This is a genomic window from Paenibacillus sp. GCM10027630, assembly GCF_042676305.1.
Lineage (GTDB): Bacteria > Bacillota > Bacilli > Paenibacillales > NBRC-103111 > Paenibacillus_S.
In genome coordinates, this window is the sequence record NZ_JBHTGY010000008.1 from 1 (window position 1) to 113,187 (window position 113,187).

General features: G+C 45.5%; 75 protein-coding genes and 2 pseudogenes. 18 read left to right on the forward strand and 59 right to left on the reverse strand.

The genetic code is table 11. The features are described from left to right. Positions 1–205 precede the first annotated feature (205 nt). Positions 206–5,737, reverse strand: coding sequence for a cadherin-like beta sandwich domain-containing protein (locus ACFQ0C_RS04085; protein ID WP_379364234.1), 5,532 nt, complete (start codon positions 5,735–5,737; stop codon positions 206–208). Positions 5,738–5,906: 169 nt separating this feature from the next. After that, positions 5,907–7,109 (reverse strand): HupE/UreJ family protein, encoded by a 1,203-nt coding sequence (locus tag ACFQ0C_RS04090; RefSeq protein ID WP_379364236.1) that lies wholly within the window; start codon positions 7,107–7,109, stop codon positions 5,907–5,909. A gap of 421 nt (positions 7,110–7,530) precedes the next feature. On the opposite strand from ACFQ0C_RS04090, the gene ACFQ0C_RS04095 reads away from it, so the two are divergent. Further along, entirely contained in the window at positions 7,531–7,914 is a 384-nt protein-coding gene (locus ACFQ0C_RS04095; RefSeq protein WP_379364362.1) for a collagen-like protein, read from the forward strand. A gap of 213 nt (positions 7,915–8,127) precedes the next feature. Here ACFQ0C_RS04095 and ACFQ0C_RS04100 read toward each other — a convergent pair whose 3' ends face one another. Continuing rightward, positions 8,128–8,457 (reverse strand): hypothetical protein, encoded by a 330-nt coding sequence (locus ACFQ0C_RS04100; protein ID WP_258214261.1) that lies wholly within the window; start codon positions 8,455–8,457, stop codon positions 8,128–8,130. A 213-nt stretch (positions 8,458–8,670) separates the two neighbouring features. Here ACFQ0C_RS04100 and ACFQ0C_RS04105 point away from each other — a divergent pair, with 213 nt between their 5' ends. Then, positions 8,671–9,744 (forward strand): acyltransferase family protein, encoded by a 1,074-nt coding sequence (locus tag ACFQ0C_RS04105; protein ID WP_379364238.1) that lies wholly within the window; start codon positions 8,671–8,673, stop codon positions 9,742–9,744. Positions 9,745–9,895: 151 nt separating this feature from the next. On the opposite strand, the gene ACFQ0C_RS04110 is transcribed toward ACFQ0C_RS04105, so the two are convergent. After that, on the reverse strand, positions 9,896–11,212 hold the full coding sequence (locus tag ACFQ0C_RS04110; RefSeq protein WP_258214259.1) for a deoxyguanosinetriphosphate triphosphohydrolase family protein: 1,317 nt from the start codon (positions 11,210–11,212) through the stop codon (positions 9,896–9,898). A gap of 900 nt (positions 11,213–12,112) precedes the next feature. On the opposite strand from ACFQ0C_RS04110, the gene hisA reads away from it, so the two are divergent. Next, positions 12,113–12,874, forward strand: a complete 762-nt coding sequence (gene hisA, locus ACFQ0C_RS04115) for a phosphoribosylformimino-5-aminoimidazole carboxamide ribotide isomerase (protein ID WP_379364241.1) — start codon at positions 12,113–12,115, stop codon at positions 12,872–12,874. Between the two features lie 491 nt (positions 12,875–13,365). On the opposite strand, the gene ACFQ0C_RS04120 is transcribed toward hisA, so the two are convergent. The 5 genes from ACFQ0C_RS04120 to ACFQ0C_RS04140 all read right to left on the reverse strand — a co-directional run bounded on the left by ACFQ0C_RS04120 (position 13,366) and on the right by ACFQ0C_RS04140 (position 20,483). Then, positions 13,366–14,967 carry a response regulator transcription factor gene (locus ACFQ0C_RS04120; protein WP_379364243.1) on the reverse strand — a complete coding sequence of 534 codons (1,602 nt, stop codon included), beginning with the start codon at positions 14,965–14,967 and terminating at the stop codon, positions 13,366–13,368. 19 nt (positions 14,968–14,986) lie between these two features. Next, positions 14,987–16,711 (reverse strand): cache domain-containing sensor histidine kinase, encoded by a 1,725-nt coding sequence (locus ACFQ0C_RS04125; RefSeq protein WP_379364245.1) that lies wholly within the window; start codon positions 16,709–16,711, stop codon positions 14,987–14,989. A gap of 137 nt (positions 16,712–16,848) precedes the next feature. Further along, positions 16,849–18,495 (reverse strand): type 2 periplasmic-binding domain-containing protein, encoded by a 1,647-nt coding sequence (locus tag ACFQ0C_RS04130; protein ID WP_379364247.1) that lies wholly within the window; start codon positions 18,493–18,495, stop codon positions 16,849–16,851. Positions 18,496–18,602: 107 nt separating this feature from the next. Further along, entirely contained in the window at positions 18,603–19,475 is an 873-nt protein-coding gene (locus tag ACFQ0C_RS04135; protein WP_379364249.1) for a carbohydrate ABC transporter permease, read from the reverse strand. 51 nt (positions 19,476–19,526) lie between these two features. Further along, positions 19,527–20,483: an ABC transporter permease gene (locus ACFQ0C_RS04140; RefSeq protein ID WP_379364364.1), complete on the reverse strand. Its 957-nt coding sequence runs from the start codon at positions 20,481–20,483 to the stop codon at positions 19,527–19,529. 222 nt (positions 20,484–20,705) lie between these two features. Between ACFQ0C_RS04140 and ACFQ0C_RS04145 the strand changes: the two genes are divergently transcribed. Both ACFQ0C_RS04145 and ACFQ0C_RS04150 read left to right on the forward strand, forming a co-directional pair. Next, a complete protein-coding gene (locus tag ACFQ0C_RS04145; RefSeq protein WP_379364251.1) occupies positions 20,706–21,302 on the forward strand; it encodes a sigma-70 family RNA polymerase sigma factor in 597 nt (198 codons plus the stop codon). Next, the gene (locus ACFQ0C_RS04150) at positions 21,280–22,290 is read left to right on the forward strand and encodes a hypothetical protein (protein ID WP_379364253.1); all 1,011 of its coding nucleotides are present in this window, start codon (positions 21,280–21,282) and stop codon (positions 22,288–22,290) included. The genes ACFQ0C_RS04145 and ACFQ0C_RS04150 overlap by 23 nt, the downstream gene beginning before the upstream one ends. A gap of 662 nt (positions 22,291–22,952) precedes the next feature. Here the strand turns inward: ACFQ0C_RS04150 and ACFQ0C_RS04155 are convergent. From ACFQ0C_RS04155 to ACFQ0C_RS04190, 8 genes are all read right to left on the reverse strand, one after another. After that, a complete protein-coding gene (locus ACFQ0C_RS04155; RefSeq protein ID WP_379364255.1) occupies positions 22,953–30,341 on the reverse strand; it encodes an S-layer homology domain-containing protein in 7,389 nt (2,462 codons plus the stop codon). 312 nt (positions 30,342–30,653) lie between these two features. Continuing rightward, positions 30,654–31,289: a GyrI-like domain-containing protein gene (locus ACFQ0C_RS04160; RefSeq protein WP_379364257.1), complete on the reverse strand. Its 636-nt coding sequence runs from the start codon at positions 31,287–31,289 to the stop codon at positions 30,654–30,656. 126 nt (positions 31,290–31,415) lie between these two features. Next, complete coding sequence (locus tag ACFQ0C_RS04165; RefSeq protein ID WP_379364259.1) at positions 31,416–34,424, reverse strand: glycoside hydrolase family 2 TIM barrel-domain containing protein; 3,009 nt, start codon at positions 34,422–34,424, stop codon at positions 31,416–31,418. A 1,585-nt stretch (positions 34,425–36,009) separates the two neighbouring features. Continuing rightward, a complete protein-coding gene (locus tag ACFQ0C_RS04170) occupies positions 36,010–36,285 on the reverse strand; it encodes a YkgJ family cysteine cluster protein (protein ID WP_379364261.1) in 276 nt (91 codons plus the stop codon). A 366-nt stretch (positions 36,286–36,651) separates the two neighbouring features. Next, the gene (locus ACFQ0C_RS04175) at positions 36,652–36,786 is read right to left on the reverse strand and encodes a DUF4023 domain-containing protein (RefSeq protein ID WP_258214239.1); all 135 of its coding nucleotides are present in this window, start codon (positions 36,784–36,786) and stop codon (positions 36,652–36,654) included. Between the two features lie 560 nt (positions 36,787–37,346). After that, a complete protein-coding gene (locus ACFQ0C_RS04180) occupies positions 37,347–37,517 on the reverse strand; it encodes a hypothetical protein (protein WP_379364263.1) in 171 nt (56 codons plus the stop codon). Between the two features lie 102 nt (positions 37,518–37,619). Further along, the gene (locus ACFQ0C_RS04185) at positions 37,620–38,801 is read right to left on the reverse strand and encodes a mandelate racemase/muconate lactonizing enzyme family protein (RefSeq protein ID WP_379364265.1); all 1,182 of its coding nucleotides are present in this window, start codon (positions 38,799–38,801) and stop codon (positions 37,620–37,622) included. Between the two features lie 95 nt (positions 38,802–38,896). Continuing rightward, the gene (locus tag ACFQ0C_RS04190) at positions 38,897–39,715 is read right to left on the reverse strand and encodes an SDR family NAD(P)-dependent oxidoreductase (RefSeq protein ID WP_379364267.1); all 819 of its coding nucleotides are present in this window, start codon (positions 39,713–39,715) and stop codon (positions 38,897–38,899) included. 305 nt (positions 39,716–40,020) lie between these two features. Between ACFQ0C_RS04190 and ACFQ0C_RS04195 the strand changes: the two genes are divergently transcribed. The 3 genes from ACFQ0C_RS04195 to ACFQ0C_RS04205 all read left to right on the forward strand — a co-directional run bounded on the left by ACFQ0C_RS04195 (position 40,021) and on the right by ACFQ0C_RS04205 (position 41,238). Further along, positions 40,021–40,302, forward strand: a complete 282-nt coding sequence (locus ACFQ0C_RS04195; RefSeq protein ID WP_379364269.1) for a hypothetical protein — start codon at positions 40,021–40,023, stop codon at positions 40,300–40,302. A 128-nt stretch (positions 40,303–40,430) separates the two neighbouring features. Further along, entirely contained in the window at positions 40,431–40,952 is a 522-nt protein-coding gene (locus ACFQ0C_RS04200) for a carbohydrate ABC transporter permease (RefSeq protein WP_379364271.1), read from the forward strand. A gap of 1 nt (position 40,953) precedes the next feature. After that, positions 40,954–41,238: an ABC transporter permease family protein gene (locus ACFQ0C_RS04205; RefSeq protein WP_379364273.1), complete on the forward strand. Its 285-nt coding sequence runs from the start codon at positions 40,954–40,956 to the stop codon at positions 41,236–41,238. A gap of 467 nt (positions 41,239–41,705) precedes the next feature. Here ACFQ0C_RS04205 and ACFQ0C_RS04210 read toward each other — a convergent pair whose 3' ends face one another. The 14 genes and pseudogenes from ACFQ0C_RS04210 to ACFQ0C_RS04275 all read right to left on the reverse strand — a co-directional run bounded on the left by ACFQ0C_RS04210 (position 41,706) and on the right by ACFQ0C_RS04275 (position 70,238). Further along, entirely contained in the window at positions 41,706–43,142 is a 1,437-nt protein-coding gene (locus tag ACFQ0C_RS04210) for an S-layer homology domain-containing protein (protein ID WP_379364366.1), read from the reverse strand. Beyond that, positions 43,063–47,250 carry a TIM-barrel domain-containing protein gene (locus ACFQ0C_RS04215; protein WP_379364275.1) on the reverse strand — a complete coding sequence of 1,396 codons (4,188 nt, stop codon included), beginning with the start codon at positions 47,248–47,250 and terminating at the stop codon, positions 43,063–43,065. The genes ACFQ0C_RS04210 and ACFQ0C_RS04215 overlap by 80 nt, the downstream gene beginning before the upstream one ends. Positions 47,251–47,909: 659 nt before the next feature. Then, positions 47,910–48,044, reverse strand: a pseudogene (locus ACFQ0C_RS04220) (transposase); the annotation flags it as partial. A 70-nt stretch (positions 48,045–48,114) separates the two neighbouring features. After that, positions 48,115–48,335: pseudogene (gene tnpA, locus ACFQ0C_RS04225) on the reverse strand (IS200/IS605 family transposase); the annotation flags it as partial. A gap of 145 nt (positions 48,336–48,480) precedes the next feature. Then, the gene (locus tag ACFQ0C_RS04230; protein ID WP_379364277.1) at positions 48,481–50,748 is read right to left on the reverse strand and encodes a chitobiase/beta-hexosaminidase C-terminal domain-containing protein; all 2,268 of its coding nucleotides are present in this window, start codon (positions 50,746–50,748) and stop codon (positions 48,481–48,483) included. A 284-nt stretch (positions 50,749–51,032) separates the two neighbouring features. Further along, the gene (locus ACFQ0C_RS04235) at positions 51,033–54,572 is read right to left on the reverse strand and encodes a CBM96 family carbohydrate-binding protein (protein ID WP_379364279.1); all 3,540 of its coding nucleotides are present in this window, start codon (positions 54,570–54,572) and stop codon (positions 51,033–51,035) included. 25 nt (positions 54,573–54,597) lie between these two features. Beyond that, positions 54,598–56,199, reverse strand: a complete 1,602-nt coding sequence (locus ACFQ0C_RS04240; protein ID WP_379364281.1) for an S-layer homology domain-containing protein — start codon at positions 56,197–56,199, stop codon at positions 54,598–54,600. 112 nt (positions 56,200–56,311) lie between these two features. Next, positions 56,312–61,618, reverse strand: a complete 5,307-nt coding sequence (locus tag ACFQ0C_RS04245) for a glycosyl hydrolase 115 family protein (protein WP_379364283.1) — start codon at positions 61,616–61,618, stop codon at positions 56,312–56,314. A 566-nt stretch (positions 61,619–62,184) separates the two neighbouring features. Next, positions 62,185–63,792, reverse strand: a complete 1,608-nt coding sequence (locus tag ACFQ0C_RS04250) for a response regulator (protein WP_379364285.1) — start codon at positions 63,790–63,792, stop codon at positions 62,185–62,187. Positions 63,793–63,808: 16 nt separating this feature from the next. Then, positions 63,809–65,605, reverse strand: coding sequence for a cache domain-containing sensor histidine kinase (locus ACFQ0C_RS04255; RefSeq protein ID WP_379364287.1), 1,797 nt, complete (start codon positions 65,603–65,605; stop codon positions 63,809–63,811). Between the two features lie 78 nt (positions 65,606–65,683). Then, positions 65,684–67,042 carry an ABC transporter substrate-binding protein gene (locus tag ACFQ0C_RS04260; RefSeq protein ID WP_379364289.1) on the reverse strand — a complete coding sequence of 453 codons (1,359 nt, stop codon included), beginning with the start codon at positions 67,040–67,042 and terminating at the stop codon, positions 65,684–65,686. Between the two features lie 69 nt (positions 67,043–67,111). Beyond that, positions 67,112–67,942, reverse strand: a complete 831-nt coding sequence (locus ACFQ0C_RS04265; protein WP_379364291.1) for a carbohydrate ABC transporter permease — start codon at positions 67,940–67,942, stop codon at positions 67,112–67,114. Between the two features lies 1 nt (position 67,943). Further along, a complete protein-coding gene (locus tag ACFQ0C_RS04270; RefSeq protein WP_379364293.1) occupies positions 67,944–68,882 on the reverse strand; it encodes a carbohydrate ABC transporter permease in 939 nt (312 codons plus the stop codon). A 546-nt stretch (positions 68,883–69,428) separates the two neighbouring features. Further along, positions 69,429–70,238, reverse strand: coding sequence for an IclR family transcriptional regulator (locus ACFQ0C_RS04275; RefSeq protein ID WP_379364295.1), 810 nt, complete (start codon positions 70,236–70,238; stop codon positions 69,429–69,431). A 182-nt stretch (positions 70,239–70,420) separates the two neighbouring features. Here ACFQ0C_RS04275 and ACFQ0C_RS04280 point away from each other — a divergent pair, with 182 nt between their 5' ends. From ACFQ0C_RS04280 to ACFQ0C_RS04300, 5 genes are all read left to right on the forward strand, one after another. Further along, positions 70,421–71,575, forward strand: coding sequence for a mandelate racemase/muconate lactonizing enzyme family protein (locus ACFQ0C_RS04280; protein ID WP_379364297.1), 1,155 nt, complete (start codon positions 70,421–70,423; stop codon positions 71,573–71,575). A 25-nt stretch (positions 71,576–71,600) separates the two neighbouring features. Beyond that, positions 71,601–72,533: a dihydrodipicolinate synthase family protein gene (locus ACFQ0C_RS04285; protein ID WP_379364299.1), complete on the forward strand. Its 933-nt coding sequence runs from the start codon at positions 71,601–71,603 to the stop codon at positions 72,531–72,533. A gap of 174 nt (positions 72,534–72,707) precedes the next feature. Next, positions 72,708–73,424, forward strand: a complete 717-nt coding sequence (locus tag ACFQ0C_RS04290; protein WP_379364301.1) for a FadR/GntR family transcriptional regulator — start codon at positions 72,708–72,710, stop codon at positions 73,422–73,424. A gap of 194 nt (positions 73,425–73,618) precedes the next feature. Further along, positions 73,619–74,878 (forward strand): MFS transporter, encoded by a 1,260-nt coding sequence (locus ACFQ0C_RS04295; RefSeq protein WP_379364303.1) that lies wholly within the window; start codon positions 73,619–73,621, stop codon positions 74,876–74,878. 30 nt (positions 74,879–74,908) lie between these two features. Further along, positions 74,909–75,688 carry an ABC transporter ATP-binding protein gene (locus tag ACFQ0C_RS04300; protein ID WP_379364305.1) on the forward strand — a complete coding sequence of 260 codons (780 nt, stop codon included), beginning with the start codon at positions 74,909–74,911 and terminating at the stop codon, positions 75,686–75,688. 229 nt (positions 75,689–75,917) lie between these two features. On the opposite strand, the gene ACFQ0C_RS04305 is transcribed toward ACFQ0C_RS04300, so the two are convergent. Beyond that, positions 75,918–76,745, reverse strand: a complete 828-nt coding sequence (locus tag ACFQ0C_RS04305; RefSeq protein WP_379364307.1) for a TIM barrel protein — start codon at positions 76,743–76,745, stop codon at positions 75,918–75,920. 287 nt (positions 76,746–77,032) lie between these two features. Between ACFQ0C_RS04305 and ACFQ0C_RS04310 the strand changes: the two genes are divergently transcribed. After that, positions 77,033–77,593: a GNAT family N-acetyltransferase gene (locus tag ACFQ0C_RS04310; RefSeq protein WP_379364309.1), complete on the forward strand. Its 561-nt coding sequence runs from the start codon at positions 77,033–77,035 to the stop codon at positions 77,591–77,593. A gap of 322 nt (positions 77,594–77,915) precedes the next feature. On the opposite strand, the gene xylA is transcribed toward ACFQ0C_RS04310, so the two are convergent. Next, positions 77,916–79,232, reverse strand: a complete 1,317-nt coding sequence (gene xylA / locus ACFQ0C_RS04315) for a xylose isomerase (RefSeq protein WP_379364311.1) — start codon at positions 79,230–79,232, stop codon at positions 77,916–77,918. 239 nt (positions 79,233–79,471) lie between these two features. On the opposite strand from xylA, the gene ACFQ0C_RS04320 reads away from it, so the two are divergent. Further along, the gene (locus ACFQ0C_RS04320) at positions 79,472–80,644 is read left to right on the forward strand and encodes an ROK family protein (protein ID WP_379364313.1); all 1,173 of its coding nucleotides are present in this window, start codon (positions 79,472–79,474) and stop codon (positions 80,642–80,644) included. 566 nt (positions 80,645–81,210) lie between these two features. On the opposite strand, the gene ACFQ0C_RS04325 is transcribed toward ACFQ0C_RS04320, so the two are convergent. The 6 genes from ACFQ0C_RS04325 to ACFQ0C_RS04350 all read right to left on the reverse strand — a co-directional run bounded on the left by ACFQ0C_RS04325 (position 81,211) and on the right by ACFQ0C_RS04350 (position 90,968). Continuing rightward, a complete protein-coding gene (locus ACFQ0C_RS04325; protein WP_379364315.1) occupies positions 81,211–81,684 on the reverse strand; it encodes a disulfide oxidoreductase in 474 nt (157 codons plus the stop codon). 5 nt (positions 81,685–81,689) lie between these two features. Beyond that, positions 81,690–82,397, reverse strand: coding sequence for a DsbA family protein (locus ACFQ0C_RS04330; protein ID WP_258214225.1), 708 nt, complete (start codon positions 82,395–82,397; stop codon positions 81,690–81,692). Positions 82,398–82,442: 45 nt separating this feature from the next. Next, positions 82,443–83,210, reverse strand: coding sequence for a M56 family metallopeptidase (locus ACFQ0C_RS04335; RefSeq protein WP_379364318.1), 768 nt, complete (start codon positions 83,208–83,210; stop codon positions 82,443–82,445). Between the two features lie 84 nt (positions 83,211–83,294). Further along, positions 83,295–83,708: a BlaI/MecI/CopY family transcriptional regulator gene (locus ACFQ0C_RS04340; protein WP_258214223.1), complete on the reverse strand. Its 414-nt coding sequence runs from the start codon at positions 83,706–83,708 to the stop codon at positions 83,295–83,297. Positions 83,709–83,855: 147 nt separating this feature from the next. Beyond that, positions 83,856–86,249: a cadherin-like beta sandwich domain-containing protein gene (locus tag ACFQ0C_RS04345; RefSeq protein ID WP_379364320.1), complete on the reverse strand. Its 2,394-nt coding sequence runs from the start codon at positions 86,247–86,249 to the stop codon at positions 83,856–83,858. An 840-nt stretch (positions 86,250–87,089) separates the two neighbouring features. Beyond that, positions 87,090–90,968, reverse strand: a complete 3,879-nt coding sequence (locus ACFQ0C_RS04350) for a cadherin-like beta sandwich domain-containing protein (RefSeq protein ID WP_379364322.1) — start codon at positions 90,966–90,968, stop codon at positions 87,090–87,092. Between the two features lie 337 nt (positions 90,969–91,305). Here ACFQ0C_RS04350 and ACFQ0C_RS04355 point away from each other — a divergent pair, with 337 nt between their 5' ends. Next, complete coding sequence (locus ACFQ0C_RS04355) at positions 91,306–91,503, forward strand: hypothetical protein (RefSeq protein ID WP_258214214.1); 198 nt, start codon at positions 91,306–91,308, stop codon at positions 91,501–91,503. Between the two features lie 329 nt (positions 91,504–91,832). On the opposite strand, the gene ACFQ0C_RS04360 is transcribed toward ACFQ0C_RS04355, so the two are convergent. The 5 genes from ACFQ0C_RS04360 to ACFQ0C_RS04380 form a co-directional block, all read right to left on the reverse strand. After that, on the reverse strand, positions 91,833–92,276 hold the full coding sequence (locus tag ACFQ0C_RS04360) for a GreA/GreB family elongation factor (protein ID WP_379364324.1): 444 nt from the start codon (positions 92,274–92,276) through the stop codon (positions 91,833–91,835). Positions 92,277–92,441: 165 nt separating this feature from the next. Further along, positions 92,442–95,129: a pyruvate, phosphate dikinase gene (gene ppdK, locus ACFQ0C_RS04365; protein WP_379364326.1), complete on the reverse strand. Its 2,688-nt coding sequence runs from the start codon at positions 95,127–95,129 to the stop codon at positions 92,442–92,444. After that, complete coding sequence (locus ACFQ0C_RS04370) at positions 95,122–95,310, reverse strand: GapA-binding peptide SR1P (RefSeq protein WP_379364328.1); 189 nt, start codon at positions 95,308–95,310, stop codon at positions 95,122–95,124. The genes ppdK and ACFQ0C_RS04370 overlap by 8 nt, the downstream gene beginning before the upstream one ends. Beyond that, positions 95,307–96,335: a type I glyceraldehyde-3-phosphate dehydrogenase gene (gap, locus tag ACFQ0C_RS04375; RefSeq protein WP_379364330.1), complete on the reverse strand. Its 1,029-nt coding sequence runs from the start codon at positions 96,333–96,335 to the stop codon at positions 95,307–95,309. Before gap ends, ACFQ0C_RS04370 begins: the two co-directional genes overlap by 4 nt. 118 nt (positions 96,336–96,453) lie before the next feature. Further along, complete coding sequence (locus ACFQ0C_RS04380; protein WP_379364370.1) at positions 96,454–96,735, reverse strand: hypothetical protein; 282 nt, start codon at positions 96,733–96,735, stop codon at positions 96,454–96,456. On the opposite strand from ACFQ0C_RS04380, the gene ACFQ0C_RS04385 reads away from it, so the two are divergent. Next, entirely contained in the window at positions 96,622–96,885 is a 264-nt protein-coding gene (locus ACFQ0C_RS04385; RefSeq protein WP_379364368.1) for a CHY zinc finger protein, read from the forward strand. The genes ACFQ0C_RS04380 and ACFQ0C_RS04385 overlap by 114 nt on opposite strands. 99 nt (positions 96,886–96,984) lie before the next feature. Here ACFQ0C_RS04385 and ACFQ0C_RS04390 read toward each other — a convergent pair whose 3' ends face one another. From ACFQ0C_RS04390 to ACFQ0C_RS04455, 14 genes are all read right to left on the reverse strand, one after another. Next, on the reverse strand, positions 96,985–98,556 hold the full coding sequence (locus ACFQ0C_RS04390) for a helix-turn-helix domain-containing protein (protein ID WP_379364332.1): 1,572 nt from the start codon (positions 98,554–98,556) through the stop codon (positions 96,985–96,987). A gap of 230 nt (positions 98,557–98,786) precedes the next feature. Next, complete coding sequence (locus ACFQ0C_RS04395) at positions 98,787–99,365, reverse strand: nitroreductase family protein (protein WP_379364334.1); 579 nt, start codon at positions 99,363–99,365, stop codon at positions 98,787–98,789. Between the two features lie 56 nt (positions 99,366–99,421). After that, the gene (locus ACFQ0C_RS04400) at positions 99,422–100,465 is read right to left on the reverse strand and encodes a FecCD family ABC transporter permease (RefSeq protein WP_379364336.1); all 1,044 of its coding nucleotides are present in this window, start codon (positions 100,463–100,465) and stop codon (positions 99,422–99,424) included. Beyond that, the gene (locus ACFQ0C_RS04405; protein ID WP_379364338.1) at positions 100,462–101,463 is read right to left on the reverse strand and encodes a FecCD family ABC transporter permease; all 1,002 of its coding nucleotides are present in this window, start codon (positions 101,461–101,463) and stop codon (positions 100,462–100,464) included. The genes ACFQ0C_RS04400 and ACFQ0C_RS04405 overlap by 4 nt, the downstream gene beginning before the upstream one ends. Positions 101,464–101,493: 30 nt before the next feature. Then, positions 101,494–102,495, reverse strand: a complete 1,002-nt coding sequence (locus tag ACFQ0C_RS04410; RefSeq protein WP_379364340.1) for an ABC transporter substrate-binding protein — start codon at positions 102,493–102,495, stop codon at positions 101,494–101,496. A 296-nt stretch (positions 102,496–102,791) separates the two neighbouring features. After that, complete coding sequence (locus ACFQ0C_RS04415) at positions 102,792–103,637, reverse strand: ABC transporter permease (RefSeq protein ID WP_379364342.1); 846 nt, start codon at positions 103,635–103,637, stop codon at positions 102,792–102,794. A 3-nt stretch (positions 103,638–103,640) separates the two neighbouring features. Beyond that, positions 103,641–104,417, reverse strand: a complete 777-nt coding sequence (locus ACFQ0C_RS04420) for an ABC transporter ATP-binding protein (RefSeq protein WP_379364344.1) — start codon at positions 104,415–104,417, stop codon at positions 103,641–103,643. A gap of 4 nt (positions 104,418–104,421) precedes the next feature. Further along, positions 104,422–105,480, reverse strand: coding sequence for an ABC transporter substrate-binding protein (locus ACFQ0C_RS04425; RefSeq protein WP_379364347.1), 1,059 nt, complete (start codon positions 105,478–105,480; stop codon positions 104,422–104,424). 134 nt (positions 105,481–105,614) lie between these two features. Next, positions 105,615–106,109 (reverse strand): DinB family protein, encoded by a 495-nt coding sequence (locus tag ACFQ0C_RS04430; protein WP_379364349.1) that lies wholly within the window; start codon positions 106,107–106,109, stop codon positions 105,615–105,617. 164 nt (positions 106,110–106,273) lie between these two features. Continuing rightward, positions 106,274–107,419, reverse strand: coding sequence for a M20 family metallopeptidase (locus ACFQ0C_RS04435; protein WP_379364351.1), 1,146 nt, complete (start codon positions 107,417–107,419; stop codon positions 106,274–106,276). An 18-nt stretch (positions 107,420–107,437) separates the two neighbouring features. Further along, the gene (locus ACFQ0C_RS04440) at positions 107,438–108,241 is read right to left on the reverse strand and encodes an ABC transporter permease (protein ID WP_258214199.1); all 804 of its coding nucleotides are present in this window, start codon (positions 108,239–108,241) and stop codon (positions 107,438–107,440) included. After that, positions 108,238–109,095 (reverse strand): ABC transporter permease, encoded by an 858-nt coding sequence (locus tag ACFQ0C_RS04445; protein ID WP_258214198.1) that lies wholly within the window; start codon positions 109,093–109,095, stop codon positions 108,238–108,240. The genes ACFQ0C_RS04440 and ACFQ0C_RS04445 overlap by 4 nt, the downstream gene beginning before the upstream one ends. Further along, positions 109,092–110,195 carry an ABC transporter ATP-binding protein gene (locus ACFQ0C_RS04450; RefSeq protein WP_379364354.1) on the reverse strand — a complete coding sequence of 368 codons (1,104 nt, stop codon included), beginning with the start codon at positions 110,193–110,195 and terminating at the stop codon, positions 109,092–109,094. The genes ACFQ0C_RS04445 and ACFQ0C_RS04450 overlap by 4 nt, the downstream gene beginning before the upstream one ends. A 10-nt stretch (positions 110,196–110,205) precedes the next feature. After that, entirely contained in the window at positions 110,206–111,318 is a 1,113-nt protein-coding gene (locus ACFQ0C_RS04455; RefSeq protein ID WP_379364356.1) for an ABC transporter substrate-binding protein, read from the reverse strand. Between the two features lie 237 nt (positions 111,319–111,555). Between ACFQ0C_RS04455 and ACFQ0C_RS04460 the strand changes: the two genes are divergently transcribed. Next, on the forward strand, positions 111,556–112,311 hold the full coding sequence (locus tag ACFQ0C_RS04460) for an IclR family transcriptional regulator (RefSeq protein WP_379364358.1): 756 nt from the start codon (positions 111,556–111,558) through the stop codon (positions 112,309–112,311). A 306-nt stretch (positions 112,312–112,617) separates the two neighbouring features. Here the strand turns inward: ACFQ0C_RS04460 and ACFQ0C_RS04465 are convergent, their stop codons facing one another. Next, positions 112,618–112,827, reverse strand: coding sequence for a hypothetical protein (locus ACFQ0C_RS04465; RefSeq protein ID WP_379364360.1), 210 nt, complete (start codon positions 112,825–112,827; stop codon positions 112,618–112,620). Between the last annotated feature and the right edge of the window lie 360 nt (positions 112,828–113,187).

Here is a 113,187-nt window from a genome sequence, read left to right on the forward strand (position 1 = left end):
CTACCAGTGGGGATTAAAAAAGATGACCCCTGATGAATACAGAAGTCATCTTCTTTCAGCCTAGTAGCTTTTTATTACGTGTCCATAAATTGGGTCACAGTTCAATTTTGGGAATGCGGGTCTTTTTTCGCTTTCTGGTCAGTCCTTTGGGCTCGTTTTTTACTTACCTATGTATCCACAGGTTCTTTTTGTAATAATAATTCAATTAATTAACAAAATTCGCTTTCTGCAACAGTCTCATGATCACTGCTGCTGCTTGTGCCCGGGTTAACGCCGACTGCGGCTGGAACTGTCCGTTTGGCATACCAGTGAGGAGTCCAGCGTTGACAGCTGTGGCAACTTCCTGTGCCGCCCATCCGGAAACTTGCTTTTGATCGCTGAATACTCCAAGCGTGCCGTTCATATCCGCTTTGGACAACGGTTTCCCTGCTAATGACAGTGCTTTATTCAATACGATCGCCATCTGCTCACGAGTAATCTCATCCTGAGGATGAAAGGTACCATCGCCGTGCCCAGAAATGATGCCCAGATCCACCGCTTTCTGAACGTAACCAGCATACCATTCTGATGGCTTCACGTCTTTAAATTGTGCAGAACCTGATACTGCCTGATAACCCAGAGAACGTACAATCAATGTAACGAATTCAGCGCGTGTAATCGGCCTTTCTGGCGAATAGTGCTCTTCATCCGTTCCGGACACGATCAATTTCGATGCAAGTACATTTATTTCTTTCATTGCCCAGTGTCCTTGGGTATCCTGAAAATTGCGGTTTACGGACACCACAGCATATTTACTGTTGCTCGGGCTATAGAAAGTAACTTCGCGCCCGTTAAATATCGCAGGTACGAACGTCAGACTGCCGTCCTCTTCGATCCTGACTACCGTTGTTTGTTTGCTGTCTGCCGGTGTATCCATTGTGATATTACGCGTTGAATACAACCCGTTAAATTGTGTAATCGTCACGCTGCGTCCGTTCGCTTCTGCCGTTACCGTAAAATCAATCACATTGCCTATGATCGATCCGCCGACAGCGTTGATCCGTTGCCCGATAATTTGCCGTTGCTCTTCTGATAGTACCTCCATACGTATGACCAACTTCCAGTCGCTACCTAATTGCTGCTCAAGAGCAGTCGTGTCAATCGCGCCTTTCGGCAGCGTGAACGAGGCGATTTTCGAAGTAACGACAATATCGTTCCCTTTAATCTGTTGAGCGCTGATTTCACCTTTAGCCGTATTTCCCGATACCACTGCTTCCAATTTTACAGCGCCTTCGCCAGTAGTCGGTTGACCCGAGACTGTGCTTGTGCCTGTGCTTGTTCCAGTATCTGCTTGTGGGCTGCCAGAATTACCTCTCGACTTTATTGCTGCGGCACGATTCACTGTTATCGTATAAATCTTCTTCGTTGTTACATCCTGAGCCGTCACCGTTACTGTCACCGTGTTGTCTCCAATGATCAGGTTGCTTCCGCCGATTACTGCAACCGAAGCATTCGGGTCGTATGTTGCGTAAGTGACCGATACGACAGTCTTGCTGTTTGGCACATTTACTGTGTAATTCAAATTGTTTGCGCTAAAGCCGCTCACAGCCGTATTGTCTACTTTCAGATCGCTTAAATCCGCATTCGAAGACAATGCAGCTGCCACTCGATTTACTGTAATCGTGTAGACCTTCGTTGTATTGTCCTGAGCCGTTACCGTAACCTTCACCGTGTTATCTCCCACGATCAGGCTGCTTCCGCCGGTCACTGCAACCGAAGCATTCGGGTCGTATGTCGCGTAAGTGACCGATACGACAGTCTTGCTGTTCGGCACATTTACTGTGTAATTCAAATTGTTTGCGCTAAAGCCGCTCACAGCAGTATTATCTACTTTCAATTCCTTCAAATCCGCATTCGAAGACAATTGTTGGTTCTTTACTTTCAGCCGCGGATAATCTTTACCTTCGTCGATTTCCCATACGTTGACAAAATCCCAATCGACGAACGTAGCCTTCTGCTTCATGTTCGCCGTCGTTATTGGCGTTCCATAAACGCTACCCGGCTGATTGGAGGTTTGTGTATCCCAGTATGAAGAGGTCACTTTATAATTGGGATTAGGACCTCCCAAGACGGCACCGATCAAGCCTCCGAAATTAGTTATTCCGGTAACTTTACCGACGGAATAGCTATTCGTAATCTTCCCGAACGTACCTCCCGAATTGTCCAGATTACCCGTAAGTCCCCCGACATTCTGGTTTCCGGTTACTTCAACATTGGCATAACTATTTGAAACTGGCGAGCGTTGAGAAGCTCCCGAAAAACCTCCGACATAATTGTTGCCGGTGACTTTACCAGTGACGTAGCTTTTATCGGTTGTTCCGTTTCCTCCTGTATAACCGACGAATCCGCCGGTGTTATTCTTTCCTGTGACATTAACGTCTATCATTTGGATATTTTTGAAAGTCGCCGATGTTGCATAACCGAACAGGCCAACATAATCCAAATCAGGGCGGTTAATTGTCATTCCAATAATCTTATAACCGTTGCCGTCGAACGAACCTTTAAACGATTCAGGCGACGAAATGCCGATCGGCAGCCATCCCTTTCCGTCAGGCGCACTGAACCCGGTTAAATCAATATCCGCACCAAGTTTATACATGGCATCAATGTTATTTCTCATAAAATTCAGATGCGTCGGCGTCTTAACTATATACGGGATCTCTTCCGTTCCTTCTCCGTCCATCTTCTCTTCAGCGGTCGGAACATACTTCCCTCTCGTAACGATCAACAGGTAGATTTTTTTCGTACCGTCCTCAGCTGTAACTGTCACCTTAATGGTGTTATCTGCGATCTGCAGGTCGCTTACGGTGCTGCCTGTCAGCTTCGAACCGCCTATTACGCTTACAGCTGCCACAGCCTTAGAATCCGCTGCCGTAGAGGCCTCGACCGTCAACTGCGACGTTTGGTACGGCACATTCATCGAATAATACCACTGGCTTGCTTTAAACCCATTAATAGTAGTTCCATTTACTTTGAAGTCGTTTAAATCTTTAAACGACGATTTGACAGTCGCATCACGATTTACTGTGATGGTATAAGTCTTTAACGAGTTATCTTTCGCCGTAACCTTCACCGTTACGGTGTTGGCTCCGGTATTCAGGCTGCTTCCGCCGCTTACTTCGACCTTGGAATTCGGATCAGCCTTCAACGTAGCCGTCACTGATGCTACTTTCACGTCGTTTAACACATTTACAGTGTATTGTTCTGTGCTGGGTGAGAAACCGGCTACGGTTGTTCCGTTCACTTTCAAGTCGGCCAATTCCGCGTTTGACGGTGCCAACTGTCTCACGTTCCTCAGCTGCGGATAGTCGGCATCCTCTTGAATATCCCACACGTTGTTAAAATCCCAACCGACATATGTTGCCTTCTTTTTCATATCATTAGTTGTCTTGCCTTCTCCGCCTTTCGGACTTGATGACCGTGTGGTCTTCTCCGTGTCCCAGTAAGACGACTGGACCGTCGTCGCGGTAGAACTGCTGCTTGCCGCACCGAGAAAACCTCCCCCAGTCGACAAAACTCCTGCAGCATAACTATAGGTAATTCTGCCGTTAGCTGCTGAACTGGAAGTTCTCCCCGCCAGCCCCCCGGTACTGTTGTCGAAGCCACCGGTTACATCTACTTTGGAATAACTGTTCGTAATGGTTGAATGCTGGAGATCTCCAACTAACCCTCCGGTCTCTGCAGAGCCACTTGTTGTCGAGGTGCCTTTGACCATGCCTGTGGCATAACTTCTGTCAATTGCACCGCCGGGATTAGCGTTCATTAATCCTGCTAACGCACCAACGAACCGTAGTCCTGTAATATTTACATTTTCCAGCCACACATTTTTGAAAACAGCCTTTTCGGCGTACCCGAACAAACCTACATAATTTGTGTCGCCTCGATCAATCAACAAATTATGAATCTTGTAGCCACTTCCGTCTAATGAACCGGTGAATTTAGTCGAACTGCCGGAACCGATCGGCATCCAGCCTTTTCCATCGCCTGGATTGAATCCGGCTAAATCGATGTCAGCTCCTAGCCTGTAATATGCACTTAATTTATTCCTAATTTTATCAAGATGCTGCGGTGTCATGACGATATACGGGTCTGCAGCAGTTCCACTTCCAGACATCTCTACTCCAGGAGCAACCGCATCTTCCCGAATGACCGTTATCGTATAAACTTTTGCCATTCCATTCTTCGGAGTTACCGTTACCGTTACCGTATTGTTTCCTACGATGAGCTTATCTCCTCCAACAACCTGGATCACAGCATCAGCACTCGCTTGAAGCTCAGCCGTCACCTTCACTGATTCCATGAAATTGCGTACATTCATCGTGTATGTTGTTTTGTCGGTATTGAACCCACTTACTGTCGTTCCATCCACTTTCAAGTCACTTAAATCGGGAGGTGCATTTGTATTCCCCGCAACGGTTCTTGGCTGGATTGTAAATACATCCAATACGTCACCGATTTTGCAATTCACATCATCTCGACCTCTTCCTTCAAGCGGACCACAGACGAACTCTCCTTTAATTTGATTCTCTTCAAACTTCAATTTCACTGCCCCGTAATTAAAATACCGAGCGGCCGACCAATTCGGTTGCTCGCACATCTTCCATTTACAACCGCTAGGTTCATAAATATGTAAACCCGCTCCGCCTCCGCCGGCAATAATCGTAACAATGTCGTCGGTCACTTTCGGATTCGAACGCTCGTAATGATGGTCGTGTCCGTTCAAGTTCAAAACATACTTGGGAAACTTGGCTCCCATTTCCCTAAGCGTATTCTGCAGATTCGTATCGCTATCATAGTAACCGCTCGACCAAGTCGGCCTGTGAACGAATGTGACGATAAAAGTAATATTCGAATCAGACTGGGCTTGCTCGAAAATCGGTTGGGCATGTTCAGCCCAATTGCTCCATGTAGATGATGAAAAAGGCTCTGGCATCCCGATAAATCGGGTATTACCGTAATCGAAGAAATACCAATCATTTCCGCAGCAGCCGAGTGAAGGGGCTGTAGGCACTGTACGCGCATTTGGCAAGCCAAAGCGCCCTTTATAATTTCGTAAGTCATCCTTCTGCGGTGTCTCCCACTCGTGGTTGCCCCAGATAGGCATAAACGGTACTTCAGTGCTCCATGGCATGACATCATTGAAGTAATGAGTGACAGCTTCTTGTCCATGAGCGTTCGCGTAAGTGAAATCCCCGAGCCCAATATACAGATCGGGATTCAGATCCTTAATTAATTTGTTCATACCGGAAGCAGAGTCATAATTAAAGGATGAACCGATATCTCCCGTAGTTACGATAGTAAACCCGGAGCTCCCGGCAGCCGGTGCGGTATGAAAAGTATGATCCTCACCGCTACCGATTGAATAATGATAGGTCTTACCGGGCTGAAGACCGGTTAGTTTGGCCTCCCGCCACGGTCCTGAATCCGAGATAGGAGTGATGTCGGGTTTACCGGCTGCAACCGTGCGACCGTAAGCCACTGTCTCCCCATAACGAATAGTGTCGGATCCCTTGTGCCAGCTAAATGTGACCGAGTCTGGACCCGTTAACGTATAGTGAATTTGGTCCGCTTGCTCAACTTGCTCTGCAGCATATGCTACAGCAGGGGAATCGATTAGCGATGCAAATCCAAGTGAGTTCACCAACAAGATGGCGCTCAGTGCGATACCCGCAAAAAACCTTACAACGCGTTTCTTCATAATAGCTTTCAACACCTCCAGAGTTCTTGACCAAACCCTATTGTATCCATGATATGTAAAGTACAATGTCCTATTTTTTTAAGAATCTATTAATTTCATTCCCATACAACTAAAAAAAGGATCGTTTCCGATCCTTCGACATTTACAATAGGTCACTTACTTCGGACGATTAGTCGAGAAAAACCCGCTGGATGAACCAGCCCACGCCTAACAAAAGCGCTGCTGCAGAACCCGCTATCATTGCGCGACCCGAATACTTCCATCGTTTCAATACATAAATGAACGGCAAAACTGCTAGAACGATGATCATCTGCACCGTTTCGATTCCAAGATTGAAGCTTATTAAATCGACTGCAAGTTCTTTACGGGGAATATCCATTTCCTTCAAAATATCAGCAAAACCCATACCATGAATCAATCCGAAAGCAAAAGTCAGAACCCATCGGTAGCTTAAATTTTTACGAATCATATTCTCAATGGCTACATAACAAATACTGATCGCAATTGCAGGTTCGACGATCCATGCAGGTACTTGGATGATATCCAATACGGTTAATGTCAGTGTTAAGCTGTGAGCGATTGTAAACGCTGTTATCAATGCGGCATATTGCCTGAAAGTTTGTCTGGCGATAAGCAGGGTAAGAAGGAACAGCAAATGATCGTAGCCGAATAAAATGTGATGCATTCCCAGTTCAAAAAACGAGTACCACCCCGAGGTTGATTTGGCATGCTCTGCAGCGGAATTCTGGGGCTTCTTTTCGTCAGATTGCGATCCGTCAGTGTTTGGCTGCCGCTCTATGCGCTGATCTAACCCTTGATAGTCTTGAGCAGTTAGTATCATGACCCAGGTCCGATCTTTACCCGATATAGCCGCTGAGCTTGTATGCGATCCATAGTTTATGGCCATGAGATTCACATAATTTGTAACGGGATCATTAAAATATAGATTGTCAGTCAAGGAGATCGGCTGATAAGCGGATATAGGAGGAAAAGTAGCTTTTAATTCGACTTTGGCCACTTTGTCCGTACGTACGAAAACAAAGCTTTTCACTTGTGTCCATGGCATCGTTACATCGTTTATTTTTAAAGTTATATTTTCTTTAATTACCGATTCAAGACGATCTCTAAGCGCATCGAATTGTTTCTGATCCAGCCTGCCGTTTTTATACATATCTCCATTGGTCAACTCTATTGCAGACAATTCATCGACAGCGAAGGTCAATTCCGTATGCGATTTTGTTAATGTCAATGTCGTAAAGCTAGAGCTGTAAGTGTGAGCATGAACTGGTTGAATGAACGGAAAGCACAGCATTATTAGCACGACTGTAAGGAAAAATACAGCTTTATACGCGGAAAAGTAAAGTTTGTACATTATTTTCCCCCTGGATGAAATAGGTCTACCTTCACTTTACGTATCATATGAAATAATACTATAGTAGTCCATTCTTTTTAAAAAACTTATCAAAATCTCAACATATATATAGATACTGACTTCCTCGTATGTTTTGACGTAGTCTCTTATTATCAAACCTCCCTGAAACGAGTTGCTCTGATAAGGGCGTTGCCTTAACTTGCACAGCTATGATTTCCACTCTCCCTCCTGCGATGCTCATGTTGCCTGCGTGAGTAAAATATTTATGCGCAACAGGGGCATCCGCCCATATGGGATGGGCATCTGTAACATATATTGTAGGCAAAAGCTTGTAGGCAACTTACAGAAGGAGATGTTAATATTGACTCAAAAACAAAAGCAAAAACAGTCCACTGAAAAAAATAACAATCAAAGAGGACTTATGCCCGGCATACCCGGATTTCCAGGCGGGCAGCCCGGTGGCCCTCCGGGTCCTGGACCTGGAGGATTTCCGCCTATGCCAGGTGGCGGCGGGCCCGGTGGACCTGGAGGAGGCCAAGGACCTGGAGCGCCGCAATCGCCTCCACCGTCCTTCATCCCTCAGCAATCGGCTTCCCTTTTTGCAGTGGATCCCGGCAGTATTAGCAGATGTCTCTTCCGTAACGTCTATATTTGGCAGGATAACGGAGATCAATATTGGATGTATTTGACTCATGTAGGAAGGAATTCTATCTCCGGTTACCGCTGGTATGGTTTCGGCCCTACGGGCTTCTGGCTCTATTTTGGATTGGATCTTAGACGCATCAATCAATTTACTTGTTTTTAAATAAATAAATAAATAAAAAATGAGCCTATCCCTCACTGAAATACCTAGTGAGTGAGATAGGCTCTTTTTTATAGGCAATAGACCTGCGGGGGTGTGCCGTTGCGTTTAACCCTAGCTGACACTACGCCATAAGAACTGCGGAAAGGTCGTCTTCCAACAGCTGGGACATAGTCTCAAAGCTCTAGCCCAAACCCAAGCATCTGCTACACAAGATTATTGGATTTGCAGCAGCAGTCGGGCGATAAGCTGTGTATTTTCCAATTTATTTTTCATGTAATCATATTCTACTTTTGTTTGATCCACGGCCATTTTCGCTTTAAGAAGCGCTCTTCTCAGCTCATGAGAGTGCTGCCAAATCTCAGCGTCCCGCATTTGTTCATTTTTCCCCGTAATCAAGCCTTGACTGAATAATTCACATTCCTTCGCATGCAGTGCCAATTTGGTATCCTCCAACCGGCTTAAAGCACCATAGTAATCATATTCCACTTCCTTAAGCTGCTCCGGCAATGCCTGTAGAAGCTCCGATACTTCCGTTTTATTCATTCTTCAGCCCTCCCTCTTAATGGAGTTACACCCACTTTCTAATCTATGCAGCCCTAGCTTGCAGCATGGCGATTTTTTGCAGCTTACATAATTCCCCAAATTTTCAGCATACTTTCAGCTTCCTTTCAGCTTGCTGTCATATAGTTGTCATGAACCTGTGAGATGATAATAACTAAAAGACCCGAGAGATTAGAGAGAAGTGGAGAGAATCCTATGGAACAACGTTTTGCCATCCCTTATATTCAAGCAGCGAGAGGAATTGCGGTCGTGCTGGTTATGCTGTTCCATACGTCCCAATTGGCGACTAAGTATTACCCCATTAACTTTCTGGGCGTAAACAGTATGGATCGATCTGGCGGCTACGCATACTTTTTTGTGCTGACCGGATTTTTGATGGTAACGATATACCGCCGGCACTTCGGCCATATCCAAATGTGGAGAACCTTCATCACCAAACGTCTGATTCGCATTTATCCGATTTATTGGCTCGTCAACGCTGCTGTAATACCCATTTATTTCCTGGTCCCTTCCTTCGGCAACGGTTACGAAACAAAGCCCAAAGAAATCGTGACCTCGCTGCTGCTGCTGCCTTATAGCGAAGTACCCATTCTTGGAGTCGCCTGGTCATTGGTTTATATTATGTTCTTCTACCTTGTATTTTCCCTGCTGTTCGTATTGAACAAGAAGACGATGTTATCGCTATTTGCTTTATGGCTGCTTATTGTCGGCTTACATAGTATGGAATGGATTAAGCTTACGGATAGCGTGCTTATCCGCTTTTTATTTGATGCCATGCATTTGGAATTTGTACTCGGTATGCTTATCGCCTATGCGGTACCCCACCTGAAAAGAGGAAGCGGCTGGTGGCTTGCTGCAGGCATGATCGTCTTCCCGGCGGTATGGGTGGTCCGGTATATAAACCCGGCATTCGTTTATTCCAATTTGCTGTACACGGTTGGCTCATCGCTTGTGCTGCTAGGTGTCGGATCACTCCGTATCGCTGCTCCGATTTGGCTAAAGCCTCTACAGTTCCTTGGCGATGCATCCTACTCTATCCTTCTTACCAGTCTCGGATTTTTATCAATTTCGCTCAAGCTCTCAAGAGCCATTCATCTTAGCGATTGGTTCGGTCCTACCGTGGTAACCGCTCTTTGTTTTGCGACCGCTCTTACGATGTGCTGCGTGTTCTATCACTACATAGAGAAGCCGCTCATAACGCGCATCAAATCTATTACCACGGCCAAAGGCACAGGTCCATTCATACAACCGCAGACCAAAGCAAGGTGAAGAAGTTAGACTGGCTTTGATTCGCTGCACATAACAAAAAGACGCGTCAACCAATGCCGTTACAGGCTTCGGAACGCGTCTTTTTTTGTTCCCCGATTGGGGAGAACTTCGAATCAATTGCACCAATAAATATTAGGCATCGCCCTACAGTTCAATCCATCTCATAAATCGATCCGGATTTGCTGGCGAACAGCTCCGCATACACCTTTTCCGCGTAAGCATCCGTCATTCCCGATATATAATCGGCGACCATTCGTTCCCAGCTCCATCTGCTCTTATGCTGCTTATAGCTTTCAATCCAGTCCGGAGGCAAAATGAGCTTGCCTGTTTCATATACCTTGAAGCTGTCCCACAGCCGGTGGATCATGATCTCACTGCGCTTTTGCAGCCTTTGTACCCGAAAATCCTTGATCAATGTAACCCAGGCCAGCTTCTTCAAAATTTCCATCGTGCGCAGCAGCTGTAAATCCTGCTCGCCGTCCTCTACGAAGGTGACCTTCTTCCAGCCCTTTTTCGGATCATCAATGATGCCTACCCGGTTGGCGAACCGGCTTACCCACCGCGCCTTCATTTCCCTCCGTGTCCGTGAGGCTTCACGATTGCATTCCGCGTAGATGGTCTCCCACTGTTCCAAATAATCGGCCAGCACCTGCCGGACCATCGCCTCCATGTCGACCTGCTCCCAGCCTACATCCACGTTGCCCTGGTCATCTACGATCTCTTGAATTAAATTCTCCACAAGCCAATTTTCATCGAAAAAGCTGTGATTCATTTGAATTTTTCCAGCGCGAATCCCATCTTCAATATCATGGGTCGAGTAAGCAATGTCATCGCATAAGTCCATCAGCTGCGCTTCCAGCGTTGGGCAGCCTATGGGCATCTGCCAGGCTTCCCGAAGGTAATTTATCCCTTCCCACTCCATCGCGTAAGCCCCTTTGAGCCTTCCTTCTTCCTCCAAGGAATACGGATATTTATTGATGCCGAGCAGCGATGCGGCGCTTAAATCCAGCCCGCTCCCGCTTCCCGCGCGCTTCTCAAGGAACATTAGAATGCGAAAGTTTTGAGCATTCCCTTCATAGGCAAGACCATGCTCATCCGACAGCAGCTTGTTCAGCACTTCCTCTCCCTTATGCCCGAACGGAGGATGCCCCAGATCATGCGCCAAGGATGCTACTTCCACAACAGCCGGGTCTAACATCAGCCCCGGATGCTCCCTGCGCGCCAAGAAGGGATATGTCTTTTCCATCCGCCGCGCAACCTCACGGGCAATCTGTGAAACTTCCAACGAATGAGTCAGCCGCGTTCGATAGTAGTCGCCGGAGCCGGCGCCAAACACCTGTGATTTCCCCTGCAAGCGGCGGAAAGCGGGTGATTGGATAAGCCGAGCATAGTCTTTTTCGTATTCGTCGCGTTCCTCGCTAGAATTTGTATTGGTCGTGTCGAATAGCCTCATTTTTCGTAAATCCATAATAAATCCCCATCTCTTTCGCTCCACCGAGGTTTTTTTATCTACTTTAAATATTGTATGAAAAAACAGCGTCCTTAAGGAACGCCGTTTGAGTTCGACCGCCGTCCTGCCGCGTCTATACATCTTCTTCTTATCTGCTTCATATTCCGCATATTATCGAGTTTTATTGTATCATTGCATCATAACGGTTTGCAAAGCCTTCCCATCATTTTCAAAGCATTCATCTCTGAAAATCTGAAATTCCCTACAATATATGCTATTCTAGAAGAAAAGCTTCTGATTGATAGCCTTTTGACGAAGATTAGACGGAACTTGGGTACGCTTTTTACTAATATCGGTGGGATGGCGGAACTACAGTGCGTTATTTGGCTAAAATCAGCTGATATCGGCGGGTGGCGGAACTACAGTGCGTTATTTAGCTAAAATCGGCTGATATCGGTGGGTGGCGGAACTACAGTGCGTTATTTGGCTAAAATCAGCTAATACTGGCGAGAGCGGAACTACAGTGCGTTATTTGGCTAAAATCAGCTAATACTGATGCGGGAGCGGAACTACAGTGCGTTATTTTACTAAAATCGGCTGATACTGATGCGGGAGCGGAACTACAGTGCGTTATTTGGCTCAAATCAGCTGATATCGGTGGGTGGCGGAACTATAGTGCGTTATTTGGCTAAAATCGGTTGATACTGATGCAGGAGCGGAACTACAGTGCGTTATTTCGTCTCAAGCCTGCCTATAAGAAACTTTTGGTGAGAATAAGTGATCGTAGTTCCGTTTAGGTGGATTGATAACGTGTGCAGTCTTAAATAGCGTATCCACGTTCCGCTCCATGATGTTAAACATCCAAATGCTTAATATATTAAAACCTTAACAATATCAAATAACAGGAGAGCTATTATTATGAAATTCAGACCATGCATCGATCTTCACCAAGGCAAGGTTAAACAAATTGTAGGTGAATCGCTAAATGTAGATAATGACAAAGAAGTGATCGAAAACTTCGTATCGGAACAAGAACCCGCTTACTACGCTGACATGTTCAAGCGGGACCACTTGCTGGGCGGGCATGTCATTATGCTTGGCGGAGGCAACGAGGAGGCCGCTCATCAAGCTTTGCAGGCTTACCCCCGCGGGCTTCACATTGGTGGAGGTATTACTGCGGAGAATGCGGCTTCCTATCTCGCAAAGGGAGCATCCCATGTCATCGTTACCTCCTACATTTTCCGTGATGGAGAGCTTAACACCGCGAACCTGGACAAAATTGTGTCCGAGGTTGGAGCCGACAAGCTGGTCATCGACCTTAGCTGCAAAGAACATAACGGCAAATGGTTTGTAGCTACCAATCAGTGGAAAACAATCAGTAATTTCGAGGTTACCGCCCAGAGCTTGCGTTATTTGGAAGCCTACTGTGATGAATTCCTTGTACACGCCGTCGATGTTGAGGGCAAACGTGCCGGTATTCAAGAAAGCCTCGTTAAGCATTTGGCTCAATCCGTCACTATTCCAACTACCTATGCAGGCGGTGCCAGATCGTTAGCAGACCTTGAGCTATTTCACAAGCTTACCGATGGAAAGCTGGATATTACGATAGGGAGTGCTTTGGATATTTTTGGTGGGAGCCTCCCGTATAAGGACGTCATTACTTATTGCAGCAACCTGTAGCTGTATAGACATTTATCTGCAAAATTATGGCGCTATAGGCAAGAAGTATGTTCGACTGCATATAAAATCTAGAGAATAGCCGCGAGCTAGAGGTCTTGAAGGATTTGAACGGAACAGAAATTTCCGTTATTCCACCTTTCACCTCCAACTAATGGCTTTAACGGAAGTAGGAATTCCGTTATTGAGGTGAATATTAGCACTAATGGGCAAAAACAGACAGATAACGGAACTGCGAGCTCCGTTATCTGTCTGTTTTTTGTGCTTTTCAAGTGATAAAGGAATAAGGACTTCCGCTATGGTACTCCAATTCCGTGGACGGGAGGGAATGGAGTATGAATACCGGATCAAAGATCACCCCAATCCTCCTAACGCACAAGCTTAGATCGTGGCGCGCCTTTTGGCATTACATGGAGGTCGGTCGAACCCCACGTGGGCATCAAAGACCCGCAAGGCGCTCTAGCCCTCCTTAACTTCCATATAACTCCACGCGCCTACAAATAGGTTTTTCTGAACTTTTGCGGGGGAAGTCCGAAGAAATGCTTAAATAGCGTGCAGAAGTAACGTTCATTCTGAATTCCGACCAGTTGGCTAAGCTGCAGATTGGAATAATCCTTCTCTTTGAGCAAAGCAACGGCCTTCTCTATCTTGCGGCGATTTACATAATCTACGAAGTTTTCGTTTTCGACCTTCTTAAACAAGGTGCTGAAATAGGAAGGAACCAAACTCACGTATTCAGCAACCTCATCAAGGGTAAGCCTCAAAGCGATGTTTTCCTCAATGTATTGCTTAGCCTTAGAAATTTCCGATCTGGCCGGTGCTTGTCTTTGCGATAAACACTCATCCATGTAGGCAATCACTCTTTTCCATTGCCCATCAAACTTTATCCTGTCTTCTTGTACAATAAGCAATGGTTCCGGCAGCAGCTTCCAGACTGACACCTTTTGTTTGATATCGCCCATAAATTGGTTAATCAACCCCGTCATTTTCTGCTCAGGAATCCGGTGTTCCAGAGCTTGAAAAGCTATCCGGCTCAAAATCCCCTTCAGTTCCTCGGACTTTGTTTCCGGAGCGAGCCTACGGATGATTTCCTGAAACCATTCCTTAATCTGCGCTTCGCCTTCGCCAGGTTTAGCCGCCAAGTGGAGCCCACTTACAAAAACCTGTCCCTCTCCTGCAAAATAATAGGCGTCCTGCAGCTGCAGCAATGCTTGTCGGTACGCTGACGCCATCGTGTCCCAGCTCTGGTGCTTAAGACTGAAGCTTACATGAACAATCTGCTTCATATACTTTTGAATATTATCAATAAGCTCGCGTCCCAGCTCCATGCATTGCGCATTTAATCGGGAAGCGCTCTCCATGAATGGCAAGGTTATAATACCAAATATGAGATTATCCTTCACTTCACACACGAACCCGCTTCCTCTAGACCCGAGCGTCTCCTCTGCCACATTCAACATACCGTAACGGATCACGCTTTGGTCCGCTTGGTCATACCGCTTCTTAAAGCCCCCATAATCATCTAATTCTATGAGAACACAGCAGTATTCCTTCAAATCAGGAGCCACCTTCAAATCATCGCAATGCCGCGACAGCTGGTTCGGATGAATATCACCCTGCAGCAGCTCTGTAACAATCTGCCTGCGGAACCGGTACATGTTCTCTAGGCGCGAAGTATTGAGCTTCCGCAGCTCGGCTTCTTTAACTTCAATTTCATGAAGTGTTTGGGCGGCCCGATCCAAGGCTTGAAAAATATCATCCTCCGAAAGCGGAACCTTAACTATATAATCCTTTACATTCATTCGTATGGCTTGCTTGGCATAATCAAAATCAGAATAAGCCGTTAAAATAATAAATACAGTGCCGGGAAGCTTGCCCTTTAGCGTGTCAATCATTTCTATGCCATTCATCCCCGGCATAACAATGTCAGTCAGAATAATATCCGGTTTCAGCTGCAGTGCCGCATCTATCGCTTCTTTGCCGGAATATGCCTTTCCAACCAGCTCATAGCGATCTGTATGAAACCCGAAAAACTGCTCCAGACTGCGAATAATTAGATCCTCGTCATCTACGATCAAGCATCGGTATTTTTTCACAATATCCCTCCTAACCGGTTTAGTTCCCGGGAAACTTAGCTGTAACGCATGTGCCGCAGTCCGGCTCGCTGCTAATTTCCAGCCCGTAGCTCTCACCGTAATTCAGCTGTATTCTTTGATGAATATTGATTAAGCCGATGCGTTTGCGATTGTTCGGTTTAGCAGGGCGGCCGGGCAGCAATAATTGTTCAAGCTGTTTGTTAGTCATACCCGCACCAAAGTCCTGCACCTCTACTATAACGTGCTCACCCACGCGTGAGGCTTTTATAATAATTTGACCAGAGACCCTTCCGCCTCTATAGCCGTGGAACATGCTGTTCTCTACTATTGGCTGCAGCAGCATACGGAATAAGGGAAAGTCATACAGCTCATCTTCAATCTGTTCCACGATTTCAAACTGGCTGCTGTACCGGATATTTTGAATAAAAATATAATCGCGCACATTCATCAGCTCATCGCGCAGCGTTACCTTCTCAGCCACGTCTCCAATGCCGTATTCCAAAATTTTGATCAAAGAACGGATAATGGGGTCCACTTGATCATGCATACCCAGTCTAACAACATTGCCAATGGAGCCTAGCGTATTATAAAGGAAATGAGGATTGATTTGCGACTGAAGAACCTGAATTTCCAGCTCCCTCTTCAGCTCCTTGTTGCTCCTCAAGCTTTCCACCAATTCATTAATTTGCTTAATCATCAGATCAAAGGTTCGCGACAGCTCCCCAAACTCGTCTTTACGGTCCATAATAATCGGAATATCAAGGAAGCCCTGCTTGACCAGCTTCATCTTGGTCATTAAATTGCCGAGCGGTTTACGGATAAACCTCGTTATCAGGCCTGCTACCGCAGCGCTAAGAAGAAGTCCAATGGCCAGCATCCCGAAATAATAAGGCTCAATATGCTGCAAGGAGCGCTTGGTTAAGGAGTCGTTATACAACGAAATAAGGGTCCAATTAAAATGTGAAGCCGGATACTTGCGTGCCGTCCAGTTCTGATTGCTGCCCGATTTGAACTGCATCACATTGCCGCTGCGGCTGAGCAGCTCTTTGGACGATATATCGCCCAATTGAAAGGTGTGATCTTCGAGGTTCAACTTGCCTGCATCCCCCAAACTCCCTGCAATCATGCTTCCGCGCTCATCCATAATTACGATGCTGACCAGATCGTCACGATTAATTTGCAGCAACGTTTTCTCCAAAGCTTGAAGGTCCATGTCTAAGGCTGCTACAGCAGGCGGCTGCGAGCCATGCAAAAAGCGGGTTAACGTTACCGTCCAGCCGGACTGCTTCGATCGATAGGGCAGGCTCACCAAGGTTCCTACTTTATTAGCGGCGGCCTGCTCAAGAAAGGATCGTCTCTCCGCATTAGGATTATCGAACGCAGGTGATAGAGGACTGCCCCCGACACTGCTCGTGTCTTCTTTAATAATGTAAACATTCGTTATGGAATTAAAGTTCAAATTGTACAGCTGCTGGAGCTGCGGTTTCATCGTTTCAACGGTATCCGTTTCGGGAACATAGGAGGAGTCTATGGCCGATAATATCGTTTGTAGGGACGAAAAGCTGAGCGTAACGTATTGGTCGACTTTAGAAAGCATTTGGCTTATAAAAAAGTCATTATTCGCCCTCACCTCATTCTGAATAAACCGGTAAGAAAGCTGGCTGACCAAGGTTACCGTTCCGAACATAAACAAGAAGCACAGAGTGAACAATTTAAAAGGCAGGCTGCTGAAACGAAAGCTCATCTCTGATCCCCCTGGGCTTTTTCTTATAATAATAAGAGACTTCCGGCGCTTTCGCCAGCCAGTCTTTCATACAAAGAACTTTCATACAAAGAACGAGAACCACGAGGAATCGTAATCCCCGCGGCTCGCTAACTTATTTATGGCTTAACACCTGCGTCATTTAATTGCTTCAGCACATCTTCTTTGTATTTCTTGTAATTGAACTTGGTATCAAGCGTGTTGACATAATTGTCCCAATTGCTAATCGGCTCCCTGCCTACAATGAACTTAAGCAGAGTCTCATTGACATATTTGATACGGTCATTGTACAGGGTGTCATTAGCATCCACCAGAACGTAAGGGTTCACCTTATTCGGTTTGATGTATTTAAGATTAAGTTTATTGTAGCCATCTGTTTTATCGTTGGTAAAATTGAAATACAGCGCATCATTCGAGCGACGGGGAAGGAAGTAGTTCCCCTGCCACTGCCATTTCTGAACAAGATCCTTGTTTGCCATATTTTCTTTTAATCTCGCTGGCTTACCATCTACCATATCCCACATAATGCCTTTTTGACCATATGAGAAATAAGGAAGCGCCTCTTTATCCGCATACCAGTATTGCAGCAACGACATTACACGCTTCAGCTTTTCCGGATCTTTAGCGGCTTTTTTGGAAACGGTCCAGGAGTTGCTTTGGAATTGTGCGAAACTAACCCACTGGTCTCCATGCGGACCTTTCATCGGTGGAATGACGGTCCATTCCGGTACCTCCCCTGCTACATCCTTCATCTTTTGCTGTGAGCTAAGCTCCATCGATCTCCAGTCTCTATAAACGATTCCGTATTTACCGGTTAACATTTTCTTTTCCAATGCAGTGACATCATTAGTCGTTACCCAGTCCGGATCGACCACATTGGCAGCGACCATTTGATTCATGTAAGCCAATGCTTCTTTCATACGCGGGTCCGTATTATCAAATGTAATTTTACCATCAATACTGTCAACCATATTAGGCACAACGCCAAACATCATCATAATGGCATCCCAGCCGAAGCCGCTGTTACCGGGATAGCTGAAATTGCCGTCCTTCAAAATCCCTGTCGCAAAACCATACGTATCGTTTTTTCCGTTGCCGTCAGGATCTTTCTCTGTAAAGGCTTTCATTACATTCAGCAATTCCTCGGGTGTAGTCGGAACTTGAAGATTCAGCTTTTTCAACCAGTCGTTGCGGATCCACCAGCCATTAATGCCGTTAACAAGCTCGTAACCTGGCATACCTATCGTTTTGCCTTTATACTGCATAGCGCTCCAAGCCTCTTTATCAAACCGGTTGTACAGCTCAGGATAATCCTTTATGACACTATCCAAATCAGCTACAATACCCTGGTCATAATATTGGACAGCAGTCAACCGGTCGGTCATAAAAATCAGGTCAGGAATATCTCCTGAAGCGACCATCGTGTTCAACTTCGGCTTGATTTGATCTGCGGGAGGCACAGTCATCTGCAAATCGATATTAACGGCCTTCTCCAGCATCTGCCGCAGCGGATCGTCTTCCCTATTGCTAGGCGGTTGATTGTTCGGACTAAATCCCCCCGCATTATACATCGTAATCGTCATCTTCTTGTCAAAATTGGACGCAGCCGGTGCGCTGGTTGAATTTGAGCCGCCTGTACCCGGTGTAGTTGCAGCTCCCGTCCCTGTCGATGTTCCAGAACTGCCATTTCCTCCGCATGCCGATAACAAAGCGCCTAAAATCAGCATCATGGAAACCGTCGAGCCTACTGCACGCTTGCTTTTCATAGTGACCTCTCCTTTATTTTCATACTGTTTATGGTGACCAGCTCAAGGCGTCTATGCGTTGAAACCAACCCGCGAAAAGACTCCCAACCGGAATAAACCTGCTTAAATCAGCCTTTGACGGCCCCGATCATAACACCTTTGGTAAAATGCTTTTGAATAAACGGATACACACATAAAATCGGTACTGTCGATACGATAACGGATGCCATCTGAATGGCCAAGGAACTGACTGTCGCATCATTAATCAACTCCAGATTTTGTTGGTTTTGCGAGCTTAGCAGTATATTTCTCAAAATAACCTGAAGCGGCATCAAGCTCGATTTGTTTATATAAATTACAGCATCGAAATAACTGTTCCAGTGGCCGACTGCATAAAAAAGACCTATAGTTGCGATGGACGGAAGCGAAAGCGGCAAAATAATTTGGACCAGCACCTTCAGCTCTCCCGCCCCATCAACCTTCGCCGATTCCTCCAATTCCACCGGCAGCTGCTCGAAGAAGCCTTTGACCACAACCAGATTAAAAACACTTACCAAGCCTGGAACGATAAGGGCCCATACCGTATTGGTCAGCTCCAACGATCGTACCACGATATAAGTTGGAATCAAGCCGCCGCTGAACAGCATCGTAAAGACAACAAACATCAACAGCCCACTTCTTCCAGGCAGCGCCTTTTTGGACAAAACATACGCACCCAGTACGGTAAAAACAAGATTAAGCATAGTCCCGACAATCGTGCGAAACAGAGTGATCTGATAGGCGCCCCAAATCCCTGAACCCCCATTGAAAACCGACTTATAGGCGTTAAAGGTTATTTGCTCCGGGATAAGCACGATGCCTCTTCGGATAACCTCGGATTCCGGTGTGATAGAAATAATAATGACATAGAGGAATGGAAACAAGGTTAGAACCGCAATCAGAGAAAGAACGATATAGATAGTTGAACGGCCTACATGTTGGCCGAATGAAAGCTTGTTCATGGTGCTCCCTCCTGAAAGTTTTCGTTAGAAAATAAGCTTAGCAAGCATCGCCTACCATATTTGTCCGTCGAATTTTTTGGCGAGTTTGTTAGCAGACAACACCAACACGAAAGCTATGACTGATTTGAATACCCCAACAGCTGTAGCCAAGCTGATCTGCATTTGCTCAATCCCTTGACGGTATACCCAAGTATCGATAATGTCTGATTTGTCAGCATTAAAAGTGTTGGACATCATGAAAATCTGATCAAACCCTGCGTCCAAAATGCTGCTGAGCCGGATGATAAGCAAAATGATGATGACATTACGAATCCCCGGCAGCGTCACATGCCACAGCTGCCTCCACTTCGAGGCACCGTCCATTCGGGCCGCTTCGTACAGACTAGGATCGATTCCCGCCAATGCGGCGAGATAGAGGATAGCTCCCCAGCCGACCTCCTTCCAAATATCGGAGCCAATAATAAGCGGACGTATCCATCCGGGCTCGGTCAAAAAGGAAATCGGTTGAAAGCCGTACTGCTTCATTAGCAAATTAACGAAGCCTTCCCCCGGCGACAACAGGGCAACCATCAAGCCGTAAGCGATAACCCATGATATAAAATGGGGCAAATACGTTACCGTTTGAACGCTTTTTTTGAACCAGCCGACCGTAACCTCATTGATTAGCAGAGCCAAAATGATAGGCGCCGAAAATCCAAACAGCAGCTTGCCAAGGGAAATGGTGATCGTCGTGTTCATGATGTCCCAGAAATAAACACCATTAATGAAGTTCTTGAAATTATTAAAACCTACCCATGGACTATCCCAGAAGCCTAACCCAATGTTGTAATTTTTAAATGCAATGACAATGCCAAGCATCGGAATGTATTTAAATACGACAAAGTAAATTAGTTCGGGAAGCAGCAAAAGATACAAAATTTTAAAACGCATCACGCGTCTCCAGCTGTTGTACAGCTTGGTACGCAAGGAGGGTTTAGGGACGCCTGCTGCTGTTGCGATTGAGTTCATCATCATCACCTGTGCATTCTAATTTTTCTTGATGTAATCATCATAAACGAGAAGCGCAAGACCAGCCTTCAATATTTTATTGAATTACTCCAATATTTTGTGTTCTGGGAAGGTGACTAACCGCCTTATGGGCCTTATGATAGACTGAAAAAAATGAACTTTTTATGCTCATGGAGCCAATATAGGTTGAACATGTCATTCAGAAAGGAGAAACAGTCGACTATGACAGAAGATGAGCTGCATGAATGGATCGGAAAAGTGAACCAGGGCAATAAAGAAGCGTTTCGAGTGCTTTACGAACAAAGCAAGGAGCATGTGTACCATACGGTTTCATTTCTGGTCAGCAATAAAAATGATGTGTGCGATGTGGTAAGCGAAGTATATGTACAATTGTTCAAAGCGCTGCCCGGCTACAATTTTCAAAAGCCTTACCGCTCATGGTTAAATGGTTTGATCATCCGACAAACGCGGAGCTGGAACCGGAAGCTCTGGAGACGATTCAGAATAATCAACCGCAGTAAGCTTCTGGAGCCGTTAGAACCTGCCCCGGAGGATATGGAACAAATTCATTTAAGAAATGAACAAGGCAACGAGCTTGCCGAGCTGGTCCAAAAGCTTTCCTACAAACACAGTGAAGTGATCGTATTAAGGTATTTTCAGGATTGCTCCTTTGAAGAAATATCTGAGCTTCTCGGCATTCCGCTCAATACCGCCAAATCGAGACACCGTGTTGCTTTGGAAAAGCTGCGTAAACAAGCCAAAAATGTGATGAAAGAAAATGAGGAGGCGCTGCTCTATGTCCATCGAAAATCAACTTAAGCTAGATTTGAACCGGGCTGCCGGAAAACGGAAATACCCCAGTGAACTTGATAATCGGGTTTACCGCTTGTTTGATGAGCATTGGGAGAAAAAGGGGCCCTCTTTCATTAACACATGGCGAAAAAAATACGGCAGTATCGCTGTATTGGCTGCAAGTCTGCTGTTGTTCTCAGGGGTTGCTTATGCTTCAACCTACCTCTACAATCTGCATGCAAATAACATAAGCATAGAAGTATCCGCGGAGCCAAATTTGCAATTCTCACAAGCTCAATTGAATGAAATCCGAGCTTCCATTCAGGAAGTCAGACAGCAGCTGTCTGCGGGCGAGTCCGCATTCGTCTATATTAACCAGCTGGATCGAGTAAAGCTTCCTGGGGCGCCGACGGGTATGGGCTTGACCAAGGTGAATCAGCCGCAGGCATATACGGATATCAAGCAGTGGAAGGAACTAGTGCAGGTGAATTTCGCAGGCATTAAAACTCCGGAGGAGCTGCCGAAGGGCTTTACATTCAGCAGAGGAGAGCTGGAGAGTCCGATAGGCATGTTGGATGCTGCGAGCATGGCGAAGTATTACAAGCCGTTACAGCAACAAGCAGCTGCAGCCAAGCAAAACATGGCATGGCAAAAGGCCTCAGCTCAGGATAAGGAGGCTCCAAGTGATTTTATCTCGGAATCGCCACGTCTGGTTTACATAAACAGCAGCCGTGACCAAATCGAGATCAGTTATTCGGTTGTGCCCTCATCAGATAAAAATACGGATATGAAGATCAAGACCAGCACATCATCTACTGCAGATCATGTCAAAGTTGCCGGAGTCGATGCTTACTATACCGTAAACAGCAACAGCTTTTTGAGTGAAACCGGTATAGTTAAGGATATTAATTGGTTAGAGCAGCAAAACGGGCGCACCTTACTCTATCACGTTACCTCGCCATCCATAAATGTCAGCAAAGAGGATCTGCTGTTCGTTGCAAATCATATGAGATAGGACTGCCACTTCCGAAAGTGATCAGGCTTACTCGTCGTTGCGCCGCTTCCTTACTTCCCTATGATGTTATTGATAGCAATGCAGGTGTTCCATGTACAGTGAGCTTCGTTATACTTTTTGAGGAGAGATCACCTGCACATAAACAACACGCTATTAACTTCATCCACGGAAGTGAAGGACAATGCGGAAGTAATTGTTCCTTTATTGCCTGAAAAGTCCAAAAATCAGAGTGATAAGGGAACAGTCAGTTCCGTTATTGCTCTGTTTTGTGCCTAGATGCTCCAATTCGGCCAACATAACGGAATTCCCACTTCCGCTATCGCCCCAGATTGGAGGCGGCAGATGGAATAGCGGAACTTTCAGTTCCGCACAAAATCCTCCAGGGCTCATAGCCGCTATTCATATAAAAATCCCCTTGATCATGGGGTGCATTAAAGAACTTAAGCTCTAATGCAGCTCTAATGTAGTTCTAATGTAGCTCTAATGCAGCTCTAATCTAAGCAAGGCAGGCAGATTACTCGCTCATTTTTCATGTCTTGCGAGATAATAGGGTACCCTCCGCATTTATACTAGAAAGAGTATTTTACTTTAGTGCTGTAGGGCACTTAAACTTTCTTATAATTAAAAAAGACCGCCAAGTAGCTTGGCGGTCTACATGTGAATCAGTTAATAAAATGTAACGCTTGCAGCATACGCTTCAGGATTGTGGCAGCTTGTGCACGCGTTGCAGGCTCATTCGGAGCGAATGCGTTGTCCGACACTCCTTGAATGAGGCCGGCTGCCAGCGCTTGCGAGACGGCTGCTCTCGACCAGCTGCCGATATCCGAACGGTCATCAAACCGATTCAATACCGTGCTGTCGGCCTGGATTTCCTTGTCGCCGACCTTCATCGCACGAATCATCATCGCCACCATTTGCTCGCGAGTAATGTTCGCGCCTGGCCTGAAGGTACCGTCTTCATAACCGTTGATCAATCCCACCTTATTCGCTGTGCCGATAGCTCCGGCGAACCAGTCGCCCGGTTGTACGTCACGGAATCCATCTGCCTTCACTTCAATCAATCCAAGAGAACGAACCAGCATGGCCGCAAACTCAGCCCGTGTAATGTTGATCTCCGGCGTAAACTGCTGGTCGGTTGTACCGTTTATGATCCATTTGTTCGCCAGAAGCTCGATATCCGCTTTTGCCCAATGCCCTTGCAAATCGGCAAACGACTTTTCGGATTGGATGACCGTGTAGATACTGTTGTGCGGCGAATGAATCGTAATCACGGTTGAACCGTTCTTCGTTGTTATAGTGGCTGGTACGAAGTGCGGTTGATTGCTCGAATCCATCCATACTGCCGTTACCTTGCTCGAGTCTACCGTTGTCCCCAAGCTAAGGGTTCGATTGACATATACACCGCCGAAGTCACTAATTTCTTTACCGCTGACCCTGATCGTAAATTCGATCGGGTTTGATATCACTTGCTTCGCGTTCAGGTTTTTCACCGCTGCATCTATCTCGGCTCCGGCTTTACCTGATACTTCAGAAATTGTAACACTTACTGTCGAGTCCTTGGGAATGTTTTTAAACACGCTCACAGGCAACTCATACGTTGTACCATTCGTTTGAATTTGAATAACCGTGCTGCTTAGCTTGCTGATCGCGTTCAGGAGTGAATTGCTTGGCAGTTCAACGTTAACCGCGAAGTCGCTTCCCTTTGCTTCGATCCTAACAATCGGATTCAATAAAGCTTTATCCAGCTTATCAGCGTCCACGATCACCTTCGTTACCGTCTTTCCATCCGCTGTTGTTTCTTTGGTTACTTTTGCATCTTTTTCAAGATCGATGGTACCCGTGTTGCCGGAAGAATCGGGTACTGGTGCCGTAGCATTTCCAGAACCTGTTGAGGGTGCCGCCGTGCTGCCAGATCTCGATCCCGAGCTGGTAGAATTCGTTCTAAAATTAACCATCGGTCCGTAAACACTCCGTGTTCCATCGGAGTCAATCGCTTGGATTATATAAGTATAATTGCTGTTTGGTGTCAAACCTGTCAACTCATACATTTGAACATTTCCAAGCGACACAATTTCCGTATAAGTGCTGTCAGTTACGCTATAAATCTTATAGCCGGACAACCCCCTGCCAGCTTCTGCTGCGGTCCAAATCAGAGTGGCTGTTCTTGGTGTCACACCAGAAACGGTTAAACTAGAACTACTTGGCCATGTAGGCTGTGTGACTGTAATCGTTGCTATAGCCTTAATGGAAGTTCCCGCAACAGCTCCTTGAACCGTAAAGCTTCCTGCCGATGCATATTGGGATGCGACAATACGATCCCAGGTTACAGCAAGCTGTCGGGTCGTGTCATTGCTGTAAACTGCGGTTACAACCGTTGGCAAGACAGGCGCTGCTCCTGCTTTTGTTGTGATGTTTATCGGCTGAATACTTACAATTACAGGAACAGGGATATCCACGGCCATAACTGTAATGTTTGCCAATGCCTTATAAGTTGTGCTCGTAACGGTCCCTTGGACTGTAAAGCTGCCGGCTGATGCATATTGGGATGCAGCGATATTGTCCCAGACTACACCAAGCTGTTGGGTCGTGTTATTGCTATAAACTGCGGTTACAACCGTCGGCATAACAGGTGCTATTCCTGCCTTTGTTGTGATGTTTTCCGGAGTAATCCCTATAATTACTGGGAGTACTTGCGGGTCTCCCGGTAAGGCCGGAGCCGAAATCATAAACTTACGGGAATACGGGTCTGTTCCTTTAGACCTTACAGTGATTTGGGTCAGGTCCGTTATGTTGACCGGTAGCGTATAGCTCGTTGTACCTTTCGGTAAATCGGCTAGTACCGTTGTGCCATTATAAACCGTGTAGCCTTCGCTTAAATCATTGGAATCCCATTTCAGATTTTTAGCTGAGACGCCGACTTCAACTCTAAGATTCTGTGGAGGGCGCGGCGCATTAAACACTTGAACTTGAGTAAGGCGTGGAGGCCCTGTCAGATCCGTGCCCGTATTGCCACCGGATGCGTTCTCCACCGTTACCTTAATATATCTGGAATGATAGGTGTTACCAAGGTCTAGAGGGTACGAACCATCTTCTGTATCCGTACCACCACTAGTGTTGCCGGTAGCGTACGTATAACCTTGGGCTGTCCGTTTATCCACTTGTTTAAATATCATAGCATCAAAATCTGCAGCCGCTGTATGGTTTGCGAAATCATTCGATACATAAACGGTCGCACCTTTTAATCTGTTGGATTTTGCAAATAGTCTCATTTGACTAAAATCCATCGCCTGACCAAGGTCTATGACGAAACTGCCTTTTCTATCTCCATCGGTACCGAGCCATGAATAATTTCCAATTTGATTCAGACTGGTGACGTTGGTTACAGCCCATTTGGTCGGGTCTTGCAGGACACCGTTAGTCAGTTTGTTGGCATTACCGTATTCATTCGTATTTGCAGATTGCATCTGGATCAGGTTAGCGCCTACTGTCGGGCCTACGTTATACGCTTTTTTATTAAGCGCAAGGTTTACAGAGGATATACCCGACGCCGCCTTGCTTATGGTGATGTCGGCAAGCTGAAGCTCAGCGTCATATGCAGAGTTGGTGCCGTTAGCGGAGCTGCGGTAAATGCCCCACTTGGGACGCTCATATTGATCAAAAGTAGCTGGATACTCCGTCTCAAAGCTGCCGGTTCTTTCCGGTCTTCTCCATAAGTCTTTGACACCGTCGCCTGCACCTTGATTGGCAAACGCTTGATAAACATCCGGGCTGTCAAAGGTGTATACCTTACCGGTGACCGTATCTGTTATTTTCACGGTGAGCCAGCCGCTATCGGAAATAAGGGCGTTAAGCTCAACCTTGATCCAGTGGCCGTCGATTTCTTTTAGCGGAATTTTCAAAAGGGTCTTATCGCCGTCATATCGGTTATGATTCACTACAAGATCCCTGCTGGTCGTTCCGGAAATCGACATAGCGACGATATAGGCGCCGTTCTCACCTCCGGTGTTTCCGCCCGGCAATGTATCAGCCGCTTGGGCATTCACGGCCTTCAACTGGAAGAGATGCCTGAAATTCGGCTGATTCCACTGATTGCCGTCCGGAATATTCCAGAGCCAATTATAGGAAACCAAGTCGCCTTCATAGGCTACAAAATCACCGGTTGAATCTTCGCTTGGGCGAATTTCAACCCTTTGCCTATCCGTGGTAGCTGCGCCGTCAACAACATAGCCTAAATTCCAGTCAAACACACCTTTGTGACCATACTCTCCATCACGAGTTTTATCCAGGAATTCATTGTTCAAGCCTCTGCCGTATTCAAAGATTTTGAACACATTTTTCTTCAATGTGTTGTCCCAAATGCTCTGGATATGGTCATCAGCCGCAGTAGCCCGAGGCTGATCCCCGTAAAAGGCGTGGTAAGCGTCTCTTATCCTCTTGGTCACGCCTTCCACCGATTCGTCGGTTCCCATTGCGCCTCCCAAAATGTTGTATGGAGATACGCCTTCAATCGCATTCATCTTGATTGTTTTGGTATTCCCTCCGTAACCGCGCGCTGTTACATCCAATGCGAATATGGATGGGTCGCCGTTGTTAAAATGAAACGTAAATTCATTGGTGCCAAGCGGCAGTTTGGCCAAGTATGAGGGTGCCAGAGTAACGGTATTGCCGGATAACGAGTAATCCGTACCCAACCGAAGCGTAGTGCCACCTTTGATTATGCTCGTAAGCGTCTGCCCGCCAGCAAGGTTTATTTGGGTAGATATAGGCGAGGCCTGATCCCACGTACTGTAGGTTCCCTTAGCCGGTACCAGTGCAGTTGCGTTAGTTACCGAATCCTTGCCGTAAATAGCCAAGCCGGATATACCCATCATTGATTTATTATCATCCGTGCGCTTATCGCGAGGGCCAACCAGTACCGTGTTTACCATCACATACCGGGCTGTAAACGGGTACAAGAATGTCTTGGTATCATAGCCCCATTTTTGTCCGTTATAGGTTACATAAGACCACAAGCCTTCCGTTTCCGTACCGCCGGCGAGCGTCCAGCCATTGGCTTTCCAATCGTAATTGTCCGCCTTAACAGGGCCGGAAGCCACAGGTGCACTTGCCCAGGATTTGGGGTCATTGGAGTAATACACCTCAAATCTTGTTGCATTGCTTTGAATATTAGAGATGATGTTGGGGATTTCAAGGTAAAGCTTATCTATCGTTTTGGGAGTGCCTAAATCAAGGGTTAATGCCAAGGAGGATGGCGAGTAGTTGCTCATATACACATCCGAGCTTGAATTACGCCAATAACCGCTGCCGCCTGATTTCAAAGCATCTACCCCCGGATGATCGGAAGCTTCTGAACTCACTTTGAGATTCACGCCTGCTTGCGGTGTAAAACGAGACGGTGCCAACAGGCTGACAGAGCCTGAAGGTATACCTGGTGCATCCGATACTGTAACCGTGCAAGTTTGGCTCAAACTCCCATAGCTTGCGGTAATCACGGCCGTACCCGCGCTTTTACCCGTCACTACACCGTTCGTATCTACAGCAGCCACTAAGGGATTGTCCGAAGCCCATGTTATCTTCTTTTCCGGCGTTTCCCCAGGCAATGCTTGGGCTTGAAGAGACTCTGTTTGGCCTACCCCAAGACTAAAGCTATTTTTGTTAAGGGTTAATGAACCGAGAGACTCTCCAAAAACTCTGAATACATTGCTTCGTATTCCAACACCGCTGCCACTGGGTTTACTTTGATTAACATCGGAAACGAGCAGCACATATTGAGCCGCAATCGGTTTGTCCAAAGTTAGATCAACCTTTTCGTTATTAGCAAGAGGTGTCGTCTTCCCTGCTCCCGATATTGGAATCCATGAGGCTCCATGTACAGTCTGAAGCGGCTTTTCCGTTCCCTTGGTACTGGTAGAAAAGTTATTGCCCTCCACAAGCTCATCATAAGCGGCAGCATCATTGGTGTAGTACAACTGGTAATTATTCAAATAGCTGCTGTTATTGGTCCATTCAATTTGAATTTTGCTAACTTCTATTTTCTTTTCCAGCTGTACAGCCGCCCAATATTGATGATTGCCTGCATCCGGGGTTATCAGCGAGCTGTTTGCCTGCCAATAATTGGTTGTTTCATCATCAATAAAGTATTCTTTGGGGTTACTCGTTCCTGAAGAGACAACCTTAATTTTAGCCCCTGGAGTTACCGCCCAGTTTTTATAATCAGTAAGGGTAACCTCAATGTAGGGCTGAATATTTTGCGTATTCGTAATCCCTGTGCCGTTAAATTCACCATAAATCTTATTTATACCCGTGCTATTTGGCTGATAATTGGCCGGATTCCACGTTATGTTCACCTTCTCTGTCTTCCCTGTGCTCAAGGTGGCATCAAGCTGTGAAGGTAAACCTAAGCTGCTAAAAGCAGCGCCTTTGGAAGCCGTAATCCCAATCGGCCTTGCCCATGCCACAACATTCTTAGGTTGTACATTGGGATTCCAGCCATCAGGAAAAATGTAATGGTCTTCATCCCTTTTGATTAAGTGAACATCGGCCAGATACATGGTTGCGGCTTGGAATTCATTTGCATAGGCCGCATCTCCCTCACCATTATACAACCCCCTATAAAGCCCCCATTTGGAACGGTTTTGCTGACCTGATTCTACAGGCAGATCACCTCTTTCGTCCCTCCCTGTTGTTGGATTTTTCACTTCAGGGCGTCTGTATGTTTCGGCCGTCATGCCGCCTTCGAACATCACAGCATTTGTTTCGAGGTCAACCAGCTTACCATAAACATAACCTTTATCGGCTGTTAAAATCGTTACTTCCAAATCAAGCCAACGGTCAACTACCTTATCGAATGGAATCGTGAACAGTGGCTTTATTCTGTCCGCATAATTGCCGTCAGGATTGTTCCTGAATTCAAGCTGCCCCTTGCCTCCGCTTGAAACCAATGTAAGGGTAGTCACCGGTTGTCCAGCCGCGTTGCCTGCTACTTCTTTCAACTGAAAGATATGCCAAAATCGATGCGGTTCAATAAAATCTCCGGCATGCTTATCACCCACATCATGCTGAAACCTTAAGGTTTCCGATGGGAGCATAAACCTCCAGTGATGGGTCATAATGTCGCCGCCCACACTATTGGCAGCAATATTGGCTGCGCCCGTGTTGCTTTTAATCTCCAGCCTCTGCCGATCACTATTGACTGCGCCGCGATCACCATCATCCCTGCTTACACCATCCGGGGTAACAAAAGGCAAAAATTCGTGATAACGCAAAATATCGGAATTGAGTTTACTTGCGCCAGGTACATTGGCAATTCCATATTTCGTTAGAGCATTTAAATCATTTTTACCTATGGTCTGCAAATACATATTATCTCCAAGCCATGATTCATTCACAGTCGAAGCCACAGGATAATCCCCTGAGCGTTCATAGATGGATTCCGACCATGCTTTTCCACTGTATGAAGAGGGCGTGCCTGGACCTTCTATAGAACTTGTAGTACTGCCGTTGCCGATTTTAGAGGCGCCCATAACATCCCATGCGTTTTCTCCTGCATGAATATTTAGAGGTGAAAAATTGTCATTGGGTCCCATAGGGCCCGTTATAGGAGGCACCACATTATCAACACTAACTGTCACCGTATATTTTTTACTGTTGCTGCTATTATTCTTATCGGTCACTTGCAAATAATACAACGTAGTTCCGTTTGTTGAAAATTGGTCCATTTTGGCATCACCTTTGTTAATGCCGCTGGCAGCAAAGGAAATAGCCGTAGTTCCGTTGCTCCTATAAAGAGTCGCAGTAGCGCTTGGGTTTGTTGTTACATTCAACATCTGGTATAAGGTGCCATAGGGCAAAGATATATGAATGGTTGCAAGGCTAAGATCAACTACTGCGTTTACTGGCTTGTTCACCTTTATTTCCAAAATGCCCAAGCTGTCTCCCGGCGCTGCATGAACTGTAGATGATGGAAAAATGGATAGGTTAAAAAGTGAAAGTACAAGTGCAAATATAAGAACCAGGCTTACTATCTTCTTCAGAACTTGTTGCTTAAGCATCTTAAAGCCTCCTTTGAGCATCACTCATATTCAAGGAAAATTGTGTGTCAGCTTCCTAATGACGGGAGCTTCTTGCTTTCAAGTGCTTTTGGTATCGCTTCCAATACTTCTTCTTAGGATCCACTCCTCCCCAGCAATGATTTCATAATTGTAAAGTAAATTTTTACTTCCTTATATGGAAAAATTTATGTTGCAGGTTGTTTTATTTATCATTCGTTCAAATAGGCTGCTATCCGCTTAGAGCAATAACAAAAATAAGCTGTCAAGGGATATTCCTTGACAGCATGTATTTTTATGACTTGTATAGGAGGTTTACTTTAGCTCTCTTACAGGAAGACGCAGGATCGTCTTAAGGACCGCCGGGTCAACCTTACGCGGATCAGATAAATAGATTTCATGATGCAAGCCGCTTTGCACAAGTTTCTTCGTTTCCATAAACGCATGAATTTGGTTTATCGTCTCCAGTTCCGTAGAATAAGGACCTACATGCATCATCTGTACGGACATTCCCTCCTCCATAGCTTCAAAAGTAACATGTTGAAGCGTGTCCATCCCTTTATTTTTGGCTATTGCTTGCCTCCTTGCATCCTCAATTTGATCTGATTGAGCAAAATCCGGCAGCTGGATGAACAGCTTCCAATGCCATTCTTCCCTCGGGACTTCGAGCGCTTTTTGTTCGGATTCGACCCACCATAACCCCTCTAACTTGGGTACCGTAAAGTCGCACCCATCGGCTTTGCATATGGCTTTCACGCTGTAGGCCAGCTTGTATAATGCTTCCGTAGTACGTGCAAAGATTGGACTGTCCGGAGAACCTTTATCCGTTACGGCCAAATAGGTCAGCTTAGGCAAGGTTACTATCTGCGGATGATTAGGAGCTGTATAGTAGGTCTTATCTGTTTTCGCTAAATCTAACTTTGAATTCAATTGAATGGCTGCGGCTTTCATTCATTTACCTCCTGTTTAAGCTTTTATTTGCTTTGCTTAATAACCTTCTGACCGGAGTCTCGTTTCATTATTATAGATAAACAACCCTGACAGCTGTCTGTCAGGGTTGCTTGAATCTATTGCCGTTTATTCATCCTCTTTAAACAAAGGTTTGATGCTCAGCTGAAATTCGAACTCCGTCTCATCCAAACGATACGGCAGCAACAGCTCCGGGCCGCATGAATTGGAGCCGACTCCGCTCATTTTATAATCAAGATGGACGATTGTTTCCTTCCGCTTCACTAGCTTGTGAGCATGCGGAGCCGCTGTCAAATCTTCGGGTGTGTAGTGAGCAGCATTAAAGGAAAAAGCATCCGGCCCGGAGAACTTGAGGCCCATACCCTGCTCATTGGTAAGGATAGCCCATTCCGTTCCAATGCGGGACCCGTTTTCCTGCGGCATGATGTAATTCTCAAACATTTCATCAACCGTTAGCAAATATATGCTTTTTTTAACACTTTGCCGCTTATCTATGTAGCTTTCATGCGGTCCCAGACCGAAGTACTCCACCTCTTCCGTTCCCCGGGGCATCGTAAGCTGCAGTCCAAAACGAGGTAAAAACACCAGCTCTTCTCTTACCTTAACCTTCACCTGAAGAGAGATCTCCCCTGAAGCGTCTACCTGCCAAAGAGCTTGTCCGTGCAAAATCGGACGTTTGATATATCCGCCTAATGAGAAATCTACGGCAAATTCCACAATGCGATCCGATTGCTGTACAAGCTCAGCCCGGTATACATGGGTAACCGCTCGCTCATATCCTTCATCCATCCATTTATGCTTGACGTTACGGTCGTTATCCGTAGGGGCTCTCCAAATGCTGAAAGCAGCCGGCGCTTGAATCATATCCACGCCATGCTTGGAAATCTTAGTAAACGTTCCGTCGTACAAATCAAAGACATGCAGGAAGTCAAAGCCTTCCACAACCACCTTATGTCCTTCCTGCTCCACCAGGATAGCAGACAATACCGGGGATTCTTGCTCTGTGTTCTTGGCAACCGGCAGCTCAAATTGTTCAAATGTGATTTCGTGTCCAGCCTCGGCCCATGGAGTATCACGCTTTAGGTAGCATGACAAAGTAAGAAAATACCGGCTGGATGATGCTTTGGGCAGCTCATACGGAATCGCTATCGTTTGAGTGGTATGAGGAGCCAAGTCCGTACTGCCGATTTCACCTTGCTGATCGGTACGGCCGTCCTTCTCCACCTTCCAGCTTATAGAAACGTGAGATAAATCGGTAAAATCATACAGATTGGTCAGTTTAACCGAGCCTTTGGCCAAATCATCCGCTTCAAAACGAATGGGCGCCATAACTTTTTTGAGCTCCAACAGTCCTGTATGCGGCTTTCTGTCAGGTGAAACGAGCCCGTCAATGCAGAAATTGCCATCGTTCGGCTTATCCCCGAAATCACCGCCATACGCGAAGTAAGGCGTTCCTTCTTTCGTCTCAGTACGGATACCATGATCGCACCATTCCCATACACATCCACCCATCAGCTTCGGATATTTATAAATGACGTCCCAGTAATCCTTCAGATCCCCGGGGCCATTCCCCATAGCGTGGCTGTATTCGCACAAAAATAATGGCTTCGATGTACGGTCATCCAAAGCATAATTTTCAATGTATTCAACGGATGCATACATATGGCTGTCGACATCCAGACATTCCGTATTCGAATTGCCGTTGTACCTCAAGGCTGCTCCCTCATAATGGACAGGTCTTGAGGCATCTCTCGCTTTGGTCCATTCTGCCATAGCTATATGGTTGACATCATACCCCGACTCGTTCCCCATGGACCACATTATAATGGAAGCGTGATTTTTATCCCGCTCTACCATGCGTTTGGCACGATCGACAAAGCTTTCCCGCCATTCCGGATTTTTGCTCAACATATGGAAATCCCCTGCCCGTTGAACACCATGGCATTCCAGATCAGCTTCATCCACAACATAAAAGCCGTACACATTGCAAAGCTCCAAAAACCGCGGATCATTCGGGTAATGCGAGGTCCGGACTGTATTTACATTATGCCGCTTCATCAGCAGCAAATCCTTGATCATGTGGTTTATTGGAATCGTCTGCCCGAGTTCGGGATGAGAATCGTGACGATTGACTCCCTTTAACTTCACCGCTTTGCCGTTAATGGTAAATACACTGTTAATAATTTCAACCTTCCTGAAGCCAACGGAAAAATGCAGCACTTCCTTGCCGCTATATAGGTACAGATTGTATAAATAAGGCTGCTCGGCATTCCAAAGAACAGGATTGTCAATCTCCAGCCGCACTATGCCTTTACCGTCAATAAATGCCTGTCCCTCGCTTATTAGAGCACCTCTGTCATCCTTCAATTCAACCTTAACTTCCGTCCGGCCAGTTGTTTCTATCTCACAGTTAACTGCAGCTTTTCGGAAATCGGCCGATAACTCTTGCCTGTTAAATACATCTCTAATATGAGCATCCTCTCTAGCCAGCATATACACATCTCTAAAAATACCGGAAAATCTCCATAAATCCTGATCCTCCAAATAAGTGCCATCACACCATTTCAGCACCATTACCGCCATTCTGTTTTTACCCGTACGCAGATAAGGAGTTAGATTGAATTCAGCAGGCACACGGCTGCCTTGGCTATAGCCGGCAAAGCTTCCGTTGATCCATAAATAGAAGCAGGAGTTCACGCCTTCGAATACTACATAATTTTGCTTGCCTTCCCATTGGGCGGAAAGATTAAACTCCCTTACATACAATCCAGCCGGATTTTCGTTAGGAACAAAAGGAGGGTCGCACGGAATCGGATAATTTACATTCGTATAGTGAAGCTGATCATAACCGTTTACCTGCCAGCAGGAAGGTACAATCAAGTCGTCCCAAGCACTGACATCCGTTGTTTCTTCATAAAATTCGTCCGGCACCTGTTTTACGCTGGTATGGTATTGAAACTTCCAGCTTCCATTCAATGTTTGGTAATAAGGGGACCGCCCACGCTTCTTTGAGAAAGCGCTATCACAATCACGGTAAGGAATATAGTAGGAGCGGGGTTCTTCCCGATTTACCTGGAGAACATTTAGATTCTCCCAATGCTTATCGATCTTAATCACGTGCCACTCTCCAATCTTTATTATGGTATAAACATATTTATATTTTAAATGATCCCCATTTAGTTTTCTATCAGACAATATTCTTTAAAGTATAACAATATTCACATAGTGCTTTTTCAACGCACGCGAATCCTGGGCGTAGGTTGCGGCATTGCATGGCGGTCGGTCGAACCCCACGCACGCCCCAGTGGTACTTCTTGCTTGTAAAATAACCTTCAAGAAATGTTGGCCCTTTTATGTGCAAACTCATACGTGTGTGGGGAGGGGATCTGGTGTGGGGTATTGAACGCTCTTGAAATCGTGTTCCTTCAAAGCTACAGAGGTCGCGTGTCTTCATCCCCTTCAGCGCTGCAATCACTCGCTTAGACGGAAGTAGGGTGCGCTATTTCATTGTTTTCACGTTATTATTTAACTGAAACGGAACTAGGATCACTTATTTGTTTAAAATAGGACATTTCAGTTTATTAAAGCCGGAATAACGTATCGTAGTTCCGCAACTTCATGAAATGGGCTGAGTTTTCAAACAATAGAGCATTGACGTTCCGTTAGTCAGCAGCATTCATGTTAGACGGATCCGAAGACATAGCATAGGATGGATGAAAATGTTCATCATGTTCCCACACACAAGAGAGCCTTCCCTATAGTGTTTATAGAGGGTTGGCTACCCGTACCGGATCGAAGACCGTAGGCTCATCGAAATGTATTGGCTTCCATACGTTCGAGTCCATCCCCCTACCTTCCAAGAATTGAAATAAGGGATAAGCTTCGCTTACCTCCTCTGCAGGTGTTCCATGTGCAGCAAACGAGCATCCCCGTTTTCTCCCTTGCCACCGTTATTGCCATATTCGATTAAGGTTGAACATCTTGCGGCGGCCTAAGTGTTCAATATACGTTTGTACTTTTGGAGAAAGGGATGGATGTGGGATTACGGCCGCTGTTAGAATCGTGTTTTCTAAAATGTAGGCCTCGCAGCGTATGGAACACGATCTTCAGAGGTAAGTTGCATACCCGAGTAGTTACCAGAGGTGATGTTTAGAGCGGATGTTATTGCTCATCCCCCGCACCCTCTTCTGTTGTATTCTGTGCTTAGTGTTGCCACCTTACTTGCTAACCCGCCTTCAATCCTTAATCCGTTATTTCATAACCATGTTCTTCCCATTACCGACCACTATCCACGAACCCTGATTCGTTGTTTTAATGTAAAATGTTTACTATGCTATATGTTCCTTTACTATGCGAAGCTCTACGATTGTACATGAGGTGAGTTAACTTTTAAGGTGTGATCACGATTGTACTCGAGGTGAGTTAACTTTTGCGGTGTGATCACGATTGTGCATGAGGTGAGTTAACTTTTGCGATGTGATCACGATTGTGAATGAGGTGAGTTAACTTTTGCGGAGTGTTCACGATTGTACTTGAGGTGAGTTAACCTTTGAGGTGTGATCACGATTGTGCATGAGGTGAGTTAACTTTTGCGGAGTGATCACGATTGTACTTGAGGTGAGTTAACCTTTGAGGTGTGATCACGATTGTACTTGAGGTGAGTTAACCTTTGAGGTGTGATCACGATTGTACTTGAGGTGAGTTAACTTTTTGAAGTGTGATCTGGAGGTTTCGTTGCTTGTTCAAGGGCTTGCAAAATTGAGAAGGCTTCCTCGTTAGAGTGCCCGCACATATCTTCCGAAGGTCGCAAGCTGCTGCATATGGCAGGACGTTCTGGTTTCTGGAACAAGCCGCATCTATTATCGGTCGAAAGATGAATGCAGCTGACCCCTGCCGGTTTTCCTTCGGGCATTCCGGGAATCGGAGATGAAATCGAAATAACAATACAACATGCCGCGCAGCCTACCCTGCAATCCATAATGCCTACCTCCTTTTCCTGATAGTTTGATTATAGCATGTCAACAGGTGCAGCAGCCTTCTCATTTGGTTAAGCCCACAAGGCAAAAGCTAAGTGAGTAAGTCCCTTATAGAAAAGCTTCTGATCGAAGCCCTTTCGATGAAGATACATTCGTTTCTTAGCGGTGGCTTTTCTTACAAATCAAATCAGACTTGTTCAGCTCCGCTGAACACTTATAAAGCTGATATTATAAACAAAAGAACCTTCAACCCCACTATAAAAGTGGAAATTTGAAGGTTCTTTTTCAACCAAACGGACAAAGCAGAGGCTGTAATTACTAACAAGTGAATATGGGGCAGCCCCCTTTACTCCGCTGCGGCTTATTGATTATTTGTTAGTACTGTGCTGCTTACCGGGCAATTTATTACCTGGATTCTCTTTTTGATGCTTTTTGTTTTTCTCAGCCTTCTCCTGTGTATCGTGCACTTTCTCCACGAAATCATGTGTGCTGCTGTTATCCATCTATTGAACCCTCCCTGATTATTGAACATGATAAAATTAGCAAAGTTTAGGATCGAAGCCCAGATACATTTATGTTTAGCGGCAGATTTGCTTACAATATCAGAATGGTTAATCACATATTATAAGCAAAGGACTCCTCACGGAGTCCTTCTCGACGGTGAATTGATTTGGTACTACTGTCTTGAACCTCTTGGAATCTTAGGTCTAACCACAATTAAACACTATGCAGTATAAGGTACTACAATAACGTCTCTGCGGCACATCCCCTCGCTTCTATTTAGATTCTAACAACTTCCCTAGTATTGCTCGTTAGATCGCCCAACGGAACCACACCTCTCTTTTCACCGTCGAATATTATTATAACTATTTCGCTACCTTATTATTCAAGGATTTTCAAATCACTTGGATAGTCCACAACTGTCATCATATCCATAAACGGCACCTTGGTTGTTTCAACGTAACGCTGAACATGCACTTGCCAATAATACGTGAATCAATGTGAATCCATCCCGACAATCTAGCCTAAACAAACGAGGCTGCCTGTGGGCAGCCTTGTTTGTTTACTTATTCTCCTGCTGATGAGTGTTAATTACTGCGCATGAGCCGGGAAAACTGTTTTCCTTCATTTCGTCTAAATGCTCCCGCATTTCTTCATCCCCCTGCAGGTCAGCTACAAGCTTGACCTGCGGTTGATTGAACTCAACATGGCCTTTCAACTTACCGTTTGTCATTGAATATTCACTCCGTCTGCATATTTGTGCCGCTTTATTATTCCATAACATGGCGTGGAGTATTCCATACGTATCGGGGACAGCATATAAACCTTACAGCTGCTAAGCTTTAATCTCAGCATATTCCGTCACAAACTTGCGCAGCTCCAGCTCATCGATCTCCACACCCAGACCTGGGTCGTTCGGTACCCTAATAGCTCCCTGTTCCAGCTTGAACGACGCGCTGGAGTACTGCTCGGATGCCCTCAACGAATTAGGCTGATATTCGAAGATCAGGAAGTTGGAGATAGCGGCAGATACATGCACCGACGCAGCTACACCTACTGCCTGATGCACACTAAGATGCGGTGCAAAGGACAGATGATGAGCTTCCGCCAAATGGGCGATTCGCATCATTTCTGTAATACCGTTGCGGCCCAGATCCGGCTGTGCCACCTCAAGCGCTCCCTCCGTGATCCAATCCCTGAACGTATAAATAGTACGCAGCGGCTCCCCAACGGCGATAGCGGTATCAATAGCGTCCGCCAGCTTCCGGTGCCCTTTAATATCCTCGAAGGTCAGCGGTGTCTCAAAAAATAACAGGTCCAGCTCCCCCAGTGCACGACCAAGCGAAAAAGCTTCCGAATGGGTATATTTCCCATGACCATCCAACATTAAATCCAACTGGCTTGAATCATACTTTCGGCGAATGGCGGACAGCAGCTCCAAATCAGCAGTTTTTCCTTTGCCAAATGTATGAATTTTAATAGCATCGTAGCCATCCTCCATAATCCGGTCCACGCTTTCGAGCCGCTCCTCGGTCGTTCTCCCCGGCACGCTGGAGCAGTAGCTCCGCAGCTTGTCGCGGTATTGCCCTCCCAGCAGCATATAAACAGGCAGCCCGAATGCCTTGCCTTTGATATCCCAAAAGGCTACATCCAGCCCTGCCATCGCATCGACCAAATATCCGCCGGTGTAGCCTCGCTCGCGCAAGGTATCCAGCATTTTATCCCACAAATATTGGGTTGCCATCGGATTCTCTCCGAGAACCAATGGGGCCAGATGGCCTCTAATGACAGCCGCCGCCACTTCGGGGTTCGTTGGAGCAAGCAGCTCGCCCCAGCCCTCAATCCCCTCATCGGTAGAAACTTTGATGAAGATAGTCTCCACCTTATCCGAATAAATGCAGGAGCGGCGCCCTTCATTAATATAATAATCTTCGGTAATGTAACGCTTTGTATTGGGAGAAGCTACCTTGGGGGTTGGAATTTTGACGATAAACACTTCAACCTTCGTAATTTTCATGCGGAATGGACCTCCATCCATTGATTGATTGACAGCAACATCTATCTTTCCTTGAAGTTATTTATAATTCATATCCCCGTCTGGGCCTTATCCCTTTATCCCTTTTCATCTGTAGGATCAGGAAGCAACCTATAGCTTCCCGGCTTCCAGCCCGCCCGCAAGTCATCCCTTACGACCGCTGAAACGGATTGTGACGTCATCCCTCCATCCACCAGCAGGTCTTGCCCTGTAATAAAGGCTGCTTCATCCGAAGCCATAAACAACACGGCATTGGCAACATCCTTCGCCGTGCCGAAGCGGCCAAGCGGATAGCAATCCAATGATATATCGGAAGCGGCAGGCGAGGTACCCTTCTCCCTGAACGTCAGGCTTGGGGAGACGCTATTCACTCGGATGCCTATAGGCGCACACTCGACAGCAAGCTGCTTGGTCAAGGCGAGTACACCTCCTTTGGATGCACTGTACGCTGACAAGGCAGGCACCATTGTGTAAGCGTTGACAGAAGCAATATTGACGATACTCGCCGAACGCGATTGCTTCAACAAAGGGACCGCATATTTACACATGAGAAACACGGAAGTCAGATTAATGTCCAGGACACGATGCCAATGGTCGAAATCCAGCTGGTCTACAGCAGCTTTTCCTCCCGTCCATCCTACGTTATTAACGAGTATATCGAGCTTGGGCAGCGTAGATACCAGTGCTCTAACCTGCTCTTCACTGCATACATCCATCTGTTTGAATTCGACACTCCCGCCCTGCTGCCTAATCTTCCGCGCTGTCTCCACTCCCTCGGTCTGATCCATGTCGGCAAAAATAAGATGAGCGCCCTCCTCAGCAAAACGAGCTACAATGCCTTTGCCGATTCCTTTGGCTCCTCCGGTAATTAAAGCCGTCTTCCCTTCCAGTCTCATACAATCGCCTCGCTCCAGTGATAAGGGAGCCCCGACCGCCCCCTGAATAGCCTTTATAGCTGTAGTCGAGCTCAGTATATCTCAGAAAAATAAGGAGAAGCTTCAATATTTATTGCAGTTAGTACAATATTTTAGGTTCTTGCAGCCTACTCGGTGCTGTAAAGCTAACTTTTTGAACAGGCACTTCGAGAACCTCTGCTTCCTAATCCGTGTTAATTTTTAAACAATTTGATTTGAATATTTAATTCCGTTAAAAATCCCCCTTCCCTATAATACGTTTATTAACAAGGAATGGGGGAACAGGGATGACTGGAAACACTATCAATTCGAATATTCAATCTGTAATGAAACACAGGAAAAATAGCATAAATTGGATGCCTTACCTGTTTATCGCTCCATCGATCCTGCTTATCTTGTCTTTTTTGTTTTACCCGATGGCGAATGTATTTTATTACAGCTTGCAGCACTTTAATGCGAATAAACCGTACTATAACGGCTTCGCAGGGCTTGACAACTTCATTAAAATTTTTACAAACGACGAAATTTTTAAATTAAGCTTATGGATTTCTTTCAAATCGGTCATCTAGGAAGTCGTTTTACAGCTTGTGTTCGGACTTCTTATCGCCCTGGTGTTGAACCAGGCCTTTAGGTTCCGAGGGGTATTTCGAACGGCAGCTATCATACTTGGGCTATTTCCGGAGTTATCACAGCAACCATGTGGTCTCTACTATACAACGAGCATAACGGATTATTGAATGATATTCTTTTGCGATTGAACCTGCTGGATTCGCCTATCGCTTGGCTCGCTGATCCGGAGAGCGTATTTTTTTCCGTCGTATTATCCGAGCTATGGAGAGGCATTCCATTTTTTACGATTACTATGCTCGCCGCACTGCAAACGATTCCACAGGAATTATATGAATCTTGCACCGTAGATGGAGGAGGGCGAACCAAGTCGTTTGTTCATATCACGCTTCCTTATCTGAAAAATTCGATTATCCTTTCGACATTACTCAGAGCCGTTTGGGAGTTTAACAACGTAGACATGATTTTTGCCATGACCAATGGAGGGCCTGCGAATCACACAATGACGATGACGATGTATGTTGCGAATCAAGCCATTGTGGCACAAAACTTCGGATATGGTTCCGCGTTGACCGTCATCGGTTTCTTCATTTTAATGATTTTCGCCATAGGTTATTTGAAACTAAGCGGCTTTGGCAAGGAGGACAAATAAGATGCTTAGAAAGCTGGATCGCACTGCAACGCTGTACCTGCCCTTACTGCTCATTATGTTCTTTACATTATTGCCTTTTTACTGGACCGTTGTGACCTCTTTAAAGCTCGAAAGCGACATCAATAAAATCCCGGTACAGTTTTTGCCGAACCCGTTAACCTTCGAGAATTTCAAGATAGCATGGACCACAGTGGGATTTTCCGTATTTTTTAAAATTTTAAAACTCTATTTCCGCTTTTCACCATTTGATGTCCTCTCATTCTTTCAAAATGATATTGCTTTATAACCAACTTTTTATATCCAACCACCTCAGTATTAGATAGCCTCTCGGCATTCACCGAGACTGATAGGTAGGCTTGGAAAGAGATTTTCAAACGCCGCACCTCCGTTGAGCGCTCTAACAAACGAGAGAAGGTCGATTACAAGTTAGAAGCCAGTCGCCACCGTTCTACGAAAATGTGGTACATCCGCATTTACGGCATTATGATGTGCTAACACATGCATGCCTGGTATCTTCACCATAAAGATGAACAGAAGCAGAAGCAGGAGCAGTTCTTTTCTAGCGCTGCGTAGCTTTTGAAATTTTTAAGAAAGAGGTTCTATGGCTTGTTTGCTATACCTATTCTTGTAAATGGCTTTCACATCCAGATTTTCCTGCGTGTTTTACCTCTTTTGGGGTTATTTCAGTTCATAACGCCGCCCTAACTCCGAGAGGCTATTTAGGGTATATTAGGGCAGCCTTGTACTGTTACACTACTTTTTTAATGCTAATGCTCTTAGAATGACAGTTACTGCTTCCGCACGGGATGTATTCCCTTGTGGTTTAAGCGTACCATCCGGGTACCCGTCTAGTAGCCCTTTCGAAGTCGCTGTTGCAATCGCAGCTTTTGCCCAATCCGAAATCTCCGCGCGATCAATATAATTCGCACCTTCTGACGTAATATCAATTTTAGTGGCACGAACAATGATCTCTGCCACTTGTTCGCGGGTAATGTAATCGTCCGGGCCAAAGGTTGTATCACTATATCCCGAAACCAATCCTTGCGCCTCGGCTGTGGAGATAGCAGCTTTTGCCCAGTGATTGCCGGTGTCGGCAAATACATTGCCATTCCGCTCGTTCAGGTTGAAGGCTTTTACGACCAGCGTAACAAATTCCGCTCTCGTGATTTTATGATCCGGTTTAAAGGCGCCGTCCGGGTACCCTGCAATAACTCCGGCTTCGATCAGGTCTCGAATATACTTTTCTGCCCAATGCCCTTGGGTATCCGTCAGCTCTGCAGGAGGGATCGATGGCTGCGCCTCTTCCGGTTTCTTTACAGCAATAACGGCAAATGTAGCGAAATGATCGACAGAACCGGCTACTGTCCCGTTACTCTTATCCAACTGCTGGTTATCCAGTGGAATCCACTTTTGGGTATCTTCATTGAACCAATAGATACCGATCTGCGGATGATCCGCGTCTGCTCTATTGTTATCAAATGGCAGCTTGATCGTTACCGGCTTGCTGAATGCATCATCCGTTTCTTTTGTAATCTTGAACATATCGCTGACAAGCTTGGATGCCGGATCAAATGGTAAGCTGGACGTTACTTTGTCTACGGTTACCCTGATGTCGTTTTTGATGGCACCGGCAGGAACAATGATCGTAGCCCCATTAAGGGTGACCGTACCGCCATCGTTAGCCGAAATGGAACCCGTATTCGCTGCTGCTGCACTGCTTCCCCCACCGCCTCTATGTCTGTTTGTATTACTCGTTACCGTATACGTTACGAACTGGGTCAAGTGTTTGGTCCAAATGACCGAATCGTTGCCAACATTAAGTACGGCGTCTCCTCCAGCTGAAATTTCATTATTGGCGGCCGACTGACTATCCGTACTGATCGTGTTCGTAATCGGAATAATCACGCCTTGCGAAACATAACCTGCCAATTTACCGGCTTGTCCTGGAAACACAATTCTTACGGCTTTGTCGAAGGTTAACGACACATCTGGCGATCCTACTTTGATAACTGCGCTAACAGTACCATTGCTGATCGTAACGCTGCTATTGCTCTGAACTTGCGGCAGTTCAATGATGCCATCCCAGCTCGATGGTGCCGTTACTTGAGTATTAGCAGGAATCGACATGAGCACATTGCCAAGTGAAGTGTTCGCGTTTACGACTACAGACGGGAGTATAGCTTGTGCCATCGTTCCGTTTATGACTGGCGCCAATTGTATCGCAGCATTCGTTACTTCCTTCGGAACCGTAATGCTTACCGGGTCCGTGCCGTTCACTTCCCACGATGGTGATCGTGTTGCTGCCTACGTTAAGCGCAATCGGGCTGCTTGCTTGGCCGCTTGCTGTTGCGCCGCCGTTGATCGTCAGTGTCGCATTGCTATCGGCAACGCCAGCCGTTACGGTCAGGCTCGTTACATCGTTCGCTACGCTTACGTTATAGCTTGTCGTAGCCGGGGAGAAAGTCAAGCTGCCGCTCGACAGACTCATGCTTGCCAAATCCGTGTTGCTGACGTTCACGTATTGTGCCGTTACCGTCAGGTCCCCTTTTACCCTGTCGAAGGTCTTGTCCCAGCCTATGAAGGTGTAGCCTTCCCTCGTTGGGCTCCTAGGTGCCGTCACTCCCTCTCCGTCGTTTACAATCTGGGTGGCAAGTGTAGAACCGTCCCAGTCCTTGAAGGTTACTGTATGGATTGGCTGTGCCAGCTTCAGCACTGTAAGTTCGAATTCTTTTGTATCACTTTCTCTGTTGTTATATACAGCAGCTGTCATCGTTACTTTTGCGTCACCGTCTGAATAAGCAGGACGGGTTACTTTTCCGCTGCTGCTTATAACAGCCGTATTACTTGATTCCCATGTAATAGTAGAGCCGTATACCGCTCCTGTTACAGGGAGGATCAGGCTTTGTGTAACTGCAGCCGCACTGTCACCTGCCACAAAGCCGATTTCAAGGGCTGCCTTATCTGCTGCTACCTTCTCGGCATCCGTTACACCCGCTGGAGCTGTATAATCCTTGAGGAACCGGATCCAGTTCAGATCAAGGATGGAAGATGCACTCTCGGTATTAACAAACTTCAGGTAAACATCGTGTATACCGGTAATTGATTGAGATGGTGCCTGAATTGTATTCCAGGTATTCCAAGAGCCTGTACTTCCAAATTTCATTTCAACAGCTCGTTGATCCGCCATGGAGTCTATCCAAACTTCCAGGGTACCGCCCTGAAGTCCGCTAGCCAAACGGGCTTCAAAGCCATTTACGCCACCTGTTCCAAAATCTATATCAGAAAATTTTACCCAATCACCGTTTACAATATGGTTGAGCATGTATTTACCGCCTTCATCGCTGCATACTGCCACATCTACGCCTTGGCGTGTTGCAGCTGTTTCAGCTTCTATGGTACCGAAGGCATCCACTATTTTCGGAGCGTAATCAAATCTCATGTAATCAATATTATAGTTGCCTGGGTTTGTGGCACCCTCAACATTGATTTTAAAAGTATTCGCCCCTGCATCAAGCTTTACATCAGATATTATATAGTCGAACCAATCTCCGTTCTTGCTTGCGTCGCCCCAGGTAGGCGTAACCTTAAGGGCAAAATCAGTTACTTTTGAATTATTTAAGTACACAGCACCCTGACGCGGAGATGAATCATATTTGGGATCATTCTTTTTGCCGCTGTTGCCGCGCAATATCAGATTATAATTTCCAGCCTTCTGGATATCGACCGTAAATTGTACATTGTCACCTACGTTTTTGAACCCTTTTGCATAACCTGTGCCTGTATAGCCTTTCCACTCAGTGTCAATGGTTACAGCCTTCAATGTGGCTTGCTCCAATTCAAACTTATCCCCTGGATTAATAACAGGCCCGGCTGAGCCCTCTTCTCCAAGAGCCGGTTCCACAATTCCGTCAGAATCAAGAGATATATCGATCTGCTCTCCAGTATCAGCAGTCTTTGCATAGACCACACTGCTCACCGAGTCAAGCCAGTAGGCTTCACCCACTGCCTTAAAGTTCTCGTAGGAATCTACCGCCTGTATTGGTACTCCGTTTACGGTAACCCCCCTGACAGTATTGATATGGTTGAACTTGAGGTTGTATGAGCGTTCAACAGGCTTGAATGCTGACGAGTTTGGAGTTACTCTTTTGTTTATTCTGAATGTAATATTCTTTTCGTCCTGGTGACTGTCGAATTTTGTTGTGCTATAAGCATTTTCAGTAATATATTTTCTGGAACGTCCGTCATCCTCATATAATCTAAATGAAGTATCTCCCTTTGGATAGATATCCAATGTTAAAGGATTCAAAGGCTTCTCATCCGCGTAGTTAACGTCAGGCCCCATAGGTATGATGGCACCTGATTTTACAAATACCGGTATATCCGTAAGCTTTGCATTTACATAAACGTTTCTTCCGCTTCCTCCGCCTTCATACCGCTTCCCGGTATAGTAGTTGTACCAGGTCGTATTGGCCGGAAGCCAGAGTTTTACCATGGTATCGCTTTCAGAAAGAACCGGAGCTACAAGGAACCAATCACCGTAGTAGTATTGCCTGTTTAGTTCCCAAGTCTTTGAATTGTTTTGGTTTCCGTCTTCTAAGAACATGGGTCTCATCATAGGTACACCCTGGCTATAACCCTGCCATGCCAATGAATAGGTGTAGGGATATAATGCATAACGTATCTTGAGGTTCTTTTTAAGAGTATCCTGTGCTGTCTTACTGAACGTCCAAGGTTCACGCCCATCATGTCCATGAGTACGCATTATTCCGTTCCAAGCACCGAATTCAGCCACCCATCTTGTGTAAAGATTGTCATTAGGTCTTTTCATGAAGCCTCCAAGGTCATGTGATGTAGTCCAGTAACCCACAAGACCTGATTCAAGGCCAAAGCCTATCTGGTATCCCATTTCTTCCGTTGTGTTCTGGATATCTCCTGACCATGCGGTGGCAAAGTGCTGCCCAGCATAGCTTCCTCTTGTGATGAACATGGGTCGGGACTGGTCCGTGTAATCTTTCCAGGCCTCATAGACACTCTTGGTTGAAAGTGTTGGCATCCAGTTGTAATGGGTGCTGCCCTCAGCCATATCAAATTCATCAGGCCAGAACCAATTACCATATCCAGGTTTTATAACATTGTCCATATGGGCTTTAACCCACTTTTCTCTGACCGTAGGATTCAGAAAGCGACCACCTAGTGTAGCTGGATCACTGTCGTTGACCTTTGCCTCCGGCGTTCCTTTATTATTGTGAAGTCCTACCTCAAATCCCATTGCATTCGCCTTTGCAAACATTGTAGCTAGATCCGGAAAACGTGTGGGATCCCACTTGTGTGGGCTCCATTTATCTCCACGCCAGCCGTAGTCAAATACATAGACATCAGTAGGATAAGATCCTTGTCCGTCATATTTTCCAACACCCCTCAGATGATCCAGCCAATCTAAAAATTCTGCCTGCGTTGCATTGTCGTTACCATACTTTGAGAGCATGAAGCCGTGGGCCCATTTGCCGTAGAGCTCCATACGGCCTGTGAGCTCCGCATACTGGTTGAGAATGGTTTTAAAATCAGGTCCATACATAAAGTAATAATCCAAATAATCCTTTGTTTCAAAACCTCCGCCTCTTTTAAAGAATTTTGTATTCTGATCTATTGTATTAAGGAATATTCCGTAGCCGACGGTACTCATATAGAAGGGCGCAATTAGCTGCCCATGGTCCATGTCAAAGTCCGTCACATCCAAGTCATATTTGTTGAGTTGCTCGCTGTGTCCTTTCTCAGCTGTTCCGAAGCCAAAAATCCCGCCACCTCCAGGCCCTTCAACTTTCTTTACCCCCCTGACACCGGTGCTTGCATCCCAATACATACCCTGATCATCGGCGTCCTTGCTAAGCAAGGTAATATTGTCCTTCTTATACATCTGTACTCTTACAGGAGACTTTTGAACCCTGATCACCATATCATCGGTTTCAATTTTTATGTATGTCCCCTCGTCGCTTACAGTTTTTGCAACATTAGCCCAGTCATTCTTCTGAACCATATAATAGGTTTCATCCGACTGGCGGTATGTACCGTCAACAGAAAGCTGAACTCTAGCCATTCTTGATGTACAGAGTTCTACCTTAACTTCCTGACCTCCAGAGGTAAATGTAAGAATGTTGCCTTCGACCTTATGCGAGGTACTATCAGAGATGTTCACAGTTTGCGCATATGCAACAGGTCCTTTTCCGATTATTGGAGCTGAAGTAATTACTAAAGAGAGTACAAGTATTACACTTACTAATTTTTTTAAATTTATTAGCATCCGTCTTCCCCTCCGTGAAAAAATTCAATGCAAGCGTTATATCAGTTGTTTAATGATGTCGCTATTATCTATTGAGCCAACAATAATAGAATTCTGACTCAAGCCAGCAACGTCATTTTTGATTTCTGGCGTTTTTGTTGTGACTGCATGTATGTCTTTCTGTAAATCTCCCACAGCGCGTACGATTTGCTTATGGTCCGAGTTCGATACATATATATCCGCCACTGCGCCATTTTTAAACAATGGGAAGCCTGATCCATTCTCAATAGGCACATTTTCTTCAGCACGCACATCCACTAGGTTTACGGACGAAAAAATCATCGACAATACGATAACAATGCAACAAGTTTTTTCAAATTTCTATTTGTTGAAAAATTTCCGCTTTTCACCATTTGCATTTCCTTTCATTCTTTCAAAATGATATTGCTTTATAACTAACTTTTTATATCCAACCACCTCTAGTATGCTTGATTGAAGGTCAATGAATCGGTTACTGAATAGGCGGTTCCCGTGACCGCGTTTGGTCCGAATTTTCCCCAGCTATTAGGAATACTATAAAGTGCTTAGGCATTTTACAGATTGATAACAGGCGTAGTGAGGTTTGAATTATTCGTGCTCGAGAAAAGACTGAACCCCTGACAAATCGAAGTGACTGAAACTCACTCTTCGATCCGGAATGTCTCGTTGTCCCGTTCTTCCCCTTGATTCTCGATGTATTCCTTGATGATTCCTTCCGTCACTGTCCCTACCGTCCTGCAAAAGTACCCTGGTGCCCACAGGTGTTGCCCACAGTAGCGTTTCCTTAACTCTTACTTCCTGTAGCATTTTCAATGAGCGCCCTTTCAGGTACTGCATGATCTGGCTCGGCGCGATTGTCGGCGGGTATGAGATCAGTAGGTGCACATGTTCTTTTCCGATGTTCCCTCTCACGATTTTGATGTTTCTCGCTTCGCAACCTTGTCTTATCAGTTCTCTCAGTCGTTCCGCTATCCGTCCTTGCAGCACTTATATCGATACTTTGTTGTCCATACGATATGATACTCTAGATCGTATACGGTATGGCTTCCGTATTTGATGTAGCTCATTTTTCATCACCCTGTCACTATTCTAACAGAGGACACTAAAGTGTCTGCAAGTCCTGCAAGGATCCACTGCCTGAAAGCCAGTGGGTTTAGACCCGGAGCTTGTTAACTCAAACGATGAAGCAGGCCTGTCCCAATCTTCTACAAACTATCTCAATGTAGTGACATTAGCCAACGGATTCATTTTGGATGATTCAATATCTGCACCATTCCATATAAGTACTCTCACCTCATGGCCCTCTACATTGGCGGGAAGTTTAAAACCGGCATTGAGATATTCACTACTCCCTTTTGCAACAACTTTTGATATGAATGACAAATTAACCATTTGTTCGTTGCTGTTATACAAAGCGACAATCACCAGTACAGGCTGTTCAGCTGCATCATGATTCGTAATCTTCACTTTTGCAGCAAGTGTTTCGTTTGGCTGTAAAGAATCCATGTTGAAGGCGGTTTCTACTGCATATGGATCCGATTCACTTAAAATCGTATACTTAAATTCAGCAATATTACTGTCTTCCATTCCGTCTTTTACTGCAATTGCTTTAATCGTCTTGCTTTCCTTCACATCGATTTCGCCCGTGTATAAGGTACTCTCTGCTGTCGGATTGCTTCCATCTGTTGTAAAGTAAATGGACGCACCCTCTGTTGCACTTGTAAGCGCTACTTTTTGCGCGCTTGTATAAGTTCCCGGCGCCGGATTTGCCGCAGGCATCGCGATCTTATTTCTTGCTGCTGCGATATCAATAGAAGCACTTGTTATCGTATTCCCTTCTGCTCCGATAACGTCTCTCGCGGTTACAACGACGGAAAGCGCTTTGCCTCTGTCCGCTTCAGCGACGGTATAGCTTTGGGCTGTCGCCCCTGAAATTTTGCTGCCATTTCTATACCATTGATACTTGAAATCAGCTGCGTTGGCATCGTTGAGCCCCTTCACAAAAGTGACTTTCGCCATAAGCTGCTCGCCGATACTCGGTTCGCCTGCGATTGCCACGTTGGTAACGGTCAGAGGCTTGGGCGTTAATTGAATATAGTCCGTTGACACATACCAGCCTGTGCTTTGGGCGTTCTGGCCGGTTATCTGGAATCTGAACGTCTTGTTCCCGGCGGATGCAAAAGTTACATCCCCGACGTCCATCTCCTTGTAGATCCCCGGATCGGGATAGTATCCGTCAAGCTCAGGTCCGTATGGTTTCCCTTCGATATACAGCTTGAATATCGGTCTCCACGGATGAGCCTTTGTTCTGAATACAACATGATATGTTCCCGCAGCGGGCACATTCACGGTATATTCAACATACTGTCCTACCTCCGTCAGATCTGCCCTGACCCAAATGCCGCCGCTTGCCGCAGAATCAGAAACGTTCACCACGCTTGTTCCATTGGATGTTGCAGCTGTTAGCAGTTCCGCCTCGTACTTGACGGGCTCTCCCGGCACGATGATTCTCAAGGAGGATATTTTGTTGTCAGATTCCATGCCTAAGGAAACCTTGTCCTGATTAAACATCCAGCTGCCGCCTGTGAAGTCCCCATTCTCGTATGCCGCCACAAGACTGCCCTTGGCTACTTTCAATGAGGATATGCTTTTGTCGGTCATCCCTGCCGCTTGCAGTATTCCCGCAGTGTAAGCGCCTCCAGGCAATGTAACGCTTCCGCCCCCATAATTGATTTCCCCGTAGAATGAAGCTTTTGCTCCCGTTCCCGGAAACCCGAGACTTCTATACACGTTGTAGGCCAGAGCAAACGCGCCGGTGTCATTGGGATGCACCTTGTCGGGGAAGTATGCATCCAGATTCTTCGTTGCCACATAGTTGTCAATGATGGTCGCGTTAGTTTCAGACGCCGCTTGTTGCACTAAGGGGGTAATTTCATCTTTTAGAACCGTGCCATTAATATTAAACGTATTATTGCCAAAAACCTTCGGCGGCAACGCCACATAAACTGCAGGATGTGAAGCAAGGTTCTTATAGATCGTGATTAATTCCTTATAATTGGCTAAAAATTGGTCTTTTTTAGCCCAGTTCTGACTTTTTGCATCGTTCGTTCCCAGTTGGATGATAACGATATCGGGCAGAAAAGCTTTGCTGTCGGTGTACTGAGTCTGATTCCAGTAGGGCTTATCGCCGTTTTTCAGCAGCGTAGAGCCGCTGAGGCCATAATTGTTTACCAGATAATCCGTTCCCAGCAGCCTCTGCAATTGCGCCGGGTAACTATTGCCAGAAGACGCGCCCGAACCTGCGGTAATACTGTCGCCCACAGTTGCAATCTTGATCGGTCCGGAAACCAATGGAGCAGAGCCGTCGGCGGCATAAGCAACGGCGCTCCTTGCCGCCGGAACGAATGGCAGCATGCTCAGGAGCATTGCCACACATAGCAGCTTGAACAATCCTATTTTCCATCTGTATGCAACAAACATATGTGGCTTTCCCCTCTCAATTTCATTGCTAAAGCAACAAATTGTAACTGGCTCTTCGCTATACTTCATGGGACAAGTTGGTTGCTTCCATGAATAATAGAGCAACTTGACATGGAGCCTCTGCGGGCATGATTCTTTGCGAAAGCGCGAAACCACAAGGGTTCCGCTGTTTCGCGAGATGCCCACCTATCATGCCCGCCACTCCATGTAAAGTCGCTCTATGAAACCTTTCTGACCCATGCCGAGCAGCGAGGAAGCTTGTAACTGCTTGATCCGCTACGGCTCTAGCTTGATAGGCTGATGATGTTTGATAGAGGAATCATGTTTGAGTTTTTAATATCTGTTCCTTCCCAGACAAATACTTTCGTATTGAATCTGTCGACATTACCAGGCAGTTTGAATCCGGCAACAATCTGTTCGCTTTGTCCGGCTAATATTTTCTTTGATGAATAGGACAGGTTAACCATTTCATCATTCTGATTATAAAGCGCTACGATGACAAGTACATCCTTGTCGATATTGCCAGTATTGACTGCAGTTACATTGGCGTTAAGGCTTTTTAACGGTTCCAGCTTGCTAAGATTGAAAGAAGCATTTACCGTGAATTTTTTACCCTCGTCTACAGCTGTAATCGCTATTGCCGCACTCTGTTTAGCTCCGCCTGCCAGCCCTTTCGCATCTACAGTCGTGACTTCAAATTTGATGAACTTGCCCGCATGCGCTGAAGTGAGCTGCAACGTCTTATACGTCGCGTCGGCAACATCGCTGTACGTGCCATTCTCTGTATCCGCCATTAGCCACCTGTACGTTGACGTTCCTTCCGCGTCGCCATCGGCATCCATGAAAGTATAAAGCCCCGTTAACGTTTCTCCAACCTTTGCCACGCCGCTAATGGAAACATTCGATGCGACCGGCGGTGTGTTCGTTGGTGCAGGACCGATTCTATCCAGCACCAGTTCTGGTCTATTGTTCGTCGCTTCATTGCTTGCAAAAGTAACCTTGGATTTATCGATGGCTGTCGTTACTTCTAGCTTAAAGGAAACCTGCTTGGCGACCATTTGGCTGTTAATATAGTCGGTTACGTCGACTTCATACCATTTCGGAAGCTCACTGTTCGATACAGAGAATCTCCCGATTTCCGTAGCGTTAGCTGTTGGGATATTATCCAATGAGTTGATGTTATCATCCCACGAACCATACGGGATCCCGGACAGCTTTAACTCTCTGATCTGCAATGTATCGGCAGCCGTTGCATATAATCTGATCTTGGCTTGTTTAACCGTATTGCCCGCAAAATCATTGTAATCGAACTTCAATAATGCCACTCTAGTCGTATTTGTCCCTTCACTTGCGCCTTTAAGTTTAACATCAAGAATCTGGTCGTTCTTTTTGACCGTAGAGCTATTCCCCTGTACATACGTATCGACCGTCGGATGATAGACTTCGTGTAGATTTGCAGCTTCAATCGCTATTGCCGCGCTCTGTTTAGCTTCGCCTGCCAGCCCTTTCGCATCTACAGGCGTGACTTCAAATTTGATGAACTTGCCCGCATGCACTGAAGTGAGCTGCAACATCTTGTACGTCGCGCCGGTAATGGTGCTGTACGTGCCATTCTCTGTATCCGCCATTAGCCACTTGTAAGTTGACGTTCCTTCCGTGTCGCCATCGGGATCCGTGAAAGTATAAAGCCCCGTTAACGTTCCTCCAACCTTTGCCACGCCGCTATTGTATACATTTGTTGTGACTGGCGGTGTGTTCACAGCTTCAATCGCTATTGCCGCGCTCTGTTTAGCTTCGCCTGCCAGCCCTTTCGCATCTACAGGCGTGACTTCAAATTTGATGAACTTGCCCGCATGCACTGAAGTGAGCTGCAACGTCTTGTACGTCGCGCCGGTAATGGTGCTGTACGTGCCATTCTCTGTATCCGCCATTAGCCACTTGTAAGTTGACGTTCCTTCCGTGTCGCCATCGGGATCCGTGAAAGTATAAAGCCCCGTTAACGTTCCTCCAACCTTTGCCACGCCGCTATTGTATACATTTGTTGTGACTGGCGGTGTGTTCACAGCTTCAATCGCTATTGCCGCGCTCTGTTTAGCTTCGCCTGCCAGCCCTTTCGCATCTACAGGCGTGACTTCAAATTTGATGAACTTGCCCGCATGCGCTGAAGTGAGCTGCAACGTCTTGTACGTCGCGCCGGTAATGGTGCTGTACGTGCCATTCTCTGTATCTGCCATTAGCCACTTGTAAGTTGACGTTCCTTCCGTGTCGCCATCGGGATCCGTGAAAGTATAAAGCCCCGTTAACGTTCCTCCAACCTTTGCCACGCCGCTATTGTATACATTTGTTGTGACCGGCGGTGTGTTCACCGGCTCAGGGTCGGGACTATAAAGCACCAGCTCTGGTCTATTGCTCGTCGCTTCATTACTTGCAAAAGTAACCTTGGATTTATCGATGGCTGTCGTTACTTCTAGCTTAAAGGAAACCATCTTGGCGACCATTTGGCTGTTAATATAGTCGGTTACGTCGACTTCATACCATTTCGGAAGCTCACTGGTCGATACAGAGAATCTCCCGATTTCCGTAGCGTTAGCTGTTGGGATATTACCAAATGAGTTGATGTTATCATCCCACGAACCATACGGGATCCCGGACAGCTTTAACTCTCTGGTCTGCAATGTATCGGCAGTCGTTGCATACAATCTGATCTTGGCTTGTTTAACCGTATTGCCCGCAAAATCATTGTAATCGAACTTCAATAATGCCACTCTAGTCGTATTTGTCCCTTCATTTGCGCCTTTAAGTTTAACATCAAGAATCTGGTCGTTCTTTTTGACCGTAGAGCTATTCCCCTGTACATACGTATCGACCGTCGGATGATAGACTTCGTGTAGATTCACAGCTTCAATCGCTATTGCCGCGCTCTGTTTAGCTTCGCCTGCCAGCCCTTTCGCATCTACAGGCGTGACTTCAAATTTGATGAACTTGCCCGCATGCGCTGAAGTGAGCTGCAACGTCTTGTACGTCGCGCCGGTAATGGTGCTGTACGTGCCATTCTCTGTATCTGCCATTAGCCACTTGTAAGTTGACGTTCCTTCCGTGTCGCCATCGGGATCCGTGAAAGTATAAAGCCCCGTTAACGTTCCTCCAACCTTTGCCACGCCGCTATTGTATACATTTGTTGTGACCGGCGGTGTGTTCACCGGCTCAGGGTCGGGACTATAAAGCACCAGCTCTGGTCTATTGCTCGTCGCTTCATTACTTGCAAAAGTAACCTTGGATTTATCGATGGCTGTCGTTACTTCTAGCTTAAAGGAAACCATCTTGGCGACCATTTGGCTGTTAATATAGTCGGTTACGTCGACTTCATACCATTTCGGAAGCTCACTGGTCGATACAGAGAATCTCCCGATTTCCGTAGCGTTAGCTGTTGGGATATTACCAAATGAGTTGATGTTATCATCCCACGAACCATACGGGATCCCGGACAGCTTTAACTCTCTGGTCTGCAATGTATCGGCAGTCGTTGCATACAATCTGATCTTGGCTTGTTTAACCGTATTGCCCGCAAAATCATTGTAATCGAACTTCAATAATGCCACTCTAGTCGTATTTGTCCCTTCATTTGCGCCTTTAAGTTTAACATCAAGAATCTGGTCGTTCTTTTTGACCGTAGAGCTATTCCCCTGTACATACGTATCGACCGTCGGATGATAGACAGCAGGTTGAGCATCCGTGGCATACGCTGGAAAAGGAGCAATTTGCGACAGTCCAATAGACATGAGGACGATGATGGCGATGAGTAAATATTTTGACAGTAATTTCATATCGTTTTCTGGCCACCTTTCTATTTTAGTCTGCCAAATACTTAAACTTAACGAGTACCGGTGTGGCTAATCCATTTGTCCCCAACGCCGCCGTGAGCTCTCCTTGAATCTTGTTATTCGGCGTGAACGTAAATGTAAATTTCCCTTCTGTGCCGCTTACCGTCTGACCAATCCAATCCACGTTGCCTTGCGGATCTGTAATTTTTACCGTAACCGCTTTTCCGCTGCCGCTACCCACAAAGCCTTCAAGGGTAACCTTCTTGCTTGCGTCATTGACAGTGGTCGTTACATCGTAAATTACCCCTTCTTTGACCTGCTTTGTTACCGTCACCGTACAACTCGCCGTTTTGCTTCCATCGTCGGTCGTTACAGTGATGACTGCGGTTCCTTCTGCTTTTGCTGTGATTTTGCCGTACTCTACGATCGCTGCCGACTCATTGCTCGAGCTCCAGCGCACGTTCTTATTGTCCGCATTCGCTGGCGCTACCGTGGCCGTTAATGTTATAGTTTCCCCTACCTTCAACGAGGCCGCGGTTTGATTCAAGCTTACTCCGGTTACGTGTACGCTTGAGTCACCTCCTGAATTCGGATCCGTTGGGTTCTTTGGGTTCTTTGGGCTCGTTCGGCTCGTTGGGCTCGTTGGGCTCGTTGGGCTCGTTGGGCTCGTTGGGCTCGTCGGATCCGTTGGGTTCGTTGGATCCGTTGAATTCGTCGGATCCGTTATGACTGCAACAATCCCGTTTTCAATCTTCAAAACGCTTCCCTTTTTTTCTGCCTGCCCGTTTATCTTCACACCATCTGCAAAAATTTTAATGCTGTCTATGTTCGAATTGCCGGAAATGGTAATGGATGTATGTTCTCCGGTGATGACAACCTCCCCTGTTACCGTGATGTTGTCCAGAATAGCATTGTCCTCACCGGTTCCTGCCGTTACATACAAATTCCCTTTGATCTTTACATTTTTTAGCGTAACGCCTTTCTTATTGATAAGAGCGTTTCCCGGAACATCCAAAGCTGAATACGTTCCTGGACGCACGAACAGTTCCCCTGCCAGATTGTCAAACATCTTCACGCTTTCAGCACGAGTAATCTGCCTGTCAGGTTTGAATGATTGATCTTCATATCCCGATATATAACCGGCTTGCGCCAATCCGCCCACATACCCTCTGCTCCAGTCGGCAATATCCTTGGCATCCTTGAAGCTGTTCGCTTCATTTGCCTCCGGCACATTAAAAGCCATAGACAAAACTTTGGCGACTTCCTGACGTGTAATGGGGTCGTTGGGTCTTACGTTGTAATCCCCATCCCCTTGAACATATCCCGCTGCAACAGCTTTTGCGATATAGTCTGTATACCATGCGTCCGCCGAAACATCCTTAAAATTTGTCTGCACGGTTTCTGTTAATCCCATCGTTTCAGCAATTAACTTAAAAAATTCCGCACGAGTAATCGGAGCATCCGGTCTAAAGTTCCCGTCTGGATATCCGCTAACAATTCCTGAAGATTGCCACTTGGTAATTTCCTTGGACGCCCAATTGGTTTCATAGTCGGATGATTCGGCATATACAATGCTGCTCATCAAGAATAACAGCATTATGGGTAACATCATTAATGTTTTCTTTAACATAGACTCACCATCTTTTCCTGATAGTAGTTGCAATACTTGCAGCATGGGGACGGACTTTATCCGCCGATTGAGCGCAAACGATGAAGCAGCTCGTCCCCCAATCTTCTAGAAACTATCTCAATGTAGTGATGTTAGCCAATGGATTCATGCCGGATGATTCAAGATCTGCGCCCTTCCATACAAATACTCTCGCCTCATGACCCTCTACATTGGCAGGAAGCTTAAAGCCAGCATTGAGATATTCGCTGCTTCCATTTGCAACGACTTTGGATATGAATGACAAATTAACCATCTGCTCGTTGCTGTCATACAAAGCGACAATGACCAGTACAGGCTGTTCAGCTGCATCATGATTCGTAACCTTCACTTTTGCGGTAAGTGTTTCGCTTGGCTGTAAGGAAGCGATGTTGAAGGTGGTCTCTACTGCATATGCACCCGATTCGCTTAAAATCTTATACTTAAATTCAGCAACATTACTGTATGCCATTCCTTCTTTTACTGCAATGGCTTTAATCGTCTTGCTTTCCTTCACATCGATTTCGCCCGTGTATAAGGCGCTCCCTGTTGTCGGATTGCTTCCATCTATTGTGTAGTAGATGGAAGCGCCCGCAGTTGCGCTTGTAAGTGATACTTTTTGTGCGCTCGTATAAGTTCCCGGCACCGGGCTCGCTGCAGGCATCGCGAGCTTATTCTCGGCTTCTACGAGCACCGTAATGGGAGCCGTTACTGCCGTAGTGCCATCACTAATCTTTGTAACCTTAATCATAACCTTTACCTCTTCATCCTTCTTCTGAGGGGTTACAACTCCGTCGGTTGAAATAATTTCAGGGTGACTTGAGCTAGCAATTTCCAGTTTATATCCAGAATTATTCGGAAGATCTAGCGCATTGTTGTGGTACGTTAATGATGTAATGGCATGGGCGATTTCCTCTGCAGTTGCTGCTAAATACACCTTCATGTCATCGACATCGTAAATTCCGTCCACATACTTATCCAAACCGAACATATAAAAGTTGAGTTTATCGCCATCTTGTACTCTGAATTTAAAATCTTTAGCGACTAACTGATTGTTGAAATAACCACTGTATGTCTTGTTCGTCGTATTTACAACAAACTTTACATCATACCATTTATTGTCTTCGAAGGCAGCGACCATTTTTTTGTTCTGGTCGTCTTGCATCATCACTTGCTTCTTGGTTTTATCCGTATTTTGATCAAAAGCTGCTGCAATCGCATATGAACCTGGAGCTGTAGAAATGTAAGCAAAATTCGTAAATCCCGCACTCTTAGGCAGTCTTACTTTCATCTCAATTACAATTTCTTTGCCAGCCGCTCCCTCTTCCCCGAATGGCAATTGAAGCAATGCCTGAGTCCCGCTTGTGCTAGAAGAGGCAAAGCGTAAGAATCGTTTGCCATCCTCTTCGGCTACAAAAGCCTGTCCGCCGTTTGTTAAACTTTGCACATTAAATCCATAAGGCAATTTGCCTAATTCATTTCGATCAAAATTCTGATAGGCAATGTATTTAAATGGCCCATCAACTAGCTTTTGACTGTTTCTTAAATTACGCTCTGCATCTGATAGCTTTGCAATAGCATTATCAATGACAGTCATATCTCTAGTGCCACTATCTCTCAGATTTTTCAGTTCTTGTATAGAAGAAAGCACCAGGTCATATTCAGCTTTTCCATAACTACCAACATCTGTTCCAACAGGAACAGGTGCATCCTGCAATCTTTTTTCAACAGCATCAATCGCACTAGACATTTTCGTTAAAGCAATACTATCAGGGTTTTCTAGTGCTCTTTCTGAGACAACCCAACTTGCATCACTAGGAGGGTTCTCTGATGATGTCGTAAGATAAATTCTATCTACAACAATACCGTCTTCCCTCATCCAAACATTGAAAGTATGCTCTCCTGCTGTAGGGACAGTTATAGTGCCATACTTTTTCGACGGCCACACCCATTTTTCATCTATTCCATAGTTCCAGAATCCAGATGTATCAAAGCTCTGTGATTTATATACACCATCAATGCCTCCATAAATAGAATCAGCAGACTCGTCAATAAGTCTAGTTTTCATCCATACATTATAGGTACCTGGTGTGGAAAATTTTACCTTAAATTGCATTTCAGGACTTTTACTTACTAAGTCTGCTGCATTGGACCAAATTTCGCCTTTATCTGGCAGTCTCATTGCATAGCCTGTATCAGACTGCGTTATTCTCCATGAATTTCCGCTTTTTGCTATTACTTTTGCATACTCGCTATTTTCCATGGCTATTTCTGGTTCTATTGATACCTTTCCATTTTTCTCAAGAATGGCACCTTTTCCCCATGAAGCTGTTATATCTTTTTTGGTTTGTGCTACAGGAGCAGTACGAGGCAACATATCAAATCCAGAAGAAAACGTATTGTTATATGTACTGTGATAGCTTTCAGCAGGTCCATTGTCAGCATATAAAATACCGCGTTCATCTGTATAAATGACCATCTTATCAATCATGATATAATTATCAATCATCCAAAGTTTTACAGTATGCTTACCCACTGTTGGAATGTTAACATTTGTAACATGTTTTTCAATATGAGGGAAAAGATTTTTTACCCAATCTGTACCTTGGCCTTCGTCAACTGCATTACTGGATACAACTATTGGATCCCCATTATCAATTGAAACTGCAAATTTTATAGTTCCTTTCGAATCTAAAGTAGGTACTCTATAGATTTGCATCGGAAATTTTCCTGCACTTTCAAACTGTACATCATATTCCAAAGAAGGTGCGGATTCTTTTATTTTATCTTCTGGGACTCTTGTTAGGGATGGGTTATATGATCTCATAACATCTCCCTTTGTTCTTCCAAGATTGTAAATTTCCTGCCACCTTAAAGCTCCTGCATCATTTTTTCTGCTGTAATGCTCGGCTTCCATGGATATATACCCATCCGCTTCAGCATAGCCTTGCACATTATCTAAACCTATAGATGTTGCTCTTATTCTTACTGTTATGGTCTTTTCTATTGCTCCACTTTTTAAAGTTATTAAACTACTTTCACCCTTATGGCTGCTTAGATTGCTTATGTTTACCCAAATACGATCTTCATCCATAATTGTTCCGCTTGTTTTGGAAAGTTTAATCCATTCCTTGTCAGCAGAAGCAGTCCACTCAAAACTTCCTGCTCCCTTATTGAAAATATCTAAATATTTTCCACCTTGATTGAATTCCGAGAATTCTATAACTGAATTATCACTTACATTTTCTTCACCTTGCACTATTGCGCCCATTTCAGGATCTCCTAATTTTAATGCCGGTGATCCCGCTGGCCATTGAGGGATTATTGGTGGAGCATGAACCTCAGGGTCCATTATTTTATTCCATTTACCCCCAGCTAGCCCCTTGTTATAATATGTTATTTCATCTTTCTTTTTCTGATCTGCCTCTTGAGACAGCGCTAAATAATTATTTGCAGAAGAAAGCCTTCCTTGATCATATGCCATGTTACTTCTATCTGCGTAATAGTATGATTTATTTACATAATATACCCATCGAATTTTAGATAAGACTTGTTCATAAAAACCATCTCGCATATTTTCTGGCAAGCTATTATACACTGAATTTGCTCTATCAAAAATATTTTGATAGGCTACCATTCTCTTAGTTGCTTCATCACCATAATGCAATTGATCAAACGCATCAATTCTCATATGTTCGGGTCTTCTATTTCTAGTTAGTTGATAATACGTGTTGACAATGTCTGTTACTTCATCTGCATACTGAAGTCCATATTGTCTGCTAATCCACTCTTTTAAGAATTTATTTGGATTGTTCTCATATTTATGAACATCCCAACCATATCTAAGAAAAAACTCCATTTCGCCTTCCAAAGGCTTTAAATCACCAACATTTAATACCCAAGCTTTTTGAATCCCTGACTCATAGCTCTTCTGTAATTCTTCTGCCATTAAAGCCAATGGAGAACCACCTAGCCACAAATAGCTTTGATCTGCTGGTGCCCAATATGAAACGTGATAATATAAACCATGCCCACCACTTCTTTTTCTTTCAGCTTCATTAGGCAGCCTTCTCATGTATCCATGATTATCATCAACCCACATTATTGTTAAATCATCTGGAACCTCTAAACCTGCATCATATAGAGGCAATACTTCCTTATATGGAATAAGCAATTTGAAGGCCTTTTTATATCCCTCTTCCCCCAAAACTTCCTTCATCATTCCCTGTTGATCTTTTATAATTTTTCCAAGCAAATTAACCTTTCTTTCTAATTCAGTAGCACCAGGAAATGTGCCATTATTGATATTTGCAGTAGTAAATGGCTCATCGTGAGCACCTCTCATACCTAATGTCCACTGAGATTCATAGTTCTTGTTTCTCGTAAGGCTATCTTTCCAAAACTGTAGTACGGCCTCAGGGCTTACTGTATAGTCATATTTAACATCTGTTTTGTGAATAGCGTCATAATTTTTTTTCCAATCAGGCCATTCCATATTATTGTTTCTTAAAAACATTTCAGGGTGACTAGACCCCATTACAATTCCGTATTCATCAGCTAATCTTGCATTTTCAGGATTATTATTAAATCCATTAACATGCATAGCAGGCCATAAGTAATTTGCTTTTAGTCTCAACAATAATTCATATATTTTATTATATACTTCAGGTCCTATTGTCCCATTATTTGAATTTGCTTTTGCCCACTCATTAAGTTTTTCTTCATCATTTAGAAAAATCCCTCTGTATTGCACATCCGGTGAATCTATAATTCTAGTATCTGCCTTGATATATACGTTTTCTTTCTTTGAGATGGCAACATCAGCAAAATAATACCATGGAGATACTCCCATTTTTTCAGAAATATCATATAGTCCAAAAATAGTACCTCTTCTATCAGTTCCAGCTACAACTAATGCCTTGCCAACACCCGCAAATGGATTTTCAACAACATCAATGATAAAGCCTTCCCATTTATAGCTTCCATCGCTATTTTTTAATTCTTCTACATTTAACTTGTTATTGTTTATTAGAGTGTCAATTGCTTCACTACTACCAATAGTACCGAATATCACCACATTCCCACTGTTGGGTATTGAGTTTGCAATTTGTGCTTCAACATTAGTAACATTCTTAATATCTTTCTTAAAATCATTAACTGCTCTCTTGACACTTATAGAATCATTATTATCCACAAATAAATTTGCTGAAATTCCATTTTCCACTAATTTAAAATCATTTCCTGTAGTTTCAGTTGACACATAACTGCCAGGATTACTTATTTGTTTCTCAAGTCCTTTTGCTTCTGCGGCATTTGCAGTCACAGCCGCAGCTGCAATACTTGTCTGTAAAATCATCGTGAATACAAATGCCAATGCAATCCATCGTTTTATTCGATTTTTCATTCTTCACTGCCCTTCCTCTTGAGGTATTTTGGGAAACATAATTGAGACGGTACGTTCTTATAAAGGCTATCGACTCCACCTCCATCCAAATTTTTCCTCGTCATCGTTAGCGTAAGCGTTACCAAGCGGAATTTAAATAGGGTTGTTTTTATATAAATCTGAAAATAATTTTAGGGCCAAAAAAACTACGACTGACCAATTAATGTACAACACTTATTTTCAGCCTCTTTTAAATTTTTTGGTTCAGTAACAATTCGCGGGTTCATCGACAACTGTAATGCTTGTCAAGACACGATTTTTTAAGGGATAAATTATATCCTCAAATCTTGGAATCTATTAAACTATAATGCTACATAGAAACTAGACAGCCAAAAAGAAGTTTCTTAGTTGTATGACGACCAGCAGAAGGAAGCTCCCACCTGAAGAAAAGGCATTTGCATGAACCTTGCCCCTTTCCCGTAATGCTTGTCATTAACAACTACTTTTCGTCCCTTATTGTATATGAAGGCAGCGATAAAGCGAATTAAAAAAACGCATCAAACTGTTAAAAATCATAATCAATGATTTTAATAGCGCAAACGGCTGCCGTTCCGGTAATCCGAAGGAGCGAAGCCCGTATACTTTTTAAAGCAGACGCTAAAATACTGTGGATTGCTGAACCCGACCCTATACGCGATCTCATAGGTTTTACAGTCTTCCCGACTCATCAAACTCAGTGCCGCTTTCATGCGGATTTCCAGCAAGAAATCGGAGAAGACCTTACCGCCAACTTTTTTGAAAATTGAACTCAAATGGCCTGTGCTTACATTCACATGGTCAGCCACTTCCTGAAGAGATAACTCTTCTCGGCTGTAATTGTCTTCAATAAACCGGTATGCCTTGCCGAGCAGCTGCTTTTGATGACTGTCGCGCCTTGAGTCGATTTCCTCGATTAGTTCGATTACAAACTCCCGTATAACAGCAAAAATTTCTTTGGACGTAGTCATCGTTTGTAAATTTGTACAGAAATGAGTGAACCCTCCGAACCGCTGCTTCATCTGCCATGTATGAATCCACTCCCAAAACTCGCGGTACAGCAACAGTGCGATCTCTGTTCCAAGAATATGTAATTCCTGGAGAGGCACGAACTTCCGATTGAGCACATCCTGCTCCAATCGGCTGATAATGGCCAGAACCTCCTCTCTCATCCCCAGCTTCACTTTCACTAGAAGCTCCTGCTCCCAGCCCTGCGGCCCCGCCGTCTCGACCACCGGCTGCAGATCGACATCCTTGGCAATCAGCACCTGATTCGTGCCGACAATATGACGGTATTCCAGCATCGTTTTAGCTTCGACATAGGAACGGCGAATGGAAATTGGGCGTTTGCAGACCTGCCCCACCCCTACAGTAACTGTCGTTTTCAAATAGGTTTCAACGTTGCCACGGAACTCCTCCATCAACCATTGAATTCGCTGTGAGATCACCTCCCGCTCATCCTGCGATCCAAAAACGAGAACAATTTCCTCGCCGTCATAATGAAAGACGTAGCATTGCTCCAAATGCGCCGTCATTTCTTGAATGATGTTGCCCACGCAATACCTTAGCATTTCCTGCCCGAACCGGTTGCGGACCTTGGGTGAAAAGTAATCGTCCAGCTTGATGACGCTAGTAACAAAGTGTTTGGCCTGTAGGTCAATTCCGAGAAACTGGGCTTCCTCCGCAAGCTCGATTTCCTGAAATCGTCCCGAGATCAAACGCTCCCAGAACAACTGACGTAATAGTGGCATGCTGTCATAAATTTGCTTTCGTACTTTACACTCCCGGTCATGCTCGGCAGCCGCGCGCTGCATCGTCTCAATCAGCGCCTCATTCTCAAAAGGCTTGAGTACATAGTCGAACACCTTGAGCTTCAACGCTTTCTGCGCGTACTCGAAATCCTCGTAGCTCGTCATCAAAATAATTTTCACATCAGGGTACTTCCCCATCAATTGTTCTGCCAGCTCGAGCCCGTCTATGTGGGGCATCCGAATATCGCTCAAAACAATATCCGGCTTCCGTTCCCCAGCCAGCAGGAGCGCCTCCCTGCCGGTTCCCGCGGTTCCAGCGAGGTTAAACCCATGGCTTGCCCAATCGATAGTTTTGCTCAATCCCCTTCGAATAATGACGTCATCGTCGGCAATAATCAGGTTGTGCATAGCAGTTCGCCTCCCATCAGCCATTTCTATTATCGTGAACTTTGCGGATTCTGATCGTCACAATGGTTCCACTGTCAGGTTCGCTGTCATACTGCAAGCCGTAATTCGACCCGAACATCATTTGAAGCCTTCGATGTACGTTGAGGATACCGAAGCCCACTTGAATCGGGTTTTTCCGGGACAAGCTCTCCCGGATTTCGGCCAATTTCCGCTCCTCTATTCCGGCTCCGTTGTCCTCGACATATAAATAAATGTCTTCGTCCGCACTATAACCGCTGATCCGGATCAGCCCCGGGTGATTCCCCTTCTTAATCCCGTGATAGATTGCGTTCTCGACAATGGGCTGCAAAGTCAGCTTAACAATGGAATCATTCAAAAGAGCCCGATCGACATCAATTTTATACTGGAATAACTCCCCGTATCGCATCTGTTGGATGAATAAATACGTGCGAACTTGCTCCAGTTCCTGCTCAATCGGGATGACCTCCTCTCCTTTGCTGAGCGAAATGCGGAAGAACGTGGATAAGGCGGAGATCATCCTGCTGGCGTCCTCCGACTCTCCCATATCGCATAGCTGTTTGATGGAAAATAACGTATTATACAGGAAATGCGGCTGGATTTGCGCCTGCAGCAGCGAGATTTCAACCTGTCTTTTGATCTCCTGCTCGACCTCGACCTGATGCAGGAGCATCTTGATCCTTTCGACCATCTCATGCAAGCCATGATTTAAAATGACCATTTCATACTGGGGCCAATGCCGTACGCTAACATTCAGATTACCTTCCCGGATGCGGTCAATCTGTCTGGTTAAATGTTTGATCGGCTTGGAAATATATCTGGCCAGCATATTCGAATAAATGAGCGCAAACAGGATGGCGGCCAGCATTACCACAAAACTTACATATTTAATGTAGTTCGCCTTGCTGAGCAGCTCCTCTTCTGGATAAACGGCGGCGATCTTCCAACGGTTCACACTTACCGTATCGTAAATAACGACCATGTTCGAGCCGTTGTCGTTGCGGATGTCCAGCCGACCTCTTACGTTCGGGGCATGAAGCAGCTTCTCCTGAAGCTCATCGTCATTTAGCTTATATTTATCCTCTACCGGTTTAAAACGCATAATGCCGTCGGGGCTTTGCAGAAACAGGTAGCCGTTATTGCTGATCTTGGGGGAATTTAATATTTTATAAAAAAAACTTTCTTTGATATTGACAATGAATACTCCCCGGGGCACGGCCCCCTTGATTCCAAGCCATGTGTGAAGACTGGCGACCTTGGGTATTTCAAAGGTAGGCGAAGGGAGGTCCCGTTCGTGAATATTTTTCCAAAATACGGTTTCGAAGGAATTCTCATTCCGTCGTTTTAAATAAGGCGCTGCGGAAAAGTTCAGAAGAGGGTAGAAACGATCCGTTCTTGTGAAGGAAACCTCCCCGTTGTTGTACCACAGAACGACCGAATCGACCATATCGTAATAATCGTTAGTGAATATCTGGTCTATCGCTTGATTTAATACAATATAATCCGACGGCCCAAGAATATAATCAGGTTCTTCGGAAGCATGCAACGTTTGAGTCAAATCTTTGTTGCTATTGTTGTTAGATAGGGCGACGACCGCTGTTAATAAAACGCCCAGACGGTCGTCTAAATAATTTTTCGTTTGGGAAACGGTATCGTAAATGTTGTCATAAGCATTGGACTTCAGCTGTTCCGAGGATAAAATGTAAGAAACAAGGCCGGTGGATACGACGAAAAAGATAAGGCCGGGAATGAGTCTCCATAGAATGGTAGATGTAATCGAGCGAGTCCCTTTCATACTTCCCCTCCAACCGACAGCGTGCCTATGAAATCGTTTACATTAATAAAACATTATCTACATTAATCTAACCATATATTATTTCTTCGTCATCTTATCGTAGTCCTGCTTTGACTTCTCAATAGATTTCGCCCAACCGTTCAGGAACTCCTCAGACGTCATGCTTCCGGAGAGTACCTTTTGAAAGTTAGGCTCCAGCTGCTGCGTGACCAAGCCCGCGTAATCCGGCAAATAAACCGGAACGTCTAGAACCTTGGTATTGCTGTCCGCTAAAATCTTGGAGCCTTCCTGGAGGTGCTTGGCGTTCTTCACATAGTCGCTGGTCATAGAATCCTGGTTAGTCGGCATTTGCCCGATGTTTTGATTCCAATACGTCTGCATCTCGCTGGATGCCAGGAAGCTTAGAAGCTTAAACGCTTCCTCGGGATGCTTCGTATTTTTAAAGATGCTGTATCCGTTAGGCTGGGTAATGACAACCTGCTTTCCGTCGGGAGATTTGGGGAGCAGCACGCCGGCCAGTTTATCCTCTCCGACCGCCTTCACGTTATCGTTATAGGAGCCGAAGTTATGCTGCATGATGGCGGTCGCACCGCTGCCGAACTCTGCGACCATTTCTTTATAGCCGTTCGTAATGTCGCTGGTCGGTGTATTCTTTTTATAAAGCGCTACATATTTTTTCAGAAATTCCACGTTTTTCGGATCGTTGACTGTCGACTTGCCGTTCTGATCGAAATAATTGGGAATTGCGGAGTACGAATACATCACTGTGGTAAGCTGATTTATGCTGCCCGTGCCCCCGCGCATGGAATAGCCGAACTGATTCTTTCCCGCATCCGTCAGCTTCTCGACATCTTTGAAGAAATCGTCCCATGTTCCAGGAGGATTCAGCCCCGCCTGCTTGACCATATCCGACCGGTACCAGAATAAATCCATGTAGAGTGTATTCGGCAGCATATACAGCTTCTTGTCCGGCACCAGCGTACGAATAAAGTTGATGACAGAAGGAATCATCTTGTCTTTGTCAGCCCATTTGTCGAAATAGGGATCAAGAGCGAGCAGAGCGCCTTTCGCCATAAAGTCCGATACATAGTTGTTGGCTACTGCTCCGACATCGGGTGTATCATTCGAAGCAATGGCAACGTCAAACTTTTGTTTAAACGATTGCTGAGGAACTCCGACATATTCGACATGGATATTCGGGTATTTCTCTTCAAACTTCTTGAACATTTCCTGATAGAACGGCGTCCGGTTTGGCCCTGCGTTATCATCCCAGAAGCTCAAAGTGACCTTAGCGTCTTTACTTCCTGCGGCAGGGCTTGTGGCTGGAGCGTTTCCAGAAGGCGTCCCTCCGCTCTTCTCTCCCTGATTTGCAGCGCCGCAGCCGGCAAGCGCCACAGAAACGCAAGATGTGACTGCAAGCATCTTCATCCATTTCATCTCAATTTTCCCACCTTTATTTATTATTGTATATTGATGAACCCTTTGGTAAGGAATACACCCGAAAAATCAACCTTTGACCGCGCCTGCCGCCATTCCCTGTACCATGTACTTCTGAACAAAAGCGAACAGAACGACCACAGGGAGCAGTGAAATGACACTGCCTGCCGCAAGTGCGCCGTATGCCATGTTGAACTCGCCCTGCATATAACGCAAACCGATAGGCAGCGTGAAGAACTGCGGCTTGTTAATGAGCATTAATCCGAACAAAAATTCGTTCCATGCCCCGATAAAAGTAAATACTGTAGTAGCGACAATTCCCGGGAGCAAAATCGGGAAGATCACCAAAAACACCGCCTTCAATCGGCTGCAGCCGTCCACCATAGCCGCTTCCTCCAGCTGCTCAGGAATATTCGTAATAAATCCGCTCATCAGAATGGCGTTGAAGGGAAGCTGAAACACGCTGTAGGTGATGATCAAGCTGAACGGGTTGCTCGTCATGCCGAGCGTTTTGAAAATAAGGAACAGCGGTATAAGCAGCATGGCACCTGGTATAAATTGCGTGCATAGCAGCATAAGAAGAAACGCGCGTTTGCCATAGAACTTGAATCGGCTTATCGCATAGCCCGCGAGCACGGAAAGAATAAGCACAATAACTACGGTAGATAGCGAAACGAACAGGCTGTTTTTAAAAAATTTCGAAAATCCTACTGCGTCCCATGAAATACCGTAATTCTCCAGCGTAAACGGTTGCGGCCAATATAAGATGGGTCGCTTGATGACATCGGCCTCCCGTTTGAAGGAAGTCACTATCGTCCAATAAAAGGGAAGCAGCGTAAACAGCATGGCTGCAAATAGCGGTACATACAGAGTAACCATGCGATCCAACCGTTTAAGCATCCTACTTCTCCTCCTTTCCGAATCCGCTAAGCTTTAAGTAACTTATGGCAAAAACCATCAGAATAAGAAAGCCCATCACGGTCAGTGCAGAACCGTATCCAAAATTTTGTGCCACAATGGCTTGATTGGCCACGTACATCGTCATTGTCATTGTATGATTGGCAGGTCCGCCGTTCGTCATCGTGAAGATGAGGTCCACATTATTGAATTCCCATACGGCCCGCAGCAGCGTTGATAAAATAATCGAGTTTTTCAGGAAGGGTAGCGTAATGTTGGTAAACGCTCTCCAGCGTCCCCCTCCGTCTACCGTACATGACTCGTACAGCTCATTCGGAATAGTCTGTAGTGCTGCGAGCATCGTAATGGTAAAGAATGGTATGCCCCTCCATAGCTCAGCCAGAACGATGGAGAAAAACACCCACGCGGTGTCTCCGAGCCAAGCGATTGGACTGTGAATCAGATTCATTCGCGCCAGGACGTCGTTAATCATTCCGTTGTGCTCACTATATAGGAAAGACCACATTGTAGCCGTAATAACCCCGGATATGGCCCAAGGGATAATCGCAGCCGTCCGGAAGAAGGCGCGAAGCCGGAACGATTGATTCAGCACCAGCGCAATCAGCAATCCGAAGATGAGTTGGAGTACGACTTCAACGGCCACCCATTTGGTGGAAATCCATAAGCTTTGGCCGAAAAGTGCGTCATCAGTGAAAATCTTTACAAAGTTGTCCAAGCCAGCGAAGCTATTATAATAAGGCTTGCTCGGATTGTAATTTTGTAAACTGAAATAAAATACGTTAAGCATCGGGTAAAACAAAAACGAAACGATCAGCAACACCGTGGGTGCAATAAACAGATAGGGCATCCAGTGAATCCTCGCCCTTCCTCGAACAGCCCGCTTAGGTATTTCGGATGCCGGAAAAGCTCTTGCCTTCATCATTTTGTACATTCACTCCTTTTCATGGCTTTATTGTATTAGATAATGTAATTCAGATGAATGTAAAAAACGCATCAAATTGTTAAAAAATATCATCAATAGACATAAACAACTTAGATGCATTATGGCTCAGATCATCACTTATGGACCCATTATTTCTTCATGACCCAGAGAACAGTAACATATGAAATTTTGCATAGCCAAGAAGTTTGGATGCGATAAAGACTTATATCCAGATTTATTCAAGTTTTACAGTTACGAACATTATCTTTCTCTTTTAAATAAATAGACCCAGTGATTGTTTGTTAATCACTGGGTCACGCAATGTTGTTCTCAACCCTTTAGCAGAGCAAATAAAGCTGCTTTTTAGCTGAACTATAGAATGAGGCGTCCATTGATTTGGACCTTTTTTTCCTTTCTACTCTAACCTCCTAGGGGCAATCACACAAGGCGGATTATCCGGCAAAATCCCAACCAAAACGGGTTTCGGAACCGTACCATAAATCGGGCTGTGTCCGAACTCAACCTCCTAATCCGAGCAATTGGCTATTAATAGCTAGCTGTTATATACCCCATCTTCATTGAAATCCGATCCGTCGCCTCAATCAGAATGGAAGCCAGCTCACTTTCCCTATGCGGAAGGTTAATCTCGGATAATGGACCTGAGAGACTGACGCCTCCTATAACCTTCCCGCTACGGCCCTTTACAGGTGCAGCTATACAAGCTCTTCCGAGGGCCAGCTCCTCATTCTCAGTAGCGTAACCTCTCTTGCGAACCAGCTCCAGCTGTTGCTCTAATTGTTCTTGAAGGACTATTGTTTTGTCCGTATACCCTTCCATTCCTGCTTCATCTAGCAGCGCCGTCACCTTCTCACTATCCTGATAAGCGAGCAGCACCTTGCCGATTCCCGTGCAGTGCAGCGGATTTTTGCGGCCAATCAGCGTATACATTCGTGGAGATTTATGACTGTCGACATGAGCCAAATAAAACATATGGCATCCGTTCAAAATAGCCAGATTAGCACCCAGGCCAAGTCTTTTTTCCAGGTCATGCAGCTCGGGCAATGCTTGTTTGCGGATTTCATAGTGGTTAAGCGCAATGCCTCCGAGCGATATGATCGCCGTTCCCAAGCGGTAAAAGCCGGTTATCTCATCCTTCTCCACATACCCCAGTGTAACCATTGTAGTAAGCAATCTCGATACGTTGCTCTGGGTTAAATTCAGCTTCTTGGCAAAATCAATTCCTCTTAGCTCTGGCTGCTCATCGGAGAAGCATGATAATATCGCCAACGCCCTCGTCACGCTTTGCGTCAGCATAGTTGCCGTTTGCCCCTGCTCTTTTTCTTCCTCTTTTTTCAATACGTCCACCCTCTCGTGTCTAAACAACAGCTTTTCTATGTGTGTCCATTGTATTATCAATAAAAGCCGTATTCAATATAATGAATTAAATATTAATATTGAAATATATATTCTCATATTATACAATCTACTTGCATATTATGAAATTTATATTCAAATTTAATCAGAAAAGTGGTGAGTCAATGAATATTAAAAGCGTCGAGGTGTTTCCGTTAAAGGTTAAGAACGGTCCCGTCTACTTAGGAAGCAGCTCCGCAGCAATGTCTATTGAAAGCGATTACTATATTCGTCCCGAGTATCGCTCCGTCTACTCCCGCAATCTGGAAACACTGCTCGTGAAGATCACTACGGAAAGCGGAGTTTACGGCTGGGGTGAAGCACTCGCTCCCGTAGGTCCCGAAATTACCGGTGCCATTATCGAACGGCTGTTTACTTCGCTACTAATCGGAAGGGATGCAAGGGATATCGACGTCATTTGGAGCTGCTTGTATGATTCTATGCGGGAACGCGGCTACTTCACAGGCTTTATGGTAGATGCTATTACCGCAGTCGATGTCGCGTTGTGGGATATATTAGGCAAGTCTGTTGGGCTTCCGGTCTATCAGCTGTTGGGCGGTGCATACCGTCGGAAAATTCCTGCCTATGTATCCGGTATTCCCAAAACTACAAGAGAAGACCGCATCGAGCTGGCGCTGGAATGGAAAGCGAAGGGCTTCACTGCGATCAAGCTGCATCTCGGATTCGGGGTGCATGAGGATGCCGAGATCGCCGCTTATATGCGTGAAGCGCTAGGTCCCCGCTTCCGCCTTATGGTCGACGCTCATTGGCAGTACTCGGTATCCGAAGCGATCCAGCTCGGCCGCAAGCTGGAAAAGCTCGATATCGACTTTCTGGAAGCGCCTACTGCACCGGAGGATATTGAAGGCACTGCGGAAGTTTCGCGTGCGCTTGATATGGCTGTTGCCATAGGTGAAGCCAAACGCACCCGCTACCAGTTTAAAGATCGCCTGCTGAAACGGGCAGCGGATATTTATCAGCCGGATATCGGACGTACCGGCATTACCGAAGCGAAGAAGATCGCCAATATGGCGGAAGCCTTCAACATCCCTATTGCCCCCCATCTTAGTGTCGGTCAAGGCATCTGCATTGCCGCAACGCTGCATCTTAGCGCTGCCATTCCTAACCTGTATATATTGGAATATCAACCAACTGTCATGAGTATAGCCAACTCGCTCCTGATCCATCCCATTGTCTGTGAGCAGGGGCATTATATGCTCCCAGAAGGCCCGGGTCTCGGAGTGGACATTGATGAAAAACAATTAAGAGCACTTATATAATTCTGCTGATGGAGGAGATTTTATAATGACCAAGCAAGTGACCTTAGAGGGTGTTTATCCAATCTTAGCTACACCGTTTACAGAGCAAGGGGACGTGGATGAAAACAGTCTGCGCGAGCTTGTCCGCTTCCAGCTTCACGCCAAGGTGGATGGAATCGCCTTATTTGGGATGGCTAGTGAAATGTATACCCTTTTGGACGATGAAAAGGCGAGAATCGCTGAGATCGTAGTCGATGAAGTGAAAGGGCAGGTGCCACTCGTGTTCGGCAGCGGCCATACAGGGCTGGAAGCCGCGGTTCAGCTAAGCAAACGCGCGGAGAAGTCAGGGGCGGATGCGCTTATGGTGCTCCCGCCCTATATGGCTAAGCCGGATGGCAAGCGGCTGTACGATTATTTTGCCGCGGTGGCCAAGGCCGTCACCATCCCGATCATGATTCAGGACGCTCCTCTCGCGAGCGGTGTCAATATGCCGGCGGCTATGCTCGCACGGCTGTCCAAGGAATTCGAAAACATCGCCTACGTTAAGGTAGAAGCTCCGCCGACAACCTTCAAAGTAACTGAAGTACTGGAGCAATCGGAGGGTCGTTTAACCGTATTCGGCGGAATGAACGCTATGTACTTTTATGAGGAGCTGGGTCGCGGAGCTGTAGGAACGATGCCGGCTTGCGAATTTCCTGAGGTGTGCGTGAGCATCTACCAAGCCTTCAAAGCCGGCGATTTGGATACGGCACGCAGAACCTTTTATCAATACCTTCCTTTCCTGAGAATAGGTACGCTTCCGGGCTCTGCCATGGCTGTACACAAGGAAATATTGAAGGCGGGCGGCGTTATAGAATCGGCTTATGTCCGTAATCCGAACGCACCTATCGACGAACGGACCCGTCATGAAGCGTTGGATACACTCAAGGACCTTGACCTGCTGGCGCTGCGTTGGAATGAGCTTAAAGCTGCAAGATAGAACAAATGCAGGCAGCCTCTGGCAGTCCAGCTAAACAACCTATACTTTCCTTCTCCTAACCTCTGCGGAAGCATTTATTATGCTGCTGCAGAGGTTCTTTACAAATAAAAAAAAATCTAGATTTCCGTGTATTTATTATGTTATAGTAATGCCTAATATACAGGAGATGATCAGATGAATGCTAAGGTTTCATTTCAAAATGTAAGCCGGCGAAAGCTTGTTGATGAAGTCGTGCTGCAATTGCAAAAGAAAATATCGAGCGGCGACATCCCTCCGGGTCAAAAAATACCAACGGAGCCGGAGCTAATGGAGCAATTCGGAGTCGGACGTTCAACTGTACGTGAAGCGGTTCGGGTATTGGTGCACGCAGGTCTGCTAGAGAAGAAGCAGGGCTTCGGCACTTATTTGAGTACCAATCTGACTATTCAAGAGCCCTTGGATCACCGTCTGCGCCGCGCCGAAATTTTGGAGGTGTATGAGGTCAGACGTATGCTGGAGCTGGAAATCGCCAAGCTGGCCGCCGAGCGCCGGGACGACGACGATCTTGCCCAAATGCGACAGTTTTTGGATCAGCGTGCTCAAGCGCTAAAGATCGGCCCCAATAATGATTATTTGAATGCGGACATTTCATTCCATATTGCCGTGGCTGCTGCCAGTAAAAATTCGATTGTTATTGATCTTTATCGAACCTTCTCTACTGTGCTCCGCGAAGCGCTCGATAAACTCGTTCAGGTAAGCACGGTGCACGACTCCCACGATCTGTACCATGAAAATTTGTATGATGCCATTAAAAAGAAGGATGCAGCAGCAGCGGTTCATTGGACCCTTCAAAATTTGGAGGAGACTGTAAGCAGCATGAAAAAATCTTTAAACGCTGCCGATGATAACTGACCCTAACAATTATCTGTAATCGAATGTCATTCCCAAGGCTTTGAGCTGTTTAAGCAACGGTCTACGCAGACGATCAGCTTCTTTAGAATAGAGGTATCTTTATCTGTGGCCTAGCATAATTTCAAACGTCAGATGATAGGATGTTCCAAAAAGTTTTTACACAAATTTATATATACATTTTATGAGGTGATCCCATGAGTATTTCAGCAAGCAGCGGTAACAGTACCAGCATCAGCAGTCCGCAAACGACCGTTTTTTCCATCATCTTTGCAATCAGTCTGGTTCATCTATTGAATGACTCGATCCAGTCTATAGTTCCTGCGATGTTCCCGATTTTACATGATGCCTTGAAGCTTTCGTATGCGCAGATCGGTTGGATTGCTTTTACCCTTAATATTACGGCCTCCTTCCTGCAGCCATTGATCGGATTATATACCGACGCCCGGCCCAAGCCTTACATTCTCCCGATCGGAGTTGGCTTTTCGCTGGTTGGAGTTGTACTCCTTGCTTTTGCCTCATCGTTTCCACAGATTCTTATAGCGGTAGTGTTATTAGGAATAGGCTCGTCCGTTCTTCATCCGGAGGCATCGCGAGTTGCGTATTTAGCAGCTGGCCCTAGAAGAGGCTTGGCTCAATCGATTTTTCAGGTGGGTGGGAATATCGGGCAGGCGCTCGCGCCTATATTTACAGCTCTTATCTTCGTACCGTTAGGTCAGTTTGGAATCATTTGGTTTACTGTTGCAGCAGGAGTCGCTATTGTGGTTCAAATCTATGTAGCCAAGTGGTACAAAAATCATTTGTCACAGCGCACGAAAGCCACACAAACGGCAAGACGCTCCACATCCCAGCTGTCAAAAGCTACTTTGCTGCTCGCGTTATTCGTTCTCATTATGCTCTTATTTTCCAAATTCTTTTATTTGTCGGCTATGACCGGTTTTTACTCCTTCTTTTTAATCCAGAATTTTAACATGCCTGTCGACCGTGCCCAACTCATTATTTTCGCTTTGCTTGCCGCAGGTGTTGTAGGAACCTTTTTTGGAGGCCCTCTTGCCGATAGGTTCGGAAGAAGAAATATGATCTGGTTCTCAATACTCGGCGCTGCGCCGTTCTCCATGCTGCTGCCTTTTGCTAACCTGTTCTGGTCGGTTGTTTTGTGCGTGTTGATTGGTCTCATTATTTTATCCAGCTCTTCAGTAATTGTCGTGTACGCTCAGGAGCTGCTCCCAGGTAAGGTTGGGACGGTTTCGGGATTATTTTTTGGCTTATCCTTTGGTCTTGGCGGTGTTGGCTCGGCCGCGATGGGCACGCTTGCGGATGCCACGAGCATCACGTTCGTTATTCAGCTGTGCGCCTTTTTACCGCTGCTTGGTCTGCTGGCTGCATTCCTTCCCTCAGATTCCAAGCTGAAGCTAGCACCCATACCAGCTCAAGGCGCAGAAACTTCTGCTCGTTAAAATTCGCTATAATTCAGGAGGCGGAGCATCGTGGAAAAAGTAATTGAAATGAACAATGTATCATGGAAAAGAGAGCATAAAACTCTGCTTCACCAAGTCAATTGGCATGTCAATAAAGGGGAGCATTGGGCTATTCTTGGTCTGAACGGATCGGGAAAAACCACCCTGCTTAATATGATCAACGGCTACATCTGGCCTACCAACGGTGAGGTCAGTGTGCTGGGGCATCTGTTCGGCACCTTCGATTTGCGGGAGCTGCGCAAGTCCATCGGCTGGGTCAGCACCTCCCTTCAGGAGAAGCTGTACGGCAGTGACCGGACGCAAACGGTGGTGCTTAGCGGCAAATTCGCGACCATTGGCCTCTATGATGTGGCAACCTCTGAGGACCACGAACGTGCGCTGCAATTGATGAATCAGCTGGGCTGCAGCCACTTGGTTGACCGCACCTATCAAACCTGCTCGCAGGGAGAAAAGCAAAAGCTGCTCATCGCTCGCGCACTTATGGCTTCGCCGCAGCTGCTCATTTTGGATGAGCCCTGCAATGGCCTTGATTTTCTTTCCAAGGAGATGCTCCTTGCCAGTATTGATGAATTAGCTGCGCAGCCTGATGCACCGAATATTTTATATGTAACGCATCATACAGAGGAAATATTGCCGATTTTCTCCCATACACTGCTCATTAGGCGTGGCGAAGCGTTCAGAAGCGGAAAGACGGAGGATATTCTGGAGAGCTCCTGCTTGTCGGATTTCTTTGAGACGCAGGTTGATGTGCAGTGGCGTAACGAGAGGGCATGGTTGTCTGTGCACTAGTTAGTAGGTATTATTTTGGATAAACAACGACCCGCCAGCAAGTTATAGTGGCGGGTTGTTCTATTGTCGAGATACGGTTTGCTATCGATGTATCTTTGTTAGTAGGTCTTGTACTATAGGGATAACAGGCGGGCTGATATTGTCTGGAATTGCTTCCAAATCAAAACGATTTAAAAAATTATATTATTAAAAATAATAACAGAATGCTTTCATAGCCAATTGGTCAGCTCTAACCTAAAATACTTTTAATATGGTCAATAGCTTGCTCCGCGAAAGAATCAAGCTGATCCGTATGCTCCTGCCGCTGCTGTGCAACTGCATAAGGGTTGGATGCCGGCGGCATGAATTCCATAGTAAGCGCCCCCGAGTAGCCGATTTCACGTAAGGTTGCAAGGATTGCTTGGAAATCCATACTGCCTACGCCTGGTGCTTCCCTGGTATTCTCTGCAAGATGAACGTGGACTAATTCAGGGGCGATAGCGCGAAGCGTCCTACAAATATCCCGTTCCTCTAGGTTCATATGGAACACATCAGCCATAAGCTTGACGTTGGATGACCCCGTTTGCTTGATAAGCTCCAAGCCAGCCTCCAATCGGTTTACCAAATGGGTCTCATAACGGTTCAAAGCCTCTAATGCAAGCCATATCCCCTTACTCTCGGCGTATAGGCCGCACTCCTTGAGACTCCGTACTGCCGCCTCCCATGCTTCCCCTGCCTCTCCATCCGGAGACAATAATCCAACTGGGGATGGAACGACAATTACACAGCTTGCCCCCACCCGAACTGCTAAATCCACACAATCCCGTACATATTGGACCGCTTGATTACGTACTTCTTCCCGCATCGAGGACAAATTTCTTTCTGCGGTGTAAATCCCGCATATCGAGGTGCACTCAAGTCCATAATCCTGTAACAATCCCGGGACATTAGGATCGGAGAAAAGCTCAGGATCACCTGTCAGCTCGATGCCGTCGTAACCGTATTTTTTTAACCTTTCCAAAGTACGGCTCAGAGCTTCCTTGCCAAAAATCCATTGTGTTGCGCTTATTTTATACATAAAATCTTCCTTTCGTCAGTCAGGATACGCTAGATTGTTTTCAGTATTATTTGGGAATGGAATCGCTTGCAGAATCTGCAAAATCTATTGAAGCATCCGTTGGTCTAATCGAGGCCGAAGAAGGGAAAACTAATCTACGCCCACTATATCCCAAAGTTGAATAAGGAGCAATAGCCCCAGGGGCTGTCCCCTAGCTTTAATGTTATAATAGCAATAATCTATTGCTTACCTGACAATCCGAGAATCAGAGCTATTTTCAACAAATCACGAAATTAACCGGAGGAACTATGACTATACGACCCGCACAACTATCGGATGCTTCAGCAACCGTACGATTATTGTTTGACGCTATTAAGGACATCGGTTATCAGTTAACCGGAGGGGTGACCGAACAAGAGGTAATAGAGCGGTTGACGAGCTTTTATGAGCAAAAGGGAAACCGGTTCAGCTATACTAACTATCTTATAAAAGAAATGAACGGACAGGCTGCCGGCATGATCCTGTGTTATCACGGCTCGCAAGCCGAAACGATTGACAAGCCCATAATAGAGCAGCTGCGCCGCATCAAGAACGAGCCGAACCTAACTATCGATAAGGAAGCGGACGAGGATGAATATTACATTGATGCTCTTGCCGTATCGCCGGAATGGGGAGGCCGCGGATTCGGTACAGAGCTTATCACAGCAGCAGAACAGCATGCTCGCCAGCTAGGTTATACGAAAATCGCCCTTAACGTGGAGCAATACAACGAACGAGCTGTTTCTTTGTACAAAAAGCTGGGCTATGCTACCGATAAAGAAACGCAGATTAACAAGAAAACCTACTATCATATGATAAAAAGTGTTTGAAGCTATCTATGAACAATGAAGTCACATGGCTCCAGCATATATTCAAAAAAAGAAGCTGCCCGAGGTCAAATGACTAAAGGGCAGCTTCTTTCTTTGCTGTTTCTATCTTGCTTCTTAATTGCTATTTTACATACTGCCTTACTTGCTGTCATCCATACCGTCTTGCTTCCTGTCTTAATCTTACATACTATCTTACAAATCGTCTTACATACCGTCCTACTTACTATCCTACTTACTATCCTACTTACTATCCTACTTGCAGTCTTACATTTCAAGTCTCAACTGCACCATTTGAGTAGTCCTTATTTAAACGAGCTACTGCTTATGCGTTGATGATGTATTGGTTAACGATAGATCTGATTAGCTCAATTCGACCGGATTTGGATTCAATGGATTTGTTTTGCAGCGCATAGGCTTCCAAAGTGTGGAAGTTAGCTTTACCTGCAACGATATCCGCACCAATACCTGTTTTGAATGAAGCATAACGGTCATCAAGAATATTTTCGAAAACGCGATCCTCAATCAGCTTAGCTGCTACTTGCAGCCCTCTCGCGAATGAATCCATCCCTGCAATATGGGAGTGAATCAGATCGACAGGCTCAAAGGATGAGCGACGTACTTTGGCGTCAAAGTTGACACCCCCGCGGCCGATTCCGCCCTCGTTCAACAAGATTTCGTACATAGCAAGTGTTGTCGAATACAGGTCCGTCGGGAATTCATCTGTGTCCCATCCCAACAGTACATCGCCTTGGTTAGCATCAATGGAACCAAGCACTCCGTTAATACGAGAAACACGCAGCTCATGCTCAAACGTATGACCGGCTAATGTCGCATGGTTAGCTTCGATATTAAGCTTGAAGTACGGCAGCAAATCGTATTTTTGCAAGAATGAAAAAGCAGTTGCCGCATCGAAATCATACTGGTGCTTGGAAGGCTCCTTCGGCTTCGGTTCGATCAGGAATTGAGCATCAAAACCGATTTCTTTGGCATAATCTACAGCCATGTGCAGGAATCTCGCCAAATTATCGAGCTCTAGACCAAGATCTGTGTTCAGCAAGGATTCGTAGCCTTCGCGGCCGCCCCAGAACACATAGTTCTCAGAACCAAGACGTTTGCCGTGCTCCAACGCTTTCTTCACTTGAGCCGCAGCATAAGCGTATACGTCTGCATTGCTTGTAGTTGCCGCGCCATGAACAAAACGAGGATTGGTGAACATGTTTGCCGTATTCCACAGCAGTTTTTTACCAGTTGCTTTCATTTGCTGCTCAATTAGTCCAACAATTACATCCAAGTTCTCGTTTGTTTCTTGCAATGTGTTGCCTTCCGGAGCAATGTCACGGTCATGGAAGCAGAAATAATCGACGTCAAGAATATTTAACAGCTCGAAGCAAGCGTCTACTCTCGCCTTCGCCAGATCCATACCGCTGTATTGATCCCAGCTGCGTACATATGTACCTGCACCAAACGGATCGGAACCATTAGCCGAGAAGGAGTGCCAGTAAGCTACGCCAAAGCGCAGATGCTCACGCATCGTTTTGCCAAGAATGACTTGATCAGGATTGTAAAATTTAAACGCCAACGGATTGCTCGATTGCTTGCCTTCGTACTGAATTTTCGATTGCTGATTAAAATAACTCATATTAGTCCCTCCAATAAGAAGTAGTGGATTTTTCATAATCTTACGTTTGTATTCTTATCATATCACCGAATATAAAGTTTGTAAATTGATTAAACTAACTTAGTTTGATGAACATTATTTGTTTTCGTGCTACAATCGAGGAGTCTGATAGATGAACGGATTCACTATCCAACTGACTTTTACCAACTAAACTGGAAAATCAAGAAAATCCCTACGCAGCTAATTATTTGGAGGACATAATGAAACAAACAGGCGATTTGAATCTCGTAAAAAAAATAAATAAATCAATAGTGCTCGAACATATAAAAGATAATGCCCCTGTGTCGAGGGCCAAAATAGCCGAATTAACCGGACTAACCAAAGCCACCGTGTCGACGCTGGTTAACGAGCTGATCGAGAGCCAGATGGTATACGAAATCGGGACCGGGGCATCTAGCGGAGGCCGCAAACCGATGATGCTTTTATTTAATCAAGCGGCTGGCTATGCGGTAGGCGTCGATCTTGGAGTCGGCCAGATATCGGCTGTGCTCACCGATTTGAAAGGCGAGATCATCGAGGAATACAAAACAGCTCACGCAAACGAATCCATCGATTCAGTTATAGGCACGCTGATTTCATGCATCCACGAAACGATTCGACGCGCTCCGGATAGCCCGTACGGTGTTGTAGGCATCGGAATCGGCATTCCGGGCATTAGCGATGACCAGGGCAATGTGTTATTCGCCCCGAATCTGGGCTGGCAAGATGTCCCGCTCCAGCAGCGGATTGAGCAGGAATTCGCAATTCCAGTGGTCATTGACAATGAAGCTAATGCGGGGGCTGTCGGAGAAAAGCAATTCGGGTCTGGAAAAAATGTTTCTCACCTGATCTATGTAAGTATCAGCAGTGGGATCGGAACGGGTGTTATCATCAAGGAGGAGCTGTACCGAGGAGTTTCCGGCTTCTCCGGAGAGATGGGACATCTATCGATCGAATTAAATGGACGAGCATGCCGTTGCGGTAATGTCGGCTGCTGGGAGTTGTATGCATCAGAGCAAGCACTGATAGATGATGCTCGAAAGCAATTGAATGATCCATCCATTAATTTGGAAGCATTAGCACAACGTGCTGGTAATGGGGATCAAAAGGCTATAGAGCGCTTTGAGCAAACAGGACGATATTTGGGGATTGGATTGGTTAATGTAATTAATTGCTTTAATCCGGAGCTGATCATTATTGGCGGCAGTATCGTTACCGCCAAGGAGTGGCTGCTCCCTCCGATTCTGAGCATAATGAAAAAGCGCTCCCTACCGTTCCCGCGAGCCCAGCTAAGCATTGCATTCTCTGAGCTGGAGGGCCGTTCGACCCTACTCGGAGCGGCTTCATTCGCTATTTCCCGTTTCTTCGCATCTACAAAGGTTATTCTTGAATAATAGTGAAGAGAAGCTTGCCTCCCGTCACGGTGGTTCTTTATCGGGTTCCACAAAACGCCAACTTGTTTAATCCCAGCTGCTTTATCCATGGTTCGAAAAGATAGCGGAAATCATACTTCCGCTATTTTCAAAATAAGCCTATATACGGTTAAATAGAGGAAGCATTCATTCCGTTATCTTACCATTTTTGGTGTGCGAAGCCCCTATTTCCCTAAATAACGGAATTGCAGCTTCCGCTATCTTCTCGGTTTTAACCCAGTGGACTAAATAGAGGAACTTTGAGTTCCGCTAGATAAAGCAAGATACATATACTTGCTGCTCAACGCAAATAGCCGTGAATATGATTCACGGCTACAATTGCATTTCGGGGGTTTACTCCCCCCTGTAGTTTAACTTATCTCCCGATAATACTCTAATGATGCTAATATACCCCTATTATTCCGTTGAACTTCCCGCACCTGTACCTACCTACTCCTGAGCTCGCATTCGCCTCGTACATGCACTTTGCCATGTGTACCAGCACTTGCACTCTCTCTTACCTCACAATAGCACCTACGCTCCAACACCTACTCCTGAACCTGCACATACTCCTCGTCCTGATCTTCGTCTTCTTCTTCCTTAAGAGAACGCTTCTGCAACCACAAGAAGCTAGCCATCAGAATGAATGCGATCAGAGCAAGAAAAGGTATCGTAATAAATCCGAGCCAATTGATGTAATCCTCATTGCACGGCACCCCTACTGTGCATGGCAGCAGCTTGGCCAAGGCGGGAATTTTTTGCTCCGCATAGTGGTAGAGCGATATGCATCCTCCAATAATGCTCAGCGGAAACAAATATGACGCCATCCTGCGATCATTCTTGAAGCACGCCATACCCAGCAATATAGCCTGCGGATACATGCATATGCGCTGAAGCCAGCAAAGCTTGCATGGCTCATAGCCCAAAATTTCACTAAAATACAAGCTTCCCAGCGTAGCTACAAGCGACACTACCCAGGCCAGGTAAAGAGCATATTGCTTAGCGGCTTGAATAATCCTCATCCTGGCTATTCACCCTTTACTGCTTTATCAATCGCTGCTTTAATCGCATTATAATCCATAGAATTATCGAACTTTTTGCCATTAATAAACAGGGTCGGTGTACTGTTCACTTGATTTTTACGGGCAAACGCATTGTGTGCGTCGACCTCATTTTGGTACTTTTTCGATGTAATATCCAGCATGAGCTTGTCATAATCAATCGGCAGATTTTCTTTCTTCGCCAAGTCTACCAGAAATTGAGGAGTCGCCCACTGAACCTTCTCATCACCTTGGTTTTTATACAGAGCATCGTAAAACTTCCAGTAAGCATCATTATTTTGATGAAAAACAGACTGGCCAGCAAGCGCCGCTGTATTCGAATCAGGTCCGATAATGGTAAAATTCATAAAATGAAATGAGGCTAAGCCCTTATCCACATAGTCTTTCTTAATCTGTGGCTCGAACTGCTGGCTGAAATATTGGCAGGATGGACATTTGTAATCCCCTAGCTCCACAATTTTTACAGGAGCATTTGCTTGCCCCAGGCTCGGCATGGTGTCATAAGCGATCTCGACCGGTGCTGCTTTCGGTTGAAAGATAATAACAGCTGCAATAATCGCAACGATAAAAATACCCGTAATCCAAATAAGCCTTCTTGTCGTTCTTTGCTGCTTCTGCGCTTCCAGCTTGCGTTGTTCTTTATAGCTTGCCTTATTGGTATTGTTTTTTTTCAACGGATTCTCTTCCTTTACTATGTGTATAGTTTAATATTCTACTTACTAACGCATGAGGATCATAAACATAACGCTCAACAGAGCAACCACCTGAATCGAAATCATAAGAGGTGCCATTGGCCATTTTAGCTCAAGCTTTCTTTCAGGCTCCAGAATTTGCTGAATTCGATAGTTAATCGAAGCATCTGTGATGGAAACATGCGATACCGGCATCCGCGCGGGAATGCCTCCCCTCAACAGCTTCAGCAAGGCGCTTCCGAGCTCTGCCGAGGTTCCCATACGATGTATGGCGTACTGATCTGCCAGCACTTCCCTCACAATGTTGTAGTTACGCTGAAACCATTTTAAAATCGGAATATACCACAATGCCTTGGCAAAAAGAGACAGCATGAATGTTTTCAAAGGATCTGAGGATCTGGCATGAAACGATTCGTGGTAAAGGACAGCCCTTAGCTCATTCTTGCTTAACAGCTTCAGCAGGCCCGTTGAAAGAACAATACGCCGTTTAAAAAAGCCTGTTGCCAACGCGATAGGCGTCGAGCTGTTTATGACCGAAATCTCCTCTTTGCCTGTTCCGTACTTTCGATTCATTTCGCGGGAGAGCAGCTGGTTGCGGCATGCGGTGATCTTACTTGCAAACCTAATGGACAGATAAGCTTGTCGGATGATCGTAAAAACAAATAAGAAAAAGGTTTGATACACGATGGCTTGAAGCGCATAACCGGCAAAATTCAGCCCATATGCCTGCAGTAGAGTATGGCAAAGCTCAATGATGTTGTAACCCATCCTCCAGTCCATAATAACATGAACCATATACAAGCTCATTTGCAGTAACAGCACACACGAAAACAACGAACATGTGATAAAAATCAACCTCGACCGGTTCTCCCACATAGATTAGGTTTCCTTCTTGAGTTCCTTGATTTTTTGCTCCAGCTTATCCATGAGCATAGGATCGGCCACTTCCAGCGCGTCCAACATATGATTCACCACTAGAGAGCCAAATTCCTCCATAAGCTCATGCGTCAGTTCTTTGGATTGTGCCTCCAGAAATTCAGGCTTGGACAGAACCGGACGGTATAAAAAAGACCTGCCCGCTGCGCGTTTTTGCAAAACACGCTTCTCCACCAGCCTGTTCATAACAGTCATAACAGTGTTAAAGTTGACGACTTTCTCCTCTTCAAGCTTATGCTGTACGTCTTTAATGACCATTTCCTCGCCGTCCCAGAGGATGTCCATTATCTTCGCTTCCAGGGTTCCGAAAAAACGGTTTAATCCACTCTCGTTGTACTTAAAATTATGTATTTTCATTCGGCCACACCTCACACTACAAATTGTAGTGATGACAACTTTAAAAGTCAAGCTTTACCGTCGCTAAGCGCAAAAAAGACCGCCATTTCCCTACAAGGTCAATCGACGGTCTTTTCTGGCTATGTCTCAGGCGTATGAGCCTACAGCTTACAGTATCGGTGATATCTCCAGCAATGCTTTGCGGACGTCCTCCGCGTTAAACACCTCGTCTCCTGTTATGTCTCTCTTAAAGGATAAAAATTGTATAAGTTGATGAACCTGGAATTTGTCTCCAGCTTTCATTCCTGTTAATTCTTGCAGCAGGTCCCTCAAGAGCTGTATCTCATACTCCACCGTAGCCTTCGTTCCATAATTCAGCACGAGCTTCAAGCTGGGGTCCAATATCGCAAAATCATTAACTGCATTCCCTGTTGTTTTATTGACCACCTTGGCCGTTGCTCCAGATTGAAGCGAAAGCTGGCTAAGCAAGGTTCCCACTGTTGTCCCATTCGCGACTCCTATTATTTTATTGCCGTACACAGCGCCAATACTGCCTTTTATGGTAAGAAGCACGGGCCTTAGTACATTTATTTTATATGTGCTCTGAGCACCATTCTGTGCGAGGACCGTCACATTAACATCCGTACTTGGCGAGTTTAAATAAACGCTTTCTGTTACAGAACCTGCAGCCGTAGTTGCAGCAGCGCTCATGCCTGGGTACGTTATGGAGATGCGGCTTAGCGTATCATATACCGCTGCATTAACGGTGATGCTGGTTGCCTTACTGTCAACGGTCGTGGTATAGCTTGTTATATCTTTGGCGAAGCTCGGGCTTAAGCTGGAACCACCACCTAGGGACAAACTGCCTAGTTGAGTATTACCGGATAGCGGATCTGTAACTCTCGTGATACTGAGGTAGTACATACCTTTTGCAATGCCATCCTCAGCCGTAACCAATACAGGTATATTATTGACCCCTGGTACCAGATTTACATGGGCTGTTACTGTGGAAAGCCCAGACACTCCCATTATAGTAACAGTAGCGCCCGGTGATTCAGCTTTGGCTGTAACATTCATGCCATAAACATTGCTCGCTACAGTAGCAGAATACGAATAAATGGAATTCGAAAATACAGGAGTAAGCACGGCTGCATCCGTGGATAATGCGCTCAGCTTGGCATTCATGAGATAGAGAGAGATCGTACCTGGAACTGATACTCCCCCCTCAGTCAATGAGGAAACTCCAATGTATTTTGTACCAGCCGGCAATTCAGTATTATCAGGTATTTGAATTCCGTAAGAGTCTGCTTTGTAATGAAAGTAAGTGTTCTTATAAGATTGCAGCACATGATTATTGTCGTCCATAAAATATATGGCAAAAGCATTGTCATAAACATTTGAATTATAATTCCAGCTCAGATACCCGCTAATTTTATTCGGATCGGGGTTAAAGTCATAGAAATTCACTTTAGTGGGAGCGGTTATTGCAGAATTTGTTATTAAAGGAAAGTTCGTTCGGTTGGAAGTATCATCCGTTACTTGGATTGAATAGTAACTAGAAATCTCTCCATGCCAGTCCAAGGTTGCGATATACAAATCCGGGGCAGATACTCCTACTTGATATTCATAGGGGAGCTCGAAGGAGTACCGCGGTCCACCAGAAGCATGAACAATTCCAATTTGCCGAAAAGCATTGTTGTAACGCTCATAAATTGCATAATGACTGATCCTTGATTCATTCCCTAGTTTATTCCAAGTAATAGTACCTTGAATATATCCGGGCTCCTTATTGGAATCTAGCTGCTGCACATTAAACATAAAGTCGCCAGGGTTATCTCTTAAAGTAATGTATACCGGTGTTTTCTTCTTATCGGCAGAGTCCGTAGAACTTGTCTTATAAAAGCGCAGCTGCTCAGCACCGACAGGGATAGCTGTGTCTGGAACTTCATACCGATAACCCATGCCTCCATTTATTGCAGTCATCTCCAATTTACTCTTTACTGCAAGCGGAGGTACATCCGTTATGATGTTGCCGCTATCATCGGCAAAATACACTTGATAAAAAGAAAAGCTATCATCCTCCATGGAAGGAGCGCCCCATTGGAGAGTACCGGCTACTATCCCTGCAATGAAATTATTATCGTAAAAGTTAGCGTAACTAGAATTTTGCATAGAAATCAATTCAACTGTATACGCCAAATCTCGATCCGTTACACTCAGATTTTTAGAGTAATGGTAGTACTCATACGGCGAATCCTGCACTTTGGTTGTATCTACATGCAGCTCATACTGCCCTGAATCCAGATTGCTGAACACTTTGGTACCATCAGCGGTGCCATTTACAGGATAGATGGGTGCGTCCCAGCTCTCCCCGTTATAATGCATCAAATAAGCATTGTAAGTTGAAGTGGTATCATTGGGATCCAAAATCACCTTAACGGTTATTGAGTTCGATATGTACGCTGCTTGAGCAGCAAAAGGACTCGCCACTAATGCATGACAAACAAACAGCAGCAAAACCATCCATAAAGCTATCATTTTTTTTATATATAAACTTTTCAAAACAATCCTCCATCCGGCACCTTCTCCGTCATGCCTGGTCATTAAGTACATCAATTATTTTAAGTACTAATAGTTAGGATGTCTATACTATTTTCTTCTCTTTTCAGCTGTATAACATATTTTTAGTTCTATAGTCATGAACTCCGGACTTCCCGACACAGAAAAAGAGGCTGTCCCAGAAGAGTATCAGTGAATGAATCAGTCCCAAACTATGTACAAAGACGCCTCCAAAACCACCATGTAAGCGGAAATGGAAGCGTCTTTTTTGTAGGGAAATCCCCATCAGAGTGGGGGTTCGAAAATCGAAAAATGAGTCCGGCCGCTTTTTGGATGTTACTTAAGTGATGGGGCGGCTGCTTTCAATCTAGAGGAGACCATAATTTGTCGGGGCCGCTGCGGAAGGAAAGAAATAGATGGAAATTGTAACGCTAATCCAGCGTGGATATCGCCTGAAATCAATCTAACTGGAAAAACTAACTCTAATAGAGGGGAAATGGTGGATATCAGCCAAAATACGTAGAATTAGCATGAGGAATTCCAGCTATAAGACTTGGAACGCTATTTTCGGAGTAACTAACTTGACATTTTCCTGATAATTGCACGAAGTGCCAGACTGCCATGCAATGCCGTAACCGAACCACGAACCACGAATCCGATACCCGCGATGAGTACGTGCTGGAAAGCGACCTCATCTTATTACACAAGAATATGCAAAAAAGCCTTCAAGTGGAATTGAGGGCTCTTTTGCAACCATCTATTCAGGATACAATGGTGGAGGGGTTGTCTCAAAATGACTTTTGGGACAGCCCCTTCTGAACTCAGTTATTAATTTCGCTGACACTACTTTAATGGAGATATCTCCAGCAATATTTTGCGGACATCCGCCACATCGAACTTGCCGTCTCCCGTAAAGTCTACCTTATTAGGCGATGTAATCAATTGTATAAGTTGATTCACCTGAAGCTTTGTGCCTGAAGGGATTCCTATTAATTCGTATAAAGTATCAGTCAAGGTTTTGAGCTCGTAAGCTGCAGCAACGCGGCTCCCAACCATTAGCACGAGCTTCATACTCGAATCCACAGTGGCAAGGTCATTAACGGCAGCGTCGGTAGTTTTGTTAACCACTTTTGCCGTTACCCCAGCTTGAAGTGTAAGGCTGCTAAGTAATTTTCCTACCGTAGTTCCCTTCGTAATGCCCTCCACCCTGTTGTCTTTCACAACCCCAATGCCATCTTTGATCGTTAGGGTGGGCTTTTGAACATCTAGTGTATAAGTGCCTTCAGAACCATCTTCCGCAGTTACTTTAATCTTAATAGAAGTGGTTGCAGTATTTAGATAGACGGATTCGGTTACACTGCCGCTGGATGGCTTCGGAGAAGCAAGGCCCGATGAGCTAAAGGAAAGCTTGCTACGGGAATCGTAAACTGCAGCTGTTACGCTAATACTCGCAGTATATCTTTCGACGATTACTGTATAGTCGGTATTCTCCTTCGTAAAGCTTGGGCTCAAGCTATAGCCGTCCCCTAAGGACAAGCTTCCCAACTGTATATTGCTTGATAGCACAGGGGCGCTTTTGTTGATGATAAGCGTATAAGTAAGCTCTGTAGTACCATTCTCCGCTTTAACTTTAACAGGAATCCTATTTTCACCTTGGTTCAGGTACACGGTAGTTGTTACTGTTAAAGGTGCAGTCACTCCATTAAGAGTCACTATTGCATTAGCATTCTGAGCCTTGGCTGTTATAACTGTACTATACACACTGCTCGATACAGATGCCGTATAGTTTAGGACTGAGCTTGAAAAAACTGGTGTCAATGCTACCACCGGGTCCGTGGTTAAAGATTCCAGACTTGCATTGCTGCTTGGAACATGTATGAAATCCGAGATGTTAATGACTGCAGGCTTGGAAAGCCCTTCCTCATAACCATTATCGTTATCGAAATAATCCTTCAAGTAGACACCAAGCTTAGTCGCCCCCTCTGGTATTGGAGTGTTAGCTGGAATTCTAAGCGTATACGGAAAGTCGCTATCAGTGGAGCCAGAATAGTAATAATCGTAATAAGCTGACATCAACGGTTCAACCACACTATCATTCTGTCTCAAGAAATAGACTTCAAAATGGTCCTTATAACTCGGGTAAGTCCATTGCAGCTCCCCGCCGATTTTATTAGCAGCAGGGTCAGTATCTGCAAACGATACATTGCCTGGACTTGCAATTCCATCGTGAATATCAGCTGTTAGCCCTTCATGATCAGATATATTGTCAACGAAGGCTACAGATGTATTCAGATTCGAGATTTGATCGCCTTTTGTAATAGCTATGTGATAAATGGGAGGTGAGTCCCATTCATTTAATTCCTTTTTAACAGGGAATGTATAGGTCGTTGAACCTGCTGGGACAGTGGCCACTACCTCCCAACCACCCATCCACTCCTGTTCTCGGAGTATTACGTATGAGCTAATTCCCGTTTCATCTGCCACCCCGTCCCAATAAATCATTCCATCCACTACTCCAAGAGCATGATTGTTATCAATCATGTAAGCATTTCTAGGCATTGCCGTAGGCCGATCCCAAATGTAGGTGAATGCCGGTGTAGCCTTTAGATAAGTAGGAGCGGAGCCTCCTTTAGATTTGTATACCCTGAGTATCACTGCATCTGAAGGAATATCAAGGTCTTGAATCTCTGCATAGATGTATCCGTCGGAATCATATACATTTCTTCCCACTGTTGCAACGGCTTGTCCTACTATCTGCCCATTGCTCTTCTCAAAATACACTTGAAAATCGGTATAATCGTTGTTATCGGGATCATTAGGAGACTGCCATTCCAATACTCCCGAGATTTTTCCCGGTGCGTCATTATCATCAACAAATTCCAGAAAATTGGGCTCTGATATCGATATTAATGTAAAAGGTATCGTTCTACTGTGAGAGAGTATGAACTCGTCATAATATTCATAATACCCTTCCTTAGAGATACTCAATGAATAATGGCCTGGCTCCAGTGCGTTGTAACTATAAGTACCGTTCGACGTAGAGGTAGGCTGGATTACAAATACTCCATCGTTTCTCGACTCTAAAGTGACCGCAGCACCCGAAACTTCTTCATTCGAATTCCAATATTTGAGAGGCACTCTGATAAAAAGATCCTCAATAACATAGCCTGCTCCCCCATTGTCGTAAATCTGATGGATCGACTCTTGGTCAGGCTCGGAATACTTCTTCTTAGTATAAATATCAACCTTGTATTTACCTGATGTCAGATAGTAGGAAGAAATTTCGTGATAATTGTTGCTGTTATCATCCCGACCTTGGGACACACCGTGGGCTATCATACTTCCCCCATTAGCGTCCATTTTATAAATGTCAAAATCGACCTCATTAAACTCCGAATGAATAGGATATTTGTATGTGATATGTAATCGGGTCGGATTCTCTGTATCTGCCGTGATATGAACATCCGTTATGGGCTGAGGAGATGTGTCAAAGTAGGCCAATTCGTACATTTTGAGAGGTACGTTGGTATACTCCAGATCAAACCCTACGCCAAGTACCCCACTTGTATAAGATCCTTGATAGTAATATTGGTTACTCCCAAAGCCCCATACCGTCCCATCCTCCTTATACACAAAGGAGTTCTGGCTTCCTGCCTGGATACTATTAATAGCTGAAACAGACATTAACTTCTCGAAGGAGTATACAGGTTCTTCATAGTCCCTTCCCAGTCTTCCGAAACTTGCATTCCCGGCTCCCCATACGGAGCCATCTGAGAGGAGCATAAGGGTATGGGTGCTGCCCGTACTAATCTCCTTAATGGTTTGGCCTGCAGCAATCGGGACTACCGTTGGACTTGCCTTCTCTGATGCATGATCTCCAGTTCCCAGCTGCCCATTTGTATTAGCGCCCCAAGCATATACGCTACTTCCAGAAACCGCAAAGCTATAGAAAGAAGCTGGTCCCGTCGCGATCATTGAAACATTAGAGAGTGTTGGGATCTCGGTAGCCATTGCCGTACTTGTTGCATTCACTCTGCCCAATGCATCGCTCGTATTTTGACCCCAGGAATAGACCTTTCCATCCTTTAATGCAATAGCGTGATCCATTCCTGCTTTAATTTGGGTAACGCCAGTCATAACCGTCCCTGCATCTCCCACAACCAATTTCGGGATCATGGCTTCAGCAACACTTGGTGAACCTTGCCCTAGCTCATAATGATTGACGTTAGCATCATCATAACCCCATGAGTACACTTGACCTTCAGCAGTCAGCGCTAAGGCAAAGCTGCTTCCAGCAGCAATGGATATGATATTTTTATCAGACAAGCCTTCTACGATAGTTGGACTTGTAATGACACTGCCTGATGTATCCGACAGCTTGTACTTACCCCAAGTCCACACTTGTCCATTCTCTGCGAGTGCAACTGTGAAGTTACCCCCAACGGCAATATCTTTAATCTCTGGCAAGTTCTCTACCTGTACGGGATACTTGTTATGAGCTGACTTATTGTTGCCAAGCTGACTCTTATCATTTACCCCCCATGCCCAAACTGTTCCGTCATCACGCAGTCCTACTGTAAAATTACTGCTGGCGCCGATTTTTTTCGTTATATGTGATGCAACAGCTTGCGCGACAAAAGAATTCGATAACCAAACACCTAAAATAACAAGCAGCATTGCGGGTAGCAAAATAACAATCCTTCGATTCCGTATGGCTTCCAAGTTCTTCCCTCCGATATCCTAACTCTATTAAATATTAACTCTACTAATTATTGTATTTTTAAAATAAACGGTTGTCTATGTGTAATATCTCTCTTTCTGGCTTGGTTTTCATATAATGGGAATCCCTTGGTTGACACCGGCTCCCCTTGATGTTATGTTGAAAGTTGTAAAGGCATTCCGCGAATTACGTGGGGTGCCTTACTGTATTTACAAATACATTTTACATTTAATGTTAGTTATAGATGAGGAGGCAGATGCTTATACTGGTCTAATAAGAAGAAATACGAGTATTAGTGATAGTTTCAAAAAAATAGAACATAAAGGATGATAATTCAATATGATACAAGTCAAGGAATTTGTGGATTCAGATACGTCTTTAGCCGAGAAAAAGGCTAATGTTTTTTTAGCAGAGCTTCAGGACGAGCAAGTTATAAATATTTGTTACGGATCAATGACCAAACCAACAGCATCAGGTATGAATGCACAAAGGAGCACGATCTTAGTTACTTATAAGACAATCAGTAAACAAGGGTAATGGTAACGGAGAATGAAGTAAACAGAAGATACAGGATCTTTTTCAAATCAATTTCTATTGCAGGTTCTCTTCTAATTGTGATTTCTTCGATTTGCTATATAGTTTATATATTTTTGAAATAAATTCCTGTATGGAGGTCGTCATGAAATTATTACTGATTTGTCAAATAGTCCTCGTAAAAAGTGGAATATTCAACAAACCGTAGTAATCTGCTTGCCGGAACAATCGTCCTAAATAAGCCTATGAAAACAAACAAGCAGCCTTCGCCTTCATGGCGGAGGTTGCTTGTTTGTTTTCATTGAAAATATCTTTTTACGAAGGGCTTAGCGCTATAAATACCCACAATTGTTGTACATAATTTCCTGAAGCTTTACATCAATTTCCCCGGAAGAAATCTTAAGCTGATAAGTTTCATTAATTTTGGCCATCAACAGCTGCAAACCGATAGGAGATAAGAAAGATATCTTGTTGCTATTGGGCTCTGCCTGATGAGGGAAAACGATCGTATATGAATCTGTGAACCCGTCTTCCAAATAACTGATTTTCATTCGACTGCCTATTAGCACAGTAGAATTCAGGCTTTCTTCGTTAAATTCGCCAAGTATTTTTTCAAGTGCCGCGGAATAAACGGACAGCAACAGCTCGATTTTACTTCTTTCCTTAGCCGAATTAGGGAAATATTGATCCAGGAAATCTTTTTTCTGCTCATCAAAATAAACAAGCTGATTAATCAGCTGCGTCCGTGATCCCTGCAACAGAAGACTATGGCTCATAGTAGATTTCCCCCCCTATGCGAAGCTGCTCCATTGTGACGAAGAATGCAAGCTTTTTCATATATGCTCCTCCTTGTATAGAAATAAAGGCCTCCCAATGAGGGGGGCCATATAGGTATCTTACCAAATATTCAGGGTATATCCAAGAAAGCATTTTCATTTCATTCATTTAGCCAGTGCAACTTGAGGAACTACAGCTGCCGGAGCACCCAAACTTAACCATGCTTGAGCTGCTGCAATTCTTGCTAACGGCACTCGAAATGGCGAACAGCTTACATAATCCAAACCAGCCTGCTGGCAAAAGAAGATGGATTCCTTGTCGCCGCCATGCTCGCCGCAAATCCCCGTTTTCAATGCAGGCTTCGTATTACGCCCCTCTTTCACAGCCCACTCGATAAGCTGCCCCACTCCTTCGGCATCGAGCACCTGAAATGGATTTTTCGGCAAAATCTTGTGATCCACATAATGGGCAAGAAACTTGCCTTCTGCGTCGTCCCGGCTGTAGCCAAATGTCATCTGCGTCAAATCATTGGTGCCGAAGGAGAAGAAATCGGCATGCTTAGCAATAGCCGCTGCAGTTAGTGCAGCTCTCGGCACCTCAATCATCGTACCTACCTTATAATCCAGGCTCCGTGTTCCAAGCACAGCTTTGGCCGCTTGATCTACAAGCTCCCGCATACGCTGCAGCTCATTAGCATGACCGACAAGAGGAATCATAATCTCAGGGATTACGGTTATTCCTTTGTTAAGGCACGCTAAGACTGCGCGAAAAATAGCAATCGCCTGCATCTCATAGATTTCCGGGAATACGATCCCAAGACGGCAGCCCCGGGTTCCCAGCATCGGATTCATCTCCTGAAGATTCCGCACCTTTCTTATTAAAGCTTCGGTTTTCTTCCATTCATCCTCAGCTTCTGCAGCTGCATGGCTACCGGCTCTCTGCCGTTCTTGATGCAGCAGCAATTCCTCCAGCTTGGGCAAAAATTCATGCAGCGGCGGATCAAGCAGCCTGATCGTGACTGGCAATCCATCCATAGCTTCGAAAATCCCCTCAAAATCACTTTGCTGCATAGGCAAAAGCTGGTCTAATGCCACTTGGCGGCTCTCCGTGTTATCCGCAAGAATCATAGCCTGCACGACAGGAAGCCTGTGCGGCGACATAAACATATGCTCCGTGCGGCATAACCCGATCCCTTCGGCTCCGAACTCTCTTGCCTTGGCTGCATCCTCCGGCGTATCTGCATTCGTCCGCACCTTCATAGACCGGACCTCGTCCGCCCACTTCAATAGCTCCAGCAGCTCGTCGCTCATCTCCGGCTCCTTTAGTGCAACAACGCCGGAGATTACCCGTCCTGTAGCGCCATCCAACGTAATCCAATCTCCTTCATTGAATGTCCTTCCGCCCGCTGTAAACTGGCGAGCCTCCAAATCTATGTGAACCTCTTCACATCCGCACACACAAGGCTTGCCCATTCCTCGGGCTACTACCGCCGCATGGCTGGTCATACCGCCTCTGCTTGTGAGAACTCCTTCCGCCGCTATGACCCCATGAATATCTTCCGGAGTCGTCTCCATGCTTACCAGTACGGAATGTATACCGGAACGGCCCCATTCCTCAGCGGTATCTGCATCGAATACAACCTGCCCCATGGCAGCTCCCGGCGAGGCGGGAAGGCCTGTAGCAACGACATCCAGATGCTCTCCATCTTCTATCGCCCTATGCAGCAGCTGATCCAAATGCTCCATCTCTATTCTTTGCAGAGCCTCTTCCCTGGAAATAATCCCTTCTTTTACCAATTCCACAGCCAGCTTAACGGCAGCCTGCGCCGTACGTTTTCCATTACGGGTTTGAAGAATGAACAACTCCCCTTTTTCAACTGTAAATTCAATGTCCTGCATATCCTTATAATGGCCTTCAAGTCTTGAAGCAATTAGGGATAGGCTGGTGTGAATCTTGGGCATATCGGAATTAAGCTTCGCTATGGGAAGAGGTGTGCGCACACCTGCAACTACATCCTCCCCTTGGGCATTCGTTAAGTATTCGCCATAAAGCAAGTTTTCTCCAGTTGAAGGATTACGCGTGAACAGAACACCCGTGCCGCTCTCTTCACCCATATTTCCAAAAACCATAGATTGAATATTAACCGCAGTACCCTGTTCATCGGGAATCGAATATAGCTTACGATAAATAATAGCTCTTTGATTATTCCAGGAACGGAACACCGCCTCTACCGCAAGCTGCAGCTGTGCATATACATCTTGTGGAAATTCCTTGTTAGCCTTCGATCGGATTACAGCCTTATATTGAGTAATCAATTCCAGCCACGCTTCCGCCGGAACCTCTTTATCCGTGTGGACTCCATGCTTCTCCTTCAATTGATGCAGCAGTCTTTCAAAGTAAATTCCCTCTATGTCAAAAACCACATTGGCGAACATCTGAATAAGCCGCCGGTAGCAATCATAAGCAAAACGTTCATTACTTGTATGCTGGGCTAAAGCTTGAACGGTCACATCATTCAACCCAAGATTCAGTATCGTATCCATCATTCCGGGCATCGAACTCACAGAGCCTGAGCGGACCGATACAAGCAGCGGATCGCTGCTTCCACCAAACTGCTGGCCTTTCCTTTGCTCCACCTGCTTTAAGGCTGCACGTATTTCGTCGAACAATCCTTCCGGCAGCCTTCCCCCGTTAGCATAATACTCCCGGCAAGCGTCCGTACTCACTGTAAAACCTGGAGGCACAGGCAATCCGATGTTTGTCATCTCCGCCAGATTGGCGCCCTTCCCCCCAAGGAGCTTTTTCATGCCGGCATGGCCTTCTTGAAAGTGAAGCACTCTTTTATTATTCATTGATAAGTTCCTCCTGATTGTTCTTCGCGCCAATGCCGGAGCAGCTGCTTCTCTTACAAACGGTATAGTAAGTAGTCACTTTTTCTGTATCTTGAGTCGCAATAACTTCCCCGCAATGCTTGCAAATAATGACTCCCAGCTCCAACTGCTGCTTGCCTACAATTTGATTCATTAGATTCATAAGATACCCGCTCCTTTAGCAATTTTGTTGGCAAGCATAGCTGCCACATCGATAACACGACAGGAATATGCCCACTCGTTGTCATACCATGCCAGCACCTTCATTTGATCTCTCGTTACCATCAAAGAAGGTCCATCAATAACAGCTGAATACTCACTCCCTATAAAGTCGGAAGAAACCAGAGGCGTATCCACCATGCCCACATATTTACTCATTTCACCAGCTACAGCCTTCTGCAGTACTTGCATGGCCTCATCGTGTGTAACGACTCTACCGAGCTGTACCGTTAAATCCACCAACGATACATCAGGGGTCGGCACCCGAATAGAAATACCTTGAATAATGGGAGCCAAATGCGGCAGCACATCCGTTAAAGCTTTCCCCACCCCCGTAGAAGTGGGAATTATCGATTGTGTACAAGCTCTCGCTCTACGCAAATCTTTGTGCGGGTTATCCATATGATTCTGATCGCTTGTAAAAGAATGGACGGTTGTCATCCAGCCGCTCTTCACAGCAAAGGCTTTGTCCAATATATGCAGAAGCGGTGCTACACAATTGGTAGTACATGAAGCGGCTGATACAATCCGGTGCTGATCAGGATTGTATCTGCTGTCATTAACCCCCATCACCACAGTTAAGTCCGCTTGCTTCGAAGGGGCTGTAATAATTACTCTTTCGGCACCTGCCGCCAAATGCTTTCCCGCTCCCTCACGATCTGTGAACTTCCCTGTTGCATCGATGGCGATATCAACACCCAGCTTCCTCCATGGAATGAATGAGGGATCTCTTTCATTCACCATTTCAATGACATTTTCGTTAATGAACAGCTTTCCATGTTTAACCGTTATATTGGCATCCCAACAGCCATGTATGGTGTCATATTTCAATAAATGTGCCACCGTTTCAACCGGGTATGAACAGTTGATTGCTGAGATGGCAATACCGCTTCGTTCATCTGATAATGCCTTTCTAACAAGCAGTCTGCCGATTCTACCCATCCCGCTAATGCCAATTTTGCTGTTCAAATTATCACAACCACCTTTTAAAAATTATGATATATAATACATACCATATAATTATATATGATGCAATAATTAATTTGAACCTTTATCAATATGACATACTTTAATTTATTTTTGACAATTATGTGTTATCTTCTCTAGCTATGCCGCTTTTCAGCATGTTATAATCTGATCGAAGCGTATTCGGTGAAGCTTCAAGCCAACCTTGAAATTTCGGAGGAACGACATTTTGCACAAAGTTACGGGAGCCATCGACAGTCAAACCAGGTGTACGCATTATCATAGTGAATTGGACATAATAGCCATTAAATTCAAGTGCTGTGACACCTACTACGGATGCTATTTTTGCCATGAGGAAACGGTTAACCATGAGGCTGTTGTATGGCCCAAGCTGGAATGGCACACCAAAGCTATCCTATGCGGACATTGTCAAACAGAGTTATCTATACATCAATATTTGAATAGCGGCTATGCATGTCCTTCATGCAAAAGCTCATTCAACCCCGGCTGCAGCAACCACAACCATTTATATTTTGAGTCAGCGTCTGAATAGCAAAAAAACAGCGAAGACTTCCCATGCCACTAGCCATTAGCAGCATGGGGAGCTTCGCTGTTTGCGATCGCTTTATTTCAAACTCCGTGAAGTTCTGGCCTAAGCCTTCCACTTCAACAATTCATCAATGATTTGATGCTGGCCTATAGGCGTCCAGCTCATCCCAACCCAATTCGGAACTTCCCGGGTTTGATTGTTCCTAACGGCTTTCATCCCACTCCATGAGGTTGTTTTCTGAACCTCCGCAAATAATTCAACCTCCTCCGCCAGAGGAAGATGCTTATACATGTACAAAAAATCCGTTTCAAAGGGCGGCAAACTCCCTAAAGCAAACTGCCTGTTCCGTTCGCCGAGAGGGACACAGCTGCCCGGCCTCAAGTTCAGCTCATTGTATAACAGTTCGTTAAGAGGATGATCCACTAATCCCTGTACCCTGATTATTGTACTGTACAGACGAATGAAGGACACCGTCTCCTCTCCTATAGTTTGAGCCAAAATGTTGCGGGCATATTTCACCTTCAGCTCCAACTGGCTGAAGTTTTGCTCCGCCTCCTTCTCCCTTCCGACCAATTCGGCAATCTTCATATGGTTAACACGCCAATCAAAGGAAAAATCCAAAATAACAGTGGGCGCGATTTGCTTTAATTGCTCCTGAAAGGGCAGATGCCTGTAATCTGCGATAATTAGATCGGGATGCGCTTGACGCATCTCATCCAGTTGAGCCTCCATGAACCGTTTATTTTGCTCATCCGTGCAATTTCTGTATGTATAACGGTTCATTTCAACAAGCGGCTCGATGCCTAAAGATCGCAAGTTATTCTCATAACGGAAGCAGGAAGCGACGGCCACCTTCAGCTCCCTCCTTTTGACATACACGGTTGGAGAAATTCCGACAGTACGTTTGAACATTCGGCTAAAGTAGAACTCGTTGCCGAAGCCAACTGAATCCGAAATTTCCTTGATCGAGCAATCCGACTGCTGCAGAAGCTGCTTCGAAGATTCGATTCGAACATGATTTAAATATTCAACCGGCGATACGCCCATTGCTTTCTTAAAGCTCCTCGAGTAGGAAGTCGGAGTTAGTCCCGCTATGTCCGATAAAGCCTCCAGCTTAATTTTATTTGTAAAATGTTTATGCATATAACTGATGCTTTGATCTATTCCCTTGCTCTTCTCCTCTATTTCATCCTGCTCCGGCAAATCCTGCAGCATCAGATAAATAAGGCTTTGGAATAGCAGCTGCAGCTCAGAAGGACTTTTCGACCGAGCTTTACTTTCCTCATGCAGCTGCTTCACACGATCGAGCTTTTGCTTCACATTTTTCAGTTGAATTTTGCCATAGGGGAGTAGAGAGGTCTGTTCAGCATGGGTGCTCCATGAGCCTTTATGTTTGGAAATAGTCACTCTGCTTAAGACCAGCATGTAATATTCGGCCATGTCCGAATCCAACAGCACTTCGACAGCCATTTGGGGAGTAAGAAAGAACGCTTGATTAGGAGTAATTTGCAGAACTTGATCATCTATACGCAGCATTCCTTTACCTTGGGTCACTATACACAGGACATCGCCAGGAATCTTTTGCAAGCGTAAAGTGCTGTTTTTTTTATAACGGCGTTTATGAATTGAAGAAAGGAGTACAAGGGGATATCTTTTGGGGGTACCTGGCAGCATATGCAGCCTCACCTTCCTGTCCAAGGTCTCTTGGTGGAAACACAGCAATAAGTGTCCGTCTGCTCTCGTCTATGGAAAGCAAACCGGACACTTGAAGACGGTATTTTCACCCATGCCAACTATGATAATCATTATCAATTAGTATAGCTGGTTTCCGGGCATATAGGAAGGACTAATATTAGAGAATTCTCATCGCTGCTTTAAATGAAGCCAGGAACTAGGAACTAGGGCTACTCCGAATCAATGATGGTCAGCAGCTCCTCAGCTGGCTTGCGCGGCTGTACCGGAGGCACAGATGCCGGATAACCAATATGCAGGATACCGACTATTTTCTCACCTGGCTGTATACCAACCGACTGATGAAACTTGGGAGCATAATTGTAATTATTTGTTTTCCATACAACTCCGAGACCCTGCTCCCATGCGGCTAGCTGAAAATTCTGAATCAAAGCGCATACCGCCCCGTAATCCTCATCCCATTGTTTCTGACGCGGGTCCTCCTTCATAATAACGACCAAATGCGCAGGCACCTTCATAAAGTAATCCCATTTATGCTGTCCGTACTTCACCTTATCTTCAGCGGAATAGGTCTGGATCATCGCATCAGCGAAGGCTACTCTTCCCTCTCCCTTATAAAGTATAAATCTCCAAGGCTGCCTATTGCCATGATTCGGTGCCCACACCGCTACATTCAGCAGCTCCTGCAGCAGCTCAGTCGAGACCGGATCGTTATTGAATGCTCTAATGCTTCTTCTCTCTTTGATCAGATCTACAATGGATCCCGCATATTTCATTTCTAATAAACTCATAATTGTCCCTCCCTAGTAGTTTTGCTTTAGCAAAATTTGCTTCACACGCGACTGTGTTATCTTGAATTTCGTTTGGTGTACAGCAAATAAATGAAAAATGGCGCGCCGACGGCCGACGTGAACACACCGACTGGAACATCCAGTGGAAGGAAGAACGTCCGTCCTGCAAGATCCGCAAATGTCACAACAATCGCGCCTAATAAGGCGGACACCGGGAGCACGCTGTCGAAGCTTGCTCCAACCAGCTTGCGCGCCATATGAGGCGCGATTAATCCAACAAATCCAATGCCTCCTGCAACTGAAACTGCCGAGCCCGCTAGAGCTACGCTGACCAACAGCAGCAACAGTCGGTTAAATTCGACCCGGCTTCCCGCACTAGCCGCGATATCATCACCGAGTTGGCCAATATTGACATGACGAGCCAATATAAATGCGATCGGAATGAGGATAAGGGTCCAAGGCAAGACGGTCAGAACATTTTCCCAGTTGGAGGCGTAGATCGACCCTGTCAGCCATAAATAAGCTTGACCGGCATCGTTCTTCGGGCTAAAGACGATCATCATCGTTGTTGCAGCGGACATGAGGGACGACATCCCGATCCCAACCAGGATAAGGCGAATGGGCGTTACTCCTTTTTTCCAGGCAAGCAAATACAAGAGAATGGCGACAATCCCGGCTCCGAGCATTGCGGAGACAGGCAGCAAGCGAACATTTACAACACCCGATAAGTAAGTAATAAACGATACTGCGGCGACTGAAGCGCCTCCCGTAACCCCCATAATATCCGGTGATGCCATAGGATTGCGGACAATACCTTGCATGATCGCTCCTGCTGCAGCCAAAGAAGTGCCAACAAGGATGCCGACTATTATACGTGGCAGGCGAAGCTTTTGAATGACCATCGTATAATCGTCTGCTCCCACTCCCAGCAAGCTGCGGACGACATCCAGCGGTGAAATGTACATCTCTCCGATGCCAATACTAATAACAGCAATAGCTATACAGGCAACAAGCAGTGCAAACGATATAAGAATTGTTTTCTTATGAATTAGAAATGAAAGCTCTCCGCGTTTGAACCGAAAGGGAATATGCTGCTTCATGATTTAACCAGCCCCCTCCGCGCAATATAAATAAAGAACGGAGCCCCGATAATCGCTGTCATAACACCGACCGGCATTTCCTCGGGAATCATAATAAATCTCGCGCCTATATCAGCAAGAATCAACAGAATAGCTCCGAGAACCCCACAGTACGGAATAACCCAGCGATGATCGCTTCCAACAATAAACCGTGATATATGCGGGATGACGATACCGATAAAACCAATCGGACCTGCCACGGAGACTGAACCTCCTGCCAGTACAATAACAATGATTCCTGCCGCTACTTTAACGAAGATCGTCTTCTGTCCCAAACCTTTCGCAGCATCCTCACCCATCATCAGCAGGTTCATGTCTCTTGAAATCAACCATGCAGCTGCCCAAGCCAAAGCCATATAAGGTAATACGGCTAGTAAATTGTCAGGCGAACGGCCTGCAATCGTGCCGGTCAACCAGAACAATACGGTGTTCAAGCCTTGTTTGTTCAATACCAGAATTCCCTGAGTAAAGGATGAAAACAGTGCGGTCATCGCCGCACCTGCCAATACGATCTTCAGCGGAGTTAATCCGTCTCTCCCAAGCGAGCCCAGAATATATACAATTACCGCTGCTGCCGCAGCACCTAGGAATGCAACCCACATCAGCACCTGCATGGAAGAAACAGACAAGGCTGTTGCTGCTACAACAACCAGGAAGGTGGCCCCCGCATTGACCCCAAGCACGCTGGGTGAAGCAAGCGGATTGCGAGTCAAGGTTTGCATAAGTGCGCCAGCGATCGCGAGGCTCGCTCCAATAGCTGCCGCAATACAAGCACGTGGCACTCGAGTTGTTCGAATAATGATCTGTTCGCTGATCGCTTCATCGTAATGGAAGACCGAAATCCAAGCCGTATGTAGATCATAATTAGCTGCTCCGAATAAGATGCTTGAGATCATGCATAGGACCAGCAGCAGAATACCAGCCAGCAGCCCCGCTGCTTTCCCTAGATTCGTTTTCATAAAATTAAGCTCATTCCCTCGCAATGCGTCCTATTTGATTTCAAAATATTTGTACAAATCATCCAGCAGCGCTTTAGCGGCAAGAGAGCCGCCAGACAAATTCCAGGTAATCGCATCCACCTTGAAATATTTCCCGTTCTTCGCGCCTTTCAAGTTTTTCCAGAGCGGGTGGGAGGTCCATTCGTTCAGGGTTTTCTCTGTAGACAGGTCACTCGCGCTCAACTGGGTAACATCGAAAATATAATCCCCATCCAATTGCGCCATCTGCTCTTTGGAGGTGATAGAAAGGTACGTCTTCCCTTCCACAATTTGCGATTTGGGCCGTCCCAAACCAAGTTCCTTAAAGATACTTCCGGCAAACCCCGTACTATAAGCACGTGCGCTGCCATCCTTCTCAAAACGAATGATTGAGACTTCCGTTTTCGCTAAACGGTCTCCCGCCTTTTGTTTAAATTCGGCAACTCGTTTATCCCAATCGCCAATAATTCTTGCGGCTTCATCATCCTTGTACATCGCTTCCGCACTAATTTTTAGATTGTTCTTCCAATCGAACAGCTCTTCCATAATAATAGTCGGTGCGATGCTGGAGAGCTGCGGATATATCTTTTCATGGCGTGACTTCTGTCCGATAATCAAATCAGGCTTCAACGCTATAATGGCCTCTACATTGGGCTGAATTTCATCTCCAAGATTTTTGACCCCTTCCATATTGGCACGCAGGTACTGGTACCACGGTCTTTGATCCCAGGACTCCACGGCCCCAACCGGCTTAACTCCCAGATTGATGATGATATCGTTCATACCGTTGAAGAGCACCACGACACGTTCCGGCTTTTTCTTCAAAACCGTTGTGCCCATAGCATGCTTGATTGTTCTTTCGGCGGCATCAGATTTGCCTTGGTCCTTCGATGCAGCAGGATCAGCGGATGCAGCCTTTCCACTTGTACTTGAAACCCCACTCGGCGACACGGCTCCACAAGCGGTAACGGCCAACGAGAGTATAAGAATTATGATTATTTTTAAAGCCTTCATTCACTTCTTCCTCCTTGTACAGCTAAGCAAACATCAATCATTGAGAATTATTATCAATTATAAAAGGTCGATACCCCATTGTACATGTCGGATTATATCCGTTTCGTACACTTAATTTATCTGTCCCCAACAAAATATCCCCACAAAGTGGGTCTTGCTTCGAAGTTGATTCAGATACTTTGCGGGGAGCCCCAAAACATATAAAGCTATATATGCAAAAAAAGACCATCAAAAGCATGGCCCCGCTAGCCATACTCTTAACAGCCTTCAAAACTAACAATCATGTAGGGACAACCTTATTTCCATGGCAGAAGCTTTCGCTCAAGCCACTGCAGCCCACGGTTAAAAAGAAGCCCTAATAAAGACAAAATTAGAACACCAACCATTAGCTTTGTCGTAATCATCAAATTCCCGTAATGAAGAATCATCGAACCGACACCTTTTTGGGCTGCGATCATCTCCGCCGCTACCAGCAGCAGCAGGGAAGTTCCAGCCGCAAGCTTAAGACCGGCAAAAATCATCGGCAAAGCTCCTGGAAGAATAACCTTCCGAATAACATTCAAATGGCTGGAGCCGAACGTAACTGCCGCTTTAATCCAAATAGGATCGACATTCTTGACTCCCGAGAACGTATTTATTACAACCGGGAAAAATACACCTAATGCAATCATAGTGAATTTAGGGGTTTCCCCGATACCAAGCCAAAGAATAATCAAAGGCAGCAAAGCGATTTTGGGAATCGGATAAATCGAATACACGACAGGAGAGAGTATAGCGTCCACCCAACGCGAAAATCCTAAAATGAGCCCGAAAATAATACCGCAACCAGCACCTATGGCATAACCGATGGCAATCCGGTATAAGCTAGCCAGTATGTTTTCGTGCAGCTCGCCACTTGACAGCATTTCCCACCCGGCTGCCAATATTAGGGAAGGCGCCGGCAAAAACAACGGCGGGACTATTTCCAGGCGACAGACCAGCTCCCACAGAATTAAGATTCCGACAATCCCTATAATAGAAGCATAACCCGGAATCTTTTGCTCCAGGAAGGACACGCGATTACGGATAACATGGCGCTGCTCTCGTCCTTGCGCTGAGGCTTGGGCGGGATTCGCGGCGGCTTCTCTTGATGTTTGATTCATTGCCTATCCCTCCTTCAGCGCTTCTTGTGCATCATGCCGGATTAGCTGCCAGATTTCATCGGCATAACGTTCAAAAGCAGCACGATGCTGCTCTTGATCCCTTCCCATCCTTGGCAAATCAATCTGAATCACTTCTTTGATTTGTCCTGGATGACGGGAAAGCACAATAACCCGATCAGCCAAATAAACGGCCTCCTGAATATTGTGAGTGACATATAACGTACTTAATCGGGTGCGATTCCAAATGGAAAGCAGCTCCTCTTGCATCAGCGTTCGTGTCTGAGCATCCAGCGCCGAGAATGGCTCATCCATCAGCAGCAAATCAGGTTCAACGGCAAGAGCCCTCGCAATGCCTGCACGTTGGCGCATTCCTCCCGATAGCTGCTTCGGATAAGCCGATTCAAATCCGGTGAGACCCACAAGATCAATGAAGTGCTGACCTTTCTCCCGCTGCTCCTGCTTGCTTGCCCCCTGCTCTTCCAGACCGAATACAACATTTTCATAAACCGTACGCCAAGGAAAGAGCGCAATCTCCTGGAAGACAATTCCTAGCCGGGGCTCCTTTTGAGAGGTCATCCCTTCAAAGTACACCTCACCGCTGGATGGGGATAATAGACCACCTACGATGTTCAGAAGTGTAGACTTCCCACAGCCGCTAGGGCCGACCAATACAACAAACTCCTGCTCTTCGATTGTAAAGTTGATGTTTTGAAGCGCAGTAACTTCACGTTTCTTCGTGTCAACGAACCGCTTTTCCACGTTGTTTACGACGATTCTCATGATATTATTTCCCCAGCTTCTGTAAGGCTTCATCCAATAAGCTGGTATTAACAATCCCCGCAGGATCAATTGCTTTGTCAATCAGCTTCTCTTTAGCATACCAATCCGCTTGTGTCTTGATATCAGTCGCCAAGAGTTTGCCGTCTCTATCCATGTAAGGAAGCCCCTGCTTCACATTTTCTTCAGGCTGGTCTGTATATTTGGCAACAATTTTGACAACCTCATCATAATTGGCGCCAGGTACGATTTTACCATCCTTTTGAACAAGCACCGCGTCATAGTAATAACGTGTAGCCTTAGCATAAGCCTTCAAAAAGCGTACCGCTGCATCTTTATTGCCTGCAAGCTTAGGCGAGAAGAACAAACCGGATGTTTGGTATTCAATTTCATCCCCTACTTGTGCTACAACCTTGCCATATCCCTCTTTCACCACAGCGGTGATATTCGGTTCATTAAGCATAACCGCATCAACCTGCTTGCTTTTGAGAGACTCCATCAATCCTTTAATGCTGTTCAAAGGCACCAGTTCAACATCTTTAAGTGTCAAGCCATGCTTCTCGAGAAGTCTTCCTACCATATAATGGTAAGTAGATCCAGTCTGAGTAATCCCGATTTTCTTCCCTTTTAATTCATTTATAGCTTTAATAGCCGAATCTTTGGGAACCATTAAGGCCGTGGACGAATAGCCCTTTTGTTCTCTTCCTTTATCAGCCACGATAACAAGCTTTTGACCTCCGGCTACCATGTTGTATAAGCTTGCTGTAATTCCGGTAGCGCCTACATCTACACTCCCGCCTGCCGTAGCCACTGCAATAGGCTGTGCCGCGTCAAACCATTTAGGCTTAGCCTCAATATTCTCTTCCTTGAAAAAACCTTTCTCAATCCCAATAAATAAAGGGGCGGAGCTAGCTAGCTTGAGCATGCCGATGTCCACCGAAAGCGCTTCAGCTTTTGCTGGTGCTGCTGCATTCTCTGGTGCTGCGGCTTCTTTTTTTCCACAGCCGGCCAGAGCGGTCGTTACCAAAAGTACCGCGGTTAATGCGAGAAGTGATGCTTTTTTCATTTCTGTGTACCCTCCAGTTTTTCATTGTTGAATTAAATCCTATAAGGATTCGACAACGCCATTAGGTTTTCCTGCGAAAATTCTTATTTTTATTGAACATTGTTTAAATAATTAATCTTAAAAAATCTTTTAAATTAATGTTTCCATCTTAAAATATTTACATTTTCTACCTGAAAAATTCTAGTCATATACATGATCTGTCCTGTATGATAGCTATAGTGTACCGTTACGTGATACAGCAGCTCCATCAATTGTCGGTTGGAGGACGCTATCCCCGCATCAGGAGGATAATAGACGGTTACTTCACGGTGAAGATCTTCCTCTGAAAGTGTGCCCAGAATCTCCCGCGACTTCTCCCTCACTGCATTCAAATGCTCTGAGAGCTCCTTGCACGTGTATCCGCCTTCTGCCAAAAACTCAGCTGAACGTTCCCGAATATATGGATAGCCACCTATACTGTTTACAATATTGTGATATTCGTTCCCCGCCAGATGAAGGCATAAGTTGCCTACGCTGTTCGTTCCTTCCCGCAGCTTTTTCCACAAAACCTCATCGGAAATGCGGGTTAACGCAAGTTGAATTTTCTCAAGTTCTTTGTCAAGCAAGTTCAATGTCATTGGTATGAACAATTGTATTTCCTCCCTAGCAGCCTATGTTTTCGTTCAACAGTACTCAATAGTACAATAAGTTCAGCGCTACTGAAAACTTATACCTGCTGATAGTATGAAAATAGACCGCCCCTACTTAAGGATTCGGTCTAACTTCATATTGCCATGCCCATTACTAGCCTTCCCTATATAGCTTCAATCAAACGCGCCAATAACGCAGTGCGCAAAGGAATCTCATCGATTCGCACATACTCGCGTGGAGAATGCGCGAAGTCCCCGCGCGCACCTAGACCATCGAGCGTCGGTGTACCCGCAGCCGCTGTGAAGTTGCCATCGCTAACTCCACCGGTCGCCGTCTCCTCCAAAGCGAGACCGAATTCAGCCTTCGCCAGTTCCCGAGCGAGGCTGTACAGCGATGCAATAGCATCGGTACGCTCCATCGGAGGGCGCATCATGCCGCCGGTAACCGTCAGCTCAGCGCCTGACAGAGACGGAGTCAGCGAAGCGAACTCCGCTTCGATCCGCTCGGCTTCATCCAAAGTAGCGATGCGCACATCGATCTCTGCTTCTGCATGATCCGGCACGACATTGCTGCCGATACCTCCATGCACAAGGCCAACATTAACTGTTGTCCCGATATTGTAATCGGTCAGCTTGTGCATGAACTGAATTTGGTGAGCTAGCTCTTGAATCGCCGATATCCCTTTCTCCGGATTTACACCCGCATGAGCGGATACCCCTTTTACCGTCAGCTTATACCGGCCGCTTCCTTTGCGGGCTGTCTTGAGCGCACCGCTCGGCTCCATAGGCGGCTCCAGAACAAAGGCTCCAGCAGATTGCATAGCTGCCGATTCAATAAATTCCCGAGAAGTTGGGCTGCCGATTTCTTCGTCGCTATTGATTAACAGTACGATCCGTTTATCCTCTGGCAAACGCCCTGTATCCTGCAACGCCTTAATTGCAAAAATAGCTTGCAGCAGCCCTGCTTTCATATCATAAACACCGGGACCATAGGCTGCTCCGTCCTCGATTCGAAACGGACGTCGCTGTGCTTCACCACTGGGCCAAACCGTGTCGTAATGACCTACGAGAAGAATTTGTTTGGCTCCGCTTCCCGCAACACATAGAAGTCGATCTCCCGCAATTGCATGCGGGATCCGTTCAACCCGACCACCGATCAACCGGCTAAACTGAGCCGCATACCAATCAGCAGTCAGATCGCATTGAGCTTTATTTCGGGAAGGAGAGTCCATATTTACGCTTTCCTCCAGCAGCTGAAGCAGCTCTGGAAGATAAGATTCGATTTGTTTCAGAAGTGATGTTTGTGACATGATGTAAGGTATCTCCATTTAATGGGAATGCGAATTGGATCCAAACAATCGATCCAAACCATAAACGCGTTCCAAAATAATAATAAATACAAGACTTAATAAAATAACAACCGATGAAATGGATGCAACCAACGGATCCAATATCTCCTGCATATAGCTAAAAATAGCAAGCGGAAGTGTTGTGGTCGAAGGAGAAACAAGAAACAACGATACGGTAACATTATCGAATGAGGTCAGAAAAGCAAAAATCATCCCTGACATGATAGCTGGCCTTAATAAAGGAAGTGTAATATCCCAGAATACATTGAAGGGCTTAGCTCCCATAATGTAAGCTGCCCGCTCCAGCGTATAATCGAAATTGCTCAGCCCTGTCAAAACAAGCCTCACAACATAAGGAATAGATATCAGCACGTGAGCCAGCAGCAGTCCAATAAAAGTACCGGCCAATCCTATCCGGGTAAAAAACAGCAGCACCGCAATACCGATAATTAAAGCCGGTACAGTTAAGGGTGAGAGCAGCAGTCCATTGATGACTCCACTGCCACGGAACTTATACTTATGCAGCGCAAGCCCTGCCAGCGTACCTATGATCGTTGAAATAACAGCGGTCAATGCGGCGAGCTCCAAGCTGAATATAAATGAATCCACAAATTCGGGACGGTCAAATATTTTGACATACCACATAAAAGAGAATCCTACTGGTGGAAACGAAAGATATTTTACCGAAGTCAACGAGGTCGGGATAATGATAAGCAAAGGTGAAATGACGAACAGCACCACGAAAAAAGTAATGATACCAAGCGGAGAAATTTTCTTTATCATGTGTTAAACACCTCTTTATAACGCTTGGTTTCGATTAAACGGGTGAACAAGGCTACCAGCGCAATCGTTGAGGCCAACAGCAAGAAGGCAATGGCTGCCCCAAGCGACCAATCCAATTGGGTCATTATTTTCTCATAGGCAATAACAGGCAACACCTTCACGGATGTCCCTCCCATCAAAGCCGGTGTAACAAAAGCACTCATGGACAGGCTGAAGACAAGCGTTGTTCCAGCGACCATCCCTGGCAAGGTAAGCGGTAAGGTGACGGAAAAGAACGTACGCAGCCTGCTGGCGCCTAATATACCTGCCGCTTTATATAACGAGCCATCAATCTGGTAGAGACTGGTCGCAATCGCCAAAATCATGTAAACCAGCAAAGAATCCGTTAAACCAATGATCACTCCAAGCTCGTTATACAGCAGCTTCAACGGTTTATCGATCAGTCCAAGCTGCAGCAAGGTATTATTGATCCAGCCCTTATCCCCCAGAATAATGACCCATCCAAAATTACGAATAACAACGCTCACCAGATGCGGAGATATAATTAAAAAAGTAACAATTCCCCGCATTCTGCCTGACGCTTGAGCCATATACAATGCCACAGGGAAACCTAATACTAAGCAAGCCAATACGGTAAGCAAGCTCACTTTGATCGTACGCCACAAAACTTGAATATAATAAGGATCCTGAAAGAACAGCAAGTAATTTCCGAAGGAAAAATGCTCCTGCTTGTCTTGAAAGCTGAACATCAGAATATAGAGCATCGGAAGTAAAAATACCCCCATCACCACCGCAAGTCCCGGTGCCAGCAGCAGAGTGGCGTTTCGCGTCAAACGGCTACGGCCCTCGCTCATTGTCCCTGCCCCTTTCCGGTGAACACGAATATATCCTCAGGCTTCCAATCCAGATATACGTTTTGCCCTTGTGAGAATTGAATCATTTGCTGTACCGTCTGGATACGTACTGTGAGCGAATAGTGTCCTACTTCAACCTCACATTCCGTGTAGGCGCCAAGGAAGGAGGTCTGCTTCACAATACCCTTCACCTGATTAACGCCATCCATTACCACTTCTTCCGTATTCAAACCGATTTTCTCAGGCCGAACATAGATAGAGACCTTTTCTCCAATCCCAAAGCTGCCATCTCGGCGATCGGCAAGAAGTGTGAAGCCGGCATCGGTTTTTAGCATAAGGGTGTCGCCATTCGTTTCCTCAACTATCCCCTGCATGCGGTTCGACTTCCCAATAAAAGTATGAACAAACTCTGAAGCAGGACGATTGTAAATATCCCAAGGCGTACCAATCTGTTCTACCTTGCCATGATCAAGAACGACGATACGATTGGAGAGATAGAGCGCCTCTTCCTGATCATGCGTTACAAAAATAGTAGTAATTCCAATTTCCTGCTGCAGCCGCTTCAGCTCATCCCTTAGTTCCTCGCGCAGCTTAGCATCCAAATTACTCAAAGGCTCGTCCAGCAGAAGCAAGGACGGCTCCGTTACCAAAGCCCGCGCAATCGCAATCCGTTGTCTCTGTCCGCCGGACAGCTGCTTAGGATAACGCTCCGCTACATGAGGCAGCTTTACCAGCTCAAGGATGGCATTCACTCTGCGAGCAATTTCCGCTTTAGCGACTTTACGAAGCTTCAGCCCATAGGCAACGTTCTCAAATATCGTCATATGCGGAAATAGCGAATAGGTTTGAAACACCATTCCCAGCTCACGTTTGTTGGAAGGCACACCATTCATTCGTTTTCCTTTAATCAGCAAATCGCCTTGATCCGGTTCCAAAAAACCGGCAATCATATTCAATGTGGTTGTTTTACCGCACCCGGATGGGCCGAGGAAGGAGACACATTCTCCCTGCTCGATTCGCAGATTGAAGCTGTCTACAACTACATTCGGACCAAATTTCTTCTGGATGTTTACTAGTTCGACGTCAATGCTTTTGGCCATCTATTATCACCTATTTCCCGACTTTAGGAGCAACTTCTTTATTAAAGCGATCGAGCCATTCCGGCATCTTGCTGCCCACAACTTCCGCATCGAATTTAACTACCTTGCTGCGATCAAAGCTCAGCTTCTTTGCTAGATCTTGAGGCAGATTTACCGGAACAGCCGGGTTGTAATAAAGCTTGGAACCATACATAGTCTGTACTTCATCTGTCAGCAGAAAATCAATAAACAGCTTGGAGGCATTAGGGTTTTTAGCGTCTTTTACCATTGTCGCCACGTTAGGTACAAGATTAGCCCCTTCCTTCGGAATTACAAATTCAAGATCCAAGCCTGCATCCTTTTGAACTAGGCTTCTTGCCATAGTCCAGGTTGTATAAGCTGCCGTTTTATTTTGCAGATTTTGCTGTAACTGTGCTGCGCTTTTAGCAAAAGTCGGCATATAGCCCGCTATTGTTTTCAGCTTTTCAAAGCCTGGATCCATGTTTTTCTCAGAACCGCCGTTAGCATAAGCCAGCATTATAAAAGCTGACCGGCCAAAATTACTGGACATCTCGGCTAATGTAATGTTACCCTTCATTTCTGGCTTCGCTAGATCATTCCAGGATTGTGGTACCGGCAGCCCTTTTGATTTCACGATCTCAGCGTTATAGGAAATACCCATAGGTGTAAAATTAACGGCAATTCCACTGTTGTCTTTAACCTTGAGATCCTCGCCTACTTTTTTCATATTTGGAATATCTTTGTCCGTAAGCGGTTCCCATAAACCTTCTACGCGACCTGCCTCCTGCTCCCCGCCTTCAACAATCGTTACATCGATTTGGGGAGAAGCCTTCTGTGCTTTCACCTTGGCAACAATTTCGGTAGAGACACCGGAAACGTATGTTAGTTTCACATCTGGATATTTGGCATTAAATTTTTTGAAAATTTCATCCTTCATCAATTCTTCAACTGTTGCTCCGTTACCGGCAATGACCAACTGCTTTTCAGGTGTTAAGCCTGCCTCTTTGCCAGCTGCTGCTCCTTTATCCCCTGCTGGCGCCTGCTGTGCCGCATTTGTTCCACACCCTGTCACTAGAACACTACAAATTGCTGCGACCGATAAAATTGCTCCCCATTTTTTCATTGCAAACTTCCTCTCAACATGTTATTATCGTTCTCTATACGTGAACAATGTTTCCTATATGTGAATATATTGGAATTTTAACATGTTTTTCAACAAAAATGCAATAAAAAATTTAAGAGATGTCAGATTCCCTCCCATTATCGTTTTCATATAGGAAAAAGCTTTTATTTATGGTAAACTAATTGCAAAAAAACTATCAACGGCCACTTTTTGCCTTTTAAGGAGCATAATTGAAGTATGGACAATCACCTCTCCTCCGTAAAAAATAGCTGCAGACTGCTTAAGCTGTTCCTCGATTCCCCGAAGGAAATGGGTGTCAGTGAACTTAGCCGTCAGCTTCAGCTTTCTAAGGGTGCCGTACATAAGCTCCTCATGACATTGGAAAGCGAAGGCTTTATCAAACAAAACCCTGCAAATAAACAGTATTCCCTTGGATTCACCTTGTTAGGACTAGGTAATAAAGTGTTGAAAAATCATAATCTGGTGGACTTTGCCAAGCCGTATCTGCAAAAGCTCGCCGATACAACGCAAGAGCTTGTATGCCTGTGCGTAAGAGATGGTCAAGAGGCCATCTACATCGATCGAATCGACTCCATTCATCCCATCCGATTCAATGTGGAGGCTTACCGGCGGTTCCCTCTGTATGCAACATCAGCTTCTCGGGTTATTCTCGCTTATCAAGATCCGTCTTTTATTGAAAGCATCATAAATACGGACATTCGCACTTTTACACCTTATTCATTAAAGGAGCCTGAGGAAATAAAGGAACGACTTCAATCGATTTTTACTAAGGGCTATGAAGTCAGCGAGAACATGCGTAATGTCGGAGTAATGGGGATTGCCGCACCACTCTTCGATATCGATAGCACCGTAACTGCTTCAATCAGTATGATTGGTCCAGTCGACCGGGTAAAGCCGTCTTTAGATTCCTTCGTACAGCATGTGACAGCAATAGCACAGGATCTTTCCGTTCAGCTTGGATATAGAGGATAAGGATGTAAATAACTGCTTTTCAGCATAGACCCCGCGTCTGCTCTGTCTAGACATTACGAATTAGCGTAGTGTGTTGAATTACTTAATGAAATTTATCTATGCAAATAACAAGCCCATCTATAAAAGCTATCAGCTTTTATAGATGGGCTTGTTATTACTATAAATTATCGCATCGCGGGTCCGCGCAGCTTCTTTTTCACAGCAGCTGATGATTATGCAAGACGCTTACACGGAAAATCACAACCATAGCTACTCTAATTATTTGGATCTGTTATTCCAGATCACTTTTTCTCATAATTTTTTGCCCTAGCTGTACATCATTTTTAAATTAGGCATAAGCTTTCCCCCATAGTCTGTCAATGCATATAAGGGCAGCGTCTCGTCGATCTGGAGCTTGGTCTTATCAATCTGTGTACAAGCAAATTCATGAGGAAGATAAGCTGCGTTTGTAATCAATACGCTGATGAACATCCTGCTTGCAGTATGGATTTCACGCAGCATTACTGGACCCTGCAATCCAATTGCTCATCTTGCGGAATTGAAATAAAGTGAAAAAGAACCCTCAATTCCATTTTGGAATTAAAGGTTCTTTTTCACATTCTATGGGATTCATTCACTCACTAGGGTTACCCTTTTGAGACTGCCCTTATTGGGTATTCTCAGCAAAATGCAGAGATGAGGTCACTTTCTAACGTATGCTAATCGCGGATATCTGGGTTCGTTTACAGCATTGCATGGCAGCCTAGCGAACCCCACGTCAATTATCAGGAAAAATAGATCTAGAATAAAAAGTGGACACCTCATAAGAGAATGCAGATAATTAAATTACAAAGAGGAAGAGGTGTCCGGTGTGGGAGAGATGAGACAGAGGTTCAG

Coding starts and splice junctions, on each gene's coding strand:
- ACFQ0C_RS04420 (WP_379364344.1), bottom strand. CDS start 104,417: ATGAGAATCGTCGTAAACAACGTGGAAAAGCGGTTCGTTGACACGAAG.
- hisA (WP_379364241.1), top strand. CDS start 12,113: ATGAAATTCAGACCATGCATCGATCTTCACCAAGGCAAGGTTAAACAA.
- ACFQ0C_RS04290 (WP_379364301.1), top strand. CDS start 72,708: ATGAATGCTAAGGTTTCATTTCAAAATGTAAGCCGGCGAAAGCTTGTT.
- ACFQ0C_RS04105 (WP_379364238.1), top strand. CDS start 8,671: ATGGAACAACGTTTTGCCATCCCTTATATTCAAGCAGCGAGAGGAATT.
- ACFQ0C_RS04270 (WP_379364293.1), bottom strand. CDS start 68,882: ATGATGAAGGCAAGAGCTTTTCCGGCATCCGAAATACCTAAGCGGGCT.
- ACFQ0C_RS04145 (WP_379364251.1), top strand. CDS start 20,706: ATGACAGAAGATGAGCTGCATGAATGGATCGGAAAAGTGAACCAGGGC.
- ACFQ0C_RS04425 (WP_379364347.1), bottom strand. CDS start 105,480: ATGAAAAAAGCATCACTTCTCGCATTAACCGCGGTACTTTTGGTAACG.
- ACFQ0C_RS04170 (WP_379364261.1), bottom strand. CDS start 36,285: ATGGATTGCAGGGTAGGCTGCGCGGCATGTTGTATTGTTATTTCGATT.
- ACFQ0C_RS04215 (WP_379364275.1), bottom strand. CDS start 47,250: ATGCTAATAAATTTAAAAAAATTAGTAAGTGTAATACTTGTACTCTCT.
- ACFQ0C_RS04085 (WP_379364234.1), bottom strand. CDS start 5,737: ATGAAGAAACGCGTTGTAAGGTTTTTTGCGGGTATCGCACTGAGCGCC.
- ACFQ0C_RS04325 (WP_379364315.1), bottom strand. CDS start 81,684: ATGAGGATTATTCAAGCCGCTAAGCAATATGCTCTTTACCTGGCCTGG.
- ACFQ0C_RS04135 (WP_379364249.1), bottom strand. CDS start 19,475: ATGAACAAGCTTTCATTCGGCCAACATGTAGGCCGTTCAACTATCTAT.
- ACFQ0C_RS04355 (WP_258214214.1), top strand. CDS start 91,306: ATGATACAAGTCAAGGAATTTGTGGATTCAGATACGTCTTTAGCCGAG.
- ACFQ0C_RS04140 (WP_379364364.1), bottom strand. CDS start 20,483: ATGAACTCAATCGCAACAGCAGCAGGCGTCCCTAAACCCTCCTTGCGT.
- ACFQ0C_RS04090 (WP_379364236.1), bottom strand. CDS start 7,109: ATGTACAAACTTTACTTTTCCGCGTATAAAGCTGTATTTTTCCTTACA.
- ACFQ0C_RS04250 (WP_379364285.1), bottom strand. CDS start 63,792: ATGCACAACCTGATTATTGCCGACGATGACGTCATTATTCGAAGGGGA.
- ACFQ0C_RS04310 (WP_379364309.1), top strand. CDS start 77,033: ATGACTATACGACCCGCACAACTATCGGATGCTTCAGCAACCGTACGA.
- ACFQ0C_RS04415 (WP_379364342.1), bottom strand. CDS start 103,637: ATGAATCAAACATCAAGAGAAGCCGCCGCGAATCCCGCCCAAGCCTCA.
- ACFQ0C_RS04370 (WP_379364328.1), bottom strand. CDS start 95,310: ATGAATCTAATGAATCAAATTGTAGGCAAGCAGCAGTTGGAGCTGGGA.
- ACFQ0C_RS04445 (WP_258214198.1), bottom strand. CDS start 109,095: ATGAGCGAGGGCCGTAGCCGTTTGACGCGAAACGCCACTCTGCTGCTG.
- ACFQ0C_RS04400 (WP_379364336.1), bottom strand. CDS start 100,465: ATGAAGCAGCATATTCCCTTTCGGTTCAAACGCGGAGAGCTTTCATTT.
- ACFQ0C_RS04240 (WP_379364281.1), bottom strand. CDS start 56,199: ATGTTAAAGAAAACATTAATGATGTTACCCATAATGCTGTTATTCTTG.
- ACFQ0C_RS04235 (WP_379364279.1), bottom strand. CDS start 54,572: ATGAAATTACTGTCAAAATATTTACTCATCGCCATCATCGTCCTCATG.
- ACFQ0C_RS04390 (WP_379364332.1), bottom strand. CDS start 98,556: ATGCTGCCAGGTACCCCCAAAAGATATCCCCTTGTACTCCTTTCTTCA.
- ACFQ0C_RS04245 (WP_379364283.1), bottom strand. CDS start 61,618: ATGAAAAATCGAATAAAACGATGGATTGCATTGGCATTTGTATTCACG.
- ACFQ0C_RS04305 (WP_379364307.1), bottom strand. CDS start 76,745: ATGTATAAAATAAGCGCAACACAATGGATTTTTGGCAAGGAAGCTCTG.
- ACFQ0C_RS04360 (WP_379364324.1), bottom strand. CDS start 92,276: ATGAGCCATAGTCTTCTGTTGCAGGGATCACGGACGCAGCTGATTAAT.
- ACFQ0C_RS04460 (WP_379364358.1), top strand. CDS start 111,556: ATGGACAATCACCTCTCCTCCGTAAAAAATAGCTGCAGACTGCTTAAG.
- ACFQ0C_RS04205 (WP_379364273.1), top strand. CDS start 40,954: ATGCTTAGAAAGCTGGATCGCACTGCAACGCTGTACCTGCCCTTACTG.
- ACFQ0C_RS04160 (WP_379364257.1), bottom strand. CDS start 31,289: ATGAAAGCCGCAGCCATTCAATTGAATTCAAAGTTAGATTTAGCGAAA.
- ACFQ0C_RS04280 (WP_379364297.1), top strand. CDS start 70,421: ATGAATATTAAAAGCGTCGAGGTGTTTCCGTTAAAGGTTAAGAACGGT.
- ACFQ0C_RS04110 (WP_258214259.1), bottom strand. CDS start 11,212: ATGGATTTACGAAAAATGAGGCTATTCGACACGACCAATACAAATTCT.
- ACFQ0C_RS04265 (WP_379364291.1), bottom strand. CDS start 67,942: ATGCTTAAACGGTTGGATCGCATGGTTACTCTGTATGTACCGCTATTT.
- ACFQ0C_RS04440 (WP_258214199.1), bottom strand. CDS start 108,241: ATGATAAAGAAAATTTCTCCGCTTGGTATCATTACTTTTTTCGTGGTG.
- ACFQ0C_RS04180 (WP_379364263.1), bottom strand. CDS start 37,517: ATGACAAACGGTAAGTTGAAAGGCCATGTTGAGTTCAATCAACCGCAG.
- ACFQ0C_RS04435 (WP_379364351.1), bottom strand. CDS start 107,419: ATGTCACAAACATCACTTCTGAAACAAATCGAATCTTATCTTCCAGAG.
- ACFQ0C_RS04410 (WP_379364340.1), bottom strand. CDS start 102,495: ATGAAGGCTTTAAAAATAATCATAATTCTTATACTCTCGTTGGCCGTT.
- ACFQ0C_RS04255 (WP_379364287.1), bottom strand. CDS start 65,605: ATGAAAGGGACTCGCTCGATTACATCTACCATTCTATGGAGACTCATT.
- ACFQ0C_RS04340 (WP_258214223.1), bottom strand. CDS start 83,708: ATGAAAATACATAATTTTAAGTACAACGAGAGTGGATTAAACCGTTTT.
- ppdK (WP_379364326.1), bottom strand. CDS start 95,129: ATGAATAATAAAAGAGTGCTTCACTTTCAAGAAGGCCATGCCGGCATG.
- ACFQ0C_RS04395 (WP_379364334.1), bottom strand. CDS start 99,365: ATGAGTTTATTAGAAATGAAATATGCGGGATCCATTGTAGATCTGATC.
- ACFQ0C_RS04095 (WP_379364362.1), top strand. CDS start 7,531: ATGCCCGGCATACCCGGATTTCCAGGCGGGCAGCCCGGTGGCCCTCCG.
- ACFQ0C_RS04130 (WP_379364247.1), bottom strand. CDS start 18,495: ATGAAAAGCAAGCGTGCAGTAGGCTCGACGGTTTCCATGATGCTGATT.
- xylA (WP_379364311.1), bottom strand. CDS start 79,232: ATGAGTTATTTTAATCAGCAATCGAAAATTCAGTACGAAGGCAAGCAA.
- ACFQ0C_RS04260 (WP_379364289.1), bottom strand. CDS start 67,042: ATGAAATGGATGAAGATGCTTGCAGTCACATCTTGCGTTTCTGTGGCG.
- ACFQ0C_RS04335 (WP_379364318.1), bottom strand. CDS start 83,210: ATGGTTCATGTTATTATGGACTGGAGGATGGGTTACAACATCATTGAG.
- ACFQ0C_RS04195 (WP_379364269.1), top strand. CDS start 40,021: ATGACTGGAAACACTATCAATTCGAATATTCAATCTGTAATGAAACAC.
- ACFQ0C_RS04100 (WP_258214261.1), bottom strand. CDS start 8,457: ATGAATAAAACGGAAGTATCGGAGCTTCTACAGGCATTGCCGGAGCAG.
- ACFQ0C_RS04210 (WP_379364366.1), bottom strand. CDS start 43,142: ATGGCACAAGCTATACTCCCGTCTGTAGTCGTAAACGCGAACACTTCA.
- ACFQ0C_RS04405 (WP_379364338.1), bottom strand. CDS start 101,463: ATGAAAACGAATCTAGGGAAAGCAGCGGGGCTGCTGGCTGGTATTCTG.
- ACFQ0C_RS04295 (WP_379364303.1), top strand. CDS start 73,619: ATGAGTATTTCAGCAAGCAGCGGTAACAGTACCAGCATCAGCAGTCCG.
- ACFQ0C_RS04285 (WP_379364299.1), top strand. CDS start 71,601: ATGACCAAGCAAGTGACCTTAGAGGGTGTTTATCCAATCTTAGCTACA.
- ACFQ0C_RS04190 (WP_379364267.1), bottom strand. CDS start 39,715: ATGAGACTGGAAGGGAAGACGGCTTTAATTACCGGAGGAGCCAAAGGA.
- ACFQ0C_RS04150 (WP_379364253.1), top strand. CDS start 21,280: ATGTCCATCGAAAATCAACTTAAGCTAGATTTGAACCGGGCTGCCGGA.
- ACFQ0C_RS04125 (WP_379364245.1), bottom strand. CDS start 16,711: ATGAGCTTTCGTTTCAGCAGCCTGCCTTTTAAATTGTTCACTCTGTGC.
- ACFQ0C_RS04175 (WP_258214239.1), bottom strand. CDS start 36,786: ATGGATAACAGCAGCACACATGATTTCGTGGAGAAAGTGCACGATACA.
- ACFQ0C_RS04450 (WP_379364354.1), bottom strand. CDS start 110,195: ATGGCCAAAAGCATTGACGTCGAACTAGTAAACATCCAGAAGAAATTT.
- ACFQ0C_RS04320 (WP_379364313.1), top strand. CDS start 79,472: ATGAAACAAACAGGCGATTTGAATCTCGTAAAAAAAATAAATAAATCA.
- ACFQ0C_RS04185 (WP_379364265.1), bottom strand. CDS start 38,801: ATGAAAATTACGAAGGTTGAAGTGTTTATCGTCAAAATTCCAACCCCC.
- ACFQ0C_RS04200 (WP_379364271.1), top strand. CDS start 40,431: ATGTGGTCTCTACTATACAACGAGCATAACGGATTATTGAATGATATT.
- ACFQ0C_RS04455 (WP_379364356.1), bottom strand. CDS start 111,318: ATGAAAAAATGGGGAGCAATTTTATCGGTCGCAGCAATTTGTAGTGTT.
- ACFQ0C_RS04155 (WP_379364255.1), bottom strand. CDS start 30,341: ATGCTTAAGCAACAAGTTCTGAAGAAGATAGTAAGCCTGGTTCTTATA.
- ACFQ0C_RS04230 (WP_379364277.1), bottom strand. CDS start 50,748: ATGTTTGTTGCATACAGATGGAAAATAGGATTGTTCAAGCTGCTATGT.